The following is a 115343-nucleotide window of genomic DNA, read 5'->3' as shown; positions in this document are numbered from 1 at the left end:
CACCGCTACCGCTAGGGGCAAATCCTGTACTGCCACTGTGGGGGCAACTCGCTTAGGCTGATGGTCATGCAAGACACAAGGTACACCGTCTAGCCATGTACACACATCAGCACTAACCGCAGCAGATGGACGCAGTAATGACTGCCAGCAATAGCCCGTATCTACAGTCTGCAGTCGACTAAGAACCATTAAACTGGCGATGGTTTGTTCCGATGGACTGGGCAAGTTGGTTGGGATTTGGGCTGGGTTTTGAGCCAGATTTTGGGTTAAATCTTGGCTTAATATTTGAGTGAGTTTATCGCTTTGCCACAGCGGGTAATCGCCTTCATCTTTGATGGCAAATAGGGCTTGGCTGTACAGGCTGTCAAGCGTTTTTTGGCTTAGGGCGTGTTTTGATTTGTCTGGCTTTAAGCTGATAAAACGCCGTGTGGCAGGCAACACAAACGCCATGCGATGAGCAGGCACAACACCATAAAATCGGCAAAACATCTGATAAGCGGTGGGGCTTTGTAATAATACCAATGCCATCTTCGGCTCAGGGGCAAGTTCCAAAAACGCCGCTGCAAACGCCCCGCCACAGATTGCCAAGACGATATCAGGGCGTTTGCCAGTCTCACACAACGCCTGATAGACACCCAAGTAATAGCCAAAACGCAAACCGCCACCTGCAAAAACCACCGCCCGCCGATAGGGCTTGGCAGGTGTTTGATTGTGTTTTGTCATATTTTTTTGGCAAGCGACACGCTAAAAATACCAAACTTATCAATCTTCATAGCAATCTTTTTAAAGCCTGCCTGCTCGGCAAGTTGGTCCATCTCCGCTTGACTGCGACAGCGCATAATCCAGTCTTTGCCCCGATGATTGGTGAGCGTTTTACCGATAAACTCTTGCTCTGGGTGCCACGGCTGATTGGTATAAATCAAGTAGCCACCATCGCTTAGCGAGCGGTGAATGCCTGTCAGTGCTGTTTTTATCAAAGCATTGTCAGAAAACAGCTCAAACACCCCTGAAGCAATTGCGACATCTGCCACTTGCTCATCATAAGTAGCCAGCTCAAATGCGTCCATTTGCTCGGCTTGAACACGCTTGCCTAGCCCCAAGGTTTGAATTTTTTGGCTCATCACTTTTACATTGTGCGTGTCATAATCACGCAGGCACAGTTGTAAATTAGGGTACGTCTGTGCCAGCTCAAAGGCATAAAAGCCGTTACCACTGGCGATATCTAGCAGTCGTGGAGTGTCGCTTTGTATGGACGATAGGACAATGCTTGCCAACTCAAGCAAATGGGCTTTACGAATGCGAATGCCCTGCCAGCCGATGTTATTGAGATAAAACCTATCCACCCATTTGCCAAGCATATTTTTGCCATTGGGCTGATTTTGATAGACTTTGTCCAGTGAACTGCCCGAATCAAAACCATGCCGAACCCCCATTGCCACGCTATCGCTTATCCAGCCCAATTTTTCAATCGCCAGACGTGTCAGGACAAATTGTGGATTAAACTCCTTTGCCATGAAAGCTTCGATTCGCTCTTGGCTATGGCGTTTGGCGTGCTCACTGCTTTTATCAGCGTCCGTTAAATCCACAGGTGTAAAGGGTGTGGCAAACACTTCATCAGCAAAAGCGATACAGTCTTGATAGACATCAGCCTTGTTAGTTTCATGAAAAATAGCATGAAAACTGTCCGTATAATATTGCCACCGCTTCACAGGCGAACGCAGACGCTCATAAAAGGTGCGTATCGCGCCTTTATTCACGACAAAATCCTTGCCAGCACACAACACCATCGTGGGTACAGTAATCGCCCCAGCGTCATCGAGCAGTCGCTGACCTGTCAAGATTGAGTCAATCAATAAATCGCGTGAAATGCTCGTGGAGATGAGTGCATCATCGTTATAGGCTTGCTGAGCGTGCTGGTCGTGGGTGAGAACTTTGGCTTTGACATAGCTAGATACGCGGCTCATTACGCCTACCTTTTGGGCAAATTGCAAGGCGGGCAGGGCAAAGGGCACATATAGGCGAATGGCAAGGGCAGGTGTACCCAGTATCATGCTACGCACTTTGGGGGCGTAGTCATGCACCCAAGCGATTGCCATCAATGCCCCAAGACTGCTGGCACAGAGCATAATTTGGCTGTCATCGACAGTCATCAGTTGGCGAATCTCTGCCACAAACTCATCCAAATCCGCCACCAAGCAAGAAAAGCTCTCAGCATGGTCTCGCTCACCTTCGGACAAACCATTACCCCGTGCGTCCCATGCAAATACCTGATAACCCGCCTGCACAAAGGCAAGTGCCATCTCGGTAAGCCGTGCCGAATGCTCATGCCCACGGTGTAAGAACACCATCACTTTTTTATCACTGGAGGTAAGTGTATCAAGGGGCCGACCCAACCAATAACGATAAAAAATAAAGGTGCCATCACTGGCATGAAAGCCACTTTCTGTAGAGATGATTTTATCGGGCATCATGTCTAACTCCTGTATTGGCATACCCCAAGGCAAGGGTGCGATTATAGATGGTTTTAAGCAGTAACAATTGAGCGATGATAAGTAACTGACGGGCTTTGGGCTGACTAAGTGTAAACCTAAAGCCCAGATACACGCCCAGCACCCCAAGCACCAAGGCACGGTCGCTTTTGCCTAAAGGACCATGATTGGCTCGCTTGCTTGTACTGATACTTGCCCAAATTGCCACGAGTTCACTGATGGTACTAAGTGCCATCACACGATATAGACCGTGGCGATTGCTGTGGTTTAGGCGGGATGATAGACTAAAGAGTAGTAAGGCATCAGAGACTAAATCGCCTACTTCATTTAGCACCGCCCCCAAAGCACTCGCCTGTCCGTGTTCTTTTGCCATCATGCCATCAATGGCATTCATCGCCATGCGGATAAATAGTCCCGCTGGCAGTGCATACCACCACGCTGGGTTTTGTTGGCTGCGTTTGGCGACCACATGGGCAACACCGCCACTGAGTACAACCGCTGAAATAGTCACATGATTGGCATGTACGCCATGAGCGACGAGCTTTTGGCTGATGGGGCGTAGCAGGTTTTGAAATTGGCGTTTAAACTGATAAATGGACATGATTATAATTCATCACTTAAAGTTTTATGAAAAAACTATTTTACCATCCATGAAGACAAAAAACCAAGGTGGCATGCCGCACTGCTAGACATGGTGCATCGCCTTGGTTAAGTATTGTTTAGGGCGTGCTGAATATTGGTTTTTTGCAATTAAAAGTGAGATAAATCGCTAAACTATCTTCAGAAAAGCTTGCAGGTAATATAAGTATATTGGCAAAAACTTTGACGAAGGCCCGACTATTTAAACCTTTAAGCATAAACTTGATTTTATCAACATTTAAGTAGTTGGGTAATGTAAAAATAACACGCCAAACAATTAACATAAAAGCGTATGGTTAAGCTGTGTAACGAATGTTCAGCAAGCCCTAACACAAGTAACATCATAACATAAAATAAGGGCGTTGGTATAAAAAAATCGCACCCTTGGGGCGTACTTGTCATGCTGGTATTAAAAGATAAGGTGCTAAGATTTAGTGAGATTCGCCGTAGTATTGATAGAATTAGCGAACGTATGCTCACTCAAACCCTACAAAACCTTGAAAAAGACGGCATGCTGATTCGCACATCCTACAACAGCGTACCACCGCACGTGGATTATCGCTTGACCGAATACGGTCAGCAAGCCAGTAGCAAAATCGCCGATTTGGTGGGTTGGCTTGAAGAAAATTTAGTGGGGATTTTAAACAGTTCTGTTGATAAATGACATAAAATTTATCCAACCTTAAAATTATAATCAGGAGAAATTATATCAAGCAACTGCCATTTTTCTTTATCATAAGCATGACAATTATGTCGCCACAGAAACTCAACAAATCATTCAAAATCATATTTTTGATAAAGATTATTCAGGCTCACCACCATTCCCAAAACAAAAATTATTATTAAATCAAGCAACCGAACGATTTAAATTTATGGCGATATTGATGAAGACATGGCGTATCTTAAAGAAATGTTATTTATTTTAAATCAAATTGAACAAAGTTTTAATGTGGTTATTTTAAATACTGCATAGCCAAAATGCTTAAAAACCCCACTTAGACATTCTAAGTAGGGTTTGATGTGTGATATTGGACTTAGAAGTCCATACGCACGCCTGCTTTTGCCCCATATTGGGTAACTTTTTGCCCTTCAAATTTGCCCAAATAGTTATATTCTACCGCACCATCTAGGGCAAGGTTTGGGGCAACTTGGTATTGTACGCCAGCCACCGCTCCCATGCCTGTACGAGTAACGTGTTTAGAATGATGTCCATCACCTTTACCGCTTAGACGGGTGGCGGATGCTTTGACACCCAAATAAGGCGTTAAAGGCGTGTCATTTTTAAAATCATAAATGGCTGATGCCCCAACAGAATGGGCTTTCATCTTAAAATTTGTGCCTTTTTGGTTGAAATCACCATTAGCAATATGGGTATAATCTACCGCAAATCTTGCCCCACTGTCCATCGCTTTACCAACAGCCACGCCATAAGAAATTGTGTCATCACCACCTGAAACACCATCCACCTTAACACGAGCATAGCCCACATCAGCCTGAACATAATAACCATTTTGGGCGGTGGCAAGGGCAGGAATGGCAAGCAAAGTCGCTAAAATAAACTTTTTCATAAAAATCCTTACACAGAATAACAAAAAACTACATTATCATTGTACCCTGAGTTAAGATTTTTGCAATCACCATCAGACAAAAGATGAATTTTGGGTTTTTAGTGGTTAAAATTAAGCACTTTGATGGGCTGCATTCGCCCGTTTGTCCACACTTGTCCTAGCCCAACAAACTTCTTCCCTTGATATAGACGGATTTGTTGTGTGTCATCATCAAAAACAACATCACTCAACCTATCTTTGATGTTCAGCCGTTGCCCCATACCAATCCGCCTAGTCTCATCACCAGTCAAGGACACCTTTGGCAAATGTGTCAGCAAGGCATCTATTGACAGTAGCCGACCAAATCGCTCATCAAACGCCATCTTATCAAGCTCATCAAGCCTGATACTGTCTGCCACGTCAAACCCACCCGTAGCCGTACGGTGCAAAGCGGTCAAATGCCCCACCATGCCAAGTTGCTCGGCAATGTTTTGGGCAAGCACACGCACATAAGTGCCTTTTGAGCAAACCACACAAAGCTGTATTTCATCATCGCTCAGTTTGGTTAAAGTCAGCTTGTAAATCGTGATGGTGCGTGCTTGACGCTCAACATCTATGCCATCTCGGGCATATTCATAGAGTTTTTTGCCATCTTTTTTTAGTGCAGAGTACATGGGCGGGATTTGTTCTTGCTTGCCGACCAAGGTCTGGGCAAGCTCATCAAGCTGCTGCTGACTAAATGGCAAAACCGCACTGGTGGCGATGATTTTTCCTTCTTTGTCGCCTGTGTCGGTTTCATCACCAAGTTTAATGGTGGCGGTATAGCTTTTATCAGCATCCAAACCAAATTGGCTAAATTTAGTGGCTTCCCCAAAACAAATGGGAAGCAAGCCGGTTGCCATCGGGTCAAGCGTGCCTGTATGCCCTGCTTTTTTGCTGTCAAATTCTGCGGACATAAACAAACATTTGGCACCAGCTAGTGCCGAATGTGAGCTGATACCGCTAGGTTTGTTTAACAGTAGGATGCCAACAACTTGCTTTTTGGCGTGATTGTTTGCCATCACACATCATCCACAGTATCATCAGAAGTGGTGGCGGTTTTTTGCATGGCTTGATTGACCAGATTCATCATGTGATTGCCATGAGCGACCACTTCATCATAATGAAATCTAAGACGTGGTGTGGTGCGAGTTTTCATGGTTTGCGACAGTTGTGTGCGTAAAAATCCTGACGCATTTTTTAACACATTAAGACTTTCTTGATGGGCTTCTTTGTTCATACCGCCATCTTGGGACGGCTCCAAAATCGTTACATACACATCAGCATAACCCAAATCAGGGCTGATTTTGACAGCAGAAATGGTAACAAAGCCTGTCAGACGCGGGTCGTTAATCTCATCACGGATAAGTACTGACAAAGCACGCTGAATTTGGTCAGCTAAGCGTTGTAGGCGTTGGTTCATGATTATTTCCTATTTGATATATTGATGGCTAAAACCCCACACTTGGTGGGGCTTTGTTTTTTATTTGGGTTACAGTTCACGCTTGACTTCATGAATCTCATACACTTCAATCAAATCACCTGCCATGACTTCATAACCTTTCACCGCCAAACCACACTCCATGCCAGCTTTGACTTCGGTAACGTCGTCTTTATAACGGCGTAGTGATTGTAATTGACCTGTAAAGATGACCTTATCATCACGCAAGACTCGGATTGGTTTGTTGCGATAAATGACACCTTCTTGCACCATACAGCCTGCTGCCGCCCCAAATTTGCTAGAACGGAAGACTTCACGCACCTGTGCAATGCCCAAAATTTGCTCACGGTGTTCAGGGGCAAGCATACCACTCATCGCCAATTTAACATCGTCTATCAAGCCATAAATCACGCTATAATAACGAATGTCAATGCCCGCTTCGTCTGCTTTACGCTTGCCTGCGGTGTCAGCACGCACGTTAAACCCTAGTAGTACCGCTTCACTAGATTCTGCCAAAATCACATCCGATTCACTAATCGCGCCCACACCAGAGCTGATGATACGCACTTTGACTTCATCAGTAGAAAGCTCATTTAATGCCCCTGTCAGGGCATCTAACGTACCACGCACGTCTGTTTTTAGGATAATGTTCAAAGTGGCAGCTTCTTTGCCCATGTTTTCAAACATATTTTCAAGACGCATTTTGTTTTGGCGTTCCAATAGGCGTTCGCGCTCACGAGCGATACGAAAATCTGCCACTTCACGAGCTTTTTTCTCATCAGAAACCACCAAAAACTCAGAGCCTGCCATAGGAGCATCAGGCAAACCCAAAATCTCCACAGGAATGGAAGGTCCTGCCGATTTGATACGCTGACCATTTTCATCCGTCATCGCACGCACTTTGCCATAAAACTCCCCTGCTAAAACCAAATCGCCTTGTTTTAAGGTGCCTTTTTTAACCAACAGACTTGCCACTGCACCACGACCCTTATCAAGGCGTGATTCAATCACAAAACCCTGCGCTGAACCGTCCACAGGGGCAGTTAGCTCCATGATTTCAGCTTGAATGCTGATGGTTTCTAACAGCTCATCAATGCCCGTGCCTTTTTTGGCAGAAACCTTCACCAGTGATGTGTCTCCGCCCCATGCGTCTGTGATGATTTCTTTAACAGACAGCTCGTTAAGCACACGTTCAGGGTCAATGCCTTCTTTGTCCATCTTGTTCATGGCGACAATAATCGGCGTGCCCGCTGCTCGTGCGTGGTCAATCGCTTCAATGGTTTGTGGCATCACGCCATCATCAGCCGCCACGACCAACACCACAATGTCAGTTACCTTTGCCCCACGAGAACGCATGGCAGTAAAGGCGGCGTGTCCGGGCGTGTCAAGAAAGGTAATCACACCACGCTCAGTTTTGACATGATAGGCACCGATATGCTGAGTAATGCCACCTGCTTCACCAATGGCAACTTTGGTTTCACGGATTTTATCAAGCAATGATGTCTTACCGTGGTCAACGTGCCCCATGATGGTAACGACAGGGGGGCGAGTCTGAACGTTGCCTTGTTTTTCGTCCACTGACTCTTGTAGGTCATCTTCTAGCTTGGTATCAGACACCAATACCAAATTATGCCCAAACTCTTCCACCACAAGCCCTGCGGTATCTTGGTCAATGGTATCAGATTCACGCACCATCTCGCCCATTTTCATCAATGTCTTGATGACTTCACGCACTTTGACCGCCATTTTTTGGGCAAGGTCAGAAACCACAATGCTCTCGCCAATCTCCACATTATAGACGATTTTTTCTACGGGCATCTCAAACTTATGTTTGCCTGCTTGTGATGATTTTAGACCACGAGTTTTGGTTTTGATTTCAAGCTCTTCTTTGCCTTTTTTCTTGCCAGTTTTGCTTCTGTTGCCACCACCGCCACGCTTAATCTCACGGCGTTCTTTCTCAAAAGACTCTTCTAGTGCTGCCCCAACAAGCCCCTTGGCAAGTGGCTCATCTTTATGGCGCACCACCGCACTTGATGTGTCTTCTTTGTCATCATACTGACTTGCCATTTGTTTCATCTGCTCCAACGTGCGATTTTGGGCATCAATGGCGGCTTTACGGCGGTTTTGGGCTTCTATCTCACGCAGTCTTTGCTCTTCGGCCTCACGAAGTTTACGAGCTTCTTTTTCAGCCGCTGTTTCTTGTTTGGTAGGTTTTTTGGTGGCGGGTTTTTTGTCGGCTTTGTCAGCTTTATTGGCTTTTTTCACCGTGCTGGCACTGACCACGCTGTTTGATTTGTCATCATCTTTTTTGATTTTTTTGACAACCACAGATGCAGTTGGCTGACTGGCTTTTTCAGCCGAACCACTATTGGCACGCATGGACGCAAGCACAGCTTCTTGGCGTTCTTGGGCTTGTTTTTTGCTACGTTCTTCGGCTTGTTTGGCTTCTAGCTCTTTAATGCGAGCTTCTGCTTGGGCTTGTTTGGCTTTGGTGGCATCTTCGCTGATTTTTGCAACATCAGGTTTTTCAAACACCAAATTTTTTGATTTTACCACATTGACTTTTTTGGCTTTACCGCTTGTGTCGGTAATTTTAGCGGTGGTGGTGGTTTTAGATTTTAAGCTAATGCGAGATTTGGGTTTGTCGCCGTGGCTTGTTTTTAAGAATGCCACCAGTTGCTCTTGCTCGCTATCACTCACCACGTCATTTTCGCCACGCATGGATAGACCAGCTTCTTTTAGCTGAGCCAAAAGAGCCTCAGGGGTTTTTTTGGAGAGTTTTGCCAACTCTTTGACGGTTTTTTCTGCCATTGTGTTACCTAAAATTTTTTAAATTTGACAAATGTCGCAACAAATACTGTTGCCCTAATATGTGCCAAATCCTGTTTAGGTGGATTTGGCAGTTAATCGCTGAGCATATTCATGACTGATGTCCATCAATATGCACACATACTGACGTTCTCATGGTCAGTCAAACCACGATTGGCGAGCATTCATGATAAGTTTGCCAGCCAACTCACTTCCTAGCCCTTCAATATCTTCAATATCAAAAATCGCCTGTTCAGCTAGGTCATCTAGTGTCAAAATATCACGCTCAGCCAGTTTATAAGCAATTGCAGGCGTCATATCTTCTAAGGCAAGTAGCTCACCACTTGGCTCTTTGATGTTTTGTTGGCGAAGTAACTCATCAGCAATCACCACTTCTTTGGCACGCTCTTGAATCATGCCAATCACTTCATCATCAAGACCTTCAATGTCATAAAAGGTCTCGGCAGGCACATAAGCGACTTCTTCAATATTTTTAAAGCCAACTTCCACCAATGCTTCTGCCAAATCCTTATCCACTTCCAAACGCTCATAAAACATCTCAATGATGGCTTGGCTTTCGGTGGCTTGACGTTCAGCATATTCAGATTCTAGCATCATGTTTAATTTGTAGCCTGTCAAATCAGACGCCAAACGAACGTTTTGCCCTTGTGAACCAATGGCACGAGCAAGCTGGTCATTGGTTGCAAAAATGATGTCAGCCGTTTGATTGTCTTCATCAAGCACGATACTAGATACGTCCGCAGGCTCTAACGCACTGATGATATATTGGGCAGCATCATCACTCCACACCACCACATCGATACGCTCTCCATCAAGCTCACCTTGTACCGCTTGGATACGAGTACCACGCATACCAATACACGCACCCACAGGGTCAATGCGGTTGTCATGAGTTTTTACTGACACCTTGGCACGCAATCCCGGCAGACGAGCCACATCACGAATCTCAATAATTCCTTCGCCAATCTCTGGCACTTCTTTGGTCATCAAAGCTTTGAGCATCTCTTTGCTGGCACGTGATAACAAAATTTGAGAGCCACGATTGTCTCGGTTTACCTGTGCAAGCAAACAAGTAACACGCGATTTTGTACGCAACACTTCACGGGGCAAGGCTTGGTCTTTTGGCAAATAGCCTTCCGCTCCATCACCTAAATCAATCACATAACCATCACGGCTTTGTTTTTTAACTTCTCCTGTAACCAACTCACCCACACGAGCTTCAAAAGCATCGGCAATCAACGCCCGCTCTGCTTCACGGATTTTTTGGATAATCACTTGCTTGGCTTGGGTTGCTGCAATCCGCCCAAACTCAATAGACTCAATCTGCTCTTCAATCACATCGCCAATTTGATATTCATTTTCGTCCAAATCACTAATGGCTTTTTGACAAGCAGGCATTTCATGGTCTTCATCTGCCACCACCGTCCAAAAACGATAAGTGTCATACTCACCTGTTTTGCGGTTGATGGCAACACGAATGGCAACTTCTGGCTGTTCGGTATAGACTTTTTTCTTGGTGGAAAAAACAAGTGCCTGCTCAATCGCTTGAAAAACATCTTCTGGGTCTAAGCCTTTTTCATTACTAACTGTCTCAACAACGGTTAAAATCTCACGACTCATGGGTTCACCTTTGTGTTTATTCTGTGTATTTTAATTTAAAATCAATCTTGATAAATCAGATGAGCCTTATCCACATTATCAAAAGCGATGTCAAATGCCAGTTTATCTTCGGTAACAACTTTCATATGAGTGTCGTTTGTTTCCATCAAGCGACCTGTTACTTTACGGCGTTTGCTGTCGCCTTGACCGATGGCATGAATCAAACGCAAGCTCACCATCTCACCAACAAACATCGCCACCTGCTCAGGGGTAAATAATGGACGGTCAAAACCCGGACTTGACACTTCTAATACATACTCACCTGCAATGGGGTCATGCACGTCCAACACGCCTGACACCTGATGATTGACCGCCGAGCAGTCTTCTATGGTAATGTGTTCACCAAGATTGCGTTGCTCAGCATTGACTTCAATATAAATTCTTAGCAAAGATTTACGCCCTTGTGGCATAAATTCAATCCCCCAAAGCTCCACACCACACGCACGCACGGCAGGGGCGATGATTTGGGAAAGTTCTAAAATTTTAGAAGAAGGTTTCATCTAATGGCTTATCCTTAAAAATCAAAGAGTATGCTGAACTTTTATACACATTTATCATGGCAAATCAACAACCACAAACGTGTTTTTATCTAAAAAACAGACAAATATCAACACGCCGACATGCTCATTCTAACATAAATTTGCCAAAAACCTAAATGACAAGTGCAAAAAAGCCCACAATCTAGGCGGGCTTTAAGTGTCAAAATCAGCCGAGTTTTTATCAAAAGATAAAAACCTTATCATCAGATAAGGATTTTAAATATGGTAGCGGGGGCTGGATTTGAACCAACGACCTTCGGGTTATGAGCCCGACGAGCTACCAGACTGCTCCACCCCGCATCAATTTAGAACGCCATTATAACACAATCTTTAAGACTGTCAAGCATTTTTAAAAATATTTTAAAAAAAACCGCCCTTAGGACGGTTTTGGCTGTCATCAGTCATAGTCAAACATGGCACTGATGGACTCTTCGTTATTGATACGGCGAAGGCTCTCAGCAAGCATGGGTGCGATAGACACTTGGCGGATTTTTGGACACGCCTTGGCTTTGTCATTTAAAGGAATGGTGTCTGTAACCACAATCTCATCCAAGGCAGAATTTGTAATGGTCTCTACCGCCTTGCCTGACAGTACAGGGTGCGTGATATAACCCACCACACGTCTTGCCCCTTTGTCTTTTAGGGCTTGGGCAGCTTTACACAAAGTGCCTGCGGTATCAACAATGTCATCTACAATCACACAATCACGGTCTTTAACATCGCCAATGATGTGCATGACTTCTGATTCATTGGCACGAGCTCGGCGTTTATCAATAATGGCAAGGTCAGTATCGCCCAAAGATTTTGCCATGGCTCTTGCTCGCACCACCCCACCAACGTCAGGGGATACCACCATCAAATTTTCATAATTTTGCTGTTTTAAATCATTTAACAAAATGGGCGTGCCATACAGATTATCCACAGGAATGTCAAAGAACCCTTGAATTTGGTCGGCGTGCAAATCCACCACCATCACACGGTCAATGCCACCAATAGACAACATATCTGCCACCACACGAGCAGAGATTGGCACACGAGCAGAACGGCTACGGCGGTCTTGACGAGCATATCCAAAATAAGGAATGACAGCGGTAATTCGCCCAGCACTAGAACGGCGTAACGCATCAGCCAACAGCACCACTTCCATCAAATGGTCATTGGTTGGGGCACAGGTGGGCTGTAAAATAAACACATCTTTGCCACGCACATTTTCTTTGATTTCAACAGCAATCTCACCATCAGAAAAACGGTTAATATTTGCTTTACTAAGTGGAATGTGTAGGTGATTGGCAACAGTTTGGGCAAGCTCAGGATTGGCACTACCTGAAAAGACAGCCATATATGACATAAAAAATCCTAGGTTGGACAATGAAAAAATAGGTTTAGCACCCATTATTTTATCATTTTTACCCAAAAATCACAAAAAGAAATGCCAAGAATGATTTATCATAAAAACAAAAAAACCAATCATTAAAGATTGGTTTTAAATATGGCAGGGGTAGCTGGACTCGAACCAACGAATGTCAGGATCAAAACCTGATGCCTTACCAACTTGGCGATACCCCTGTATAGGGGGCATATTATACCTAAGCTTTTTAAAATAGCAAGTAATTTTTGGATATTTTTTAAAAAATTTTATAACTTACTGATTTTATACACCAAATAATGAGCTTGCTTTTACCGCTCGGCATGGGGCATGTTTGATGATATATTGAATTTGATGGTCATTTAGGGTATATCGCAGTGGCAAAAACACCGTGCTACCTGTGCCTGTTAAACGAGCGGTGGCATTGGTTTGAGCTTGGAGCGTGCGCAAATAATCAAGGGCTTGTTTGATGGGAGCAGCTGCCATGACAATGTGCTCAAACGCATTATGAAATGGCGCGTGCAAATTATCCAAAAACCGCTCTATTTGACCATTGATGTCATCAATGATGGGCGTATTTTTTACCAAATGGGGGTGCGTAAACAGTTTGGCAGTGCTGACAGCCACTTTTGGCATCAGCAGCAGATAGTCCTGATGTGGCAAATCAATCGGACTGAGTTTATCGCCAATACCCACCGCCACAGCATCTGTTTTGTGCAGATGTGCAAACACAAAAAACGGCACGTCCGCCCCAAGCGTACTGGCAATTTTAATCAGCTCATTCACCCCCAAATGCAGACCCCACAGCTCATTGATGGCAATCAGTGTCATCGCACAGTTACTAGAACCACCACCCAATCCTGCCCCCATGGGAATGACTTTATCTAGCACAATCTCCACAGGCGATGCGTAGGCAGGAAATTGTTTGGCAAGCACATTAACTGCTTTGGTGATGAGATTGTCTGCCATATTACCTACATTATCTGCCCCCAAAAGATTTACCAATTGCGTGCCACTTTTTTGACGAAAGGTGAGTGTATCACCAAAATCCAAAGCACGAAATACCGTTTGTAATTCATGATAACCATCTTCACGCTGAGCATTGATGTGTAAAAACAGATTGATTTTAGCTGGCGAAAAAAGCTCTATGGTTTTCATAAAAACTCGCTGAGTGTGTTAAGATGATTTTGGTGTTTTATGGCTGTGTTTGTATTTATGTAGCTGTCATGTTATGGGGGCTGAATTGTTTAAATATTAAAAATTTAGGCACATCAACCCAACGACAAAAACCATCATTGCAAATGCGTGATGGTCATCACCACCTTATGCCCGTCCACATGATGAATGCTAAGTCGGCTAGGATAAATGGCGTGTTTTGGATATTCAAAATTTGCTTGCCAGTCGCCATGAGTACTGTGGGTCAATCTGCCATCTTGGTAAGTTGGCGTATCGTCATCAGGAGAAGTGCGACCTAGCACCCAAAAAGGCAGCTGACTGATGGGAGCTTGCCAACCTGTCGCCCGAAACAACAAAGATTCAGGACTATCAGCAGTAATCACCCCCGTGCGTTCGCTTGTGAGTGTGGCAGTTTGACCATCAAACGTGATGGTGGTCGCTCCCATGCCCAATGCCCCTGTCAGCTCCACCCCAAACCGCTTATCATCTTGCCCCCAAGTATAAAAAGCACTGCCTGCTTGCACGCCTTCATGTGTCTTGGTGGTGATGCCGATTTTGCCAGTGATGTCAAATCTCATCGCACCATCGGTCGTGTTGTGTGTGTTTGGTGCGGTCGCAACAGGAAGTGTTTGGCACGCCCCAAGCAGGATACCCATCATTAAGATGGTGCTGTATTTTAGATATTTGGGTCGTAATGAATGGATAAAATGGTGTGGCTGTTGCATGATGATTTTGATTGTCTTATTGTGGATTTTGGCTAAAATTGGTCTTAATGAATATGCGTTTGTTTTACGCTTAATGCAAACTCATGGGTCATTTAATACTCCTGAGCTTCAACGCCTGTACGATTTTGACCAAAAGCAAAACGCTGTTGTAACTCGCCCAATAGCTCTGCCACCTTTGTGCCATTGCCCATGCCTTGATATGCTCTAAGCAGAATAATACCCACAGGCAAACTTGGCTCAACATCATAAGGGGTTTGCAGATAATCAATAACTGCTTGATAGTCGCCTTTGGTGTGGGCAAGCTGAGCAAGCACCATCAAGGCATCAAGTTGAAGCTGACTGTCATAAGCAGGATCGCTGACTTCCAATTGACTGATGTTGGTGGCGATGGTTTGTGCTTCTTGGTCGTCTGGGTTTTGTAACAAGCGAACTTTGGCATCAGCAAGCTGATACTCCAAATGATAAGGATCAATGGCAAGCAGTTTATCCAACGTACCCCGTTTGTCTTCAAAACTTAGCTCATTTTCTAACAGTTTATAACTGGCAAACAACAAACGGTCATCGTCAGGGTTTTCACGATTGGCACTACTTAACAGCTCGCTGGCTAAGTCTTTTTTGCCCTGACTTATCAAAATCTCTGCCTGCAAAATATAACTGTCTGCGGTAAATACTTCATATTCTTCACGCAGTCGCACCAAAGTCGCCATTGCTTTATCCACATCATTATGAAGCAAATAAAACCCCACCACTTTGGTGCGTGCGTCCAAAACGTGTTCACGGTCTTTGACTTTTTCATAATAACTAAGTGCTGCATCAACATCGCCACTTCGTTCGTGGCTGATGCCCAAATAATAATTAGCTCGACTGGCATACTCAGGATTTTTGGCAAGCCCTTTTAATATGTCGCTTGCTTGTGCCAAATGATGACTGTCAATACCAACCAATGCCGTCAAAAGTGAAACTTCTGGGTTATTGGTTTGCTTGTGAGCAATCAGCAAAAGTTGCCACGCTTGTTCTAGCTGACCGTTTTCTATGTGATGACGAATCTCATACAAATGCAATTCTTTTTCGGCAGGTAGCTGTTTTCGCTTGGTACGGATAAATGACCACATTTCATCAAGGCGTCCTGCTTGCCTTAAAATATCTACTTTTAGATTGATATAAGCCAGATTATTAGGCTCACTCATCAATGCCTTATCAACATGAAGCAGTGCAGGTGGATACTCACCCATATTAAACAGCAAACCTGCTCTTAATACTGAGATGGCGGCATTATCATCATCCAGCTCTTGTAAAGCAAAAAATAGATTGCGTTGGTCGGCATGGTCGGTGGGCACAATCCCTGTCAAAATCTGCGTTAAATCCGCCCTATCATCATATTGCAAAATCATGGCAATCATTTGGGTGGCTTGGTTGTAGTCTTTGGCTTTTAATGCCAAATGTGCCACATAAAACCATGCAGGGATATGGTCGGTATTTATCATCTGCCAAGCGGTTGCAAAATGCAGCGATTCAATGGGGTCTTCATATTCTATTGATAACGCCAAAGCCCGCTCAAAAACAGCCGTAGCATTTCTTTTAAAGCTCTCCGCCTTATAAATACTCAAAGCCTGTGCAATGTCGCCACGGTCAGCATAAAACTCCGCCAAAAGCAATGCGTACAAATCAGGCTCGTCCAGCACAGGTGTGGTGTCATCTGCACTTAACACATCGTCTAATAAAATGCTAGGTATTTTTAAATCGTCTGATGAAGAAGGGGTGTTTTGTACACCATCATCGTTTGACTGAGATGGCTCATCTGTGGTAACTAACTCCTGCTCTTCATGGGCAGGTGGGGATTGTGTGTGTTCTTGGGTGCTGTGTTTGCCTTTATAAAATGGCAGTAGAATTTTTAGTAATGAGTCAAACACGCCTGCCTGTGCTGGCAAGGTTGTCATCATGGACGATACCAAAATCGCCACACTGACTTTTTTACCAAACTGTCTTAACAAACAGGTATATAAAAAAATGGCATTGAACAACATGGATTTTTTAACAAAAAGACACAATCGCCCTAGCTGTCTTAGGGCGTGTCGTTTGCTTGTTGTTAGTTGCCATATGCTCATCTAGCCCACCTACGCCAATACCCGATAGTCAAGCCATCGGATTATTATAACTGATGAAGGCAGATGATTTCAAGTGTAACAAAATGTTATTAGCCCAAACGCTCTGGCAGATTGACATTCATCTCCAAAATGTCCATGTCTTCTTCTTTGCGTTGTTGGATATTCACATCACTCATGCGAACACCTGATACATAACGATTAATCACTTCCAAAATTTCCTGTTTCATCTCATCAACGCGTTCAGGTGGCAAACGGTCGTTAAGATGATGAGTGGCAACAATGACTTTAAGCCTATCCTTGGCAATAGATGCACTGGTCTGTTTGCTAGAATCCCCAAAAAATGAACCAAAAAAACCTTTTGACATACTAACCCCCAAAGAATCTTGCAAGCAAGCCTTTTTTCTTGACTTGTATGTGGCGACGTGGGCGTTCTTCACCCAAAAAACGTGCCACAATATCATCATAGCATTGACCTGCGGCAGAGTCTTTATAAAAAATCACGGGCTGACCACAGTTGGATGCTTCCAATACAGCATTACTTTCAGGCACAACGCCAATCAGTGGCACTCTTAAAATGTCATCAGCAATGTCATCAATCCCCATCATCTCACCACGGTCAGCACGCTCAGGATTGTAGCGGGCGATGATAAGATGCTCACGCACTCGCCCACCTTCACGAGCTTTTTTGGTATCAGACTGCAAAATCCCAATAATGCGGTCAGAATCTCGTACGCTAGATATTTCAGGGTTGGTTACGATGAGTGCTTCATCAGCAAAGTGCATGGCAAGTTTTGCCCCACGCTCAATCCCAGCAGGACTGTCGCAGATGATGTACTCAAAGTTTAGCTCATCAGCCAACTCTTTCATCACCGCTTCTACGCCTTCTTCGGTCAGAGCGTCTTTATCACGAGTTTGAGATGCAGGCAGGATAAATAAATTATCTAGCTGTTTGTCCTTGACAAGTGCCTGAGACAGCTTAGCAGTACCATTAATAACATCAATAAAATCATAAACAATGCGGTTTTCACACCCCATCATCAAATCAAGATTGCGTAGCCCCACATCAAAATCAATGACCACGGTCTTATGACCACGCATGGCAAGACCCGCCCCAAAGGACGCACTGGTGGTGGTTTTGCCCACCCCACCTTTGCCTGATGTTACCACGATAATTTTTGCCATAAAAAGTTCCTGTTTAACAAAATGTTTTGAATGTTTATGCCATCAATTTTTATATGAATTGATGGGTCAATTATTCATTAAAGTAAATACCAGCCCTTTATCTTCATCATAGCTGACTTGTACCGCTTTATCAATCATCTCTTTGGGTATGTCATCATGCAAACAATACGTTCCTGCCACAGACACCAACGATGGGTCAAATCTTTGACAAAAAATGCGTGCATCTTTATCGCCTGTCGCCCCCGCCACCAGTCTGCCCAAGCCACGCCCATAAACGTGCAAATTACTGTCAGTGATGGCATCAGCACCACGATTGACACCACCTAGCACCACCAAATCACCGCCCAAATGTTGCAAACTTTGACCTGAACGCAAAATGCTGTCGCACACACTGCTGGTCAAACCAAGCTCCAATTCATTTCCAAAGTTTTGGATAGAACCCCTAGGCACTTTTTCGTTGACATTTGGTGGCTCAGAAGTAGTCGCTGGGCTTTCATCAATGTTTTTTTCTACTTGCAAAGACTCAATTCTTTGACCATCAGCTGGAAAAATCGCCAATCTTAATGCTGTTGCCTGCTCGGTCAGCTCACCTGCCATCACCCCAATGGGCTGAATATTTAGCGACCACAGCATTTCTACCAATGCTTGCAAATCTAGCATGACCGCACTGTCAATCACCACAGGCACGGGACTGACATTGCCCTTTAACATCTGCTCAATCTCAGCACGAATATCATCTATGTTATCAATGTTGATACGCAAACGGCTAAATGCTAACATTTTGCCAAATAACGCAATTGCTCTCATGTTCTTCACCCTATCTGATAAATCCAAACCCCACCCTTGATTATAAGTGGACCGATAGATTGGTGGTTACAAGTTTTGTGCCAACTTACCAAACTTAACCATACTTTTTTATTTTGGTAAGAAAATGGCTTAAAATTAACATTTTATCCAAATTTTTTGTAATACCACCAAAAAGCCCTTATAAATGACACGACATGACCCACTAAAAATTACTAAATTGTATCATTTTTGAACATTTTTTAACAGTTTTTTGATGCATTTATAAATGAAGTTGGGCTTTATGTTTCCATTGTTGGATTTTGATTTGTTTTTCAAATGCCGTTAAAGCATCATCTACCACCGTACCTACCAGCTTTTGCAATTCAGGGCGTGTGGTGTCAATACTTGCCACACCTTTGGCGATGTTTATCATCAACGTATCTAATGTTTTTGGATCAAACAAATGCCCATTGACCGCCGTTGTAACGTTCTCGCCAATATGTTTGCCCACATTGGTGATTTGGCTTTCAATCAGACCGCCTGCAATGGGTATGAGTTTTAAATAACGTTTTAATTCAGGAGTGTCCACCAACGCTTGCTCCACCGCCCGCCCAATATCAACAGAGAGTTTTTGCCCCACTTCTTGCAAAAATGCCTGCTCCAATTTGGGCGATAACTCACGACGAAGTAGCTCCAACACCACCTGTTCAAGCTCGGCACGATTTTTGTTAATGGCGGATTGCACCAGTTCACCATGCGTTCTAGATTGTGCCATCTGTGTTCTAAAATTATCCACCGCCGTTAATATCACACGGTCAGACAACTCTTCTAAAATCACATGATAATAAAATTGTGCAGATTTTAGCCATTTTTCAGGAATGACTTTGATGTTGATGTGATGTAATCGCTTGATGATGACCCCTGCCCGCAACAATCGCAAAGCACGCAACGCAGGAAAACACCCCAGCACTTCATACCAATGCACAAATGGAAAAAAGAACCAACGAAAATAAGTTTTTTTGATAATAGCAATCAGCCAACGCACCAAAAGCTCTGCCACCCAAAAAATGGTAAACACACCCCCAATGGCAGAAATGGAAAGATGATACTGCTCATGATATGTCGCCAAATTTGCCCCAAAGCCAAACCACTGAGCAAGTTTTGTGGCAAGCCCACTCATTAAAATTTTATCGCCAATAATCAAAAGCAAATCCACCACCAACAAGCCCAGCATGATGATGTCATAGACGATTTTGGTGGTGCTGGGTATGTCATCCTTTTTTTCTTGCCCGAACAAAGGTATCACATCGTCTGGGATTTCTGCCGATTGGGGAATTTTTAGCTCATCAAGTTCTGGGGTTTGTCTTTTCATGGTTGTCATCTGATTATTTAAAAGTCGCCATCATCTCATCTATTCGCTCATCTTTGGCTTGCCATACCGTATCTAGCCATGTAAATAAAGCATTTTTAACGCACTCATCTTGGTCATATTTACCATCTTTAAGTGCATTTAATAACTCATCATTCATGGTCAAATGACGAATGTCCACCCCTAGGCGAGTGATTTTACCTTGCCACAAGTCGGTATATTCTGGCACACCATCAGGATATACCACCGTCATGTCCAAAATGCCATCTATCTTACTGCCAAGACTGGATAACGCCAAAGCAAATCCGCCCGCTTTGGGTTTTAATAAATGGCGATAAGGCGACTGCTGTTTTTTGTGCTTATCTTGGCTAAATCGTGTGCCTTCCAAATAATTAAGTAGCACAAATGGTTTATCCAACAATAACTGGCACGCCCTTTTTGCTTCGTCCAAATCTCGGTTAGCAAGGGCAGGATTGTTGGCGATTTGTTCTTTTGAATGGCGTTTCATCATCGGAAAATCCAACAAATAAAACGCTTGCCCCACCACAGGTATATAAAGCAGTTCATGCTTGGCAAAAAACCGTGTCAAAGGCAACCTGTCTGCACTGACATACTGAATGATGCTTGTATCCACCCATGACTGATGGTTACAAATAAGCAGATAATTGCCATTTGGGTTTAAATCGTCAGGCAAACTGATACGCCAGTCTTTATGTGGCAACACCTTATCTATCAGCAGGTTATTTACTTTTATCCAATGATGAGCAATGTCAATCACCGCCTTATCAGCTCGTTTTGACTTTGCAAAAATCTTGCCAAATCCCGCCCCAAATAACGGCAAACCAATCACCATGCTGTTTAAAGCGATGGTACTGGTACAGGTGGTCAGTGAAAGTTTTTGAGCAAAAGCAGGAGATTTATCATGTAATTTTTGAAAAAAAGATAAGGGCAAACGCTGCTTCATGGTGATTTTTCCACTAGATTAAAATGGCGTATTTTAACAACTTTCGCATTTTTTGTAAAAAGCCTGCCTGTGATTGATAAAAACAAACCCATCATTTGATTACTTCTATCATCATCCGCCCTTTATCAAATCAATATAATAAACAATGATATAGCAAATTTATTCGCACAAATCACGCACCAGATACACATATTGCATACATACTCATAACAAAATGGTAAGTTTACTACTGCATACTATATATTATAATTTGTTGCTTTGGTTTTTTAGCCATTTTAAAAGGAAACATCACGATGAAAAACGCAAAAAGCATATTGGCAGTTGGTGCCATCGCATCTAGCCTTGTTATCACAGGCTGTGCTTCTACCCAAAACGCAGGTAGCAACAGCAGTACTGCCACCAAAGTCGGCTTAGGCACATTGGCAGGTGCGGTGCTTGGTGCAGGCATTTCTAAGGCAACAGGCGGAGAAAAAACAGGGCGTGATGCTGCCATCGGTGCTGCCATCGGAGCGGGTGTGGGTGCTTATATGAGCCGTCAAGAAGCCCAACTAAAACAACAAACCGCAGGTACAGGCATTGAAGTTACCCGAGACCCTGTTACCAACAACATCAACCTAGCCATTCCAGAAGCCATCACCTTTGATGTGGGCAGATACAACATCAAACCCCACTCGTTTGGTGCGTTAAATCAAGTTGCCAGCACACTAAGCCAATACCACCAAACTCAAGTTGTGGTCAATGGCTATGCTTCTATTGAAGGCAATGCCCACGCCAACCAAATCCTATCACAAAACCGTGCAAATGCCGTGGCACAGTATTTAGTTGCCCAAGGCGTTAGCCAAAGCCGTATCAGTGCTTATGGACACGGTGCAACCACTCAATTTGGTGGCAGTTATGAGCCTAACCGCCGTGTGGAGTTGACCATTTTAGCCCCACAAAGCGTAAACTAATGTAAGTTTTACAACAAAAAAACAGGCAATTTGATTTGCCTGTTTTTTTATTCTTGATGTACTGCCACAATCATCTCAACGATTCTTTTTGTATCTATTAAAGGCGTATTCAACCCTTTTGGCAACTGATATCGCATAAGCATTAGCAATCAATACATCATCACCATAATTGACGCATATTCTTTTTTCACGTTCATCAACCTCAAAAGTGCGTAAATCATCATAATAGTATATTTCAACCTCTTGAAATAAACCTTTTACATACACACCTTCTCGGCAAATATAAACACCATCACTAAAACTGCCAAATACTGTGGCATCAAACGCAATTAAGATACTACACATATCGCCACAAAAAGCACCATAATCAGAATGTCCATTCATAGCTTTATATAGTTTATCATAAGCTTTATTATCGCAATTTTCTTTGAAAATAACTTTTTTGTCCGAACGAGCATCTTCAAAAAACTCGCCAAACTCTCTGTATAATTCCAGCAAAAAAGGATGTTCCATAAATCACTCCAAATTAACATTAATCCACAACCAACCATTAATAACTGGCTTGTTGCAGTTTTTGACATATCTGAACATTTCTCTCAACAAAATCTTGCCAAGATAAGTGTTCCTTTAAATAAACTTGATAGTATTTTTCAACCTGACAAACCAAAGGGCGGTGTTCATAAATCATACACAAATTACTTTGCTCATCTAAATGACGACACACACCATCACCACGACTAAGATAAGCAGTCTGTGTGCTTTTATCTACATATCGACAACACTGCCCACAAGCATTGCAAGGAAAAGAATTGTTGATATTAAAACTCAATATGCTTTACTCCATCATCATTCAAACAAAGCATCAAAGACTCCACTTGTTGCAATGGCGATGTTTTGACAATGCCGACAATACCACCAATTGCCATATTTATCATCTCCAAATTATTACTCTCAAATCCCTTATCCAACACTTCAAAAAAACCATCAATGGCTGTTTTTCTCTCAGCAAATGTGTATTTAAGATAATCTCTCAAAATTTCTTGCTGTGCTTGAATTTGAGCCAAACGTGTTTCTTTCCACGTTTTTATCATTTCTCTTTTTGTAAGCTCCCGTTCTGCAATCATTTTGTATTCTTTATGACTATTTACCAACATCTCAAATGCACTCAATGCTGAGTTTGAAGTCATCATGGGTAATTTAGTCACATTTGTCGCCTTTATCAGTGTTGCTTGTGTCATAATTTTCTCCTAAATTGTTGGTGGCGCTACTCTCGGTACAGGTAACACCACCAAAGCTTGATTAAATTTCTAAGTAGCCTGAGCAATAGTGCCGAACACCTTGTACTGCTGAGCCATCTTCCTCCATGATTTGATAGTCCAAAATTGCTTTAATGGCTTTTCCAACTGTTAACATTTTTGCAATATTGCCGTCGTTAATGCTATCAACCTTAACTTGTTCAAACCTATCTACCAGCATTTCTAAGGTTGTTGAAATCTCGTTGGCGTTTTCTTGCAGAGCAAGTAACGTATCAGCCATTAGGTCAAACTGCATTACTGCCTCATCAACCCTAGCCTCATATGCTCGTGCCTCAGTAAGAGCCTCCTCAGCTTTGCCAGCCAGAAAAAACCCACCAACTGCCAAAGCAGGACCTGCAACAATGCCACCCAATGCCATCATACCACCTGCCATACCAAAACCACCTGCTGCAAGTGAACCTCCGCCCAACCAAGCCAAAGTAGCATTAGTAGCAGCGGCACCCGATAAAGCAGGGATTGCTGTACCAGTTGATGCAGCAGCAAATAATGGCACTGAACCATAAGCTCCAAGACCTGCTAGCACACCAACCGCTGCACCTTGCAATAATCCAGACTCTAATTCTAAGGATTTTTGCACCATCGTTTCCATCTGTCTTAATTCTTCAATCGTAAACATACTATTAAAGTTTTTGATAGAACTACTGGTGCTTTTTTGTTGTTTTAATACCTGAACCACATGATTGATTTGATTATTAAAAATTTCTATCTTTAAACGACCTAATGATTCAAATTTATCATTTGTATCATCACGCACATCATTCAACAAACGCTTATTGCGTCTATACTTACTTTCTGCTTGTTCGCCAATTTCTTTGGCTCGAGACTGCAAACCAATCGCCTCAACACCTTTGACAACACCTGTTGCTCCAAGTGCAGCTGCTGCACCCCATAATAATACTGGAATAGCCATATTCTTACTCCTAAACAAATGATGATTGATGTACAACTATAATAAGATATTTTCAGTCATGACAAAGCAATGATAAGCTTACAAAAGTTATGACTTGTTATGAATCACTATAACCTCTTTGATTTAACAAACTGCGAATCGCCATTTTTTTGGCTACATCTACAAACTCACATTTTTTTAGCTCCTCACGCAACTCTTCATCATCATAATCAGCATACAAATCTTTGTAAAAGTCACTATCTTCTTTTAAATCTTTGACAAATCCAAAGACTTCACGAAATAAACCCATTTTTTCACCTCTTTTAGCCAGTTAAAATGTACCAATTTTGGATAATTACTTTCTTGATTTTTTCAATTTCTTATCAAGCCCACTTAATATCTCAGCCATCTGCACATGACCCTGACTGGTTAAAATCTCTTGCAAGTCTTTGATGTCTTGTTGTTTAACCACATTTTGCCAATGTTCACCATTATCTTTGGCAAATGGATTGAGCTTGGCAAAACCTGCTAAATACTGCTTTAACTGATAAATTGATGATGGTTTGACATCTATAAAACCAAACGGTGTGTCATGTGGTTTTTTCACTTTGGGCAACTCTAACTCATTACGCAAAGATGCTACTTGCTCACAATCAAGGTCAATCAAGGTCAATTTTGCCTTAATAAACAAAGGCATCAACCGCTTAAACAAACCCTCTGGGATACAATCCTTTAACTCATTATTAACCAAGGTCAAAACAGCCGCTTGCCTATAATTTAGCTGGCTTTTTTTGGTATTTGGCAGACGCTCCCATCGCCAGCTATAAGGTTTGTCATCTTTACGACACTCAATCGGAAAAATCTCTGACAACAACACCAAATCCCTTTGTATGGTTCTATCTGTTACAGAAATACCCAAATCTTGAATATATGCCAAGACATTATCACTAGATACATAACCATCTGCCACCAACAAATATTGAATAATATGCCATTGACGTATGATTTGATTATTCTTGGTTTGGCTCATAATGGCTCTCATAACATTGATTTATTTTGTATGTAAAGGATAATACATTTATTTCAAAAAGCAATATAAGAGCAAGATTTGTGCGACACATTATGTCGCAACATTTAACAAAACAAAAATTTAGACATCTCTCAATCAAAAACCACTAAAACCGCACACAACGACATAAAAAAATCAGCCTGTAAATACCTATACAAAATAGATAGTTACAGACTGACATGACAACTGTTACAAATGATAACGAGTATTATCAGCTCACCTGACAATTAAGAGCATTATGAAAAACTTCACTTAATATTTTAACATCATTAACGCGAGCATAATTAAGACGTGTAATAAACGCCAATCGTCTGTGAGGTCCTGGCTCATTGAGTGATACGGCATTGACTTGCCCACAACTGATTTGGTCAAGTGCCATCTTTGGTACCAAAGTTGTTCCCATACCAGCAATCGCCATCTGAATGATGGTGTTTAAACTGGCATCTGAAAATCCCGTCTTTATGTCCGTTTTATTCATCGCACATACTGACAGCACTTGGTCAGTCAAACAATGACCTTCACCAAGCAATAACATATGCGTCTTTGACAGCTCTTTACTGCTGATATGTTCAAGTTTGCCACATTCATCATTTTTGGGAAAAATCGCAAAAAAATCTTCCGCCCAAAACTCAAACGTATGCAATCCATCTATTTGATATGGCAATGCAACAATCGCCGTATCAATATGCCCATATCGCACCTGTTCAATCAGTCGCTCAGTACGTTGCTCCACCACCGAAAGCTCAAAATCAGGATAAGCCTGCGTCAATGCAGGCAACACCTTAGGAAGCAAATAAGGAGCAACGGTTGGTATGATACCAATGGTCATGGGGTACGCTAGGGGCGTTTGATGGTTATGAGCTCGGGTGGTTAAGTCATTAATCTCACTAAACACACGCAATGCCCGCTCCAACAACTCTTCGCCAATGGGCGTAATCAGCACTTGTTTGTTGTTGCGTTCAAAAATCTGTGTGTCCAGCTGTTTTTCAAGCTCTGCAATGCCCAAACTGAGAGCAGATTGAGAAATGTTACACTCTTCGGCAGCACGTTTAAAATGTTTGTGTTTGGCAACCGCTAAGGCAAATTCTAATTGACGTAATGTAATCATGACTATCTCTGGTTAAGTTTATATCTCTATTTTACACCCAAGTTTGATAAAACAAAACAGAGCATTTAAAAGTTTTAACTGGATAAATGCGATATTTTTGTTATGATGTATCCACAAATAACAAAATTCACGATTGTTTTGTTGTTTTGGTTTCTCCCACCTGTCATAAAAAGGTATCACTATGACCGCCATCATCAACCAACACATCCCAGAATTTACTACCGAAGCCTTTGTTAATGGCGAATTTAAAACCATCTCTACCAGCGATGTTAAAGGCAAATGGGCAGTTTTCATGTTTTATCCACATGATTTTACTTTTGTTTGCCCTACTGAACTTGAAGACATGGCAGACCACTACGAAGAGCTGCAAAGCCTAGGTGTGGAAGTCTATGCCGTTTCTACTGACACACATTTTGTGCACAAAGCATGGCATGATGCTTCACCTGCCATCGGTAAGGTAAAGTACCCCATGCTTGGTGATGGCACAGGCGCGATTACTCGTGGCTTTAACGTCATGATTGAAGGTCAGCACGCAGCACTGCGTGGCACTTTCTTGGTTGACCCAGATGGTTTGATTAAAGTTGCTGAGATTCACGATTTGGGCATTGGTCGCTCAGCCAAAGACATGATTCGTAAAGTCAAAGCCGCCCAATATGTGCGTGATAATGATGGCGAAGTTTGCCCTGCTGCTTGGGAAGCAGGTCAAGACACCCTAAAACCCAGCCTTGACCTGGTTGGTAAAATCTAAACCATCAATACCCAATCTAAAAGCTGTTCTTGATGGACAGCTTTTTATTTATCTTACCACCAACAAATCTGTGCAATCAATCACAAGCAAGGTATGTCTTTGTTAATTTATCACCCCAACCCTTGCATAAGGTTTTATCGCCCCAAAAAACTTGTTATAATACACCGTTTTAATCAATCACTTATTGCCATGCCACATTTTTATTTGTCATCACAATCCCCTTTACCATCAGGGCTAAACTTGTGAAACTTGTCGTCATCGGCGTCAATCATAAGACCGCTCCTGTTGCCATGCGAGAGCGACTATCTTTTGGTGATGACATCACGCACGCCATTGACAAACTAAATGCCCTGCCTGACAGCATGGGGTCAGTCATTGTTTCCACCTGCAATCGCAGTGAGATTTATGTTGGCTTTGAGCATACCGATGATGATGAAGAAAACCCACTTAGCCCCCAAGCAACCACAGTAAGTCAATGGCTGTCTGAATTTAAAGGCATTGATTTTACAGAGCTGTCGCCTTATTTGTACATCTATGAAAATGCCAGAGCCTTAAATCACTGGATACGAGTTGCATCAGGCTTAGACTCTATGATTTTGGGCGAACCACAAATTTTTGGACAAATCCGCAATGCGGTCAATATCTCCAAACAAATCGGAGGTGTTAGTGGTCAATTTGATTGGCTAACCCAACAAATTTTTGCATCAGCTCGCTCTGTTCGCCGTGATACCAAAGTTGGACAGCAAGCGGTAACACTTGGTTTTGCCACTGCCAAACTGGTAACACAAATCTTTGATGGCCCCAAAGAGCTGACTTTACTTATTGTGGCAGCAGGTGAGATGAACCGTTTGGTTGCCCACAATGTCGCCACGCTTGGCATGAAACGCATCATCATCGCCAACCGCTCGCCTGAGCGTGCCAATACATTAAAAGATGAGCTGACCCAAATGGCACTCACATCTGGTCGCTTGGTGCAAATAGACTGTGTTGGCTTGGATAAACTGTCAGATGTCATTGGTTGTGCGGACGTGGTCAGCAGTTGTAGTGGCAGCATGCAAACACTCATCACCCTACCAATGGTAAAAGCCGCTCAAAAAACACGCCGTTATCGTCCCATGTTATTGGTGGATTTGGCAGTGCCTAGGGACATAGAACCTGCCACAACTCATCTTGATGAAGTGTATCTATATTCGGTGGACGACTTACAGCACGTCATCGCAGGCAATTTAGAAGAACGCAAGCAAGCTGCCGTAGAAGCCGAATTGCTTGCCAGTCAGCTTACCAGCAACATAGAAACCCAAATCCAGCTCTTATCCGCCCAAAAAATGATAGCAGACTATCGCCAGATTTCCACTCAACACAAAGAACGTCTGCTTGCTCATGCCAAAGCACGCTTATCCCAAGGAGAGTCTGCCGACGTGGTATTAAACACATTTGCCCACGCACTCACGCAAACACTTACCCACCCACCATCACGACTGATTCGCCATGTCGCCACCACCAGCGACCCTGCAATATTAGACATGGTGGTAGATGGTTTGGATGCTTATCGCCCATCCAAGCATTAATCCGCAAGACCAAAACCACATACAAATTGAGCATTATTTAAAATACACCATGTATTCTTCTCATTTTCATGCCAATTCTGGATAAATCATGACTGTTGATTTTAATGAACTTTCTCCCCATTATGCCACACCTGCCATCAAAAAACTTTGGCATGATTTTTATCATCATGAACAAATTCACCAAGACATCATAAGCCAACTGCCTGATGATTTTGATGTGCTTTGTCAGCACTATCAGCATTTGTATCGTCATGACATTCGCGATGACAAGCCCCTAACTGATTGGCTGATTGGTTTATTTGATAAATTATACGGCACACATACGCAGCTTGTCCACAGCACAGGTGAACCTGAGTATTTTGCCCCAAAAAATAATCAGCCTGCTTATATTGCCTTTGCTCATGGGTTTTTTAATAGTGCTCTACATGAGATTAGTCATTGGTGCGTGGCGGGCAAACACAGACGCACCTTAGATGATTTTGGGTATTGGTACTGCCCTGATGGGCGTGATGAAGCGACTCAAAAAGCTTTTGAACAAGTAGAAATCAAACCCCAAGCAATAGAATGTTTACTCAATATGGCTTTGGGACGGTATTTTTATGTCTCCCAAGACAACCTAAATGCCAATTTTGACACTACCAACAGCACATTTGCCCAAGATGTCTATGATAAGGCTTTGTTATTTTTACACCAACCTAGCAGCTTACCCCCTGATGCAAGACGACTGATTTGGGTGTTTTTATCAGCAGCAGGTTTTGATGGTTTGACATCATGATTGGTGATATGGTATGGTTTTATTGATTCATCATTGATACATTTAAAATCAACACTCACCCAAGGACTTACCATGCAAACATTATATATCCACCCTGATAATCCTCAAGAACGCCTTATCAATCAAGCTGTACGCCTATTGCGTGATGATGCCCTAATTATACTACCGACCGATTTGGGTTATATATTTGGTGCCATGACATCATCTCGCCAAGCCCTAGATAAGCTCAAAAAAATTCGCCAGCTAGATGACAAACATCATTTCACCCTACTGTGTCGCGATTTATCACAAGTAGCAGGCTTTGCCACAGTTAATAACGAGCAGTTTCGCCATCTTAAAGCTCACACCCCAGCCCCCATTACTTTTATTTTATCAGCCAGCAAAGATACGCCCAAAAAACTTGCTCACCCCAAGAAAAAGACCATTGGTGTGCGTATTAGCAATACCCCCATCATTCATGCCTTGCTAGACACTTTGGCAGAACCCTTACTCATCAGCTCGCTTATTTTGCCTGATGTGGGTGTATTGCATGAGCCTTATCGTATCCAAGAAACGCTAGATAATGTGGTAGATGGCTTTATTGATGTGGGCACACTCATTGATGGCATGACCAGCGTTATTGATTTAACAGGTGACAATCCCATTTGTCTACGAGCAGGAGTGATGGATACGAGTGATTGGGCAGAGCCAACATAAAATCCAGATAAACCCTAAAATACCATTTTTTAGAATAAATCTTTAATATAAAAACTCCATTTTTAAAAAATTAAAAACCCCAACTAAAATTGGGGTTTTTAAGTGTAACTTTAAAGTTGCACTTATGGGCGGTCAACCAACTCTACATAGGCCATTGGTGCATTATCACCATCGCGATAACCGCACTTAATGATACGCAAATAGCCACCTGGGCGAGTTTTATAACGTGGACCAAGCTCATTAAATAGCTTGCCTACGATTACCTTGTTGCGAGTACGATTAAAAGCCAAACGGCGATTTGCCACACTATCTTCTTTTGCAAGTGTGATAAGTGGTTCAGCCACACGGCGTAGTTCTTTGGCTTTTACCAAAGTGGTTTTAATCAACTCATGTTCAAACAATGAATTTGTCATGTTCTGGAACATTGCCTTACGATGACTGCTGGTGCGACCCAGCTTGACTCCGCTATTACGATGTCGCATGGTCAGTATCCTTTAAGTTAACGGCTACGGTAAGAGAAACGGTCATCAACTCGCAAATCACTTGGTGGCCAGTTATCTAGGCGCATACCAAGCTCTAAATTCTTAGACGCAAGCACGTCTTTGATTTCAGTTAATGATTTCTTACCAAGATTTGGGGTCTTTAAAAGCTCAGTTTCAGAGCGTTGTACCAAATCACCGATATAGTAAATATTTTCAGCTTTCAAGCAGTTGGCTGAACGAACCGTCAGTTCAAGATCATCCACTGGACGTAACAGCACAGGGTCAATCTCTTCTTTTTCTTTGATTGGCTCAGGGGCTTCTTCTGCCTCTAAATCCACAAAAATTGCAATTTGTTGTTGCAAAATCGTGGCAGCTTTACGAATTGCCTCTTCTGGGTCAATCGTGCCATTTGTCTCAAGCTCAATGATGAGTTTATCAAGGTCAGTACGTTGTTCAACACGAGCATTTTCAACATCATATGCCACTCGTAAAATAGGACTAAAACTTGCATCAAGTTTTAAATGTCCAATCATCTTAGAGTTCGCATCTTCACGACGCTGACTGGCGGGCTCGTAACCACGACCTGTTACCACACGCAGACGCATTTTTAAATGTCCACGCTCGCTCAATGTGCCAAGCACCAACTCAGGATTGGCGATCTCAACATTATGTGGCAACTCTAAATCAGCAGCCGTAACAATACCTGCACCTTTTTTGTCTAAGGTTAAATACGCCTCATGTTGGTCATGCAAAATAATTGCCAAACCTTTTAAGTTTAACAACAAATCAAGCACGTCCTCTTGCAGTCCTTCAAGGGTTGAATACTCATGATCAACCCCTTCAATCTCCGCTTCAACAACAGCAGCACCAGACAATGAAGACAATAGAATACGGCGAAGGGCATTACCTAATGTATGTCCAAAACCACGTTCTAACGGCTCGAGTGTGACCTTAGCAGTTGTTTCATTAACCGTATCCACCTGAATGGTGCTTGGTGTTAGAAACTCATTTGCAGTTGTCATGGTTCACCTCGAATAGTTCAGTTAATTATTTAGAATATAGCTCAACAATCAAACTTTCGTTGATTTCAGCAGGTAGCTCACTGCGTTCTGGTGCAGTCTTGAAAGTACCCTGTAATTTGCTGTGGTCAACTTCTAGCCATTCTGGAATGCCACGTTGAGTTGCAAGTTCAATCGCATTTTTAATGCGAAGTTGCTCTTTTGATTTTTCATGAACAGCAATCACATCGCCATCTTGAACTTGAATTGATGGGATATTTACACGTACAAACTCATCACGCCCTGCTTTTTTTAGCAAAATGGCACGATGGCTAACTAGCTGACGAGCTTCTGCACGAGTTGCTCCAAAGCCCATACGATAAACCACATTATCTAAACGACGCTCTAACATACCAAGCAAATTTTCACCTGTGGCACCACGCATACGGGCAGCTTCTTTGTAGTAATTTGAGAATTGACGCTCTAATACACCATACATACGCTTAACTTTTTGTTTTTCACGAAGTTGTGATGCGTATTCAGATGTTTTGTTTTGGCTATTGCCATGCTGACCAGGGGCACGACTTGATTTTTTTGTCTTAACATCGTAAGCCTTAACTCCAGATTTAAGCTGTAAGTCAGTACCTTCACGGCGAGACAATTTTAGTTTTGGACCAATATAACGGGCCATGAGTTATCTCCTTAAACGCGACGTTTCTTAGGTGGGCGACAGCCGTTGTGTGGAATTGGGGTAACATCACTGATGCTATTAATCTTATAACCCAACACACCTAATGCACGAACCGCAGACTCACGACCTGGTCCTGGACCTTTTACCAAGACATCAATATTTTTAACACCATAAGTTTCTTGGGCAGTTTTACCAGCCACTTCTGCGGCAACCTGTGCAGCAAATGGTGTAGATTTACGTGAACCACGGAAGCCTTGTCCACCTGAGGTGGCCCAAGCCAATGCATTACCTTGACGATCGGTAATCGTTACAATGGTGTTATTAAAAGACGCGTGAATGTGAGCAATACCTTCCGATACTGAACGACGAGCCACTTTTTTGCGACTACGAGTGTCTTTTGCCATCTTTTAGCTTCCTAAATTAGTTTATTTTTTAATTGCTTTGCGTGGACCTTTGCGGGTACGCGCGTTGGTTTTGGTACGTTGACCATTAACAGGCAAGCCGCGACGGTGGCGAAGACCACGGTAGCAACCCAAATCAACCAAACGTTTGATGTTCATTGAAATTTCACGACGAAGATCACCTTCGGTTGTGTAATTTGCAACTTCTGCACGGACAGCATCTAATTGTGCATCATCTAACTGACCAATTTTGGTGGTTTCTGAAATATTAACAGCAGACAAGATTTGTTTTGCTGTTGTGCGACCAATACCAAAAATATAAGTTAGAGAAATCACAGCATGTTTGTTGTCCGGAATGTTTACACCGGCAATACGAGCCATTAATTTGTCTCCATTAAGCAAATACAAATGTATTTGATAGTTAAGTATAACTACCCAAACACAAAGGTAGCAAGTAGCAGATAATACAATATCTGCCATAAAATATCAAGCGTTATTTTGCAATTAACCTTGACGTTGTTTATGACGTGGTTCTGAGCTGCAAATCACAAGAACTTGACCTTTGCGACGTACAATTTTACAGCTACCACAAATTTTTCTAACAGATGCTTGAACTTTCATAGCTAACTCCATTCATCAACGAGATGATTTAATTAAAGTTTGGTCATGATATTGATGCGTCATAATATGCGCTTGCACTTGTGCAATAAAATCCATCAATACCACCACCATAATCAACAAAGATGCACCACCCAAAGGCAATGGCATACCAAAAGCAGACTGAATCACCATTGGCATAAGGCAAATGACCGTCATATACATCGCCCCAATAAAAGTTAGGCGATTTAATACAAAATCCAAATAACGCTTAGTTTGCTGACCTGGTCGAATACCTGGAATATAAGCCCCACTACGCTTTAAATTTTCTGCCACTTCTTTGGGATTAAACATCAATGCAGTATAAAAATAACAAAAGAAGATGATTAAAACACCAAAAACTAGCAGATATAACGGACTACCAAATTGCAATACCAAAGAGATATTTTGCAAAATTACTTGTATGGTACTTGGATTTTCAGATGCTCCTGAGAACTGACCCAAACTGGCAGGCAACATCAGCAGAGAACTGGCAAAAATTGCAGGAATTACCCCTGCCATGTTTAATTTTAAAGGCAAATGTGCTTGTTGTTGAGCATAAATCTTACGACCTTCTTGTAGCTTTTGGGCATAATTGACAGGAACTCGTCTTTGGGCACGTTCCATATAAACAATACCAGCAGTAACCGCTACGCCAAGCACAGCAAAAATCAACAAAACCAATAAATCTCTGCCACTACCACTGCCGCTTGCCAAAGCCCCTGAAATCATGTTTGGAGCACTTGCAATGATTCCTGCAAAAATCAGCATGGAGATACCATTACCAATGCCACGCTCAGTAATCTGCTCACCAAGCCACATCAAGAACATGGAGCCTGCAACCAAGGAAGTTACCGCAGGGATATAAAAACTCAATCCTGATGATAAAGTCAAACCACCAGCAATCAAGCCAGCTGACATGCCAACCGCCTGTACAAAGGCCAATGCCAATGTGCCTTGACGAGTATATTTACTCAAAGTGCGCCGACCTGTTTCACCTTCTTTTTTTAATGCTTCTAACGATGGGACAACTGCCGACATCATCTGCACCACAATAGATGCTGAAATATACGGCATAATCCCAAGTGCCATAATGGACATACGTTCCAAGGCACCGCCAGAAAACATATTAAACATACCTAAAAAGGTATCTTTGCCTGCATCAAAAAAATCTGCCAAAGCAACAGGATTAATACCCGGCACAGGTACATGGGAACCTAAACGATAAACAATCAATGCCCCTATCAAAAATAACATACGTCTCCACAACTCATCATATTTGCGGACAAATGTGATGGGATTTAGTGGAATACCTGATTTGGACACTGATTGCTTGGACATAGGTTATTCCTCAACACTACCGCCAACAGCAACGATCGCTTCTTTTGCACCTTTGGTTACTTTTACACCCTTAAAAGTCAATGCACGCTCAATCTTACCAGATAAAATAATACGAGCACGCTTCATATCGCCACGAATGATATTAGCAGCTTTTAAGGTTTCCAAAGTTACCTCATTGCCTTCAATTTTGTTAAGCTCAGACAAACGAACCTCAGCAGTTGCCAAAGCAAGTTGGCTAGTAAAACCAAATTTTGGCAAACGACGATAGATGGGCATTTGACCACCTTCAAATCCCACTGGAATGCTTGAGCCTGAACGTGAAGTCTGACCTTTAATACCACGACCGCCTGTCTTACCTAAGCCTGAGCCAATACCACGACCACGGCGTTGGGCAACTTTTTTTGCACCAATGGCAGGTGCAAGTTCATTTAAACGAAGAACCATTATGCTTCCTCCACTTTAACCATGTAATGCACACGATTCACCATGCCACGAGTAGAAGGCGTGTCTTCCACCTCAACGGTATGACCAATACGGCGTAGACCCAAACCTTTTAGGCAAGCTTTATGGCTTGCTAAGCGATGGCTACTTGATTTGATTTGAGTAACTTTCATTGTTTTCATAACAATTCACCTATCTCTTAGCCCAAAATTTCTTCAACAGACTTACCACGCTTAGCAGCGATTTGTTCTGGTGAAACCATATCACGCAAACCCTTAAAAGTTGCTTGCACAACGTTAGCAGCATTGGTTGAGCCATAACATTTAGCAAGTACGTCTTGTACACCAGCAACTTCAAGTACAGCACGCATTGCACCACCAGCAATAACACCAGTACCCTCTGATGCAGGTTGCATATAAACTTTTGATGCACCATGACGAGCATTAATAGGATGCTGCAAAGTGGTGCCAGCAAGCTCAACAGTAATCATATTACGCTTAGCAGCTTCAAGCGCTTTTTGAATAGCAGCAGGCACTTCACGAGCCTTGCCACGACCAAAACCCACACGACCATTACCATCTCCCACAACGGTTAACGCTGTGAAAGAAAAAATACGACCACCTTTTACAACTTTTGCCACACGGTCAACGGCAACTAATTTTTCTACCAAACCGTCAGTTTGTTCAACTTTTGCCATGATTAGAACTCCAATCCGTTTTCACGAGCAGCGTCAGCTAATGCTTTAACACGGCCATGATATTTAAAACCACTACGGTCAAATGCAACCTTAGTGATGCCCGCAGCTTTTGCACGTTCTGCAATCAATGCACCTACTGCTTTTGCTGCCTCAACGTTACCAGTAACACCAGAACGAAGGCTTGCATCCAAGGTTGATGCTTGTGCAATCACAACGCCACCTGTTGGTGCGATGATTTGTGCATAAATATGGCGTGGGGTGCGAGTAACAGTCAAACGGTTAGCACCTAATTGACGGATATGGGCACGAGTTTTCTTTGCTCGACGAAGACGAGCGGATTTTTTATCAAACATGTTTGCTCACCTTATCTTATTTTTTCTTAGCTTCTTTACGAAGAACAACTTCGTCGCTATAACGAACACCTTTACCTTTATAAGGCTCTGGCGGACGGAAACTACGGATTTTTGCGGCTGCTTGACCCAATTTTTGCTTGTCGTTTGATTTTAAAACGATTTCAGTTTGGCTTGGGCTTTCAGCAGTAACACCTTCTGGTAAGCTATAAGCAATTGGGTGTGAAAAACCTAAGTTCAAATTAACCACATTACCTGCAACCTGAGCACGATAACCAACACCAATAAGCTGTAAACGACGCTCAAAACCATTAGTAACACCTTGAACCATATTGTTTAACAATGCACGTACAGTACCTGTGTGCATCCACGCTTCTTTGGTGTTTTTTACAGGAACAAGAGTAACAGCATTATCCTCTTGTTTAAGCTCGACCAAATCGTGCAGGTGTAAAGACAAAGAACCATTTTTGCCTTTCACTTCAACCTGCCGACCGTTCAAAGTAACGCTAGTACCAGCTGGCAGCGTTACTGGGGCTTTTGCCACACGAGACATATTAATATCCTTTCAAATGAAAACAACATCTGTAATTACTGATGTCATGAAAAACTTCTTGATAATCAAGAAAGCAAACTATTATAACACAAATAATCCTTAGTGCAAACCAAGGATTATTTGATTTAATACAGAAATTGACTAAGAAACCAATGCAATCACTTCGCCACCAATACCTGCTTGGCGTGCTGTACGATCACTCATCAAGCCTTTGCTGGTAGAAATAATGGCCACACCCAAGCCTTTTTTGACACTTGGTAGCTCATCTTTACTGCGATACTGACGAAGACCAGGACGACTATAACGTTTTAATTCTGCAATAACGCCTTGACCTTGATGGTATTTTAGCTCAATATTAAGAACACTTTTTCCGTTCTCACCTTCCACAACCTCAGCAGAAGTTAAATATCCCTCAGCAACCAATAAATCAGCAATAGACTTACGTAGTTTTGATGCAGGCATAGAAACGGCTGGCTTATTTCTTGATTGTGCGTTACGGATACGGGTTAGCATATCAGCAACTGGGTCTTGCATACTCATGGCTTGCTCCTTACCAACTAGCTTTACGAACACCAGGCACATCGCCTTGCATTACACGCTCACGCAACTTGTTACGTGATAAACCAAACTTACGGAAATAACCATGTGGACGACCAGTCAAGCCACAACGATTACGTAAACGTACTGGAGATGAGTTACGTGGCAATGCCTGTAAAGCAAGCATGGCATCTAAACGCTCTTCATCACTTGCATTCACATCACTGATGACTGCTTTTAAGGCGGCACGCTTTTCGGCGTACTTAGCCACACATTTTTCGCGTTTTAATTCGCGATTAATCATGCTCATTTTAGCCATAACGTTACCTTACTTAAATGGAAAACCGAATGCTTTTAGCAATGCACGACCTTGGTCGTCATTGGTAGCAGTCGTTGTGATGGTGATGTCAAGACCACGGATACGGTCAATCTTATCAAAATCAACTTCTGGGAAAACAATTTGCTCTTTGATACCTAATGAATAGTTACCACGACCATCAAAAGCTTTGGCTGAAAAACCACGAAAATCACGAATACGAGGAATCGCAATTGCAATCAAACGGTCTAAAAATTCATACATTTGCTCACCACGAAGAGTAACTTTACAACCAATTGGCCACTCTTCACGAATTTTAAATCCAGCAACTGACTTACGAGCTTTAGTAACCACAGGTTTTTGACCTGCGATGACAGTCATATCCGCCAAAGCACCTTCTAGTAGTTTTTTATCTTGTGCTGCACCACCAACACCCATATTTAAAGTGATTTTGGTGATTTTTGGTACTTGCATGACATTTTCTAAACCAAGCTCATCTTTGATTTGCTGTTTTAGCTTGCCATTATATAATGATTTTAATCTTGCCATTACTAATTACCCTTAGTATCTTATGCAGTCGCCACTACTTCACCAGTGGAACGATAAATACGGACTTTTTTACCCTCTTCGTTCACTTGGTAAGCAATACGGTCTGCTTTTTGGGTGTTTGCGTTATAAATCGCAACATTTGAAATGTGTAAAAATGCTTCTTGCTTAACAATACCACCTTCTTTGCCCAACATTTGATTGGGTTTTTGGTGTTTGGTTACAATGTTAATGCCTTCCACTTTGACACGGTCTGCTTTTACCGCCAAAATTGTGCCTTGCTTGCCTTTATCTTTACCAACAATCACAATCACGGTATCGCCTTTGCGTAACTTTGCCATAGATAGCCTCTAAGTTTACAGTACTTCTGGTGCTAGTGAAACAATCTTCATAAATTGTTCACCACGTAGTTCACGGGTAACAGGTCCAAAAATACGAGTTGCAATGGGGGCTTTATTGTTATTTAGAATAACTGCCGCATTGTCATCAAAACGTAGAACAGAACCATCAGGACGGCGTACGCCTTTTTTGGTACGTACCACAACTGCATTCATCACGTCGCCTTTTTTAACACGACCACGTGGAATCGCTTCCTTAACCGTTACTTTGATAATATCGCCAACTGATGCATAACGACGATGCGAGCCTCCTAGTACTTTAATGCACTGTACACGTCTCGCACCACTATTATCTGCAACTTCCAGCATTGTTTCAGTCTGAATCATCGCATGACTCCATAAAATAATAATACAATAAAGTCATTTGCTCCAAATTTATGCTATTTTGCATAAATTTGGTAGATAAACACTTTAAAGGCGTTTATTATACTCGCAAATGACTTTTAATGCAAATAGCTTAAATTTTTACCGCAGTTTCCACCACGTCCACCAAAGTCCAAGTTTTGGTCTTTGAAATTGGACGAGTTTCTTTGATGCGTACGATGTCACCTTCTTGACAAACATTGTTTTCGTCATGAGCTTTTAGCTTTGTAGAACGACGAATTTGCTTGCCATATTTTTCGTGGCGAATTTGACGTTCAACTAGGACGGTGATAGATTTGTCCATCTTGTTGCTGACAACTTTACCAGTCACCACGCCAACTTCTTGGTTTTGGGTATTTGTACTCATGCGTTGCCCCTTTGTTTCTCGTTAAGCAAAGTCAAAATTTTTGCAATAACACGGCGGTTTGCTTTGACTTCATGAGTATTTGCTAGCTGACCTGTTGCTTTTGCCATGCGTAGGCGAAATGCATCCAGTTGCTTTTCGTCAAGCAATGTAGCCAGCTCTTCTACTGATTTTTCACGTAATTCGCTTGTTTTCATTACATCACCGTCCGTTTAACAATGGTGGTTTTGAAAGGTAGCTTAGCTGATGCTAAGGTCAATGCTTCACGAGCAAGCTCTTCGCTCACACCTTGGATTTCATATAGCATTTTGCCCGGCTTAATTTCGGCCACCCAGTACTCAACTGGACCTTTACCTTTACCCATACGTACTTCCAAAGGTTTCTCAGTGATTGGTTTATCTGGAAACACACGAATCCAGATTTTACCACCACGCTTAATACGACGAGTAATGGTACGACGAGCTGCTTCAATTTGGCGAGCAGTCATGCGACCGCGACCGATAGATTTTAGACCAATTTCGCCAAATGCAACAGTATTACCACGTTGGGCAAGGCCTGTGTTACGACCTTTGTGCATTTTGCGGAATTTGGTGCGTTTTGGTTGTAACATGGCTTACCCCTTGTCTGAATTGCGACGGTTGCTAGTACGACCACGGCGTTTTGGTGCACGAGTCTTATCTTCTGCAACTGGATTGTAAACACTATTCATGCCGTCTAGAATTTCACCGCGGAAAATCCAAACTTTCACACCGATGGTGCCATAAGTGGTTTCTGCACGAACTTCTGCATAATCAATATCAGCACGCAAAGTATGCAATGGCACACGACCTTCACGATACCACTCTGTACGAGCAATCTCAGCACCACCAAGACGACCTGACAGCTCAACTTTAATACCGCCAGCACCTGCACGCATGGTGCCTTGAACCGCACGTTTCATAGCACGACGGAACATCACACGACGTTCTAGCTGATTGGCAATACCCACTGCTACCAAACGAGCATCTAAGTCAGGCTGGCTAATCTCCTGAATGTTTACCTGAGCAGGGACACCCATAATCTTAGTCAACTCTTTTTGCAGAGCTTCAATATCAGCACCTTGCTTACCAATAATCACACCTGGACGAGCTGATGAAATGGTAATTTTAGCAGCACCTGTAGGACGCTCAATACTGATATTGCTCACCATGGCTTCTTTTAATTTGTTACGCAAAAAATCACGTACTTTAAAGTCATTTAGCAAATATTCAGAGTATTGTTTTGGATTGGCGTACCAGTTTGCATTGTGCTTTTTGATGACGCCCAAACGAATACCGATTGGATGAACTTTTTGACCCATGATTATGCTCCTACTTTAACAGTGATGTGGCAAGTACGTTTGCTGATGCGGTCAGCACGACCCTTGGCACGGGGCATAATACGCTTCAAAGTGATGCCTTCATCTACATAAATCGTTGAAACACGCAATGTATCAATATCCAAACCATTGTTGTGCTCAGCATTTGCAATGGCTGATTGTAGGCATTTTTTAACCAATTTAGCACCTTTTTTATTGCTAAATGTCAAAATATCTAAAGCACGCTCGATTGACTTACCACGAACTTCGTCCGCAACCAATCTTACTTTTTGTGCCGAAATGGCGGCACCACGTAATTTTGCAGTTACTTCCATGGTATCACCTTATCTCTTAGATTTCTTATCAACGCCATGACCACGATAAGAACGGGTCGGAGCGAATTCACCTAATTTATGACCAACCATTTGCTCGCTAACAATCACAGGCACATGAGTGCGACCGTTATGAACAGAAATGGTCAAACCGACCATTTGTGGTAAAATCATAGAACGACGAGACCAAGTTTTGATAGGCTTACGGCTGTTTGTTTCAAGGGCATTTTCAACCTTGGCAAACAGATGTGCATCAATAAACGGGCCTTTTTTTAACGAACGAGGCATAAACTCTTCCTTTATTTCTTGGCACGACGGCGACGGATAATCATGCTGTCAGTACGCTTATTAGAACGGGTTTTAAGACCCTTAGCTTTCTGACCCCAAGGACTGGTTGGGTGTTTACCAAAGTTACGTCCTTCACCACCACCGTGTGGGTGATCAATCGGGTTCATCGCCGTACCACGAACAGTAGGACGAACACCACGCCAACGTGCTGCACCTGCTTTACCAAGTGATTTTAGGTTGTTTTCGGTATTAGATACTTCACCAACCACTGCACGACAATTTGCGTGAATGCGACGAGTTTCGCCTGAACGCAAACGAACAATCACATAAGCACCATCACGACCAAGCAATTGAACTGCCGCACCAGCAGAACGTGCAATTTGTGCACCTTTGCCAATTTTTAGCTCAATATTATGGATGGTGGTACCCACTGGGATATTTTTAAGTGGCAAACAGTTACCTGGGCGGATTGGAGAACCTTCACCAGATTGAACCTGATCGCCTACTGCCAATTTTTTAGGAGCAATAATGTAACGACGCTCACCATCTGCATACTTCAATAGTGCGATGTGTGCAGTGCGGTTTGGGTCATATTCAATACGCTCAACAGTTGCAACAATGCCATCTTTATTACGCTTAAAGTCAATCAGACGATAGTGTTGCTTATGACCACCACCGATATGACGGGTAGTGATACGACCGTTGTTGTTACGTCCACCGGACTTAGACTTTGACTCTAAAAGTGGTGCATAAGGACGACCTTTATAAAGGTGTGGATGCACAACTTTTTCAACAAAGCGGCGGCCTGGTGATGTGGGTTTCGCTTTTACGATAGGCATGATAATTCCTTATTCGTTAGTCGCTGTTTCGCCAGTGGATTCTTCACCAGCACCGATTTGTACGTCTGAACCTGCTTTTAGGGTTACATACGCCTTTTTAAAGTCAGAACGCTTACCAACCACACGACCAAAACGCTTAGTTTTACCTTTAACATTTAGGGTGTTTACTTTAACAACTTCAACACCATCAAACATCATTTCAACCGCCTGTTTGATTTCACGCTTAGTGGCTTTGCTATCAACTTTAAAAACTTGTACGCCAAGGCTATCGCCCAAACGTTGAGATTTTTCTGAGAAGACAGGTGCTTTTAGCACTTGATATAATCTTGCGTTACTCATGCCAACGTCTCCTCAAATTGCTTAGCAGCTTCAACAGTCATGATGACTTTATCAAAAGACACCAAGCTCACAGGGTCAACCTCACGAGTACCCAACACATTCACATGTGGGATATTGCGTGCTGCCAAATATAAGTTTTCATCAACTTCATGGCTCACAATTAACGCACGTGGTGCATTCAATTCAGCCAATTTTGCAATCAATTCTTTGGTTTTTGGTGCAGAAACGGCAATGTTTTCTACCAAAACCAGACGCTCTTGACGTACTAACTCTGCCAAAATGCATCTCATTGCACCACGATACATCTTACGATTTACTTTTTGCGACCAGTCTTGTGGCTTAGCAGCAAACGCACGACCACCGCCAACCCAAATAGGTCCACGAATAGAACCCGCACGAGCACGACCTGTACCTTTTTGACGCCATGGCTTTTTGCCACCACCAGATACTTCGCCACGAGTTTTTTGGGCACGAGTACCTTGACGAGCACCAGCTAGGTAAGCAGTTACGACTTGGTGTACTAAGGCTTCATTGAATTCACGACCAAAAATAGTCTCTGATAATTCAACCGCCGCACCTGTAACAGTTTTTAAATTCACGTTAATCCCCTTACTAGGCCTTGACTGATGGACGCACGATGACATCACCACCATTGGCACCTGGTAGTGCACCTTTGATGACTAGCAACCCTTTTTCAGCATCAATAGACACAATTTCCAAGCCCTGAACGGTAACACGTTTGTTACCCATTTGACCTGGCATTTTTTTGCCTTTAAATACTTTACCTGGTGTCTGGTTTTGACCAGTAGAACCAAGCACACGATGCGACACAGAGTTACCATGAGAAGCATCTTGGGTACGGAAGTTGTGGCGTTTTACACCACCTTGAAAGCCTTTACCCTTAGATTGACCAGTTACATCAACAATTTGACCAACTTCAAATAAATCAACTAAGATGCTTGCACCAACTTCACGACCTTCAAGTTCGCTTGCGTCAGCACGAAATTCCCAAACACCACGACCAGCAGCAACACCAGCTTTGGCAAAGTGTCCTTTTTGAGCAGCAGTTACACGGCTTTCACGACGCTCACCTGTGGTGATTTGAATTGCGTTATAGCCATCTGTGTCTACTGTCTTGATTTGCGAGATGCGGTTTGCGTTAACCTCAACCACCGTTACAGGAATAGAAGCACCTGCATCAGTGAAGATTCGGGTCATACCACGCTTTATACCGACTAAACCAATCGCCATTTTAGACCTCTTACTTCTTTAATCGTTTATATTAAACCAGTCGTTCAATTAGCCTAAGGCGATTTGAACATCCACACCAGCCGCCAAATCTAATTTCATCAATGCATCTACTGTTTTGTCAGTAGGTTGCACAATGTCAATCATGCGTTTGTGAGTGCGAATTTCATACTGGTCACGAGCATCTTTATTGACGTGTGGTGATGTCAATACGTTGAACCGCTCAATACGAGTCGGCAAGGGAACAGGTCCACAAACTTGAGCTCCTGTACGCTTTGCCGTATCAACAATCTCTTGTGCCGACTGGTCAATCAGACGATGGTCAAATGATTTGAGTCGGATACGGATTCTCTGGTTAGCCATGCCAACTAGCTCCTACTAAATTTAAGTTCTTTTTAACTTCCATCTAAAAAGATGTCAGTCATCTGTTATAAGTTGCCAGCATTTTTTAGACAAAATAACATACCCTGTTAAAATTATCCCAAAAGATAACAACAGAGTTAAAATCATCATGCCAAAAACGATGCTTCGGCTGTGGCGTTGCAAATACCAAAATGCTGGAAAATTGTGTGATATACACAAAAAGGCAACGCTAAACATAAATGTGTGCCTATTATACACAAAAAACACATAAATGCAAGAAGTTTATGGACTTATTTGATTGTATGAAACAAAATATCATATTTATCATCACAATAAGTATTGATGATTTTTAGGGATAATTGCTCATGTAATGCCGTTTGTATTTTTACAAAATCCATACTATTTAGTAGTATTTTAGCAATATTATTGGACACCCTGAGCACAATCTCATCTTTGGAAGATAAATGTTGATGGGTAAAAGTGGTCAATTGTGCAATGATTGCCAGTACACTTGCCTTTTGGGTTGTGATGCCATCACCTTGACAGGCAGAACAAGGCTCAGCATACATATCAGACAATCTTAATGAAGTGCGTTCACGGCTTAGCTGAACCAATCCAAACTCATTCAAGGGTAATAAACGAATTTTAGCGGGGTCATCTGCCAAATGCTTTTTTAGGTTATCATAGACGGCTTGTTGGTGCTGCGTATTTTTCATGTCTATAAAATCAATCACCACCAACCCAGCGATTTGTCTTAATTTTAACTCAAAAGCAATCGCTTGACTGGCTTCTAAATTTGCCTGATATATCAGATTTTTTGATGAATTGACCAAAGAACCTGTATTTACATCAACAACCGTCATCGCTTCACATTCATCAATGACCAAAGTCGCCCCAGACGGCAAAGGCACATAGGGTGATAAAGCTTGGCGTAGCTGTGCATAAATATCATGACCATCAAACAAGCTGGGCGTGCGGTATTTAATTTTATCCGTCAGATGTGGCAAAAACTGCCCCACAAAATCACACCACTCGTCATACAATGTCTTATCGTCAATTAAAATCTCATCAATCTTTTTGCTGTCTGCATCATGAACAAATACAGACAATGGCAATGGCACACGATACAAGCGACAAGGCTTTTTATGGGCATGGTTTTTAATGTGTTGCCCTGTTTGATATAGTTTACCGATATGCTCTAAAATTGTGGCAATATCAACGGTTTGAGCAGATGTGCGAATGATGATACCGCCTTGTAAATGCTCATCTTTCATCGTGGCGGTGATGGCGTGTTTGATGTGCTGGGCAATATTTTTGGGGATTTTATGAGAGATACGCACCCCCACATCATCAGGTTTATAAACCACATAAGGCGATGATAAACTGATGGCGGTCGTAGCAGTTGCCCCTTTTTGAGCATAAGCAGGACGACCAATCATAACCATGATGTATTGACCTTGACGAATCTGGCTGTCTTTGGTGAGTGTCAAGACAGCGTTTTTTGGCTCGCCAATGTCCAAAAACGCCATCATTAAAGATGGTAAAAGACGCACCACTTTTGCTAGATAAATATCGCCTGTTTGTGCTGATGGCTTGTCTGATAACAATCGGCAAAGTCTGCCATCATCAAGTATGGCAACTTGGGGGTAACAAATATGACTGACAATGAGCTGTTTTGGCATACAACACCTAAAACAACATCAAGCATTCGTCTAATAATTCAGCCATCTCAGCAAGTGGCAATCCTATGACGTTGGTATAACTGCCATTAATCGCACGCACCCACGCCATCGCTCCGCCTTGAATGGCATACGCCCCTGCTTTATCGGTCGGCTCACCTGTTTGCCAATATTGCTGTTTTTGATGGTCAGTCAGCTGAATAAAAGTTACGTCTGTACTAACTTTGATGGTTTTTTGGTGATGAATTTTGCCATCTTTGACCATCACAACACATACCGCTGTCCAAATATGATGTGTGCGATGAGATAACTTGTCCCACATCGCAAAGGCATGAGCTTTGTCGGTGGGTTTGGTCAAAATATCATCATCAAGCACCCCAATGGTGTCTGCCCCAATAACCACGCCATCTGTGATGTGAAAAGCTTGGGCAATCTTCTGTGCTTTATCGGTTGCCATACGCATGACATAATTATGAGCAGACTCATCTTGCTGAACACTTTCGTCAATATCAGCAGGGCAAACAGTAAAATCATCAACAATCCGTGCCAGCAGTTCTTGACGACGTGGTGATGTGGATGCAAGAATCACTTTCATCAGTAGGCTCGCTCTTTGACTTGGCTATTTATCCAATATAAAGGCAACCACAACAATGGAAATAACGCCATACTACTGATGAGCGACCCCATGCCCGTCCACAAAAAATTATGATGTGCCAATGCTTGCAAAAACCACAATGTGCCTTGGTACACAAGCAATCCCACCACCGCAATTATCCATGCTTGTACCAAGGTCAGCTCTTTGGCATAAATCAGCATGGCTCTTAGAATAAATGCCATGAGTGTGGCACAAAACGCCTGATGTCCCAAATGCGTCCCAAACAACAAATCCGAGACTAAGCCCACCAAAAACACCGCCCATACTGACAATAAAGTAGAGCGATATATCACCCAAAAAATCAGCACCATCACCAAAAACATGGGGCGAATACTGGCAAACATGGGTGTTAAAGGATAAACATTTAAGGCAGATGCTATCACAAAACTGGCTATCATGCCTGTGATTAAAAAGACTTTGGATTTCATGATGGCTGATGTTTGGCTTGGGCGACTGATGACTCTTTTGGTTGCAATATCAACACATAATTACTACGCAAAAAATCTGCTGATGGCTTGACTTTAATGTCAGCAAAATTATCCGTATGCGTGGTATCTATGTCAGATACTGTGCCCACTTTGTAGCCAGCAGGAATACGCTCACCAAGCCCTGATGAAATCAGCTCATCGCCCACTTTAACATCGGCTGTTTTAAAGATATAGTCCAAACTTAAACTGTCAGGCATGCCAACACCTGACACCATCGCTCGCTGACCTGTACGAGCCACCACCACCGCCACTGACTGCTGTTCATCTGTGATGAGCAAAAGACGGCTGGTGTCTTGGTAAGTGTTGATGATTTGACCCAAAATGCCATTTTCATCAATCACCGTCTGACCTATCTGCACGCCATGATTTTTGCCTTTATTAAGTATCACCACTTGTTTTAATGGGTTACTGTCAGTGCCAATCACCTGAGCTAATTGCAGATGGTGGGTATTAGATAAAGTGGTGGTTAAAATGCCATGCAAACGGGCGTTTTGGGCAATCAGATGGTCTTGAACTTGAAGTTTGGCACGAGCCTGTAACAGCTCAGTTTGCAAGCGAATGTTTTCACGGCGTAGGGCTTCTTTTGTATAAAGCTGACCTTCGGCATAAGTCATCGCATAAGATGGCCCTACCGCTATTTGGTAGATAGGCTGCATGGAAGCATGGCTGGCACTACGCAAAGGGGAAAACCACTGGGGATTTTTGCTATCAAGCAACATCAAAATCAGTGCCACCACCAAAAATCCGATGGTCATGCGAGCAAAAAGTGGCTTTTGAGAAAAAATACTGGGCAACATAAGCCAAGAATACCTAAATGTGATGTACTATGCTAGCACACTCAATAAAAAGACACAAAAAGCGGTGCGTTGAACACCGCTATTTTTGGGTTAAGTGGTAATCATCAAACAAAAATCAGATTTAAAGATTTGTCGTGGATAAAATCTAAGGCTTTACCACCACCACGACTGACACAAGTCAAAGGTTCATCCGCCACAAATACAGGCAATCCTGTCTCCTTTGAAATCAATTTATCCAAATTACGCAACAATGCCCCACCACCTGTCAGTACAATACCACGCTCAGCGATATCGCTTGATAGTTCAGGTGGCGTTTGTTCTAAGGCTTCTTTTGTGCCTGTAACAATGGCAGATAATGGCTCTGATAGGGCTTCTTGGATTTCTTTGGAAGTTACTGTAAAGGTCTTTGGCACACCTTCTGCCATAGAACGCCCACGCACTTCTACTTCTAGGTTTTCTTTTTCATCAAACACTGCCGTTCCCACTTCTACTTTGATACGCTCGGCGGTCGTCTCACCAATGATACAGCCATGAGCTTTACGCACATAATTAATGATGGCTTCATCAAACAAATCCCCACCCACACGGATAGAATCTGAATACACACAGCCTGACAATGCAATCACCGCAATCTCTGTCGTGCCACCACCAATGTCTACCACCATAGAACCACTGGCATCATGCACAGGTAGCCCCGCCCCAATCGCGGCTGCCATTGGCTCTTCTAGCAAATGCACGCTGTTTGCCCCTGCTGACTGTACCGCTTCTTGGATGGCACGACGCTCTACCAAAGTGGATTTACAAGGCACACACACCACCACATTTGGGTCAGCCAAAAAACGCTTGGCTTTGACTTTGTGGATAAAGTGTTTGAGCATTTTTTGGGTAACTTCAAAATCAGCAATCACGCCGTCTTTTAAGGGGCGAATGGCGGTGATGTTATCAGGGGTACGACCGAGCATTTGTTTGGCATCCACGCCCACCGCAGCGACTGTTGGGTTTTGGGTGCGGTTAGAGCGAAGTGCCACAACTGTTGGCTCATCAAGAACAACCCCCTTACCCGGCGTATAAATCAAAGTGTTGGCAGTACCCAAATCAATGGCAATATTGGTTGATAAAAATCCTAGTAGGTTCATGGGGCGTATTCCAAAAATTCATACAAAAAGAAATAAAATGTGTCATCACTTTGTCTGCATTTTGTCAATAATTAGGATAAAATGAAAACATCATGACCAAAAACGTTAAAAACGGTGGTAAATTATACCTGATTTGTGTCCAAAAAATCATTAAGTTTTGTCAAAAAAATCATGATTTTGCAAGAAAATTTTTCAAAGGCTAAAATTGTAACAAATCAATCCATAACTGCTTACCAAAAATTACAAATTCTTATCAATACCGTAAATATACGCTTGTTCACTTGCCTAATTTTAAAAGCCATCAGAAATGTGGTAGAATGAGCCATAAAATTTTAGGAGCTTTTTATGACCATCACCACCAACGATGTACAAACGTGTGCCAACCTATCACGTCTAGCGATTGATGAGACGACCGCCCAAGCCTATGCTCAAAGTCTGGACAAAATCCTAGCGATGATGGACGTGTTGGATGGCGTTGACACCGATGACATTAAGCCCTTAGCAAACATCCATGAAGCCTGTCAGCCTTTGCGTGCCGATGTACCCAATCCTGCCATTGACCGAGACGCATTTCAAGCGGTTGCCCCACACGCCCAAGATGGGCTGTATCTGGTACCACAGGTGATTGAATAATGACCAGCTTAAAAAACGTTATTTGTAGAGCTTTGCTTGCTCTTAGCCTGACAAGTGGCTTGGCTGTGCCTGCCATTGCAAAGCCTAGCAGTAGCCAAAGCGAGCAAATACCAAACTTTGTTCAAACAGCTCACATCATCAAAGACGCCCTTCAAAGCCAGCAATACGCCAAAATCACACCACACATTCACCCCAAAAAAGGTGTGCGTTTTAGTATGTATGCCTATGTTAATGTCAAAAAAGACAAGGTATTTAGCCGAAAAAATTTTGATAAATATTTAAAACAATCCAAAATCAAATTTACGTGGGGCGACAAAGATGGCATTGGCGAGCCACTCATCACACCCCTGCCAAGCTATTTAAGCGACTGGGTGGTCAGAGACAATCTGTCCAACCCCAGCAAAGTGGGTGTGAACGAATTTTATGGGACTGGCAACAGCCTAAATAACCTTAGGGAAGTTTACCCCACCCAAGACTTTGTTGAGTTTTATTATGCAGGCAGCAAGCAATATGACTGCATGGACTGGCGGTGTTTGCGTTTGGTGTTTGAAACCTACCAAGGTCGTCCTTATTTGGTCGCCATCATCACTGACGAATGGACGATTTAACATTAAAATTTGTGATTTTTTGATTATTAAAGGCATTTTATGACACAATTACATCATTTATCTGTATCTGAACTGGTCAAAGGTTTGGCAAATAAAGCATTTTCTAGCACTGACTTGGTAAAGCATTTTGCAGGTCGCATTGACAGCTTAGACGGTCAAATCAACAGCTTTATCACCAAAGATTTTGACAATGCCCTAAAACACGCCGAAACTGCCGACAAACTGCGTGCCGATGGCGACACTCGCCCCCTACTTGGCGTGCCAATGGCTCATAAAGACAACCTTTGCACCAAAGGGGTTTTGACCACGGCTGGCTCAAAAATGCTCTATAACTTTGTCTCGCCTTATGATGCCACGGTGGTAGAAAATATCGCCAACTCTGGCTTTGTCAGCATTGGCAAACTTAACATGGATGAGTTTGCCATGGGCTCGGACAATGAAAGCTCACACTTTGGGGCAGTGCATAACCCTTGGGACTTAGAACGTGTGCCGGGTGGGTCGTCAGGTGGCTCGGCAGCGGCTGTGGCAAGTGGTTTTGTGCCTGTGGCGACAGGCTCGGACACTGGCGGCTCAATCCGTCAGCCAGCGAGCTTTTGTGGCATCACTGGCATTAAACCCACCTATGGGCGTGTGTCTCGCTACGGCATGATTGCTTATGCGTCAAGCCTAGACCAAGCAGGCACTTTTGGTAAATCCGCCTTGGACTGTGCTTATTTGCTTGACCCAATGGCAGGCTATGATAACAAAGATGCCACCAGTATCAACCGCCCTACTGACACGCTGGTTGCTGACATTTTGGCAACTGACACCACAAGTAGCAAACCCTTGGCTGGCAAAAAAATTGGGGTGGCAAAGGCGTATTTTGGGGCAGGACTTGATGGCGAAGTAGAAAAATCCATTCGCCAAGCCCTTGCCAAATACGAAGAGCTGGGGGCAAGCATTGTAGAGGTGGACATCACCGACCCTGCCATCACCCTTGCCACTTATTATCTACTTGCTCCTGCCGAAGCCAGCTCTAACCTGTCTCGCTATGATGGTGTGCGCTTTGGCTATCGCTGTGAAAATCCTAGCGACCTTATGGACTTATACACTCGTAGTCGCTCTGAAGGCTTTGGCGCAGAAGTACAGCGTCGTATCATCATGGGGACATATGCTCTGTCAGCCGGATATTTTGACGCTTATTATACCAAAGCCCAAAAGGTGCGCCGTTTGATTGTGGAAGACTTTAAAAAGGCCTTTGAAAAATGCGACATCATCGCCAGCCCCACCGCCCCCACGCCCGCTTATAAACTTGGCGAAAGCCTAGACCCAGCCAGCATTTATCTGCTTGATTTATATACCATTGGTGTCAATTTGGCGGGGCTGCCTGCACTGTCGCACCCTGTGGGTCAAGCGCATGGGCTGTCTGTGGGATTGCAGCTGATTGGTAAACATTGGGCAGAAAGTGAGCTGTTACAAACGGCGCATATTTATCAGGCAAATACGGCATTTCATCAAGCATTATCGCCGATTGCCAAACAAGAATAAGGGAGCATCGTCATGCAGTAATTTGTACTTGAAATTAATGATACACTTTATCACAACCTAATGCAAAAGTATGGCAAAGATGACATTCAAGAATTTGGCATTCGTTTTTTTGAAATGCTCGCCTATTCACCAAAACACGCCAAACAAGAAACAAATGCCGATAGAGTCGCAACGGACAGACCTTATCGCTTAGGTGCTTTGCCAAACATCAAAGTTCCTGATGATTTTGATGACATTGAAATTACGGACTTTGATGTATGAACTATTTGCTTGATACACACATTTTATTATAGACACCACAAAATAATCACAAACTAAATGATAAAGCCATTATTAATAATCCTAATAATAGGCTGTGGCTTTGTAAGTATTTGAAAACCACCATTAAATAAATTAAAGTATGAAAAATTACTCAATATCCAACTTGCTAAATATTAACGGTGTAAATTTATATAGTTTTATCATCAGATGCGATACTTGACGATAAACTGAGTAAAAGCCTAAGATTTAATTTTCTATATTAAGGAGTATTTATGCAGCGCCGTCATTTTTTAAAAGGTACGCTATTTACCTTACCGGTGATTTTTTCTGGCGGTTTATTGTCTGGGTGTCGTGCGGACATGACCCAACAGACTTCATCAGCCCACATCAGCCCCTTACAAAATAAACTCAATGAAATACTACCACGGTGGGAAAAACGATTAAATGCTAAAATTGGCATGGCCATTATTAATGATGACGGTCAAATAAACAGTTATCGCAAAGAGGATTATTTTCCTGTCAATAGCACCATTAAAGCCTTTATTGTCGCTCATGTATTATTTTTGGTGGATAAAGGCAAATTGGACTTAACACAATCCATTTTAATTAAAAAAAGCGATTTAATAGAATATTCTCCCGTCTGTCAAACGTTTTTTAATGAGAAAAAACCCATCACAATCAGTGAGTTGTGTGAAGCAACAACCACATTAAGTGACAATGCCGCCGCCAATATTTTATTAAATCATCTTGGTGGTTTGATGGCATTTAATCAGTTTTTAAAAGACATTGGAGCAGATGTGGTATTATCACATAATGAGCCACTTTTAAATCATGCTCATTATGGCGAAACTTACAATACTGCCAAACCAAATTCTTATGCCCAAAGCCTAAAAGATATCATCACAAAAGATATTTTATCCAATCAAAGCAAAAATCAACTACTAACTTGGCTGATTAATGATAAAGTTGCCGATGATTTATTAAGAAAACATCTGCCAAAAAACTGGCGTATTGGTGATAAAACAGGCACAGGCAGCGAATCAAAAAACATCGTTGCGGTGATTTGGAATGCGCAAAATAAGCCCTATTTTATCAGTTTATTCATCACCCAACCTAATGATGGCAATTCTTATGATTTTAAAACACAAAAAAGCATTGCCATAGCAAATATTGGACAAGAGATTTATCCTTTTTTATGATTTTTATTACCAATGCTTTACTGATATTATATCAATTTGGCAAAAATATCGTTTTATGATTAAATTCGCCATCAGTACACCATCGGTGATATGTTTTTACATCTCATATTTAGCGATTTATTTGCTGACGCATTTAGGTTATTATTCAACAACTCATTATAGGTAATTATAGGAAAAAGTTATGACCACCCCCCAAGCCCCCCTTATTGATGGTTACGAAGTTGTCATCGGCATTGAGATTCATTGCCAATTAAACACCGACAGCAAAATTTTTTCAAACGCCCCCACCGCCTTTGGTGCAGCGCCAAACACCCAAGCCACCATCGTGGATTTGGGCTTTCCGGGGGCGTTGCCTGTGTTAAATGAAGGCGTGATAGAGCGTGCCTTAAAATTTGGTATGGGGGTCAATGCCAAACTGGGCATGTACAACACCTTTGACCGCAAAAACTATTTTTATCCAGATTTGCCCAAAGGCTATCAAATCACCCAAATGGCCAACCCTATCGTGGGCGAAGGTTATGTGGACATTTTGGTCAATGCTGGCGAAAAAAACGAATACACCAAACGTGTCGGCATCACCCGAGCGCACCTAGAAGAAGACGCTGGCAAATCGGTGCATGATGCTATCCCGCAGATGACAGGCGTGGATTTAAACCGCGCAGGCACGCCACTCATTGAAATCGTCTCCGAGCCTGACATGCGTTCGGTCGCTGAGGCGGTGGCGTATGTCAAAACCATTCATGAGCTGGTAACGTGGCTTGGCATTAGTGATGCCATCATGGCAGAAGGCTCGTTTCGTGCCGACATTAACGTGTCGGTACACAAACCAAACACCCCCTTTGGTACTCGCTGCGAGCTTAAAAACTTAAACTCATTTCGCTTTATTGAACGAGCCATCAAGGCAGAAATTGAACGACAAATTGACCTGATAGAAGATGGCGGAAAAGTCGTGCAAGCCACACGTCTGTATGACCCTGAAAAAGATGAAACTCGTGCCATGCGTACCAAAGAAGAAGCCAACGATTATCGCTACTTCCCTGACCCTGACTTGCTCCCTGTGGTCATCTCTGACGAAGTTTTGGCAAAAGTCAAAGCTGATATGCCAGAGCTACCAAGTGTTCGTAAAGAGCGTTTTATCAGCGAATTGGGTTTATCCACTTATGACGCCAATGTGTTAAATGGCAGTCGTGAACTGTCGGATTATTTTTTACAAGTCATTGATATTGTAGGAAAAAATCATGCCAAAGTGGCTGCCAACTGGGTGATGGGTGAGCTGTCTGGGGCATTAAACAAAGCCGAGCTATCCATCAGCCAATCGCCCATCAGTGCCGAGCGTCTGGCGGGGTTGATTAGCCGTATCAATGACAACACCATCAGTGGTAAAATCGCCAAACAAGTCTTTGCCCTGCTGTGGGATAATGGCGATAAATCCGCCGATGAGATTATCAGCGAGCATGGACTCAAACAAGAAACCGACACAGGGGCGATTGAAGCCATCATCAAGGAAGTCCTAGCCAATAATCAAGCCATGGTAGATGAATACAAAGGCGGAAAAGAAAAAGCCTTTAATGGCTTGGTTGGACAAGTGATGAAGGCAAGTCGTGGCAAGGCGAACCCTGCTCAGGTGAATGAACTGCTCAAAAAGATGATTGGTTAAATAAACCCCCCAAATATCGCAAGCACATTTGGGGGGGTTTATCACTGGGATAACACATGATTGATATCAAAAAGATTACCAAGCATTTTGTGGAACCAAATTTTTATCCATCAAATAGCTTTCTCAGATTATTTTGCGACACCAGTGCCAATTATGATGAGACTTCTATTGTTTATTGTCAAATAAATTGCCATTACTTTGACTTAGAAACCAATATAAGTATTATTTTAAAATCACATGAAAATCTTTTATTATCATCGCCTGTTTTCCTAGATTATTACAGATTCAAAGAAGCATGGCGAACTAAACTAGCTCTTTATCTGAATACAGCCATTGAAGGAATTGATTCATCAGAATATCAAACCTATAATCATGGCTTATTAAAACAAATTTTATATTTTCAACTGGAGAATGTAGAAAAAGTAGAGAAAATTTACACACTGGAATTAAATCGTGAAAAATTTTTAAGCTCAATTTTGGATAGCATACAAAAGCCATTCAATGATTTGGCAAAAATCATTCTTTGGATTGATAGAGATGAAAATATTAATTTTTTATGGATGAATGAAAATAGATGATTTAATAACCAACAATCTAACTATCTTTGATAGTGCATTTGCTGATTTTTGTTAATTTTAGCATATCTTTGCATTTAAATCATTTAACTTCTAAAAAATCACTTTTTATTTATCATAAAACCCACCACAAGGCATATTATGACAATCATCACACATACGCCTATTTGGGTTTGGGTTGTACTTGCCCTACTGATTTATTTAGACATATTACAACGTAAAAACCGCCCCATTCAAAGGTGGTGTTTACTTATTATGCCTGCCATATTCTTGCCTTTAAGTCTTATCACACTTAGCACAAGCCCTAATATCAACCTAAGCACCATCACATTTGTATTGCAATGATGGTCAGTTTTGGCGTGGCAAAATACCATTTTTACAAACACCCCATCATTTATCAAAACAAGCAAGGGCAATGGATACAAAGGGGCAGTTTTGTGCCTTTAACTGCGTATCTGATGATTTTTATGTGTCGTTACATCCTATCTGTCAGCCAAGCCATGCGACTGTCTTATATTGATGGCAATGGCTTTGCTGTATTTATGGGCGTATCACTTAGGCTTGGTTTAGGGATGCTACTTGCCATCAATATCAATTTTAAGACAAATAAACTAAGATAACTCTATGCTCCACACACCAAGACTACATCTTAGAAACTGACAAGCCTTTATTTTATTTGCTAACCACATATATTTACTTTAACCCTTGCAATCCACAAAATCTATGCTATAATAACCACCTATTCGGGGTGTAGCGCAGCTTGGTAGCGCACTTGCATGGGGTGCAAGGGGTCGCGAGTTCGAATCCCGCCACTCCGACCAAACAACAATCTAAAGCGGTTCATAGAGTCTATGAGCCGTTTTGTTTTACCAGTTTTATATAACACTCAAATCTAACAACGGACGTATTTTAAAATTTCCCAAATAAATAATATGGTTTATCATTCACCATCCAACAATCACCTTTTTTAAGATTTGACAGGACAACCAATGACCCCCCCCAAACAGCTTGTTCTTGCCAGCAATAACCAAGGCAAATTAAGCGAATTTCAAGCCTTATTTGATAATACCCACCTTAACATACAGCTTATCCCCCAAGGCAAACTTGGCATTGCAGATGCTGACGAAACAGGGCTATCTTTTGTAGAAAACGCCATCATCAAAGCCCGCCACGCAAGCAAACTAAGCGGACTGCCTGCCATCGCTGACGACAGCGGATTGTGCGTGCCTGTACTTGGTAACGCCCCTGGCATTTATTCAGCGAGATTTGCAGGCAGTCATGGCGATGACAGGGCAAATAATGATAAATTATTACAAGAATTAAAAAATTTTCGTGGCACAACACCCATTATTGGTCAATTTATCTGCGTGCTTGCCCTAGTTCGCCACAAAGATGACCCCCTACCCATCATCGCCCAAGGACACTGGACAGGCGAAATTTTAGACACTCCCCAAGGCGATCATGGTTTTGGTTATGACCCTTTATTTTATCTTCCCAGTCTTGCCAAAACTTCTGCTGAGCTTGATAAAGCCACCAAAAACCGCCTAAGCCATCGTGGACAAGCCTTGCAAACTTTGCTGAATGTTTTGATCAACACTGACATTTAAGCGGTTGTTTTTTTTTAAGAATAAGGCTATACTAGTCATCTTTTCGTGTTTTTTGTGGGTAATTTTGCCTAAAAAATATCCAACCAGATTCTGCAAACTGCTTAATCATGATTAAGCAGTTCACTTTTAACAATTTTTTATATAGGTATTATCATGAGTGATTTAGACGTTACCGCAAATGTCATCTCAGACAAAGAAACTCAATTGACCGTCAAAGTTCCTGTTGGCACCATTCAAAGCAAAGTAGAAAGTCGCATCAGAAGCCTTGCCAAAACCGCTCGTATTGATGGCTTTCGTAAAGGTAAAGTGCCTGTATCACACATCAGAGCCCAATACGGTGCTGGCATTCAGCAAGAAGTGATTAACGATGTCATTCGTGATACGGTATTTGAAGCGATTGACAAACAAAAAGTGCGTGCTGTTGGCGTGCCTAATATTGATGATGTCAAACTAGAAAATGACTTTTTGGTTTATCAAGCCACCGTTGAAACCTTCCCAGAAGTAGAAGTTAAAGGCGTCAGCGAAATTGATGTAGAGCGTCAGGTTGCTACCGTTTCTGATGAAGATGTGGATACAATGATTGAAAACCTGCAAAAACAGCGTCAAACCTTTGAAACCAAAGACGGTGAGCTTGTTGATGGTGATGAAGCGACTTTTGATTTTGAAGGTTCTATTGATGGCGAAAAATTTGATGGTGGTAGTGCCGAAGATTTTCGCTTGGTCATCGGTTCAGGTCGCATGATTCCCGGCTTTGAAGATGGCATGAAAGGCATGAAAGCTGGCGAAGAAAAAACCATCAAAGTTACTTTCCCAGCAGACTACCAAGCCGAAAACCTACAAGGTAAAGAAGCTGATTTTAAAATCACCGTTAAAGAAGTTAAAACACCAAAACTGCCTGAATTAAACGAAGAATTTTTTGAGCTGTTTGGTGTTAAAGAAGGCGGTCTTGATAAACTAAAAGCGGATGTACGCAAAAACATGGAGCGTGAAATCAAAAACGCGGCTCGCAACCAAATCAAACAAGCGGTATTTGATGCTTTGGTAGAAAAAAATGAATTTGACGTGCCAAAAGCCATGCTCACCCAAGAGATTGAACGCCAACGCCAGCAAATGATTCAACGTTTTGCTGCCCAATTTGGTGGCGACCCAAAAACCTTTGGGGCAGATATGTTGCCCGATGAGCTGTTTGAAGACCAAGCTTTGCGTGCGGTACGTTTGGGTGTCTTGGTTACTCAAATCATTGAAAAACAAGGTCTTAAAGTAGACCAAGAGCGTGTTACTTCATTCATCGCTGAATTGGCAGAAAACTATGAGGACCCTGCTGAGGTGATTGAATATTACACCAACAACCAAAATGAACGCACCAGCATTGAGTCTTTGGTACTAGAAGACCAAGTGGTAGAATATCTTGTATCACAAGGCAAAGTTACCGACAAAGAAGTCAAATACCAAGACTTACTTGCCAGTGCTCAACAAGCCATGATGTAAGGTTTATCTTAAAAGACACCCTGACATCAAGTTGGGGTGTTTTTTGTTTTCATGGCGTTTTATGATAGAATAATCAATTTGTATTACCAATCAGGATAATCTCATGTCATATATTAAGCAAAATCCCTTTTACGACCAATTAGCCGACAGTTTTCATACCGCCCCCCAATCCGCCCTTGTGCCGATGGTGATTGAGCAGTCTGGGCGTGGCGAGCGGTCATTTGACATTTTTTCTCGCCTATTGCGTGAGCGTGTGATTTTTTTGACAGGCGAAGTAGAAGACAACATGGCAAATTTGATTGTTGCCCAAATGCTGTTTTTAGAAGCGGACAACCCTGAAAAAGACATACATTTATACATCAATTCTCCCGGTGGCGTGGTAACGGCTGGCATGGCAATTTATGACACCATGAATTTTATCAAACCTGATGTCTCTACCATTTGTTTGGGGCAAGCCTGCTCTATGGGGTCATTTTTGTTATCAGCAGGTGAAAAAGGCAAACGCTATGCCCTTGCCAACTCTCGCATTATGATTCATCAGCCATTAGGCGGCTTTCGTGGACAAGCCAGCGACATTGAAATTCACGCTCGTGAAATCATCGCCCTAAAAGCCAAACTTAATGAACTGTTAGCCAAACACACAGGGCAGCCCATTGAAGTGATTGAAAAAGACACCGACCGTGATAACTTTATGAGTGCCGACAAAGCGTGTGAATACGGTTTGGTGGATAAAGTACTGGATAAACGTCCATAACACTTATCATTGATGTTAAAATATTTAAGGGGATTTTATGAGTGATGGGCTACATTGTGCGTTTTGTGGTAAGCACAAAAATGATGTGAAAAAACTCATCTCAGGTATTGATGAAAAAACCAGCATCTGCAATGAATGTGTAGAGCTGTGCGGTGATATGCTTGGTGGCGAAAGCCCTAAAACCAAAGAAGTTGCTGATAAAAAACAAGACAACTGGGCAAAAACCAAACTGCCCACCCCCAAAGAAATCCGTCAGCACTTAGATGAGTATGTCATCGGTCAAGACACCGCCAAAAAAGCCCTATCGGTGGCGGTCTATAACCATTACAAACGCCTAAAAGTCAAAGATGGTGAGCAGACTGCCCCAGTGGAGCTTGCCAAAAGTAACATTTTGCTCATCGGTCCCACAGGCTCAGGCAAAACCTTACTGGCTCAAACCTTAGCCAGAATGCTTGATGTACCATTTGCTATGGCGGACGCCACCACATTGACCGAAGCAGGCTATGTGGGCGAAGATGTGGAAAACATCGTCCAAAAACTTTTACAATCTGCTGAATATGATGTGGAACGCACCCAGCGTGGCATCATTTATATTGATGAGATTGACAAAATCAGCAAAAAAGGCGAAAACGTCTCCATCACGCGTGATGTGTCAGGTGAAGGTGTTCAGCAAGCACTGCTTAAAATCATTGAAGGCACAGTTGCCAATATCCCCCCCCAAGGTGGACGCAAGCACCCCAATCAAGAGATGATACAAGTGGACACCAGTAATATTTTGATGATTGTTGGTGGGGCATTTGCAGGGCTTGATAAAATCATTGAGCAACGCACCGAAGAGACAGGCATTGGTTTTAGTGCATCTGTCAAAGCCAAAAAAGAAAGCAAAATCAGCGAGTTGTTTAAGGAAGTCGAACCAGAAGATTTGGTAAAATTTGGGATTATTCCTGAATTTATCGGTCGTTTGCCCGTCATTGCCACCTTAGATGAGCTAGATGAAGATGCTCTAATCCAAATTCTCACCGAGCCTAAAAACGCCCTAACCAAACAATATCAATACCTATTTGACATGGAAGGGGCAAATTTAACTTTTGAAAAAGACGCCTTGACCGCCATCGCCAAAAAAGCCATGAAACGCAAAACAGGGGCAAGGGGTTTACGCTCCATCATTGAAAACGCCCTACTTGACACCATGTATGAGCTACCTAGCATGAATGATGTCAAAGAAGTCATTGTGGACGCTGATGTGATTAATGACGGTAAAGCCCCAAAAACTCGGTAAGTATGTGTTTTTACAAGACAGACATGGTGTGTGCCATGTCTGTTTTTTATGTGATATACTTAGATAGACTGAGCAAAAATTGTCATCATAAACACTTTTTGGGAAAACAACAATGAAAAAACCCTTCTTGATAACAAGTTTTATGGCACTTTTTTTGATGTTTCAAAGCCCAGTCTTTGGCAAATGTGTTGGTTGGGGTGAGTTTGTGCCACCTAAAACACAAAACTTTAAACAACTACAAGGAATTTGGGTATTTGAGCAAGAAGAAACGGGCATATTTGAAATCCGCCTTGATGGCAAATCTTGGGTTTTAGTGCAGTACCATTTTGATGAAGGCGATTACAGCAAAATCCCCATAAAAACCTTGAAAAATGGCACTTTTTTGAAGCGAACAGATGGCTTATATCAAGGTTACGATGCTCAAATAAAAGAAATTGTACTTGTTGATGACAAAGGCTGTCGTGTAACAGGGTCAGCTCGCCTAAGTGCTGATGATGTACACATCATCTACTCACCCGAAGGGCATACCAATGTTCGCCGTGGTGCTTCAAATAAGCACGCCATTATCCGCCAAATCCCCAACGGCACCAAAATCGTCTTAGCCGAATACTCCAAGCATAACCACACAAACAGCAACTGGAAAGAAGTGCTATATTTTAATTATGATAAAAATTTGATAGGCACAGGCTTTGTACATCAAAGCCAGTTTAGATAATTTAGCTTAATCTTGCCCAAAAATTATGTTATAGTAAACAAGCACAATGACCGCTTTCACTACCCACATAGGAGAGATTATGATTTACCAAGGACAAAATTTAAGCGTTACCATGATGGATGATGGTGTTGCCAACTTGCATTTTAATGCCCAAGATGGCAGTGTCAATAAATTTGACCAAGCCACCAACAGCGAATTTGCCCAAGCCGTAACCGTCCTAGAAAACAGCAAAGACATCAAAGGATTAATCGTTACATCAGGCAAAAAAGTCTTTATTGCAGGGGCGGACATTACTGAATTTGTCAGTTATTTTAAACGCCCCCAAGACGAGCTTGAAGCATGGCTACTTGACATCAATGGCGTTTTTAACCGCTTTGAAGATTTGCCATTTCCCAAAGTGTGTGCCATCAATGGAGCAGCTCTTGGCGGTGGCTGTGAGATGACATTGGTATGCGAATATCGCATCATGGGACAATCAGCACAAATTGGTTTGCCTGAGACTAAACTTGGCATTTTCCCCGGTTTTGGTGGCTCGGTGCGTACACCACGCATCATCGGTGTGGACAACGCCCTAGAACTGATTGCCACAGGCAACCCCCTAAAACCTGCTGATGCGTTAAAAGTAGGCTTGGTGGATGCCGTGGTGGCAGATGAACTGCTAGAACAATCGGCAGTTGGTTTGGTAAACAAATGTATCAAAGGCGAGCTAGACTGGCAAGCCAAACGAGATGAAAAATTAAAAGCCATCAAACTCAACCAAACCGAGCAAGCCATGGCATTCAACTCCGCCAAAGGGGTGATTTTTGCCAAAGCCAATCCCAAACATTATCCTGCGGTGGTGCTGGCACTAGAAGCGATTGAAAAGCATGCTAATTTAGGTCGTGATGATGCGATTAAGATTGAAGCTCATAATTTTGCCAAATCCGCCAAAACACCACAAGCTGCCGCCTTGGTGGGCGTGTTTTTAAACGACCAACTGGTCAAAAAACGCGCCAAAGACCAATCCAAAAACGCTCATGACATCAATCAAATGGCGGTGCTTGGGGCAGGCATCATGGGTGGTGGCATTGCGTATCAATCGGCAGTCAAAGGCTTGCCCATCATCATGAAAGACATCAAGGACGAGCAATTAGAACTTGGCATGAATGAAGCGAGCAAACTGCTTGCCAAAGAAGTGGAGCGTGGCAAAATCACCCCCGCCAAAATGGGACAAACACTCTCTAAAATCCGCCCAAGCCTAAACTATGGCGATTTTGGCACACCTGACATCGTCATTGAAGCGGTGGTAGAAAACGAAGCCATCAAAAAGGCGGTGCTGTCCGAGACCGAAAGTTTGATAAAAGATGATGCCATTTTGGCGTCCAATACGTCCACCATCAGCATTAGCGAGCTTGCCAAATCCCTAAAAAGACCGCAAAATTTTGTGGGTATGCACTTTTTTAATCCTGTACATCGTATGCCCCTTGTGGAGATTATTCGTGGCGAACAAAGCAGTGATGAAGCGATAGCCACCACAGTCGCCCTTGCTCAAAAAATGGGTAAAACTCCGATTGTTGTCAATGACTGTGCAGGCTTTTTGGTCAATCGTGTGCTGTTCCCTTATTTTGGGGCGTTTGATTTATTGGTCAAAGAAGGCGTGGATTTTGTCAAAATTGATAAAGTCATGGAAAAATTTGGCTGGCCAATGGGTCCTGCGTATTTGCTTGATGTGGTGGGGATTGATACAGGTGTACACGCAAGTGCTGTCATGGCAAACGCCTTCCCTGAACGCATGAAGCCTGATTATAAAACCGCCACCACCGTGATGTTTGAAAACAATCGCTTAGGACAAAAAAACGGCACAGGCTTTTATAAATATGAAACCGACAAAAAAGGCAAGCCCAAAAAAAGCGTGGACATGAGTGCTTATGAGCTGTTATCACCCGTGCAAGATGGTCAAAAAGAGCTTGATGACCAAGAGATTATTGACCGCTTGATGGTGGCATTTTGTAATGAAACGGTACGCTGCCTAGAAGACAACATCGTGGCAAGTACCGGTGAAGCTGACATGGCAATGCTGATGGGGCTAGGTTTTCCGCCGTTTCGTGGCGGTCCGTGCCGATATATTGACCAAATAGGCGTAGGTGGATTTGTGGCGTTATGCGACAAATATGCTCATCTTGGCAAAGCGTACGAAGCACCACAGCTTTTGCGTGATATGGCAAAAGATGGTAAGACTTTTTATCAATAATTAAAATTTTAAGGAAAAAATGATGACAACTTTATCCCCAACCGATGTCGTGATTGTGGACGGTATCCGCACCGCCATGGGCAAATCCAAAAATGGTATGTTTCGCCATGTGCGTGCCGAAATCCTATCGGCAGAGCTGATGAAAGCCCTGATTAAAAGAAACGACTTTGACCCCAATGAGCTAGAAGATATTATTTGGGGCTGTGTCAATCAAACACTAGAACAAGGCTGGAACATCGCTCGCCACGCCAGTTTACTGGCGGGTATCCCCAAACACGTGGCAGGGCAAACCGTCAATCGCTTGTGTGGCTCATCCATGCAAGCCCTACATACTGCCGCCGCCCAAATCATGACCCATCAAGGCGACCTGTTTATCATCGGTGGCGTAGAGCATATGGGACACGTGGCGATGATGCATGGCGTTGATATTAATCCTGGCAGCTCAAAACACATTGCCAAGGCTTCTAACATGATGGGGCTGACCGCCGAAATGCTTGGGCGTATGAATGGCATCACACGAGATGAGCAAGATGAATTTGCCCTAAATTCACACCTAAAAGCCGCCAAAGCCACTGCCGAAGGACAGTTTGACAACGAAATCGTGGGCATAGAAGGACATGACGAACAAGGCAATTTACAACTTTGCACCACAGATGAAGTGATTCGCTTTGATGCCAATTTAGAAAGTCTGCAAAAACTCAAACCTGTTTTTGACCCAGCAGGTGGCACAGTAACCGCAGGCAGCTCGTCCGCCCTATCAGATGGTGCGTCCGCCATGTTGGTCATGTCCGCCCAAAAAGCCAAAGATTTGGGGCTGACCCCACGAGCCAAAATCCGCTCTATGGCGGTTGCTGGCTGTGATGCGGCGATTATGGGCTATGGACCTGTGCCCGCCACAAACAAAGCATTAAAGCGAGCGGGGCTGACCATAGACGACATACAAACGGTGGAGCTTAACGAAGCTTTTGCCGCCCAAGGCTTATCAGTCTTAAAAGGCTTAGGGCTTTATGATAAGCAAGACATTGTCAATCACAATGGCGGAGCCATCGCCCTAGGACACCCTTTGGGCTGTTCAGGAGCCAGAATCACCACCACGCTACTTAACGTCATGGAGCAACAAGACACCCAAATCGGACTTGCCACCATGTGCATTGGGCTTGGTCAAGGCATTGCCACGATTATTGAGCGTGTGTGATTTGATGAATGAATAAAATAAGGGCATGACAATACGCCCTTATTTTTGTGGTTTTGGCAAATATTCAATCAAAGTTTAAATTTAAAACCACGCCAATGGTTATCTTATTGTATCATCCTTAAAACAACCACACATCATCCGCATTCTCCAAAAAACTTAACACCCCCACCAAAATCCCCATCATCACCATCTCACTGAGCTCTATCGCACCGCCGATGACATCGCCCGTCATACCACCGATACGCCGTTGCCAATAGCGACAATAACCCACCGCAAACAACAAAAATCCCACTGCCAACCCCACCGCCAAATAAGCATGAAACAGCCCCACAAACATCATCACACCCACCGCCCACAATGCCAAAACTAGCGATGTGGCGGTTTTTGGCAAACCATCACTCATGCTTTTGCCAATGCCATCTTCTCGCACATACGGCACACCCAAAAACAGCACCAATGCCATCATACGCCCCAGTATGGGCACCACCAACAGCCACGCCCACGCTTTTATTTGTATGAGCGAATAAATAAATCCAAATTTAAGCAACATCACCGCCACCAGCACAATCACGCCCATTGCTCCTGTACTAGACTCTTTCATGATGTCAAGCATACGTTGGCGGTCGCCAAATCCCCCCACCACACCATCAGACATATCCGCCAAACCATCTAAATGCAAACCCCCTGTCAGATACGCCCACAACGCCAACAAAATGGCTGATGATGCCACAATTGGCAAAAACGACAACGCATACGTCATCAACACCAACACCCCACCCATCAAAAGTCCAATCATGGGATAGTAAAGCACAGATAACGCATTTTGTTTTGGGGTGGGCATGGCAGACAAATAAATTGGCACGATTGTCATAAACTGCATGGCGATAAAAAATGGTGTGATGATGTTGTCTTTGATGGGGCGTGATTTGGTGGTCATGGTTTTATGTTTCAATTAAAAATTTTCAAAATCAATCAGTAACTTTAAAAATGGCACATTTTGTCGTTATGTCAAAGCACTCCATAAAACTAATCATCCAACTTTAATGCCCCATCATAATAAAAATGATGAATCTCACCCAGCGCCACAGGCACATTTAACAGCTCACTCATGGGCAAAGCTTTAGCAAGCACATAAAGCATTTTTATCACGCCCCCATGACAAATCACACACGCTCGTTGTATGTGATGACGTTCACAAATGGCATTGATGTCGCTGATGGCACAGTTTATCCGTTTGCAAAAATCCACCACACGCTCAGCATTTGGGGGCGTGTACAAATGTGGTGTTTGCCAATATTGACTTAGCTCGTTGGGAAATTGAGCACACAGCTCATCAGTGCGAACATTTTCCCAATCACCAAAATCTATCTCCTGCAAATCATCCATCACAAACAAAGGTAAACGATACTGTGCCGCTTTATCCTGTGCAAAAAGCAAACAACGAGACAAAGGCGAGCTAAATATCGCCTGCCAATTTAGGGCATTTGTCCCAAAGGTGTCCGCCATCTGTTGATAGCCCTGTGGTGTCAAAGGGTCATCCGTGCGTCCACGCAGTACATTGCCCTGCTTTAATAACAGCGTTTGCCCATGTCTGATAAAAGATAATGCCAGCATTGATGTGCCTTAGGCGGTATCTGATTTGTTTGCCACGCCTGCACTGTCAAAGGTTGCCATGTTGGCATGAACATCGCACGCCAGTTTAATCAGCGTCAGACTTGCCAGTGCCCCACTGCCTTCGCCCAATCGCAAACCCAAATCCAATATCGGCTTAGCCTGCAAAGCAGACAACACCGCACCATGAGCCTGCTCCTGCGAGCGATGACCAAAAATCAGCCAATCTGCCACACCAGCATTGATGCGTATTGCTACCAGTGCCGATACAGTACTGATAAAGCCGTCCACCACCACCGGCAAACCAAGCTGTCCTGCCCTGATATACGCCCCCACCATTGCTGCCATTTCAAATCCACCCACACTCGCCAGTTGCTCCAAAGGCTTGGTTAAGTGTCCATATAACGCCACGGCTTTTTCCACAACGGCTGTTTTTTTGCTAAGCGTCTCATCATTCACCCCTGTGCCACGCCCTGTCATGCTCTTAGCAGATTGACCCAGTAGCAAACACGCCAATGCAGAAGCTGAGCAAGTATTTCCAATCCCCATCTCGCCTGCCACATAAATGTCCGCCCCATCTGCCACGGCTCGCTCCACACTTGTGCGACCAATCTGCAATGCCCTTAGGCACTCATCCATACTCATGGCAGGCTGTGTGATAAAGTTGTGCGTGCCATCAGCAATCATCTCATGCCTAACACCCATCATCTGTCCTGCATTTACCACCCCACAATTCACCACATCAATACTCGCCCCAACATGACGAGCCATCACATTCACGCACGCCCCGCCTGTGGCAAAATTAGCAAGCATTTGTTTGGTTACTGCTTGTGGATAAGCGGAGATTTGCTCTGCCATCACACCGTGGTCGCCTGCAAAAATCGCCACATAAGGGCGAGATATGGACGGATACACCACTCCTTGCATGCCTGCCAAACTTATGACAATTTGTTCCATTTGCCCAAGCGAACCTGTGGGCTTGGTTAGATTATTTTGATGAGCTTGGGCTTGGGTTTGGGCGGTTTGATTGATGATAAAAACAGGATTGTCATACCACGTCATGTGCTACTCCTTAATAAGATGATGCGATAATGGGCTTGGTGGCAAATTTGTAAATCGCCATGACGAAATGTTAAACTCAACCCTTTAATGTCATGGGCAATCCTGCCACACAAAACACCACCTGATGAGCAATTTGAGCAAGCTGTTGATGCAAAAAACCACTTTCGTCTACAAATCGCCGAGACAGTTGCCCCATTGGTACCACGCCTAAGCCTGTTTCATTGCTAATCATGATAACGTCATGGGGATAATTCTCCAACGCCAACAGCAAGGCTCGTTTTTGGGCAGTCAGCTCATCAGACGATAGCACGTTAGATAGCCATATTGTCAAGCAGTCAATGATGATGACGATGTTTTGTTGATGGATAAGCTCGTTTAGGACGTTTGCAAGATATTTGGGGATTTCTAAGGTTTGCCAATGCTCTGGGCGATGGCATTTGTGATGACAGATTCGCTCGTTCATCTCATCATCGTTGTGCTTAGGGTCGGCGGTGGCGATATAAATGACACTTTTTCCAGCTTGCTCCATCTGTTTGGCAAGCCGTTCACCGTGGGCTGATTTGCCTGACCTTGCTCCACCTAGTACCAAATATATCATCACACCCCCGATAACAAAAGCTGATACTCACAAGACAGCTTGCCTTGGGGCTGTGTTGGCACATAAGTACCAAAAATCAGTTTATCCACCAAAAATGTTTTGGGTGCTACCTGATTTGTCTGTATGATGTCCAAAATGTCTGCCATGGGATAATTATCCTGATAAAAGCCAAGCGTAATATGTGGCACATAAACAGCAGGAGAGATTTCTTGATGGGTGGCACTTAGAGTTTGGCGAATGTCATCAAACACAAAGTGGGGATTGATTTTAATGTGCAAACTGTTATCAAAGGTCCCAAGTGATGAAAAAGACAGCTCAAAAGGCGGTAAATTTAACCGTGCCAATGCTTTGATTTGCTCTGCCAAATCTACTTGACCAAAATCATCTGCCCCACAAAAACCCACCACAAACACCGTGATATGAAACACACGTTCATAATTGGGGGCAAGTATGTTGCAAAACTGCTCACGCAACTTTTGGCAGTAGTAAGCTGGCTCATCAGGCACAGGCACATACCAAAGACCAAACGCCATGCGTCCTTTGTGCCATTCATATAAAGCCGTCAGATCATCACACGTTGGCACTTTGAGCGTGTACACCAAGTGTCTCCATGTCCCATCTGGGCACACACGCCACCGACAAATCGTCCGCCTGACCCAATGCCAAACGACAAAAACCTGCATAAGCTATCATCGCACCATTGTCAGTACATAGATGCAACGGGGCGTAATGCACGCTTGCACCTATCTTGGCAAGCGATTTTTCAAGCTCATCTCGCAGTGTCAGATTGGCAGACACGCCTCCTGCGATGACCAGTTTTTTTAGCCCTGCTTGTTTGAGTGCTTTGGTGCATTTTTTGACCAGCGTGTCTATGACTGCGTATTGAAAACTTGCTGCAATGTCCGCCCTAACCACAGGGTCGCTGTCTGAGTGCGGTGTATCTTTAATCAGATTGTGTACGGCTGTTTTCATGCCACTAAAACTAAAATCTAGCCCCCTGCCCATCATCGGACGTGGCAACTCATAAGCATGGCGATTGCCCCCTTTGGCAAGTCGCTCCACATTCGGTCCACCGGGATAAGCAAGCCCAAGCATTTTGGCTGTTTTATCAAAACACTCGCCCACCGCATCATCAATGGACTGCCCCAAAATCTCATATTGACCCACGCCATCGGCTCGCACCAGCATGGTATGACCCCCTGAGACGAGCAAGCACACAAAAGGAAAATCCAGCTGTTGCTCGTGCGTTTGTATCATCGGTGCTAACAAATGCCCTTCCATGTGATGTACACCAATGGCAGGCACACCCAACCCAAAGGCAAGCGTTCGCCCAAACAACGCCCCCGTCATCAACGCCCCAATCAGCCCCGGGCCTTTGGTATAAGCCACAGCGTCTATGTCAGATTTGGTGATGTTTGCCTGAGCAAGCAATTCATGGAATAATGGCACAAGTTTACGAATGTGGTCGCGACTGGCAAGCTCTGGCACTACCCCGCCATAAGTGGCGTGCAAATCTATTTGACTGTATAGCACCTGAGCTAACACACCGCCTTTGCCGTCATTTAAAGTGCTGTCATAAATGGCAAGTCCTGTCTCATCACAGGATGTCTCTAAGCCTAATACTTTCATCATCATCTCAATATACGTTTGACACATTATAACACAGCTTGCCAAGACTTAGGTTTTGTGGTAATTTTAAAATTTGACACCAAAGTGCTTTGACTTGGGCTTTTTGTCATTGCTATTTTATCATCACCAAACCCAACACACTCATTAACCAGTAAGCCACCATGCCAAAACAACTGACCATCGGACTGACAGGCGGTATCGGTAGCGGAAAAACCGCCGTCAGCGACCATTTTGCCACGCTTGGTATAGACATTGTTGATGCTGATGTTATCAGCCACGCCATCACCGCTCACAACTCACCGATTTTAGGGCAACTGCAAGACGCTTTTGGTGTAGACATTGTCAAAAACGGCACACTTGACCGCTCACGCCTACGCAGTCTGGTATTTGATGACCCTGCCAAACTTGCTACACTCAACGCCATCACTCACCCCGCCATTCGTGAGCGTATTTTAACCAAGCTCAATCAAGCAACCAGTCCCTATGTCATTTTATCTGCCCCACTGCTGCTAGAAAGCATCAAAGGTGATGACAAAGGACTAACTGCCTTATGCGACCGAATTTTAGTGGTGGATGTGCCTGTGGACTTGCAAATACAGCGAGCAAGCAGGCGAGATGGGCAAAGCATACAGCAAATACAAGCCATCATTGCCAAACAGATTGACCGCCCCACTCGCCTTCATTTGGCAGATGACGTGGTGGATAATTCAGGTGATTTGGCGACACTATACCAACAGCTAGCTAAACTACATCAATATTATTTGACATTAAGCAGTCAAACATGATTTATCTGATTTTAGATGTGTATTATCAGCCTTGTGCTGATGGTACTGATGCCCATGTTGCTGGCATTCGCTTTTGTGGGGTGCAGGCACACACCATCTTAAATGAATATCGGCTGACCATCTCCAATGTCGCTCCCTATCAATCAGGGCAGTTTTATCAGCGAGAAATGCCTTGCTTGCTGGCACTACTGGCTCAAATTCACGACCCTTTTGATGTCATCATCATTGATGGCTATGTTTATCTTGATGGTTGGCAAAAAGCAGGGCTGGGCAAGCACCTATATGACCATCTACCCACCCCAACGCCCATCATTGGTATCGCCAAAAATCGCTTTTATGAGATTGATGAAAGTTTTGCGGTACATCGTGGCACAAGCAAACACCCTTTGTATGTTACCAGCATTGGCATAGATAACGCCCAAAACTTTGTCAAAACACTCTGTGGCTCTCATCGCTTGCCCAACATTGTCTCGCAAGTGGATAGATTAAGTCGCAATGTGGTCAATCAGCCATCATAACACCCAAATTTTAAGTTTGTCAGCAAATGCTTACATGCATTGACGATTTTGGCGACTTTTCATCGTGCTGGGATTTTGAGATAATACACCCATCAGCACAGGAACAGGCAAAAAAAACCTAGTAGTTTTAGGTAGGAATGCCGCAAGGACGAATCGCTGATGTTATGGAATGCCAGTAAGGACATACGCAAGTAGCAACACTCCCCATAAAGCCACAAGCTCCCCCAGGTTTGTGGCTTTGTTTTTTTAGTCGTCATATCAACAGCACAAATAAAAAGACAAACCCTAAGATTTGTCTTTTGTTGTTAATGCTGATTAAGCAGGGATACGCAACACTTGACCGACATAGATTTTATCAGGGTGCGATAATAATGGTCGGTTCGCTTCAAAGATTTTGTTGTACTCATTGGCATTGCCGTACATTTCTTTGGCGATTTTAGAAAGTGTATCACCTGATTTGACAGTATAAAAACGAGACTCAGGCTCAGGAGCTTCTACGGTGATGTTGTCTTCTACCTGAGCAACATACTGCACATTGCCTGCCGCCAAAATGGCTTTTTCGCGCTCAGCTTGTGATGGGGCAACGCCAGATAATACCACAGTATCAGTATCGCCGTTGTAGTTTACTGACAACTTGTCAATTTGAGCATTGGCTTGCACACGAGCAAGCAACAGATTGGCAATCTCTTGGGCGGTTGGCTCGGCAGGGGCAGATGGTGTGGCAACTGGTGCTGGGGCAGGCGTGTCTTCTTTTTTATTGCGGTTAAAAATCTTATCGCCAATATCTCTGGCAAAACTAAAAATACCCATGATGTCTCCTAAGGGTTGGTGAGTGAATTCATACTATCTTATTATAAATCCACCCATCTTGCAGTAATATTTGGCATAAAATTGTTATGCTTATGTAGTCATATCTTGCAAAAACCCTACCAACAAAAAAGCCACTGTCGCAAGTGGCTTCCGTCGGACTTAACCGGGCTGATTATAGCTTAGCAGTTACATAGTCAATCGCTTTTTGAACCGTGGTCAGTTCAGCAGAATCTTCGTCAGGAATGGTAATGCCAAACTCATTTTCAAATGCCATCACAAGCTCAACTAGGTCAAGTGAGTCAGCTCCTAGGTCGTCCATAAAAGACGCAGAATTGTTAATATCATCAGCGTTAAGTTGTAGCTGTTCGGCAACGGCGGCTTTTACTTTGGCTTCAATGTCGCTCATGGGAGTATCCTTTTTTGGGGTTAATGAAATGCCATCACATCAAAGATGATTTATGACAAGGTTGGCGTATGATAAAACATTTTTGCAATTTGTGCAAGTGCTTAGGTACGTTTGTTCACATTTAAATTGGCTGATGATTTGGTGTGTTGATTTTATCATCTTCATTGACACAGTACCAAGCCACGCCCACCTTTAAGATTGGTTCGTTTACCATCACCAATCAAACATCACATATACATACCGCCATTGACTGCCAAGACTTCGCCTGTGATATAACTGGCGTCATCACTTGCCAAAAACGCTACCGCCGCAGCAATCTCATGGGGCTGACCCATGCGACCCACAGGCACGGCGTCTAACATGGAGCTGATAAGGCGTTCATCTAGCTCTTCGGTCATGTCCGTCTCAACAAAACCTGGGGCGACACAGTTTACTGTTACACCACGAGAACCAATCTCACGAGCAAGCGAACGGGTGAAACCTTCGGCACCTGCCTTGGATGCTGCATAGTTGGCTTGCCCTGCATTGCCCATTTGACCAACCACAGACGTGATGTTGATGATACGTCCAAAACGAGCTTTCATCATGCCACGCACCGCACGTTTACTCATGCGATAAATGCTGGTTAAATTGGTGTCAATCACACTTGCCCAATCATCATCTTTCATACGCATGAGCAATCCATCTTTGGTAATGCCTGCGTTATTTACCAAGACATTGATGCCACCATAAACACTGTCTATCTCTTCAAACAGTTTATTAATGGCAACTTCATCGCACACATCAAGCACACGCCCAATGCCACCTGACTCACCCAAATACTCAGCGATGGCTTCTGCCCCTTTTTCACTGGTGGCAGTACCAATGACAAAATGACCATCTTCGGCAAACCGTTCAGCGATGGCACGCCCAATGCCACGACTTGCCCCTGTTACTAAAATGATTTTACGACTCATGTAATTTCTCCAATTTTTCTAAACGAGCAAGTTTGTCTGTTGGTAAAGCGGTGATGGGTGTTTGTTGGCGTTTGGCAAGATTGGATAATACGTTGCCTGGCCCACATTCTATGATAAGGTCTATGTGTTGTTCTGCCATTTTTTGCATGGTTTTTGACCATTGAACCGGCATGGACAACTGTTCGGTTAAAGCGGTTTTGATGTCGCTGACCGCTCTGTGAACTTCTGCATGGCGGTTTTGAATGACAGGGATTTGGGCTTGATGAAAGGAAGTATCCGCCAAAAGTTCAGCCAATTTTTGACTGGCAGGATTCATCAGTTCGCAATGCGATGGTACAGAGACTTTAAGCGGCACAGCCTTTTTGCCAAGATTTTCAACTGCTGATAACACATGAGATACACCCACCTGCGTGCCTGCAATGACCACTTGTCCTGGGCTGTTAAAATTGGCAGCATTCACACTGCCTGCTTGGTCTTTGGCATCATCACACAAACTGACCACCTGCTCATCATCTAAGCCAAGCACAGCCGCCATCTGTGTATCCATGCCTGCCACCGCATTTGTCATCAGTTTGCCACGCTCATGCACCAGCTTGACCGCATCACTAAGACTGACCACACCGCTTGCCACCAGTGCCGAATACTCACCCAAAGAATGTCCCGCCAAATACAAAGGGCTAATCCCTTGCTTATCTAGCTTATCTTTGACAATTCGCCAAATCGCCACACTTGCTGCCAATAATGCAGGTTGAGTAAATTTGGTTTGGTGCAAACGTGTCTCATCATGGGTAATCTCCCACAAATCAAAGCCCAACGCCAAACTTGCTTCATCAAAAGTTGCTTTGATGACTTCAAAATGCTCAGCAAGCTCATTCATCATGCCTACCGTCTGCGACCCTTGACCGGGGAACACCACAGCGATACGTTTATTATGCTCAGTCATAGATTACCCATCTGTATTATTTGCTTAGGTGGCTCATTGTACCACAGTTTAAAGAACATTTGTAATGTATGTTTTTTAATCAAATAAAAAAGCCAAGTCCATGAATTCACACAACTTGGCTTTGATACACCATAGACTAATATAGAATTAGGCTTCTTCTACGGCTTTTACTTTAAATAGCTGGCGACCACGATAAAAGCCATCTTTGGTGGCGTGGTGGCGAATGTGTTTTTCGCCTGTGGTGCTGTCAATGCTCAAAGTAGCAACGCTGATACGGTCATGTGAACGACGCATGTCTCGGCGTGAACGGCTTTTACGGTTTTGTTGAACTGCCATGATAAACTCCTAAAACTGGTGTAAGGCTTCGCCTAAAATCGGTTTTGTGTCTTTATAGTCATCAGCATCATTTTGACCCTAATATCACAAGACGCATTAAACGGCATATTATACCCAAAAAATCTAGGATTTTCAAAGAAAAACATAAAAATTTATCATTTTTTATGAAGGTTTACTTTTTAAGCTTGCCAACACCGCAAAAGGGTTGTCATCATCCGCCTGCTCAATCTCGCCCACACTATCGGTCAAAAGCTCACAATCCTCATGACGAAAAGAAAAAGGATTGAGTAATAACAGCTCATCTTCTATTAAATCTTTGATGGGCAAATGCGTAGGATTGCCAAGCTCAGACAAAAACACATAGTCTTGGTCTTGGATTTGGGCTACTTGGTCTTCATGCTCTATAATCGCCATTTGATAATGTCCCGACACGTCCATTTGTGCCGACGTAAGACAGCGTTGGCACGACACGGGCAATGTCCCTTTGACATCATAAGTCAGCCACAAAATACCATCTTGACGAATAAAATCCACCGTCAATGATAAGGGGGTATCTTGTAAAATTTCACCAATCAGGCGAGAAAATTCACTTGCCAGTACTGTGCCTTGCCAATGAAAGCCTAATTTTGCATATTTATCCAAGCCAATGTTGGCAGGTAGGGTTTTTTGGGTCATCGTTGCTATCCAAATAGTTTATTTGATTGTAACAAAAAAGATGATGAATGGCTAGGCGATATTTGTCAAGCTTTATGTGAAGCGATGAAAACATCAGATTATCATTGCTTTTTATAAAAAATTTGGGTAAATTAGCGGTTTGATTGTTTTTTAAAAGGAAATTTTATGCCTGCTTTACGCCAAGATATTGACCCTGATGGCTTGTTGGAGTATTCAGTTGTCTATACTGACCGTGCCTTAAACCATATGTCAAAAGCCTTTCAAACTGTAATGACTGACCTGTCCGCCATTTTAAAAACACTCTACCAAGCAGACGGCGTTGCCATCGTACCAGGCTCTGGAACATTTGGCATGGAATCAGTCGCTCGTGCCTTTGCCACCGACAAGGACGTACTTATCATCAGAAATGGTTGGTTTAGCTATCGCTGGACACAAATCCTAGATACAGGACGTATTGCCAAAAGTAGCACCGTGTTTAAGGCACGCATGACAGATGACAGACCCACCTTTGCCCCTGCCAACATAGATGATGTCATCGCTCATATTCACGCCCACCGCCCAAATGTGGTATTTGCTCCACACGTTGAGACAGCATCTGGCATGATGTTATCTGATGAATATATCAAAACCTTAGCCCAAGCGGTGCATGATGTCGGTGGGATTTTGGTGATTGACTGCATTGCGTCAGGCTGCTTGTGGCTAGACATGAAAGAGCTTGGCATAGATGTGCTGATTTCTGCCCCCCAAAAAGGACTGTCTAGCACGCCTTGCTGTGGACTGGTCATGCTCTCTGAACGTGCTAAAACCTTATTGGCTGACAGCCCCAGTACAAGTTTTGCCCTAGATTTAAAGGCATGGGCAAACATCATGACCGCTTATGAAAATGGTGGGCACGCCTACTATGCCACCATGCCAACTGATGGCTTAAAACAGCTTAGAGACACCCTACTTGAATGTCAAAACATCGGTTTTGACACGCTCAAATCCGCTCAAATCCGCCTAGGTCAAGAAATACTCACCGTTTTAACAGATAAAGGCGTACACAGCGTGGCAGATTCCACCCATCAAGCTGTTGGCGTGATTGTCTGTCATGCTCCTAGTGATGAAATTCACAAGGGCGTTGCCTTTGGTCAGCACGGCGTACAAATCGCAGGTGGCGTGCCTTTGCAAGTTGGCGAACCTGCTGATTATAAAAGTTTTAGAATTGGGCTGTTTGGACTGGACAAACTGACCGACATAGATGGCACGGTTGCTCGCTTTAAACAAGTTTGTGATGTGGTATTTGCTTGATGGCTCTTCACAACAAAAAAGAACAGGAAAAAAACCTGTTCTTTTTATTTATGTGTTGTTTGCTTATTTATAGTAGCTGACAGACACTTCAACACGGCGGTTTGGCTCTAAGCAGTTGATGAGCGATTGATGAGACTGCTTGTTGCTACACTCTTTGACAGGCATGGACTTACCGCCACCTGTGGCGATGATTTGAGCAGGATTAACCCCCTTTGAAATCAAATATTCACGCACGGTTTGAGCTCTTAGCATGGACAGATTCATGTTGTACATCTCATCACCCAAACGGTCGGTATAGCCTGTGATGACGATTTGACCAATCTTATCGCCATGAGCCAAAATTTGCGTGGCAATTTCGTTTAATTTACCACGTCCTTCGGCTTTCATGTGCGACAGTTGCCATTTATCAAAATCAAACAAAGCATCCGCACCTAGCCCAAAATTATCATGATGAAGCTGCACACCCACCACAGAATTAGCAACAACAGGTGTCATGGCTGTGTGAGCTGATGAAGGTTTGGCATAATTAGCACAATCTGCTGGCAACCAATAAAATTCTTGACCTTTGTAATCTTTGTCAAAGATGACTTTATATTGGCAAATTTTTACAGAATTGTCCGCTTGGTAAAACTTTAAGATATAATCCCATTCACGGGCTTTTTGGGCTTCGCTAAAATGGGGGCGACCAATCAGCTGATACAGCTCATCTTTTGAAACACCTGCACGGATTTTAGATAAGTTTTCACTATTGGGAAATTGACCATCTTTTTGCCATGCTTTATCCAACTGTGGAAACACAATGTCATCTTGTGAGCTGATACGACCGTCATCGCTGATGTTTTGGCTAAGATGTTTTGTGCCCATACAGCCTGTCAAGCCAATACCTGCCACAAGTGCCAAGGTGGTAAGTTTTATCATATTCATATTTTATCCTTTTTTTAAAATACCACCCAAAAGTGGTATTTTATCATCATTAAACCAATCAAAACCAATATTAGAAGTGGAAGCCTGCACCGATTGAGCCGCCTGCATTGCCTTGGGTATCAGCAGAACCACTGATTTTTAGCACCCAGCGACCATTATCAGACAGTTTAGACAGACCTACTGCCACCGCACCTTCACCATTGTAGCTGGCAACACCACCTGTAATCATGGATTTACCTGGCAGATAAGCCTGTGGCAAAGATGCCATTGCCATCGCTGATGACACACCTGCATTTGCATCGTCTGCCACATCGTTGATGCGGTTGTTTAGCTGATTGCCCATATTGATGGTGTTATTAGCAACATTGGTAATCGCTTCATTGGTATAATAAAGCTGTGAACCGTTAATGGCATCGGTACTATTGGCTGAGACAACACCTGCCGCCACGTTTTGAATTTGGCGAGTTTGACCGCCTTCGGTACCAACACTGACCACACCAACAGGAGCAGTTCTACCAGACACGCCCACCACATTGTCATCATTAGCACCTGCATAGGTATAATGTTCACCTTTGGCTTTTGTGTGTATACCTGCTGACGATGACTTATCACCCAAGAATACAGAATTAGCAACTGTTTGCTTCACTTCATTACCCAACACAAAGGTCTTATCAGTCGTAACAGTGTTATTATTACCTACACTATAACTGTTAGCACCATTGATGATACTTGGGTCGCCGATGGCACCAGAATTCTCACCTCTGACAATATTGCCCGTACCGATAGCAATGGCATTTTTTGCCAAAGCCTGCGAACCCTTACCAAAGGCAAGCGCATTTTCGCCTGTGGATTGGGCTTCATAACCAACAGCTGCGGCAAACTTGCCTGATGCAGTAGAGTCTTCTTTATGAGTATCTGTACCTGCAATATTTTGTTCACCCGTACCATCATTAACGTGGAAGAACTTAATGCCGCCTTCATTCATGTTTTTAATGGCGGTGATGATGGTGTTGTCAGTTTTAGCTTTGTTGTCTTGGACATTGTAAGTTTTTAGAGCGTCTGCCACATCAATTCTGTTGCCTTGATTGTCTGTTACAACATTGCCTTGACTGTCAAGTACTTTGCCATCTGCACTGCTGCCACCAATGACCGTGTTATAGTTATGAGTGATGTTGGTTACATTGTTTTGTACAGTTGCCAAATCACCAATGGTCGCTGCATTGCTACGCTCAGGTGCACTAGCGTCAGCTTTGATGTCGTCAAGCGTCTTGCCATTTAGACCGCTTTTTAGGTTGGTGATTTGCTGGTTACCTGCGTTGATACCGCCAGCGGTTATCTGTACATCGCCCACTTTAACGCCTGCATTATTAACCACAGTATTGCCCGCAGTTACACTATTAACGGTAAGGTCATCAGCCGTTGCCACCGTAATATTTGTACCATCGTTGGTGATTTTGATGTTACTGCCATCAATAAAGTTCACCGTATCGCTTGGCTTAACGTTGGTTTTATTACCAGCGTTGGTTTGCACATTCCAACCTGCGTTGGCGGTAGTGTTAATAGAAGCAATGGCGTCATGGATATTACCCTTGCCTGTGCCACCGATGTCTGCGTTGGTATAAGCACCTGTGGCTGGGTCATAAGTGGTATTACCACCAATGATATTTTTCACCCCTTCACCATGAGCATACAACTGACTGCCGTTAATAGCGTCTTTGGAATTGGCGGAGACATCGCCCTTGGCAACATTGGTAACTTTCTTGTTGTTGGCATTTAAACCAGTGCCAGAAATATAGGTTTTACCACCAACTTTAACACCTGTGTCATCTAGGATAACTTGGTTAGTGCCTGTACCCACTGTTACGCTATCAAAAAGAACATCTGGCTTAGTAGCAACGTTATAAATGGTTTGACCATCAGCACCTGTACTATAGGTTACCGCCATGTTATTACCAGCCTGTACTTCAGTTTTAGCAGCTTTGGCAGTTTTTTGCACTTCTTTTAACTGGGCGAAATTTACTGCGTCTGTATCAACAGTGCCTTCGGCAACATTGGTGATTTTGTTACCACCATTATTTAAACCATTGGCTGTTAGTTTCACATCAGTAACAGTATTATTACCAGCAGGGGCTTTGATGATAATACCTTCATTATTGACTGTAGTATTGCCTGTAGTAACACTATCAATCGTAATATCTTTAGCAAGTTTAATATCTAATGCGCCGTCTTTGGCAACCACACCAATATTACTATTTGATAGTTTATTTTCATCAGTTATACCACCTTTAATGGTAGTTGTTTGACCTAATTTACGATTAAATAAACCTGTATCACCTGCAAATGCTAATGGATTATTAACCGCTGTATTTAAAGCATTTAGTGCATCACCTACATTCTGTGCTTTAATAACAGCACCATCAGCTGGATTGGTAATATTATAAGTTGGTGCGTTGATTGTGCCATCAGCATTTATGCTTGCACCGCCACCCAATGTATCTGCTACACCTTTCAATTGGCTTACATTAACAGCGTCAGTATCTTTTGTACCTGCTTTAATATTCGCCAATGTTGTAGGTGTGATTGTACCATCAGCATTTTGCATAGAAGCAATGATGTCTGTAGCTGGAACTTCTGTACCTGTACCTGCTTTGTTATCAAAGAATTTATCACCTACTTTATAAACCTTGGTGCCATCTGCTTTGGTATAAACCACAGGCAATTGCGCAGATTCAGCCAAACCTTGGGCGTTGACATTGACCTTAAAAGTTGTCTTATCACCATCAGTTTCGCTAGTAATGGTTGTACCCACCCCATCAGCAAAATTTACTGTATCATAAGTTCTAACAAAATCGGTAGCATCTCCATTGGTCTGTACATTCCAACCAGCATTTAGCACATCACCAACAGTTGCGGCGTTGTTTTTGATAGTATCTGCATTGGTGGGGGCTTCTTGAGCCTTGGTGGCGTTGCTTGGGCTACCTTGGATGGCAGTATTGTTTTGTGTGGTTGGTAGGTTGCTTGCTACATCAGCAATCACTTTATTGCCTGCATTGATACCATTAGATTTGGTTATACTAGGACCGTCAATGATTGTTAGGCCTTCATTGTTGACTTGAACACCACCTGTAGTAACGCTACCATCATTGCCAAGATCAATATCTTTAGCAAGTTTAATATCTAATATGCCGTCTTTGGCAACCACACCAATATTGTTGTCAGTAAGCTTGGTAGACTCAGTTACACCCCCTGTTAGCTTGATGGCTGAACCCAATTTACGGTCAAATGCATCCCCAGCATCACCACTAAAACTCAATGATTGATTGACAGCCGTGTTCAAACCAGCCAAAGCATCACCAACATTGTGATATGTTGTTGTATCACCCAGTGAAGGGTTACCATCAGTTAAGGTATAAGTTGGTGCTTTAAAACTGCCATCCAAATTCACTTGGGCACCACCACCTAAGGCAGTAACTGCACCTTTAAGCTGACTGACATTAACAGCATCCGTATCATTAGCACCTGCTGCAACATTAGTTAATGATGTTGGTTTAACAACAGAACCATCGGCAGCCTGCATGGTAGCTACAATATCACCCGGGGCAATTTGATCGCCTTGACCGTTTGGCTCATCATAAAACTTACCATCAGTATGTTTATAGACCTTGTTACCAAAGCCATCAGTATAAACCACAGGCAATTGCGCAGATTCAGCCAAACCTTGGGCGTTGACATTGACCTTAAAAGTTGTCTTATCACCATCAGTTTCGCTAGTAATGGTTGTACCCACCCCATCAGCAAAATTTACTGTATCATAAGTTCTAACAAAATCGGTAGCATCTCCATTGGTCTGTACATTCCAACCAACATTTAGCACATCACCAACAGTTGCGGCGTTGCTTGTTATGAGACTCACATTATCAGGTAGGGTTTGCTTAGTGGTGACATTGCTAGGATTACCAGGTCCAGCCGTGTTCTCGCTTTGAGTTTTTGGCAGATTTCTACTCAAGCCCCTGATGTTTCCAATATTTCCGCGACCATCAATGATAATCCGACTGCTACCACCCGATGTACCAATTGCCACAACCTCATTCAAATCAAAGTTCACATCATTGCTATCATCTGCTTTACTGATCACGATGTTACCATCGGTATTCTTCAAATCCACAGTTGCACCTGACTTCACTAGCGATCCGTTACGACCAGAAGCTGTCAGCGTAAAGCCGCTGTTGTTGATGGCGTTGGCAATGTCTCCGGCAGTCGCCAGCTTGCCTTCATCTCCGCTAGCCACACTCACGCTACCGGCATTGGGCTCTCCCGCAGCCACAACTGTAATCGGTGCCGTATTGACCTTCAATGCACCAGTCTGATTTTTTACGATGGTGGTGTTATCAGCAGGTGCAATTTGATTAGCAACTGCTTTTAACTGAGCTACGTTGACGGCATCGCTATCTTCAGAACCAGCAGCCACATTGATGATTTGGCGAGTAGCAGCGGCTATTTGGGTGTTACCCAAAGTTCTAGCTTCTGTACCTACAGAAACTGCTCCCAAATTACCCTTAACAGTCGCACCTACCGCTTGTTTATCTGTATTACTAGCATGACTTAATGCATAAACTTGATTGGCATTAACGGTAGCAGTATCAGAAGTAGCTACATTATTAGGCGTTAAAGCAGCACGGTTGGCCTGAGAGAGTGTACCTAACGCCACTGAATGGTTGGCAGAAGATTCGGATTGAGAGCCCAAAGCAACTGCTAGCAAACCCTGCGATTTTGCAACAGAACCGATAGCCACGCCACCAGCAGCAGTATTAGCAACATTTGCCTGTGCACCGATAGCGACACCTTGTCCAGCTAGGGATTTAGAAGCATCCCCAAGTGCCACAGTACCACGACCAATACCCTGAGCATTACGGCCAATAGAGATGGCAGCCTTACCTGATGCTTTGGTCGTCTCCGAACCGATAGCAATCATACCTTCACGGTCGCCAACACCATCGCCTGCTAACAATTCTGTTTTAACACCACGACCGATTGCAATAGAGTCTTCAACAGGTGCTTGTGCCAAACGTCCAATCGCTACCGCGTCATTGCCAGAAGCATTTGCCCATTCACCCATAGAGATGGTGTTACGTGCATTAGAAAACACATCACCATCAATCACTCTGGTAGCTTCGTTATTGGGTGTATTTAATTTACTGGCTCGCCCAGCATGGCGACCAATCGCAATATTTGAGCTACCCGAGCTATAACCACCTGCATCTTTACCGATAGCAACGTTATCATGTCCTAACGCATTAACCCCTGCACGTGAAGAAATCGCCGTATTGGTGTTACCTGTAATAATGGCATTATCAGTCGCTCCCTGCCCAGCAGAAAATGTCTCCATAGCAGTTTTAACGGTAGTATTTGTTTTATCTACACCACCTGTTTTATTACCAATGGCGACACCTTCACCATAAGTGCTGTTATAGCCACCGCTACCTGCCTGATAACCAATATTAACACCGTAGTTATTATTGATGGTGTCTTTACCTGCTTCATTGCCAATACTGGTTACATTAACCAAACCGCTGGCATTGGTTTTGCCTGCTTTGGTGCGGTCTGCAACTTGGTCAGAGGTGCCTTTATTAGCTAAGTCCACACCTGCTGAGCCAGATTGTCGACCGATGGAAATGACACCCAAATCCGCAGAGTGGGCGTTTTTACCAATGGCTATTGTATCAGCACCGGCTGCCACACTCATATCACCACCTGCAAATGACGATGCACCAGAAGCAGTATTACCCACACCAAAAGCAGAAGCACGCTCACCACTTGCGGTTGCGAGGCGACCCACCGCAGCAGCATTGAGTGCACTTGCCACAGAGCTTTGACCAAAGGCTTGGGCTCCTTCTGCTTCCGCTTTACTATTGTTGCCAATCGCCGTTGCTCCTAGACCAGTGGCTTTAGATAAATTACCCACTGCCAAAGACTGCTTTCCAGAAGCAACAGTATCGTTACCAAGTGCAGTAGCATCAAGCTCAGAAGCTAGTGAGCCTTCACCAACTGCGGTAGCACCTGTTGCAGAAGCAACAGAAGTATCGCCAACCGCAACCGTACTGTTGGCAGAGGCGGCACTATAGGCACCCACTGACACACTACGATATGCTTGAGCATCTGCAGCAACACCAAGAGCAGTAGCGCCGACACCAGCGGCTTTGGTATAGGTACCGACTGCGGTTGAACTATTACCGGAAGCATAGTCACCACCAGTTTTCACGCCATTAGCAAAAGTTGCCGTTCCCTTACCAGCACCGTCACCCAGCGACACAGCGGAAGTGCCTACCGCATGGCTGTCATTGCCACCAGCAAAAGAGTTTTGGCCTGAAGCTTGAGAGGCTTGACCCACTGCAGCAGCGTTAATACCTACCGCCTTACTGAAAGAGCCTACAGCCACAGAACCCTGGCCAGTAGTAGAAGTGGTGGCCTCTGTACCAATAGTTACAGCATGGGTAGCACCAGCATGAGTCCGTGCACCAATAGCAACAGAGCTTGCACCGGTTGCTCTGTATTTTGCCTCAGCCGTGTTAGCGGTGGAATCATAGTTGGCATGCAAACCGATAGCGATTGCACTTCCTGAACCTGCATTAGCTGTATTGCCCATGGCAACAGAGTTGTCGCCCAGCGCACGGGTACCGTTACCAACAGCAGTGGAGGTATTGCCGAATGCTTTAGCCTGCTGACCAATTGCCACGCCCGCAGCTTTGGTGGTTAAGGCACGATGACCAATAGCAACACTGTTAGAAGTTTCAACATAATTTACTTCTTTAGTAGCATTAACAGAATCAATAATGCTAACGCTTCTAGTTTTGGAATTAATCTGCAACTTAGTAGAACCATTATTTTCTGCAGACTCAATTGCTTCGGCTGCATTGGCATACGTACCGATGATAACATTGTGAGAGCCTTTCAAGTTCTCACCAGCACTGGTACCCATCACATTATTATTATTTACGTCCAAGCCATTTTTTAAGGCAGCATCACCAATGGCAACATTACGACCTTCTGGCTTATCACCCGCAGGTGCAGTAGCATTCCAACCCGCTTGACGACCGATAGAAACATCCCACCGAGCATTCGCCTGTGCATTTTGTCCCACCGCAATAGTTTGGTCAGAACCTGCCTTAGCCCGATCACCTACTGCAACGGAAGAAGTGCCTGCGCTGCTTGCTGATATGCCGACGGCCACGTTGCTTTCGCCGGTATTGGTGGCACCCTTACCAAGCACAACAGATTTGGCAGTCTTAGTGCCAGGCGTATCTTCTGTTTTCGTACTAACATCACCGCAGATGACACTTTCACTAGTAGTATCGTAGTAGCATGCTTGGTCGGTACCATTTTGAAATTCAGTACCATTAGCAGCCATTGCCTGCCCACTCACCAATATCAACGCTGACACCAATGCCGTATAAGTAAAACGCACCGCCGTAAACACGCCATTACTTAGTGTACCAACCACACCTGATGACGATGATGATTTGCCCTTAGATTTGGCGTATTCGCAAACCGCCGTCCAAGTGTTGGTTTCTTTGTTCCAAACAACACGATAAATTTTGTTCATAAAATCATTTCCAAAAAGACAGATGACACCCAACCAGAACAAAGTTCTTTTGTTGGAATTTTCTTGCTGTTTTGGCGGAAGCAATTTTTATGCCAATACCACAAATCGCCCGTTGTGCTTGCTTGCCCTGCTTTTTGGATGATGGTTTATTTGCATTTTTTCTCAGACGAACGGTAACAATTTGTTTATAAAATAATCAAACGGCAGTAATAAACTGATGAGTGGTGTGATATTATTTTTGATAAAAAATACTTATCATTATGATAGATAACCAATAAAAAACTTATTATGGCCATAATATGACACTTTTTATGTTTAAATAATGACCAAAATAGTCATTAAGCAAAATATTGACAAAAAAGTGATGGTAAACTGACAATTATCCCACCCAATAAAAAAGGACGAATATTCGTCCTTTTGATTAATGATGGTGCAGTTGCCATTTTTGTTTAGGTAAAATCTGCAAAATTTGCTGATGATACTTTAATAAGGTAGAGCGATGACCCACGCTGATGATGGTTGTGGTTGGCAGTTTGGTGATGAGCAAACGATACAAAGCATCTTCTAAGCCTTCATCCATGCTCGCTGTCGCTTCATCTAAAAACACCACCGCAGGGCGATGTAGCAGTATTCGTGCCATGGCAAGGCGTTGTTGCTCCCCCAGTGATAAAACGTGCGTCCAGTCGTGTTCTTGATGGAGTTTGTCGGTCAGGTGTCCTAGTTGTACCGCACACAACAAATCTGTCATCTGCTCATCATTTGGCACGTTTGGCACAGGGTGGGGATAATATAGGGCATCTGGTAGCCGTCCTTGGGGCAGGTAAGGTTTTTGGGATAAAAACAATGCATTGGTTGGGCGAGCAATCGCACCATCAGCATAAAACCACAGCCCCGCCACCGTTCGTAGCAAAGTGGTTTTGCCCGACCCTGATTTGCCTTGGATGAGCAGGCGTGAGCCTTGGGGTAAGGTGAGTGATAAACGCTCAATCAGCGTTGTGCCAATCGGTGTTTTCACAGTCAGCTCATCAAACACCACATCTGTATCATGATGACTGATGGTCGCCTTATGTGGCGTACTGGCGGCACTGACTGCCTTTTCAAAACTTGTCAAACGGTCAAGGGTGGCTTTATAGCTGGCAAAATCATCATACACATTACGAAAATAGGATAAGTTGCCATGCAGTCGCCCAAACACTTGCATGGTCTGCATCAAATCACCAAGTTTAATCTGCTCAGAAAAATACCGCCCCACTTGTATCAACAGCGGAAACACCACAGAGATTTGGGTAACCACCAAGTTAAAGCCTGAAAACTTTAAGGTGCGATAAACAATCGCCCACATATTACTAATGACTTTGTTAAATTCTTGGTATAGGCGGTTTTTTTCTACTTTTTCACCAGCATAAAAAGCAATGGACTCGGCGTATTCTTTGACACGGATTAAAGAATAACGGTAGTTGGCGTTAAATTTTTCGTTATCAAAATTTAATCTGATGAGCGGTTTGCCCAGCCACACCGCAATCACCGTGGCGATGATGACATAGATAAACACCAAAAACACCATCATTTTGGGAATCTCAACACCCATCACATTCATCGCCCCTGCCAGCCCCCACAGCAGTATGGTAAAAGAGATGATGGACGTAACTGCAGAGATGACCCCTGTGGCAAAGGACAAAGAGCGTTTGACGTACTCTTGGACATCGTATTGAATGCGTTGGTCGGGGTTGTCTAGCTCGCCAAAGGTTTGCTGGGTTTTATAATACGCTTGATTGGCAAGCCATTTTTCTAACAGGTGCTTGTTGAGCCACTCTATCCAGTTAATCACAAAACGCTGTTCGGCATAATAGGTCAAAAGTGCGTTTGCTACGGCGGCGGCTGCAATGAAACAAAACACCACCATCTGCGTCCAAAATACCTGCTGATTCATGTCTTGTAGTGATGAATACATGGTGTTATACCATTCACTATGAATCAAACTAATTCGTACTTCTAGCAGGGTGAGACTGACAATAAAGGTGAAAAACAATATGGGCTTGATACTGCGTTTTGGGGTCAGATAACCATGAGCCATAGACCAAAACTGCCTACCCCAATGCGTAAAACGTATCAACAAAAACACCGCCATGCTAAATACCACCGCCGTGATACCCAGACTTTTTGCTATCCAAATTGCTGATTCTATGAGCTGTTTTGACCAGTCCACGCCGCCACCTTTTATTCTAAAAATGCATTATTATATCATGCCAACACAGTCAAAAGATGGGGGATTTATCAGATATGATTTGTCAGTGAAAATTCATATGCCGTTTTATGATGATTTTAATTATATCAAGGCAGATACACCACAACCATGACACCACTCATACACCCCAGCAAGTGTCTTGATGTGGTGTGTCGCCCACGCCACAAGCTCATCATCACCAAAATCATCCAGCTCATCTTTGATCATCATCAGCCCAAGCCGATAATAATCATCTTTATCCAGATGGGGCATATCATCATCTAGCCTGCTAATGGGCATGATGTTATCTGGCTGGAGCGTGTTAATTTTGGTGTCTTTATGCCAATAATAGTAGCCATCAAACGCTTTTGTGTCAATCATGGTGAGCCATTCATTAAAATCAGATAAACTGCTTGATGAATATTTGGCTTTATAACTGTGCCAATCCAAACTTATCACAAGGCGATATTTATTTAAAATCACGCTGATTATCGGCGCATGAGCCAAATATTGCTCATATTTATAATAAGCAAATAAATGACGGCGAATCTCCCAACCATTGCACCAACTTTCAATATGGGGTTTGGCAAATGTTGGGGGCAAATTGGCATAAATGGCAAAAATAAAGACTTTGAACCTTTGCCAGCTTTGTTGATGATTTGCCTTGATGTCATCTAACTTATCAGGGCAATATAATTTTAGGTCTTTGATTTGAGAATAAGGTTTGTTCAAAACATCAGCATGAGTGGATTTTAGCATGATTGGTTGTCTTTTTTGATATAAAACACATGGGCATGTCCGTACCATTTTTCATCAGGATTGTAGGTCAAATAAACCACATCACCCACCGCCAATTTATGACCACCTAGCCCAAATTTGGTGGGATTGCCCGATAAATAAAACGCATCAGCTTGCCAGTTGTTGTATTGGATTTGACTGACGACACCACATGTTTGGGTTTGATTGTTTGATAACCGCCATAACACAAGATGGCTAGGCATCATCACAAACAGCACCACAGCCGCCGCCATCACCACCACGACCGCTTTATTGGAAAATTTGGTTTGATGGTGGCATTTGATTTTAAACACACAATAAAACACCACCGCCAATAACAACAGCCCAATCAATGACATCCACCCTTGATAAGTATCATGTTTTAGCCAAATCAATATCGGCAACAATACCGCCCATATCAACAAGCTTTGTTTGATGTCTTTATTGAGTGTCATTGGTTGCCTTTAACCAGTTGATAAAACTAAACGCCCCTTGCTCTTTTTGGTTGTCGCCAAATTCATAAAAGCGTTTGCCCACCAGATTGTCAGGCAAATACTGCTGTGGATAATAATGATTGGGATAATCATGCGGATAAACATAATCCACGCCATAGCCTGCCGACTTCATCAACGAAGTTACCCCATTTCTTAGGTGTAATGGCACAGGCGAATGGTCATGTTTGACAAAGGCAAGTGCGTCATTGATGGCGGTATAAGCGGTGTTGGATTTGGGGGAAGTTGCCAAATAAATCACCACTTGGGCTAAGATAATGCGAGCTTCTGGCATACCCACAGACTGCACCGAACGCAACGCCGTATCCGCCAAAAGCAGAGCATTTGGATTGGCAAGCCCAATGTCTTCACTTGCCAAAATCACCAATCGCCGTCCGATAAACGCAGGGTCTTCACCGCCATCTAACATACGAGCCAACCAATAAATAGCCGCATCAGCGTCCGAACCACGCACCGATTTGATAAAAGCAGAGATAATATCATAGTGCATATCACCCGCCTTGTCATAGCGTGGCAATACGGTTTGGGCAATGGTTTGTATCAAATCATCATTGATGATGAGCGTGTTGTGATGAGTGTTTTGACAGGCGATTTGCAAAAGATTTAATGCCTTGCGAGCATCTCCACCTGCAAGTGTGGCAATCTTGGTAAGGTCGCCTTGTACCTTGATGTTTTTTAAAAATGGGTCGGTCGCCAACGCCCTTGATAATACCCCCGTAAGCTCGTCCACCGTCAAAGGCTCCAATTTATAAACCTGACAGCGAGACAACAAAGCGGTATTGATACTAAATGAAGGGTTTTCGGTGGTCGCTCCGATGAGCGTGATGTCGCCTGCTTCTACCGCCCCAAGCAAAGCGTCCTGCTGAGCTTTATTAAAGCGGTGAATCTCATCAATAAACACCACAGGCGAACCAAAATTTAAGCCATCTTTGGAACTGATAAGCTCTCTTAGCTCCTTGACGGTCAAATCAAGTGCTGACAATAGATGAAACTGCCTATCCAAAGTACTTGCCAACAGACGAGCAAGCGTGGTTTTGCCAATGCCTGCTTCACCATGCAAAATCAAACTGGGCAGATACCCTGTGGCAAGCATACGAGTGATGGGGGCGTTTTTGCCAAGCAAATGACGTTGTCCGACAATCTCATCAATGGATTTTGGTCGCATTCGTTCGGCAAGCGGAGTGTTTGGTGTCATCTGTTTATCACAAAATATCCATCAAGTCAGCAAATTTACACACCCAATAAATCAGGTAACACTGCATTGATTTGATTTAAGTTTAAAAGCTCATTATATTGATAAATATGTGAAAATCAAACCTTTATCAACCTAATAAATAACTCTCGCCCTGCTCGTGGTTTCACCGAATTATAACAACCTGCCATGATGTCTGTGTCAAAATACGGCTCAAATAACGCACGATATTCCGCCAAACTGCCCCCAAACGGCGGAGAATTAACAAATTCACAATCAAACAGCACGCCCACCAACTGACCCTTATCTTTTAATAAGCGGTGCATTTGTCTGGCGTATTCATCTCGCCTTGTTGGGTCAATGGCACAAAAAAAAGCCTGCTCCACCACAAGGTCAAACTGTCCAACATCAAATTTGTGCATCTCAAAAAAGTCATGACAAAGCAAATGTTGGGGATTAAATGTGGGATTGGCTTTGGCAAAATTATCCAACACCGATGACACAAAATCCACCACATACACCTGACTAAAACCAAGCTCGTGCAAAAAAATCGCTTCATGAGCATTGCCTGCTCCTGCAATCAGTATGCGAATGTCTTTATTGACATGCGATAAAATATGATGAAAATACGCACGCATTGGTGGTGATACCACACCCAAATCCCAACCTGTTTGGGCGTTATCATAACGGTCTTGCCAAAATTGAACTTGGTTGATGTCAGCCATCAGCTCTCCTAATTTATTTGCCCAAATGTCGCACGGTCAAAATTTGCTCAGCACGCCCAAACACACCCTGCTCATCATGGAGCACACTGGTGGTCAGTCCCACGCCCTGCTCACCAATCTCCTGCACAGTATCTAGCCCAAGCCAACGCCCCACAGGCGTGCGGTGCAAATGGATTTGTAAGTCAATACTTGGGAAAATCCACATCCCATCTGTGGCTCTCATCGCCGTACCATTTGATGTGTCCACCATACCAATCAAATGCACAAAATCTGACGTATGCTCGCCTGCCACCATCTCGATATCTGTATTTAACCAAACAAAACTTTTGCCTGCTCGGTGGTGAGCAATCTTAGCAAACAGGCTTTTGATATAGCCACCTGACCACACTGCCATGCCGTCCCAATCAGGCAAATCCGCCACCGTCTTGTCAAATGGTGAGCATTCCAGCCCTGCGATGGCGTGAGTGTCGCTTTTAATCAGTCGCCACGCTCGCATGATGACGCTGATTTTTTCTGTGCCATGTCTATCAAAGGTGGATAAAGTACTTTCTATCAGCTCAATCGTCCGTCCTGTACGAATAAAACGTGTTCGCACCAGCGTTTCGCCCAAATAAATCACCCCCAAAATATCCATGCTGAGCCGTGCTATCATCAAATCATCTCTGGGGAAAAACCGCTCCAATTCGTGTGCCATCAGCCCTGTGGCGACTGCCATGTGTTGCTCAAAGTCATTCCAGACCCCTTGGGCGTGGTTGGTGGGCTGATAACGAGCGGTGGTGGTGTCATCTGTGGTGTGGCGGCTGATGGGAATGTAATAAGCACTCATACAAACTCCTTTTGAGCATCTAAAATCATCAAAGGTTTAAAATTTAAAGTAATTTTACCAAAAAGTCAATAAAACAAAAAACGCCACCATTGGGCGTTTTATGGTGTTGAAGATGTCTTAATCATCAGCCTTGGTGGCGTTGCGTACTTCGGTGATGCTGCGACCGCCCAGCCCATAATTATCCATATCAATCTCATCAATCACCACCACTGTTGTGGCAGGATTTTTGTTTAAAACACGCCCCAGCAGTTCGGTAACACCAGCAATCAGCTCTTTTTTTTGCTCGGTGGTGGGAGCTTCTGTACCACCAGTAACTTTGATATTGACATAAGGCATGATATGCTCCTATTGTTGGTTAAAATGACGGACTAAGATATGATTACGCTTTTTGATAAGCAATGATTGCCCCCATCAATAAAGCAAATGTGGCAATGCCAAGAGCAGGGATAAAACTTTGACTTAGCTGATACAGCCCACCTGCGATGAGCGGGGCAATGATTTGTCCTATGCTGTATGCCAGCGTTGCCAAAGCAATTAGGTTTTTGCCATGATTGACGCCAGATTTGATGGCTTGGGCAACAGGCATCACAATGGTAACCGTCCCCATAAAAGCACCGCCAACCAATAACGCACTCATCAAGTACCCCACCATATTTGGCATGATGATGGATAACATCACGCCGACAACCTGAGTCAATAGGTTGGCAGTCAATGCCCAGCGTGTGCCAAAACGAACGTGAATGTCATGCCAAACAAAGCAAGATGGCACTGCTGACAACCCAAACACCGCCCAAATATGCCCAACATTGACATCAGGCAATGCAAGATTTACTAATAATGGCAAATAAGTTGCGGTGATGATATAGCCAAATCCTGCCAAGCCATACAAAATAATGAGTGCATTGGCGGTTAATTTTGGTTTTATGGCAGGCGAGCTGACTGTTTGGGGTTTGTCATGATGATGCTCAAAAAACAGCCCACGCACCACCATCAGCGACAACACCAATGCCAATATCGCCAGCACGCCCCACAAAAAAGACGAACCAAAACCCGCTCCGACACCCCAAACCACCAACTCAGATGATAAGGCAATGCCAAACCCCACCCCTGCATACATGAGTGGTGTGGCTGTGGTGTGTTTTTGTTTGGCAAGCAGCCACATGGACGCAGAAACAATGCCAATGGCACTAAATGCCCCCGCCAAAAACCGCACCGCCATCAGCCAAAAAACACCCATTTCACCTGACAATACTGACATCAGTCCAAGACAGGCACACGTCCCTAGCAAGGCGACCACTGCAAATAGGGGTGATTTGTCCGCCTTGATGGATACTGCAAACAATGCGCCCACCAAATAGCCCAAATAATTTGCCGAAGCCACAATGCTACCTTGTGCCACCGTCAGCACGCCATCTGCCACCATATATGGATATAATGCCGTATAAGCAAACCGCCCAAATCCCATCACAAGTGCCAAAATAAGTGCAACTTGTAGCCCATGCCAGATAGCTTTGTGTTTGATGGCTGTGGCGTTTGTGATGGGTGATGTCATGTTTATAATAAATGGTGGTATCAATTTTTAAATATTCTATCACCCATTTATGGTAAAGTAAATCACAGACAAAAACTCTTAACAGGCAATATTTTTGAGTGATACAACAAAAAGCAAGTTTTCAAACTTGCTTTTTATCTTTTACAAATCATATTTTCATGCACACCAAGATAAATATGCTCAGCAATTCGCCCTTGTTGCTCAATATTATAATCCCAAAAACTTTTATGTTTATCAAAATGATAGTGATAAGGGTTGTATCTTTTAAAACTTAAATAATACAAACTTTGCAATATCGCCCCTTGCAACAGCACATTAATGCCTTGCTGATATTGCATGACGTGGGTCATCTCATGAACAAAAACTTGCTCATAAGATTTGCCGTATTTTGTATAATCATCTTTATAATGCTTATCGCTCACAAAAATAAAACCATTAGGGGCGATAAATACTTCATCTGACTGCCAAGGAACGTATGGATAATTTACAATGCGTACACACCCATAATCAATCAGCCCCCCAAACACCCTTTTGGCAAGGGCAATCTCATCAGCCGTCAAAGAACGAGCATGAACCTTGCCTTGCTTGCGTTTGGCGATGGCATAAGGGGTACGTAATTTTATCATTTCAAATCAACCCCACACCTGACAGCTCTCTTGCCAGTCGCCCTGCTGAGTTGTCGGTCAATCCTCCCACAAAATCCAACACTTTCATGTAGCCATCATAAAGCGTATCATCATCTGTGATTGGACTGTCTTTTAAAAGCTCTAAGGCTAAACGGTGTTTGGTTGTTAGGTTTTGCTGTGTCAATTTGGCATAGACCGCAGGCACGATTAAGTCTAATATTTGCCCCAAACAGCCAAAGCTGGCAATTTCAGTAATCAGTTTGCTATGGTGGTTAAATATTTGATATTTAGCAAGATTTTTGGCATTTTGCAAAGTTTCTTTGACCGAATTATCGCAAGAGTCCAACAAATCTTTGTAAATAAATGCTCCGTGCAACAGCCCATCATGATGCTCAAAAAACCGTTTTGCCACTTCATCAATCGCCCTACCAATGGCTCGCCCACGCATCGCCCCAATGCGTTGCTTTTTGTCGCTGATTTTTTGGTATTCATCAAAATCCGCTCCTAATAGCGGTTTGACCACTTTGGCAAAATCATCAAAACCAATCAAATCAAGCTCTACCGCATCTTCTAGGTCAAGCAAGGCATAACAAATATCATCCGCCGATTCCATCAAATATGACAAGGGATGTCTTGCCCATCTGTCCACGCCTAATTTGACAAGCCCAAGTCTGTCGGCTACTTTTTGTATGATGTCCATTTCACTTTGATAAATGTTAAATTTGGTCTGCCCCACACTCCCCCACGGATATTTCATCAGCACACCAAGACTGGCACAGGTCAGACGCATGCCGCCTGTGTGGGCGTACATCTCGGTGGTGGTAACGATACGCAAGCTGTGGGCATTGCCTTCATAAGTGGTGATGTCCGCTTGTTCTTTTTTGCTAAGCGTCTGTAAATAGTGGTGATTTTGGCAAAACCATTCACGCAACGCATCTTCGCCCGTATGTCCAAAAGGTGGATTGCCCAAATCATGAGCCAAACACGCCACCTGTACCAACGTACCAATATCGTACGAGCTGATATGTTTGGGTAATAAGCCTTTTTGTGCCAGCCCCTGCCCCACACTATTGCCAAGACTGCGTCCCACGCTTGCCACTTCTACGCTATGAGTTAGGCGGTTATGCGTGTGGTCGGATTTGGCAAAAGGATGAACTTGGGTTTTTCGCCCAAGTTTGCGAAAACTGGTAGAAAACACCACTCGGTCATAATCGGTATGAAAATCGCTACGCACCCCATCATTGGGCGCATGGCTTGATTTGGTGATGATTTTGCCATCTTTAATCATCAGACGGTCAGTAGATAGTAAGTCTTGCCAGTTCATGATGAATTTTGTATCAAAAACCATGAATGGTCACTGGCAAAAACATAGTGTATCTTTCCGGCACGCCATCAACATTATAAATCATATAATTTTTCCTCCTAATTTTTCGCAATAAACAGCTTTTTGCTGGCGAATTGTCCATATCCCTAAAGTGGTTAGCAATATCCCTGCCCTGTTCATTGACAGATATGATCAATATAAATGTACCTGCAATGGGGATATTGCTAGAACAACCACTATCCCCTATGGTATCTCTGATAAGGCGATGGTTTTTATCGGTAAGGTCATTGAATGTCACAAAACGAATGTGTATTTGTGTATTCTTACCCACATTCTTTAATGTCTCATCTGATTTGGTGTCAGACTGCGCTTTTATATGTTCTTTTGCGATTTGTATCGCTCTTTGATTGAGCACGTCTAAGGTGGGGTGTGGATTGAGTAATTTAACTTCTTGTAAATCCAAAAAAGAATGACTCAGCGTCCACACATAACCTTCTGTTGCTAAGTTGGTGGCTTCTGTCAATGTGATTAGCGATGGCTGTGATTGATGAGTGTCTTGATGCTTAGATGAGCCGGTTTGATTGGCGTTTACCGCAGCCGATTGACACCCCATCAATAAGACCATAAAAAATAAGGTTAAAAGTTTCATCTCACGTCCTTTGTCAATAAACAGGTACACCTATTCTTTTACCGCCAGCGTCACGGTATAGGTTTTGCCTTGTTTGATTTTATCGCTATTACCAAACACTTCGGTAAACGAGCGTTTCATAAAATCCCGAAGCCCATTGATGGTAACCACATAAAATCGCCCGCCCACCGTCATACGCTCATAGGCATCTAGCAGATACAAATAATGCTGCTCTTTACTGGCTTTGGCAGGCAGATTACTCATCACTAGGCTAAATTGTTGGGTTTTGTCCACCTGATTAAAGCCGTTGGATAGCTGAACATGGGTATTGGTCAATCCGTTTTTTTGGCAATTTAAACGAGCGTACTCCACCGCCACAAAATCCTTATCAATCAGCCAATGCTTGCCTTGTGGGCATTCACGAGCCGCTGTCATGCCAAGCACGCCATAGCCACAGCCCAAATCTATGCTGTCATCGTCTGCCCTAAAATCCACATAATCTAAGAGCATCAAACTGCCATCGTCCAATTTTTCAGGGCTAAAAATTCCCCAAGTGGTACAAAATTCAAAGGGTTTACCAAGCACATCTTGGGTAAATTTAATGTCATCTCGCCACAGTTTGGCACGAGATTGTAGTTCGGTTCGGGTGATTGGTGCGGTCATGATATTTCCTTTTAAAATCAGTTATTTATTCCAAATACGCTTATATTTTGCCATCAGTTTATCAAAACTTTCTGGATTGTCATCATCTTTGATAATACAGTCTATGGGGCATACTTTGTCACAGGTTGGCTCATCATAAAAGCCAATACATTCGGTGCATAAATCAGGGTTGATGACGTAGGTTTTTTGGTATTTGTTGTCATAGCTGATGGCTTCGTTGGGACATTCTGGCTCGCAGATGTCGCAGTTGATACAGTCGCTGGTGATTTTTAGTGCCATAACATCAAAATAAAAGTCGCTTTGGTGTATTTTACGTCATTTGTTGGTAGCTTGTAAAATTTGACAGTCTGACATGTCAAACCTCCAAACACACAATATGCATACAAACATTTGAGCATATACTTATGCCAAATCAACATTGAAGCTGCACTAAAATTTGGGTAAGATAACACAAAACCATCAGGACACATCCATGCAAACCATCACTTTATACAAACAAATCCATCCTTGCCAATGTCAAGCACTCTTTAACCTTGGCTTTAAAAGCCTTATCAACTTGCGTTTTGATAATGAAATAGACGGTCAGCCCAAAGCAGATGACATTTGCCAAAGTGCCACATTGGTTGGGTTAAGCTATCACCATTTGCCGATTGATAACGACTGTTTGCACCTTGATACTGTTCAAAAATTTGCCAATATCATCGCCAACGCCCCAAAGCCAGTCATGGTGTTTTGTGGTACAGGCAGTCGTGCCAAACGTTTGTATCAAAGTGCGGTGGTCAGTGAGCTGTTATGATTGGGGCAACTTAAAGCCATTTGCCAAGCTAATCGCTTTTTGTTCTTGGTTTGCCATCAACAGCCCCAAAGCGTCCATACCACAGTCCAACGCCCTATCTATGCTTGTGCGGTCATCTGCACTTGGCTTAGATAGCACCCAAGCACTCACTTGCGATGCCCGCCCAGGATGTCCAATACCAATACGCAAGCGATAAAATTCCGCTCCAATGTGTGGCACAATATCTCTTAATCCATTATGCCCACCGTGTCCACCCCCTTTTTTTAGGCGAATAGACCCCGCCTTGATATCTAGCTCATCATGAGCTATCAAAATCTCATCTGGCGTGATGTTATAAAACTTTGCCATTGGAGCAACTGCTTGACCTGAGCGGTTCATCAGCGTATCAGGCATCAACAAACGCACATCGCAGCCGCACACCATGCCACGCCCTACCATGCCATGAAATTTTTTGTCATGACTTAGGCTAATACCAAACTTATCTGCCAACTGCTCCACAAACCAAAACCCAGCATTGTGGCGAGTGTCTACATAAGATGCTCCCACATTACCCAAGCCAACAATCAATTTTATCATAGCACTCACTCATCATAAACATCTTTCAATCGCTAAAACCAAACAGCCCAAAACAAAAAAGCCAACAGGCAACCCATTGGCTTTTTGGTGAAGCTCATCAATTAAACACGCACAAAATCCACGTGTAATGGCACACCTTTTGAAGGGTGGCGTTGTAGTGCTTTGATGACAACAGTTTCGTTACCGCCTTCTAGGGCTAGGGTGATGTTGCTAGTAAAGAAAGTATCTTCTTCCAAGGCACGCACCAACTCGTTATTTTTAACAGCGATAGCCACAGGCTCACCCTTGCCATAAACAATGGCAGGAATAAGGTTTTCTTTACGCAGGCGGCGGCTCGCACCTTTGCCCTGCAAATCGGTAGAACGCACTACCGCATTAAGAGTAAAGCTCATAACATTTCCTTAAATTAAGGTCAATAAACCCAACTTGCGACCAGTTGGGGCTAAACTTGCTATTCTATTTTAAAAATATAAAAAAATCAAGATTGTTTTTGTTGGGCATTTCATGCTTTTTTACGTTTTTGTTGCAAGATAAAGTCTGACACGGCTATAATAACGCTTTTTTACACATCAAATCAAACAAGGAGACCGCATGGGACAGGTGGATTTTGGCGTATGGATATCACTGGCTTTATATTTTATGGGCATGATTGCCATTGGGGTATATGCCTATTTTAAACAAAAAAATGACGTAGAAGGCTATATGCTTGGTGGTCGCACCCTATCGCCTGCGGTGGCAGCCCTGTCAGCAGGGGCGTCTGATATGTCAGGGTGGTTACTGCTTGGTCTGCCCGGATATATGTACGCCTCTGGCATAGTCAGTTTTTGGATTGCTGGGGGTTTGACGGTTGGGGCGTTTATCAATTATCTTTTGGTTGCACCTCGCCTGCGTGTTTATACAGAACTTGCTGACAATGCTGTAACCTTGCCTGATTATTTTTCAAATCGCTTTAATGACACTTCACACCTGCTACGCATCATGTCGGCGGTGGTGATTATTGTGTTTTTTACGGTTTATACAGCAGCAAGTTTGGTTGGTGGTGGTAAGCTGTTTGAAAGCTCGCTGGGTTTGTCTTATGACATGGGACTTTGGGTAACCGCAGGTGTGGTTGTCGCCTATACGCTGTTTGGTGGATTTTTGGCAGTCAGCCTAACCGACTTTGTCCAAGGGGTCATCATGCTTGTTGCCATGATACTGGTGCCAATTGTGGCATTTGGTGATGTTGGCGGTCTGTCAGCAGGCATTGAGACGGCTCGCTCGGTCAATCCTGAACTGTTTAACATCATGAGTGGCGTGAGCATCATGGGAGCAATCTCACTGGCGGCATGGGGTCTTGGCTATTTTGGTCAGCCACACATCATTGTGCGTTTTATGGCACTGCGTTCACACAAAGATGTGCCTGTGGCGTGCGGTATTGGTATGAGCTGGATGATTTTAAGCTTGGTGGGTGCATTGATGGTTGGTTTGTCAGGCATTGCTTATATCCATAATCATAATATGGAATTATCTGACCCAGAAACGATTTTTTTGGTATTTTCACAGCTACTATTTCACCCACTCATTTCAGGGTTTTTGTTAGCGGCGATTTTAGCAGCCATCATGAGCACCATTTCAAGTCAGCTTTTGGTGGCATCTAGCTCTTTAACGCGTGATATTTATAAGCTGTTTTTGGACAAAGAAGCCAGCGAATCTCGTCAAGTGATGGTGGGACGTGTGTCGGTCATCGCTGTGGCATTGGTGGCGATTTTGTTTGCCAGCGATAAAAATAGTTCAGTGTTGGCATTGGTCTCACACGCTTGGGCGGGCTTTGGGGCAGCGTTTGGTCCTTTGGTGCTACTTAGCTTGATGTGGAAACGCATGAACCGAAATGGGGCATTGGCTGGCATGATTGTTGGTGCATTGACGGTGATTGTGTGGGTATATGGCGGCTTTGAGATTGGTGGCAAGCCTGCTAATGATGCCATTTATTCTATCATGCCCGGCTTTTTGGCAAGTGCCATCACCACTGTGGTTGTTAGCTTGATGACCACTTCGCCTAGCCAAGCGATTTGTGATAAGTTTGAACAAATGAGCCAAAAAGTTCGTTAATTCAAACCATGGTAAATATTACATTTACACACAATTTGGCAATAAAACTTTAATAATCACGCCCTACAATGGTAGTATAGTCAAAGGAGTGTTTTTATGAAATACCTACTTTTTATCTGTGCCATCACACTGACCGTATCAGCTTATGGTGAAACTCAAAGCAAACCCACCATAGAGCAAGCCTTTAAAGAGTGTCAAGCAGTGGTTGATGAAAAAAAAGACCGTGTTGCCTTTGATGCGTGCATGAAAGCCAAAGGTTTTGAACGCCCCAAGGATAAGCCAAAATCCTAATCTGCAAAAGCCACAAGATAAACAAAAAGGGCATGATGATTGCCCTTTTTTATTTAAAGTCTAAATTTACCAAGAAACACTATCTTTTTATCAGTGCTTTGGCAACCACTTCACCGCCTTTGAGCATTTCAAGCGACATCTCGCCATCATCATCTTTTATCACACGCCATTCACCCACGCCCACAGGGCTACCGTTGGCGGTAACGTTGATACATTTATTTTTTAGGCGAATCATGGGGGGTTTGTGCGTATATACTCCATCAAGCCCCAGTATCTGATGAGCGATGGCGGTCGCTTGTGGGCGGTGCGGTGCGACATAACGACATGGCATACCATCAATACTAATACAATCCCCCAAAGCATGAATGTCAGGCACATTGGTTTGTAATGTTTTTTCATCAACCACAATGCCTGTGTTTTTGTGAAACACCAATCCTGCCTGTGTGAGCAGTTGCTCATCCACACTAAGTCCTGTGGCAACAACAATCTCATCAACATCATGTGTTGTCATGGTGTTTTTTTGGTCAAGTACAGTCATCTGATAGCCAATATCCGTCTTGGATACGCTCTTGACAATACAATGCCCAAGCCAGTTTACACCCTTATCTTTGATGGCAGATAAAATCCGCTCGCCTGCCACCAATGGCAATAACGCTGACAAAGGATAAGGGTTCATATCAATCAAACTTACCGTATGCCCTGCATTTATCAAATCTTCGGCAAGCTCCACACCCACCATGCCCGCTCCAACAATAGCAACGTGTTTGGGTGTCGCCAAACGGTGTTGTAAATCGCCAAACTTGTCCAAATGATTGACGTGCCATGCCATCTCTTTGGGGATACTTGGTGGATAAATGGGGTTTGCTCCAATCGCCAGCACCAATTTATCATAACTCAGCTGACCGCAGGTGGTTAAAAGCACTTTGGCATTTGGGTCAATACTCCTAACATGGGTATGAGCCAATAGCGTGATGGCATTGTCGCTGGCAGATTGCTCGCCTGTTGCACGCACAAGGTCTTTGCGTGTTTTGTTTTGAGACATGGCAACTGACAACATGGGTTTGTGATAACGGTCGCCAGTATCGGCGGTGATGAGCGTGATGGGGATTTGTTTATCCAAGGCACGCAAGGCATCTACCACCGCCCAGCCAGCCAGCCCCGCCCCAATAATGACCACACCATGCTCACGCTCAGACACCGCAGTAGGGGCAGCTTGGGCATCATCATACGGCTCAAAATCGCTCTTTTTTACGCCACATAAGGGGCATTGCCAATCTGGTGAAATGTGCTCAAAACGTGTGCCAGCAGGCAAATTACCATCAGGGTCGCCAAGCGTTTCATCATAGACATGACCGCAGGCACGGCAGATAAATTTTTGAAAGGGCGTAAGTGTGTTTGTCATGATATTCTCATTGGTGTTTGATGGATTTATCATCTGTTTTTAAAACTGACCGCTCTATTGTAAAGTTTGGGTGTACGCTTGTCAATTTAAGAGCAGATTTTGGCACACGATTAAACCTAAAAAGGCTTAACCACCACCAATATCACCACCGCTATCAAAATCAACACAGGAATTTCATTAAACCATCGCCAATAAACATGTGTTTTCAGTTTGGGATTATCCACAAGACGCACACGAAACCGCCCACACATCATATGATAAAGCGTCAGCAAAACCACTAAGGTGATTTTGGCGTGTAGCCAGCCTTGGGTTTTATAAACTTCCCAGTTGATGACCACCATAGACAGCCCAAGCAGCCATGTTGCTATCATAGAGGGATTCATAATGCCACGATACAGCTTGCGCTCCATGATGGCAAAGCGGTCTTGACTGGTCTTGTCATCACTCATGGCATGATAAACAAAAAGACGAGGCAAATAAAAAATCCCTGCAAACCAACACACCATCGCCATGATATGAAAGGCTTTGAGATATAAAAACATCATCATCTCCACAATAAAGATGGCATATTATACCATCTTTGTTTTTTGTGGGCGTATTCGGTCGGGCTTGTTTGGGTTAAAAACTTGTTTGCATTCCCACAAAACCACCCACATCATGCGTGCTGTTATGATGAGTGGCATTAAGACCTGCACTGACACTGGCACGACCAAAATTAAATTTCGTACCGACATAAGCATGGGTGCTGTGTCGCTTGATAGATGCAACAGGCGTGCTAAATCCTTGACGATACTCTAACATTGATGGCAAAGACGTACTGATGGGGTCAGTCTTATCCTTAAATTCGTAGCGATGTCCAACATCAGCGATGAGCTGTATGGTAGGATTGATGTCGTATTGCCAATTTATCCCAATCTCGCCTTGTACTGATTTTTGTGCTTGTTGGTGAAAATGCAAAGCAGTGGATAACTGGGGCTGATTTTCTATCAGTTCAGCCACCTTGACACTTTGTATGCCAACACCCAAATAAGGGCGATAGGTGGCTTTGCCTGTATTTATGCTGTGGCTGCCTTGTAAATTGGCGTGCAGTCGTCTGCCTGAGCCTTTGGCTTGGTGTACTCTGGCAGGACCGTCCCAGTCAAGCTGTCGTTTGGTATCAATATGCAGGCGGTCTATGCCAGCACTGACTTTTAAGCGAAATTGATTTTTGTCATAATGACGATATAAACCCAAACCAACTTGGCTGATGTCAGCATGGATATTTTTGCCAAGTTGGTGTTCTTGGTTGCGATATTTCAGATAAGCCCCAACATGACCATGCGTCTGTGGTATATCAAAGCCCAGCATAAAACTTGGTTTGTTATCTGCATTGGTGATAAATTTATCACCACCAACATCAGCATCAAACCAAACAGAATGTTGGTGTCTGTCCAAATTTTCTAAACGGCGGTGCAACTGTTTGGCGGTGGCTGTGCCATCATAGATTAAACGTTGGGGAATTTGACCGATATAAGCAGGCGTTTCTATGATGGAGCGATAATACTGCGCCAAAATGCGATGAGTGCGACCTGACGGATGAATGCCATCAGCAAAGGCGTAGGTTTCATTAGCATTGGCGGACGTGGCTTGCCAGTCGCTTTGTTTACACGCCAAAGATGTCAGGTCGGTATCTAAATTTTGGCAAGCAGGCTCGTTCACATTGGTAAAACCAAAACCTGCTTTATTACCAACGGCTTCTTGCAATAACGCAAAAGTGTTGGCAGGAATGACATTAACCCCTTGATTGCCAAGTGATTTGTACAAGGTTTGGTTATATAGCTTGGCGGCAGTGGTGGCAGTGGCGGATTTGGCAGGGTCATTGACATAGCTTGGTGTTACCCCAACATCAGGAATGTTTGGCACCAAGATGTAGTTTGCCCCTGCTTGACCAAGCTGTTTGACCAAAGTGGCTTGATGGCTGGCAGCAGTTGTGATGATGCCAAGTGCTTGCTCTGGACTTTTTGCGTTGGCGGCTTCAAACAAATCATTTGCCCCTGTCCAAACTGTATAAAGTGCCTTGGGGTCAGCTTGATTGTTGGTGAGTTTTAGGTAGCTGTCCACCTGTGTTTGGGTGGATGGTATGGTAAATAAGGTAAACCCCAATATAGGAGCAACCCTTGCCACATCTTCTTTGGTTCTGGCACCACCAACAGCGTAGTTTGTGCCTGTCAGCGTTTTGCCATCATTAGCTGTGGCTGTATGCCCATAAGCATTTGCCAGCACACCTGCCCAAGTGGTGTCAGGATTGGTGGTAAAAGACTGCTGAGCATTGGAAAAAATCGGTGCTGCCAAACTATTTTTGCCAATCTGTGCCAAACGTCCTGTGTCGGTCAAACTGTCACCAAAAAATATGGTTTGGCTAAATTCTTGTGCAGTAGCGACACTACTCATGCTAAGCAAAGCAACCGCCAGCGATAAAGGGCGATATTTGGCAATCACATTTTTGGCAGTAAAAGGCTTGGTAACAACAGAACGTTTTGTCATCATAACTTCCTTATTGAGATTGGGTAAGCTGGATAAGAGACTAAAAAAGTGAGCTGATTGTAACAATTTATTACATGAAATACAAGCTCACTTCACTACCAACGCCCCATTTATGTGGCATCAATGGCACAATGCCATGCCAGCTTTATACAAAATACAAAGTTTTGCAAATTAAGCAGAAAGCGGACAGCCCTCTGGCAATTCGTGGGGCAGCTCATCAAACTCAGCTTTGCCTGTCATGGCGTTGATGATTTTGGGTTTGGGGGCGGCTTTTTCGGCGGTTAATCCCAGTTCTGCCATCAGGCGGTCATCGTTGGCTTGGGATTGGTTGCCTGTGGTGAGTAGCTTGTCGCCATAAAAAAACGAATTTGCTCCCGCCATAAATGCCAATGCCTGCTCGCCATCGGTCAGACTCTCACGACCTGCCGACAGTCGCACATAACTGGTCGGACAACAAATGCGTGTAACAGCGATGGTGCGAATCCATTCAATCACCGACAGTCTGCCTTCGGCAAGCACTTTATCGCCTAGGGGCGTGCCTTTGATGGGAACTAATAAATTGACAGGAATGGACTGGGGTGGCACAGGCATTTGGGTCAGCTCATAAATCCAGTCAATGCGGTCGTCTCTGCTTTCGCCCATACCCACAATAGAGCCTGAACAGACATTGATGCCAGCATTACGCACATGTGCCAAAGTCTCCAAACGGTCATCATAAGAGCGAGTACTGGTAACTTGGCTATAATAGTTGCGTGATGTGTCAAGATTGTGATTATAATAATCCAGTCCAGCGTCTGCCAGCGTTTGGGCTTGCTCAGGTTTTAGCATGCCAAGTGTCATACAGGTTTCAAGCCCCAAGGCTTTGACCTCGCCAATCAGCTCCACCAAATAGGGCATGTCCTTGGCAGATGGGTGTTTCCACGCTGCTCCCATACAAAACCGTGATGAGCCTGACGCTTTGGCACGGCGTGCGGCGGTGAGTACTTTTTGGATTTCTAGGCGTTTTTCGGCTTCTAGACCTGTTTTATCACGATGATGACCTGACTGTGAGCAGTAGCCACAATCTTCGGGGCAGTTGCCGGTTTTGATGGATAATAGCGTGCTGATTTGCACTTCGTTAGCATTAAAATGCTGGCGGTGAACGCTTTGGGCTTGCATGAGCAAATCCATCAAGGGTAGCTCAAACAGTTTGGTGATGTATTCCTTGGTGTGGGTGTTGCCGTTTGGCATGAAATCACGCATTATTATGTCCTTAAATTTTACTTAAATATCAATCATCATGCCAAGCCGATGAAAGTATGCCCACTCCACGCTCAAAACCTAATAAGCCACGAAAAAATTGGGCAAAACAGATGTTCTATTTTACCCAAATCATCCACAAATAGCAAACTTGCTTATTTGACCACTTTATCTTTGTTTAGCTTGCTTTTGATGAGATTAACAGCTTGCTCGGCATAAGGTTTGGCTTTATTGATATAAGGCTTGGCTTGCTCCACATAGCCTTTATAAGCATCAGGTACCGTGGTGGCTTGTTTTACCACACCAGCAAACCACAAGACCAATTTATAATCGCCTGTGATTTTGACATCGCCATCTTGAATGGCGGTCATGAGTGCTGAAATGTCGCCTTTGCTAAGTAGTTTAACACCAGTTAATGAATCACAAAACTCAATGGTCAAATCGCTGTGTTTGGCAATACCGCCAGCTTGCCCAAAATGACCATCAACAAAACGATAATAGCGAGCGACATCACCTGACACAAACTGAATGGCTATCTGCTTATCTGCCAACAGTTTATTAAACTCGGCATTATCGCCCCCTGCCAATGACGACAGACGCAGACCCAAACCATATAACACCGCATCAAGCGGGTCAGTTTTTACATTTAAAACAGGAACGGTAAACATCATCTAAACCCTTTTTAAGGTAAATTTACTTTTAACTTAAACTTCAAACAAATCAAAGTTTAAACCTTATCAAACCTTTGACCAAGTGCAAACAACACACCTTCAAGTCCCGTAACATTTAAAGCAACATCAGCACGAGCCTGTACAATCGGTTTGGCTTTGTAGGCAATGCCCATGCCACTGATTTCCATCATTGGTAAATCATTTGCCCCATCACCCACGCACACCACTTCTGCCATGTTTAGCCCTAAACGCTCTGCACTGCGAGCAACGATTTGGGCTTTTCTTTTGCCATCAATGACAACAGGGTCAATATAGCCAGTGATTTTGCCTTCGGCGGTCAATAACGGATTGGCGTAATATTCATCCATACCCAATGTTTGAGCGACATATTTGGCAAATGGCTCAAATCCCCCTGACACCAAAATCGTCCAACAGCCTTCTGCTTTTAAGGCTCGCATGAGTGCATGAGCCCCTGATGAAAAACTGATGTGATGCTTGATGATGTCATCTACCACCGTTTCTGGCGTGTCTTCTAATAATGCCACTCTTTCGGCAAAACTGGTGGCAAAATCAATCTCACCACGCATGGCACGCTCGGTAATTTCGCCAACTTTATCAGAAATGCCACACATACGAGCCAGCTCCACGATGACTTCTTGCTCAATGAGCGTAGAATCCATGTCAAAGCAAACAAGTTTGGGTTTGGTTAAAATTTGTGCAACATTCAAAATATGCACGTCCACACGGTCAAAACCATCAGCGGACAGCTCTTGCCTTAGATAAGCAGTAAGCTGGTCATCCATCATGCGTCTTGCCACATCTGGTTTGATGTGCGTGTCATTTAATTGAGCAGGCATGACCAAATAGCGAGACATCACCACATCGGCCAACTGTTTGCCTGCCACGATTTTATGAGCGTGTGTCTTGGCGGTCTCATCATCATACACCATCTGCATACGCCACTTTGGCAGTGTCTGCATGAAAGACACCATCAGCTCATCTAAGCGAGCAATAGACGGCACAACCGCCCTATCTACCACCATCACCACCGCAAAAACAGGCAGATTTGACAAACCGCTCACATCAAGTAGCGACACAGGCAGTAAATGTGCTACTTTATCTAGGGCGTTATGCCATGCTTGACTGTCTTTGGGGAGTGCGTATGTTAAGGTTTGCATGATTATCCTGAAAAATACCTATCATCAGTCATATAATACCACAACTTCACGCCATTGCCTATTTTTGACAGCAACAAACAAAGCATCATTTTCACCCCAAAAATCATGCTTGATGGTTGAAACGCCAAGCATGAGCAAGGTATAATAAAATGTTAAACAACTTTTACCCAATCAATGTCGCCCAATGGGCGTGCGTTACAAAACCCAATAAAGACGATTATGACTTATTTTGCACCACGCCAAGGGCTATTTGCTGTCATCATTTTGGTCAGCATGAGTTTGCATTTGCTATTTTTTGTGGTCAGCCAAGACTACACACAAAGCAAACAACAACAAGCCATCGCCCAACATAAAGCCACGCTCATCGCCGAAGAGATTGCCACACCCCTAAATGCCCAAGACCGTGTGAGTGTGAGCGTCATCGCCAACCGCCACATCAAGGACAATCAAGTGGATTTTGTTGGTGTGTATGACAGCAAAGATAACTTGATTGTACCTGTGGGCAAAGAATCGCCACAAAGCTTTGTTGCCACAGAAACCATCACCCTACACAATCAAGTCTTAGGCTCAGTAGCAGTACACACTCACGCCATCAACCGAGCAGAGATTATCTCACAAAATTGGGCGTTTTTATTGGCGATGTTTGTTTTGCACATCATCATTGTGCTTATTTATGGTTATATCGCTCGCCCCAGCAAAAATATGCTTAAAAAGATAGCTGACGATGTGCGTTTACGTCTATTAAGCCCTGACATTTACCCCACCATCTCATCCACATTGACCCCGCAAACTGATGATGTCATCACACCAATCTCATCAACACAACAAACAAACAATACCCGTCAGCCAGCAAAAACCACGTTTGACATCTCATCTTTGGAACAAGATAAAACCCACGATGACCAAACCAGCCCAAGCGACCAACAACGCAACAAACACAACAAAGATAACTACATGGTGGTGCAAATCTCTTTTGATGATGTCAATAACCTAATGGCAACCGTCAGCCATCACACCAAAGTCGCCTATTTTTCTTTATGCACTCAGCTACTGACCAAAGCTGTACATGAGTTATTAAAACTGCCTGTTGTCTCTGGGGTCAGTCTTTTTGGCATAGATGATTATAGCGAACAAGGGGCAACCGTTACCCTAAAAGCAGAAAACCGCCACGCCAAAGTCGCTGTTGCTGCCATGATGCTTGCCAAACTGATGACCATGCTCAACCAAATCGTCTATGACAAACACCGAGAGCTTAAACGCTTTGGATTGCCTGTGCGAGCCACCGTCAGCAGCATCAAACACAAAGACAATGTCATGCAAGTTGCCCAAAAATACAAAGAACGGGTACTGATTTTGGTAGAAGATTCGGATTTGCGTGAGCTTAGCACATACAGCGAGCTTGACAAACTTATCAACCCCCATACCGTCAGCGAACGCCAAAGTCGCTGGTTAAAAGCCGTCAGCGAATCCACCGCCAATCGCATAGCAACAGTTAGGGACATTGTTTTATTGTCCGATTAAAAAAGTACTTGACAAAACACAAAAAGCATTCTATAAGGGTTAAAATTTTCACCATTTGATGATTCAGGAGTGGTCATGAGTAGCCTTGATGATGATTTTGATGACGACAACTTTGATGAAGATGCTGATGCACAGCTTGCCGAAGACACCAAAACAAAACCCTTAGAAAAGCGACTTAAAATAGACGCTCTTTTAGAAGAACAGCGTCTTAATAAACTAAAACTTGCCTTAGAATCTGATGATGATTTTGCTGAATTTGATGATGACTTTGATGATTTTGATGACGAGTATCCTGACGACTAACCCAGAGAACCAACCAGCATGACTGACACCCTATCCAAAGACGAGTTATTTGACTATCTAGATTCACCCGCCAATCAAACAGGGCTTGACCCCATCGCCGCTCATGGGTTTTTGACCGCCACTGTGGTTGGCAAACCATCACCCAATTGGCTGTCAGCTTTTTTTGAAGGTCAAGATGCAACTGTCCCTAGCAACGTCAAAGCCGCCCTAAAAGCATGGCAACAAGAGCTGACCGACACCCTAAAAAACGAAGAGCCGATAGAGTTGCCTTTTGATGATGGTGAGCTTGATTTTAGTGATGATGGCGACCTTGTGGCATGGGCGATTGGTTTTGTGGATGCCATGTATGCTGATGAAACGGCAGATTGGTTTGATGACCCTGATACCGAAGAAGACGTTGCCATGCTCACCTTGCCCATGATAGTACTGTCAGGTATTGATGAAGACATGGACGAAATGAGAAATGATGACACCATGGTACAGATGGCAAATGCCCTAGAAGACAACATCACTGAACTGTTTTTGTTGTTCCATACAGATGAGTGATGGCGGTTTTTTGGTCATTTTATCTGCCATTTGATACCATCTCGCCCAAAATGGTTGAACGCCACTACCAAGCTGTGTATAATAAAGTCATGAAAGTTCACTTTCATCACCCATTGGGTGCAACATAACTAAACAAGGTGATACCATGTTAAAACAACTCGTCCTAGCGACCAGCCTTATTGCCATCGCTGGCGTTGCATCAGCAAACCTTACCTTTAAAGCAGGTTTGGGCTATCTTGACCCAACTGCCGACAAAAACATCAATTCGGACCTTTTAAAAGCAGAAGTGAGTGGGGAAGCTGCTTTGTTACCTTCTTTTGATTATCGTTTTGGTAACACGCCTTTTTCCGCAGAATTGCTTTTGGCCACGCCATTTGAACACACAGTTTCTGCAACCACTGATGGAGCCAAAAAAAACATCGCTCGCTTTAAGCATTTGCCACCAACTTTGACCTTTAAATACAACACACCAACTTATCATGGCTTTGGGGCAAATGTTGGTATTGGTGCAACTGTGCTTGTTCCTTATGAAGAAAAACTACTAGTTGAAAAAATTAATGGCACATCTATTAAGGGCAAAAAACTAGAAGCAGATACCGTGGTTGCTCCTGCCGCTCAAATCGGCGTTACTTACTCACCCACCAACTCTCCTTGGGGCGTGTTTGCTGATGTGCGTTATGCCGACCTAAAAACCGACCTTGAACTAGATGGCAGAAAAATCGGCGAACTAGAAGTAAACCCTGTGGTTTATAGCGTTGGTGTTAGCCATAAGTTCTAAACAAACAAGGCGACCTTCAAAAATCCCTGATAAAATCAGGGGTTTTTTATTGAAAAAAAACATACAATTTTTTATCACAACAAGCATTGTTTATGCTGGTTGTCATCATTTTGTATCCATTTAGTATATTTGCATTCCACATAAAGCAAAGTTTGTGTAATAATAGCGGATAATACGCCCTTTTTTACTGAGAACAAGGTGATTTTATGAAATTAAAGACACTTGCAGTTGCTTGTCTTGTTTTGGTTACAGGATTGTCTGCCCACGCTAACACTCGCAATGTGGGTAATGTCATGTGGCATAAATCCACCACAGGCACCATAGATGAATTTCGTAGCTTAACATACAGCGACCGAGCAGGGGGCATGGTCTTTATCCGTCCTGCAAGCAACAATCAAAAAGCCAAAGAATCTAGCACCAATATTGGTATAGATGGTCGTTTTTTAGTCAGTGTTCAAGATGGGCATTATACGTCCAGTGCTGTCTGTGCAGGCACAGTTCAACTTAGCTCTGTTCCCACAGGTGTACACATCAACGACCTTGCAGCAAACCCACTATTAGTCAGCGTTCGCCCCCGTGAAGTGCAGTATTTTGTTGTTCATATCGGCGACAACTTTCAACCGCATTTAGAACAAGTAAACTCCACTACCGCAGGTGAGTTATTACAAAACACTTATCGTCAAGGACACCAAATCAGCCGTGTTGATGTCAATAACTGTCCTGAACCCATCTCTTTACAGCCCACCATCCCACAGCCACCTGTTTTTACTCCCCCACCCCCACCTGTGGCACAAGTGCCTACTTTACGTCTTAACATTCAGTTTGACCATGATAAGAGCAACATCAAACCTGAGTTTAAAGGTGAAGTGGATAAAGCTGCTGAGTTTCTCGCTCAATACTCTGGCATGGATGCCATCATTGAAGGTCATACTGACTCCAATGGCACTGATGCGTACAATGTTGGGCTATCACAACGCCGTGCCAATACCGTTCGTCAGGCACTTATCTCTCAATATGGCATCAACCCAAGTCGCCTAACAGCAATCGGCTATGGTGAATCTCGTCCCATCGCCACCAATGCCACCGAAGAAGGTCGCTACACCAACCGCCGTGTGATGGTGGTCATTCCCCAAGCCAATCGTTAATTAAAAATGGCTTTTTAAAAAGCCATTTATCAAACCAATAAAAAGGGCGTATTTTTACGCCCAATTTTGATGTTATTTATTTTCTTCTTTGACTTTTTTTACCAAAAAATCAACCACTTGGGTAACTTTGGCACCATCGCCTGACACCACATATTTGCCATGCACCACCACCGCAGGCACGCCTGACAAACCATAACGCATCGCACCTGCTTTGGCACGCTCAATCTTGGTAGTTACTGCAAAGGAGTTGTACAAACTGTTAAACTTTCCTTTGTCCAAGCCTTGTGTGGCATACCAATCCGCTAAGGTTTGCTGATTTTTATCCACTCGTTTTTTGTCTTTATGAATGGCGTCAAATAACGCCTGATGCGTTTTTTCTTCATAGCCCATCAGCTGAGCTGCATAAAAGCCACGGGCAGGCACTTCCCATACCGCATTCATCACCGCAGGTGTGCGAAAAAAGGCCACATCTTTGCCACGAGTTTTTGCCCATTTTTGCATGTGTGGCTCTAAGGTGTAACAATGCGGACAGCCATACCAGAAAAACTCACGCACAACAACCACATCACCTGCGATTTTTTCAGGGTTCGGCACAACTTTATAATCCACCCCTTCCACAAAGTCATTTGCATAACTGACACCTGCCAAACCGACAGTAACCGCCATGGTGGCTAATTTTAGAGCATATTTCATGATAAAATCCTAGTTAAATTTATGGTGATAAATGCACCCATGAAAAAATGACGAACCCCAATGGTCATCATCGTATGATTTTTATGATTAAAAAACATACCATTATAATAAAAGTATGCATTTTTTAAGCCAATATTTGAGTATTGTATAGTTTACCGTATTTTTTATGTTTTATGGTAATAGAATTCTTAATAAAGCGTTGTATTATGTAAATTTTTTAAAAACAAAAATCGGATACCATTTTAACCAGATTGTCAAACTTTGCTGATTTAAAGTAGTCAAAGACAAGCGAACATGATAAGATAGCCACCAAATCACATTTTTGGACAAAAGATGACAATTTCAACCAAAGCCAATGCCGATTTTGACGAAATTGGTAAATTCACTCGCCTTGCTGATGAATGGTGGAACAAAAATGGGGCATTTAAATCCCTACACGACATCAATCCTTTACGCTTAAACTGGATTGATGATACGCTCAAATCTCATTTTGGCTCATCATTAGCCCACAAAAAAGTCGCTGATATTGGTTGTGGCGGTGGCATACTCTCTTGTGCGATGGCGGTGCGTGGGGCTGACGTGTTAGGAGTTGATTTGGGCGAAGAAAATCTAAAAGCAGGGGAGATTCATGCCCAAAGAGTAGGTATTGATAATGTCTCATTTGCTTGTGTGGCGGTAGAAGAGCTTGCCAAAGAACAAGCAGGCAGTTTTGATGTGGTTACTTGCATGGAAATGTTAGAACACGTCCCAGACCCACAAGCCATCGTACGAGCATGTTTTGAACTATTAAAACCAAATGGCATCTGTGTGCTGTCCACCATTAACCGCAACCCAAAATCGTATTTATTTGCCATTGTTGGGGCAGAGTATGTACTTGGTCTTGTGGATAAAGGCACACATGATTTTCATAAATTTATCACCCCTGCCGAGCTTGACCGCATGGCGATAGAATCAGGATTTGAGCGTTTTGACATGACAGGCTTGCACTACAACCCCATCACAAAGCACTATTGGTTATCTAATGCCAATGTAGATGTCAATTATATGATGGCTTTTAAAAAGGCAGATAACACATGAATACTCGCAACACAGTTTTATTTGACTTAGATGGCACCTTAATAGATACTGCTCCTGATTTTATTCGCATCATCAAACAAATGTGTGCCAAATACAATCACCCTGCCCCAACAGATACCGCCATTCGTGAACAAGTATCCGCAGGAGCAAGGGCAATGGTCAAACTGATGTTTGGCGATGAACTTGGCGATGTGGCAGACAGCAACCCCAAACTGCTGGCTTATAGACAAGAATTTTTGGATTTATATGAACAAGACATTTGCATAGACAGCAAACTGTTTGATGGACTTGATGACTTTTTAAAGACTTTGGAAAAACGGGGAGTGCATTGGGGCATTGTTACCAACAAACCCCGCTATTTAGCAGAACAATTACTTGCCAAACTACACCTAGACACACGTTGCTCGGTATTGGTTTGCCCTGATGATGTGGCAAATACCAAACCTGACCCTGAACCCATGTTGTTGGCTTGTCAAAAACTTAACATTGACCCTACCCAAGCCATCTATATTGGCGACCACATCAGAGACATTCAAGCAGGCAAAACAGCAGGCATGATGACGATGGTCGCCAAATTCGGCTACATCACCCCAAACGAAAACCCCAACGATTGGGGGGCAGATGTCATCGCAGACAGCGTATCAGAGCTTATTTTTCACACCCTAAATTGGCTAGATGACCCCAAACCCAAAGACCGCCACAAAGACATTTTGACATTTATCCCACAAAAGGACAGTCTGACTGATAAAATCATCCTAGTTACAGGAGCAGGCGACGGCATTGGCAAAGAGCTTGCTTTAACTTATGCCAGATGTGGGGCGACCGTGCTACTGCTTGGCAAAACCCCAAGCAAACTAGAAGCGGTCTATGACCAAATAGAAAATGAACACCTTCCCACACCTGCCATTTTACCGATGGATTTGGGTCAGGCAACGTTTGCTCAAATGAATGAACTGGCTCACCTTATCCAAAAAGAATTTGGCAGATTGGATGGTTTGGTGCATAATGCCGCCATTTTAGGTGCTTTAACCCCACTTGAAATGTACGACCCCATCACCTTTGAAAAAGTTCTAAAAATCAATCTGACCGCTCCTTTTATGCTAACCCAAGCTTTATTTGAACTATTAAGAGCGTCGGTAGCAGGCTCAGTCATCTTTACCAGCAGTGGCGTTGGTGCAAGGCCAAGGGCATTTTGGGGGGCGTATGCCTTATCCAAGCAATCCCTAGAAAGTGTTAGCGACTTGTTTACCCAAGAAACAAATCGCCATACCACTTTACGTTTTAATGTCATCAATCCCGGAGCGACACGCACCAACATGAGAGCCCACGCTTTTCCCGGCGAAAATCCCTTGACCTTAAAAACCCCTGCTGACATCATGCCTGCTTATGTCTATCTCATGACAGACCATGCCATTGGCATCAAAGGACAAGTCATCAATTGTCAACCCAAATAAACGCACTAACTATTATAGACCAATTGGTATCAAACTTGCTATAAAGACGGAAAGCCACCTTCCGTCTTTTGTTTTTACTGGCTCATCAAGATGTCTTGAAATTTTAGGATAACTTGGTAAACTTATCATTATTACCATCATTGGGAAACCACATGGACTTACTACAAAATCTATTTTTAATTTTAATTTTAATTTTAATTTCTAGCTTTTTTTCTATTTCAGAGATTGCATTGGCAGGGGCTAGGAAAATCAAGCTACAATTACTCTCCGAAGCAGGTGATGAACGTGCTGATAAAATCCTACACTTGCAAAATCACTCTGCTGATTTCTTTGCCACATCACAAATTGGTTTAAACGCTGTGGCAATTTTGGGTGGTTCGGTCGGTGAAGGGGCATTACGTCCTTATTTTGCGACATTTATTGGACAGTTTTATCAAGGTCAATGGATAGACAACATTGCATTTTTTGCCAGTTTTGTGGTAGTAACACTTTTGTTTATTTTGTACGCTGACCTAATTCCCAAGCGTATTGCCATGATAAATCCGGAAAGAGCCGCCTTATTTGTCATCAACCCCATATTGGTAATCATCAAGGCGGTCAAGCCATTGGCATGGGCGATTAATGCCATTGCTAATTTAACTTTCCGTATTTTTAAAATCAATACCGTTCGTGAAGATAATATCACTTTTGATGACATTTCCGCCATCATGGATGCAGGAGCAGAAGCGGGTGTATTACAGCAACAAGAACATCATTTTATTGAAAATGTTTTTGAATTAGAAGAACGTACTGTGCCATCATCAATGACCGCCCGTGATGATGTGGTATTTTTTACACTTGATGAATCCGAAGAGTCTATTCGCCAAAAAATTGCTGACTATCCTTATTCTAAATTTTTGGTGTGTAATGAGCATATTGACCAAGTCATTGGTTATGTGGACACAAAAGACATTTTGGTGAGACTGCTCAATAACCAATCACTTGTACAGCTCAATGAAAGTGTCATTCGTAACCTACTCATCATTCCTGACACACTCACCTTATCAGAACTTTTGGATAAATTTCGTGCCAGTAACGACAAAATCGCCGTGGTGATCAATGAATATGCTCTGGTCGTGGGTCTTATCACACTGTCTGACATCATGACTACCGTGATGGGGGATTGGGTTGTTCCAGAAGCTGAGGACCAGCAAATCATCAAACGAGATGAAAATTCGTGGTTTATTGACGGTCTAACACCGATTGATGATGTCAAACACGCCTTAGAAATCAATGAATTTTCTGACTGGGAACATTATGAGACATTAGCAGGGTTTATCATGTACCGCCTACGCAAAATCCCCAGATTGGCAGATTTTGTAGAGCATGAAGGCTATAAATTTGAAGTGGTGGATATTGATAATTATAAGATTGACCAAGTGCTAGTTACAAAGCTAAATAATGATTTGACAGATAGGGAATGGATATAACCCCAACCAAAACCCCCACCAATCTCTTGGCGGGGGTAAATAAGGATGCTGACGATGACCTACTCTCACATGGGCAAACCACACT

At 43.4% G+C, this 115343-nt stretch carries 130 protein-coding genes and 3 tRNA genes (1 of these 133 running past the window's edge); 37 read left to right on the top strand and 96 right to left on the bottom strand.

Features of this window, described 5'->3' with window-relative positions; genetic code table 11:
* The 3 genes in view from CEW93_RS04860 to CEW93_RS04850 are tightly spaced (each overlapping or abutting the next) and all read right to left on the bottom strand, a layout consistent with a single transcriptional unit that may run on beyond the window.
* Positions 1-723, bottom strand: the 5' portion of a protein-coding gene (locus CEW93_RS04860) for a patatin-like phospholipase family protein (RefSeq protein ID WP_089540737.1). 435 nt of this gene lie to the left of the window's left edge; the window shows 723 of its 1158 coding nt (coding positions 1-723); it begins with the start codon at positions 721-723; its stop codon lies off the left edge, out of view.
* On the bottom strand, positions 720-2471 hold the full coding sequence (locus CEW93_RS04855; protein ID WP_186727897.1) for a bifunctional alpha/beta hydrolase/class I SAM-dependent methyltransferase: 1752 nt from the start codon (positions 2469-2471) through the stop codon (positions 720-722). The genes CEW93_RS04860 and CEW93_RS04855 overlap by 4 nt, the downstream gene beginning before the upstream one ends.
* Entirely contained in the window at positions 2458-3090 is a 633-nt protein-coding gene (locus CEW93_RS04850; RefSeq protein WP_089540739.1) for a CDP-alcohol phosphatidyltransferase family protein, read from the bottom strand. Before CEW93_RS04850 ends, CEW93_RS04855 begins: the two co-directional genes overlap by 14 nt.
* A gap of 405 nt (positions 3091-3495) precedes the next feature.
* Here CEW93_RS04850 and CEW93_RS04845 point away from each other — a divergent pair, with 405 nt between their 5' ends.
* Positions 3496-3792: a helix-turn-helix domain-containing protein gene (locus CEW93_RS04845; protein WP_255503960.1), complete on the top strand. Its 297-nt coding sequence runs from the start codon at positions 3496-3498 to the stop codon at positions 3790-3792.
* 370 nt (positions 3793-4162) lie between these two features.
* On the opposite strand, the gene CEW93_RS04840 is transcribed toward CEW93_RS04845, so the two are convergent.
* From CEW93_RS04840 to CEW93_RS04760, 17 genes are all read right to left on the bottom strand, one after another.
* Positions 4163-4696, bottom strand: a complete 534-nt coding sequence (locus tag CEW93_RS04840; protein ID WP_089540741.1) for an opacity family porin — start codon at positions 4694-4696, stop codon at positions 4163-4165.
* 98 nt (positions 4697-4794) lie between these two features.
* Positions 4795-5736, bottom strand: a complete 942-nt coding sequence (gene truB, locus CEW93_RS04835) for a tRNA pseudouridine(55) synthase TruB (protein WP_089540742.1) — start codon at positions 5734-5736, stop codon at positions 4795-4797.
* A complete protein-coding gene (locus CEW93_RS04830) occupies positions 5736-6137 on the bottom strand; it encodes a ribosome-binding factor A (RefSeq protein ID WP_089540743.1) in 402 nt (133 codons plus the stop codon). The genes truB and CEW93_RS04830 overlap by 1 nt, the downstream gene beginning before the upstream one ends.
* A 69-nt stretch (positions 6138-6206) precedes the next feature.
* Positions 6207-8966 carry a translation initiation factor IF-2 gene (gene infB / locus CEW93_RS04825; protein WP_089540744.1) on the bottom strand — a complete coding sequence of 920 codons (2760 nt, stop codon included), beginning with the start codon at positions 8964-8966 and terminating at the stop codon, positions 6207-6209.
* Between the two features lie 156 nt (positions 8967-9122).
* A complete protein-coding gene (gene nusA, locus CEW93_RS04820; RefSeq protein ID WP_089540745.1) occupies positions 9123-10604 on the bottom strand; it encodes a transcription termination factor NusA in 1482 nt (493 codons plus the stop codon).
* A 41-nt stretch (positions 10605-10645) separates the two neighbouring features.
* Positions 10646-11143, bottom strand: a complete 498-nt coding sequence (gene rimP, locus CEW93_RS04815) for a ribosome maturation factor RimP (protein WP_089540746.1) — start codon at positions 11141-11143, stop codon at positions 10646-10648.
* A gap of 262 nt (positions 11144-11405) precedes the next feature.
* Positions 11406-11482: transfer RNA gene (locus tag CEW93_RS04810), tRNA-Met, on the bottom strand.
* 97 nt (positions 11483-11579) lie between these two features.
* Positions 11580-12530, bottom strand: coding sequence for a ribose-phosphate pyrophosphokinase (locus CEW93_RS04805; RefSeq protein WP_089540747.1), 951 nt, complete (start codon positions 12528-12530; stop codon positions 11580-11582).
* Between the two features lie 142 nt (positions 12531-12672).
* Positions 12673-12748 (bottom strand) — tRNA-Gln (locus CEW93_RS04800).
* Between the two features lie 85 nt (positions 12749-12833).
* Positions 12834-13706 (bottom strand): 4-(cytidine 5'-diphospho)-2-C-methyl-D-erythritol kinase, encoded by an 873-nt coding sequence (gene ispE / locus CEW93_RS04795; RefSeq protein ID WP_089540748.1) that lies wholly within the window; start codon positions 13704-13706, stop codon positions 12834-12836.
* Between the two features lie 134 nt (positions 13707-13840).
* Positions 13841-14449, bottom strand: a complete 609-nt coding sequence (locus tag CEW93_RS04790; protein WP_255503949.1) for an outer membrane lipoprotein LolB — start codon at positions 14447-14449, stop codon at positions 13841-13843.
* A gap of 92 nt (positions 14450-14541) precedes the next feature.
* Entirely contained in the window at positions 14542-16554 is a 2013-nt protein-coding gene (locus CEW93_RS04785) for a hypothetical protein (RefSeq protein WP_089540749.1), read from the bottom strand.
* 89 nt (positions 16555-16643) lie between these two features.
* Positions 16644-16919 (bottom strand): cell division topological specificity factor MinE, encoded by a 276-nt coding sequence (gene minE, locus CEW93_RS04780; RefSeq protein ID WP_089540750.1) that lies wholly within the window; start codon positions 16917-16919, stop codon positions 16644-16646.
* 1 nt (position 16920) lies between these two features.
* Complete coding sequence (minD, locus tag CEW93_RS04775; protein ID WP_089540751.1) at positions 16921-17736, bottom strand: septum site-determining protein MinD; 816 nt, start codon at positions 17734-17736, stop codon at positions 16921-16923.
* Between the two features lie 66 nt (positions 17737-17802).
* Positions 17803-18543: a septum site-determining protein MinC gene (gene minC, locus CEW93_RS04770; RefSeq protein ID WP_089540752.1), complete on the bottom strand. Its 741-nt coding sequence runs from the start codon at positions 18541-18543 to the stop codon at positions 17803-17805.
* 259 nt (positions 18544-18802) lie between these two features.
* Positions 18803-19894: a hypothetical protein gene (locus CEW93_RS04765; RefSeq protein ID WP_222432720.1), complete on the bottom strand. Its 1092-nt coding sequence runs from the start codon at positions 19892-19894 to the stop codon at positions 18803-18805.
* 13 nt (positions 19895-19907) lie between these two features.
* A complete protein-coding gene (locus tag CEW93_RS04760; RefSeq protein WP_089540753.1) occupies positions 19908-20855 on the bottom strand; it encodes an acyltransferase in 948 nt (315 codons plus the stop codon).
* Positions 20856-21148: 293 nt separating this feature from the next.
* Between CEW93_RS04760 and CEW93_RS04755 the strand changes: the two genes are divergently transcribed.
* The gene (locus CEW93_RS04755) at positions 21149-21805 is read left to right on the top strand and encodes an OmpA family protein (protein WP_089540754.1); all 657 of its coding nucleotides are present in this window, start codon (positions 21149-21151) and stop codon (positions 21803-21805) included.
* A 75-nt stretch (positions 21806-21880) separates the two neighbouring features.
* Here CEW93_RS04755 and CEW93_RS04750 read toward each other — a convergent pair whose 3' ends face one another.
* The 7 genes from CEW93_RS04750 to CEW93_RS04720 form a co-directional block, all read right to left on the bottom strand.
* The gene (locus tag CEW93_RS04750; protein WP_089540755.1) at positions 21881-22318 is read right to left on the bottom strand and encodes a hypothetical protein; all 438 of its coding nucleotides are present in this window, start codon (positions 22316-22318) and stop codon (positions 21881-21883) included.
* A 37-nt stretch (positions 22319-22355) separates the two neighbouring features.
* A complete protein-coding gene (locus tag CEW93_RS04745; RefSeq protein ID WP_255503948.1) occupies positions 22356-22634 on the bottom strand; it encodes a YkgJ family cysteine cluster protein in 279 nt (92 codons plus the stop codon).
* Positions 22624-23043 carry a hypothetical protein gene (locus CEW93_RS04740; RefSeq protein ID WP_089540756.1) on the bottom strand — a complete coding sequence of 140 codons (420 nt, stop codon included), beginning with the start codon at positions 23041-23043 and terminating at the stop codon, positions 22624-22626. The genes CEW93_RS04745 and CEW93_RS04740 overlap by 11 nt, the downstream gene beginning before the upstream one ends.
* A gap of 61 nt (positions 23044-23104) precedes the next feature.
* The gene (locus CEW93_RS04735) at positions 23105-24031 is read right to left on the bottom strand and encodes a hypothetical protein (RefSeq protein WP_089540757.1); all 927 of its coding nucleotides are present in this window, start codon (positions 24029-24031) and stop codon (positions 23105-23107) included.
* Positions 24032-24128: 97 nt separating this feature from the next.
* Positions 24129-24320, bottom strand: a complete 192-nt coding sequence (locus CEW93_RS04730) for a hypothetical protein (protein ID WP_089540758.1) — start codon at positions 24318-24320, stop codon at positions 24129-24131.
* Positions 24321-24365: 45 nt separating this feature from the next.
* On the bottom strand, positions 24366-25040 hold the full coding sequence (locus CEW93_RS04725) for a hypothetical protein (RefSeq protein ID WP_089540759.1): 675 nt from the start codon (positions 25038-25040) through the stop codon (positions 24366-24368).
* 250 nt (positions 25041-25290) lie between these two features.
* On the bottom strand, positions 25291-26187 hold the full coding sequence (locus CEW93_RS04720; RefSeq protein WP_089540760.1) for a hydrogen peroxide-inducible genes activator: 897 nt from the start codon (positions 26185-26187) through the stop codon (positions 25291-25293).
* Between the two features lie 181 nt (positions 26188-26368).
* Here CEW93_RS04720 and ahpC point away from each other — a divergent pair, with 181 nt between their 5' ends.
* From ahpC to CEW93_RS04700, 4 genes are all read left to right on the top strand, one after another.
* Positions 26369-26935: an alkyl hydroperoxide reductase subunit C gene (gene ahpC, locus CEW93_RS04715; protein WP_089540761.1), complete on the top strand. Its 567-nt coding sequence runs from the start codon at positions 26369-26371 to the stop codon at positions 26933-26935.
* Positions 26936-27177: 242 nt separating this feature from the next.
* Positions 27178-28503, top strand: a complete 1326-nt coding sequence (gene hemA / locus CEW93_RS04710) for a glutamyl-tRNA reductase (protein WP_089540762.1) — start codon at positions 27178-27180, stop codon at positions 28501-28503.
* Positions 28504-28591: 88 nt separating this feature from the next.
* Complete coding sequence (locus CEW93_RS04705) at positions 28592-29278, top strand: elongation factor P hydroxylase (RefSeq protein WP_089540763.1); 687 nt, start codon at positions 28592-28594, stop codon at positions 29276-29278.
* A 72-nt stretch (positions 29279-29350) separates the two neighbouring features.
* Positions 29351-29974 carry an L-threonylcarbamoyladenylate synthase gene (locus CEW93_RS04700; RefSeq protein ID WP_089540764.1) on the top strand — a complete coding sequence of 208 codons (624 nt, stop codon included), beginning with the start codon at positions 29351-29353 and terminating at the stop codon, positions 29972-29974.
* Positions 29975-30096: 122 nt separating this feature from the next.
* Here the strand turns inward: CEW93_RS04700 and rplQ are convergent, their stop codons facing one another.
* The 33 genes from rplQ to CEW93_RS04535 all read right to left on the bottom strand — a co-directional run bounded on the left by rplQ (position 30097) and on the right by CEW93_RS04535 (position 48588).
* The gene (gene rplQ / locus CEW93_RS04695; RefSeq protein ID WP_089540765.1) at positions 30097-30456 is read right to left on the bottom strand and encodes a 50S ribosomal protein L17; all 360 of its coding nucleotides are present in this window, start codon (positions 30454-30456) and stop codon (positions 30097-30099) included.
* Between the two features lie 17 nt (positions 30457-30473).
* Positions 30474-31478, bottom strand: a complete 1005-nt coding sequence (gene rpoA / locus CEW93_RS04690) for a DNA-directed RNA polymerase subunit alpha (RefSeq protein ID WP_089540766.1) — start codon at positions 31476-31478, stop codon at positions 30474-30476.
* Between the two features lie 25 nt (positions 31479-31503).
* Positions 31504-32145: a 30S ribosomal protein S4 gene (gene rpsD / locus CEW93_RS04685; protein ID WP_146416643.1), complete on the bottom strand. Its 642-nt coding sequence runs from the start codon at positions 32143-32145 to the stop codon at positions 31504-31506.
* Between the two features lie 11 nt (positions 32146-32156).
* Positions 32157-32549, bottom strand: coding sequence for a 30S ribosomal protein S11 (rpsK, locus tag CEW93_RS04680; RefSeq protein WP_089540044.1), 393 nt, complete (start codon positions 32547-32549; stop codon positions 32157-32159).
* Positions 32550-32570: 21 nt separating this feature from the next.
* Positions 32571-32927: a 30S ribosomal protein S13 gene (gene rpsM / locus CEW93_RS04675; RefSeq protein ID WP_089540042.1), complete on the bottom strand. Its 357-nt coding sequence runs from the start codon at positions 32925-32927 to the stop codon at positions 32571-32573.
* Positions 32928-33050: 123 nt separating this feature from the next.
* Positions 33051-33167, bottom strand: a complete 117-nt coding sequence (rpmJ, locus tag CEW93_RS04670; RefSeq protein ID WP_089540040.1) for a 50S ribosomal protein L36 — start codon at positions 33165-33167, stop codon at positions 33051-33053.
* A gap of 15 nt (positions 33168-33182) precedes the next feature.
* Entirely contained in the window at positions 33183-34523 is a 1341-nt protein-coding gene (secY, locus tag CEW93_RS04665) for a preprotein translocase subunit SecY (RefSeq protein WP_089540039.1), read from the bottom strand.
* A 3-nt stretch (positions 34524-34526) separates the two neighbouring features.
* Positions 34527-34967, bottom strand: coding sequence for a 50S ribosomal protein L15 (rplO, locus tag CEW93_RS04660; RefSeq protein ID WP_089540037.1), 441 nt, complete (start codon positions 34965-34967; stop codon positions 34527-34529).
* Positions 34967-35146: a 50S ribosomal protein L30 gene (gene rpmD, locus CEW93_RS04655; RefSeq protein WP_089540035.1), complete on the bottom strand. Its 180-nt coding sequence runs from the start codon at positions 35144-35146 to the stop codon at positions 34967-34969. Before rpmD ends, rplO begins: the two co-directional genes overlap by 1 nt.
* Positions 35147-35163: 17 nt before the next feature.
* Entirely contained in the window at positions 35164-35661 is a 498-nt protein-coding gene (gene rpsE / locus CEW93_RS04650) for a 30S ribosomal protein S5 (RefSeq protein WP_089540033.1), read from the bottom strand.
* Between the two features lie 2 nt (positions 35662-35663).
* A complete protein-coding gene (rplR, locus tag CEW93_RS04645; protein WP_089540031.1) occupies positions 35664-36014 on the bottom strand; it encodes a 50S ribosomal protein L18 in 351 nt (116 codons plus the stop codon).
* A gap of 16 nt (positions 36015-36030) precedes the next feature.
* Entirely contained in the window at positions 36031-36564 is a 534-nt protein-coding gene (gene rplF, locus CEW93_RS04640) for a 50S ribosomal protein L6 (protein ID WP_089540029.1), read from the bottom strand.
* Between the two features lie 141 nt (positions 36565-36705).
* Entirely contained in the window at positions 36706-37104 is a 399-nt protein-coding gene (gene rpsH / locus CEW93_RS04635; protein WP_089540027.1) for a 30S ribosomal protein S8, read from the bottom strand.
* Between the two features lie 10 nt (positions 37105-37114).
* On the bottom strand, positions 37115-37420 hold the full coding sequence (rpsN, locus tag CEW93_RS04630) for a 30S ribosomal protein S14 (RefSeq protein ID WP_089540025.1): 306 nt from the start codon (positions 37418-37420) through the stop codon (positions 37115-37117).
* 9 nt (positions 37421-37429) lie between these two features.
* Positions 37430-37966: a 50S ribosomal protein L5 gene (gene rplE, locus CEW93_RS04625; RefSeq protein WP_089540023.1), complete on the bottom strand. Its 537-nt coding sequence runs from the start codon at positions 37964-37966 to the stop codon at positions 37430-37432.
* A gap of 20 nt (positions 37967-37986) precedes the next feature.
* Positions 37987-38304 carry a 50S ribosomal protein L24 gene (gene rplX / locus CEW93_RS04620; RefSeq protein ID WP_089540021.1) on the bottom strand — a complete coding sequence of 106 codons (318 nt, stop codon included), beginning with the start codon at positions 38302-38304 and terminating at the stop codon, positions 37987-37989.
* 15 nt (positions 38305-38319) lie between these two features.
* A complete protein-coding gene (gene rplN / locus CEW93_RS04615) occupies positions 38320-38688 on the bottom strand; it encodes a 50S ribosomal protein L14 (RefSeq protein ID WP_029102638.1) in 369 nt (122 codons plus the stop codon).
* Positions 38689-38818: 130 nt separating this feature from the next.
* Entirely contained in the window at positions 38819-39091 is a 273-nt protein-coding gene (gene rpsQ / locus CEW93_RS04610) for a 30S ribosomal protein S17 (protein WP_089540019.1), read from the bottom strand.
* The gene (rpmC, locus tag CEW93_RS04605) at positions 39088-39285 is read right to left on the bottom strand and encodes a 50S ribosomal protein L29 (protein ID WP_089540018.1); all 198 of its coding nucleotides are present in this window, start codon (positions 39283-39285) and stop codon (positions 39088-39090) included. The genes rpsQ and rpmC overlap by 4 nt, the downstream gene beginning before the upstream one ends.
* Positions 39285-39698, bottom strand: a complete 414-nt coding sequence (gene rplP / locus CEW93_RS04600; protein WP_029102635.1) for a 50S ribosomal protein L16 — start codon at positions 39696-39698, stop codon at positions 39285-39287. The genes rpmC and rplP overlap by 1 nt, the downstream gene beginning before the upstream one ends.
* A 3-nt stretch (positions 39699-39701) precedes the next feature.
* Positions 39702-40427, bottom strand: a complete 726-nt coding sequence (gene rpsC, locus CEW93_RS04595; protein ID WP_089540016.1) for a 30S ribosomal protein S3 — start codon at positions 40425-40427, stop codon at positions 39702-39704.
* 2 nt (positions 40428-40429) lie between these two features.
* The gene (gene rplV, locus CEW93_RS04590; protein ID WP_029102633.1) at positions 40430-40759 is read right to left on the bottom strand and encodes a 50S ribosomal protein L22; all 330 of its coding nucleotides are present in this window, start codon (positions 40757-40759) and stop codon (positions 40430-40432) included.
* Positions 40760-40768: 9 nt separating this feature from the next.
* Positions 40769-41044 carry a 30S ribosomal protein S19 gene (gene rpsS, locus CEW93_RS04585; RefSeq protein WP_062498708.1) on the bottom strand — a complete coding sequence of 92 codons (276 nt, stop codon included), beginning with the start codon at positions 41042-41044 and terminating at the stop codon, positions 40769-40771.
* Positions 41045-41055: 11 nt separating this feature from the next.
* Positions 41056-41883, bottom strand: a complete 828-nt coding sequence (gene rplB, locus CEW93_RS04580; protein WP_089540014.1) for a 50S ribosomal protein L2 — start codon at positions 41881-41883, stop codon at positions 41056-41058.
* 9 nt (positions 41884-41892) lie between these two features.
* Complete coding sequence (gene rplW / locus CEW93_RS04575; RefSeq protein WP_089540011.1) at positions 41893-42222, bottom strand: 50S ribosomal protein L23; 330 nt, start codon at positions 42220-42222, stop codon at positions 41893-41895.
* Complete coding sequence (gene rplD / locus CEW93_RS04570; RefSeq protein ID WP_089540009.1) at positions 42219-42821, bottom strand: 50S ribosomal protein L4; 603 nt, start codon at positions 42819-42821, stop codon at positions 42219-42221. The genes rplW and rplD overlap by 4 nt, the downstream gene beginning before the upstream one ends.
* 13 nt (positions 42822-42834) lie before the next feature.
* Positions 42835-43473 carry a 50S ribosomal protein L3 gene (gene rplC / locus CEW93_RS04565; RefSeq protein WP_089540008.1) on the bottom strand — a complete coding sequence of 213 codons (639 nt, stop codon included), beginning with the start codon at positions 43471-43473 and terminating at the stop codon, positions 42835-42837.
* 48 nt (positions 43474-43521) lie between these two features.
* Positions 43522-43833, bottom strand: coding sequence for a 30S ribosomal protein S10 (rpsJ, locus tag CEW93_RS04560; protein WP_003656991.1), 312 nt, complete (start codon positions 43831-43833; stop codon positions 43522-43524).
* 290 nt (positions 43834-44123) lie between these two features.
* Positions 44124-45515, bottom strand: coding sequence for a ribonuclease E/G (locus tag CEW93_RS04555; protein ID WP_089540004.1), 1392 nt, complete (start codon positions 45513-45515; stop codon positions 44124-44126).
* A gap of 7 nt (positions 45516-45522) precedes the next feature.
* Complete coding sequence (locus CEW93_RS04550; RefSeq protein ID WP_089540002.1) at positions 45523-46107, bottom strand: nucleoside triphosphate pyrophosphatase; 585 nt, start codon at positions 46105-46107, stop codon at positions 45523-45525.
* Complete coding sequence (gene mreD / locus CEW93_RS04545; RefSeq protein WP_089540000.1) at positions 46107-46595, bottom strand: rod shape-determining protein MreD; 489 nt, start codon at positions 46593-46595, stop codon at positions 46107-46109. Before mreD ends, CEW93_RS04550 begins: the two co-directional genes overlap by 1 nt.
* Complete coding sequence (gene mreC, locus CEW93_RS04540; RefSeq protein WP_089539999.1) at positions 46592-47452, bottom strand: rod shape-determining protein MreC; 861 nt, start codon at positions 47450-47452, stop codon at positions 46592-46594. The genes mreD and mreC overlap by 4 nt, the downstream gene beginning before the upstream one ends.
* A 104-nt stretch (positions 47453-47556) precedes the next feature.
* Entirely contained in the window at positions 47557-48588 is a 1032-nt protein-coding gene (locus CEW93_RS04535) for a rod shape-determining protein (RefSeq protein WP_089539997.1), read from the bottom strand.
* Positions 48589-48933: 345 nt separating this feature from the next.
* Between CEW93_RS04535 and gatC the strand changes: the two genes are divergently transcribed.
* From gatC to fadA, 17 genes are all read left to right on the top strand, one after another.
* Entirely contained in the window at positions 48934-49221 is a 288-nt protein-coding gene (gatC, locus tag CEW93_RS04530) for an Asp-tRNA(Asn)/Glu-tRNA(Gln) amidotransferase subunit GatC (protein WP_089539995.1), read from the top strand.
* Positions 49221-49829, top strand: a complete 609-nt coding sequence (locus CEW93_RS04525) for a hypothetical protein (RefSeq protein ID WP_089539993.1) — start codon at positions 49221-49223, stop codon at positions 49827-49829. The genes gatC and CEW93_RS04525 overlap by 1 nt, the downstream gene beginning before the upstream one ends.
* A 39-nt stretch (positions 49830-49868) precedes the next feature.
* Complete coding sequence (gatA, locus tag CEW93_RS04520) at positions 49869-51356, top strand: Asp-tRNA(Asn)/Glu-tRNA(Gln) amidotransferase subunit GatA (RefSeq protein WP_089539991.1); 1488 nt, start codon at positions 49869-49871, stop codon at positions 51354-51356.
* Between the two features lie 60 nt (positions 51357-51416).
* Positions 51417-51617 (top strand): hypothetical protein, encoded by a 201-nt coding sequence (locus tag CEW93_RS04515; RefSeq protein ID WP_089539988.1) that lies wholly within the window; start codon positions 51417-51419, stop codon positions 51615-51617.
* A 272-nt stretch (positions 51618-51889) separates the two neighbouring features.
* Entirely contained in the window at positions 51890-52816 is a 927-nt protein-coding gene (gene bla / locus CEW93_RS04510; RefSeq protein WP_089539986.1) for a class A beta-lactamase, read from the top strand.
* A gap of 181 nt (positions 52817-52997) precedes the next feature.
* Entirely contained in the window at positions 52998-54473 is a 1476-nt protein-coding gene (gene gatB, locus CEW93_RS04505) for an Asp-tRNA(Asn)/Glu-tRNA(Gln) amidotransferase subunit GatB (protein WP_089539983.1), read from the top strand.
* A 56-nt stretch (positions 54474-54529) separates the two neighbouring features.
* Complete coding sequence (locus CEW93_RS04500) at positions 54530-55051, top strand: hypothetical protein (protein ID WP_089539982.1); 522 nt, start codon at positions 54530-54532, stop codon at positions 55049-55051.
* Positions 55052-55162: 111 nt separating this feature from the next.
* The gene (locus CEW93_RS04495; RefSeq protein ID WP_370511937.1) at positions 55163-55393 is read left to right on the top strand and encodes a DUF6622 family protein; all 231 of its coding nucleotides are present in this window, start codon (positions 55163-55165) and stop codon (positions 55391-55393) included.
* Complete coding sequence (locus CEW93_RS04490) at positions 55390-55668, top strand: hypothetical protein (protein ID WP_089539978.1); 279 nt, start codon at positions 55390-55392, stop codon at positions 55666-55668. The genes CEW93_RS04495 and CEW93_RS04490 overlap by 4 nt, the downstream gene beginning before the upstream one ends.
* A 124-nt stretch (positions 55669-55792) precedes the next feature.
* Positions 55793-55869: transfer RNA gene (locus CEW93_RS04485), tRNA-Pro, on the top strand.
* A 168-nt stretch (positions 55870-56037) separates the two neighbouring features.
* Positions 56038-56655 (top strand): RdgB/HAM1 family non-canonical purine NTP pyrophosphatase, encoded by a 618-nt coding sequence (gene rdgB, locus CEW93_RS04480; protein WP_089539976.1) that lies wholly within the window; start codon positions 56038-56040, stop codon positions 56653-56655.
* A 150-nt stretch (positions 56656-56805) separates the two neighbouring features.
* Complete coding sequence (gene tig, locus CEW93_RS04475) at positions 56806-58143, top strand: trigger factor (RefSeq protein ID WP_186727901.1); 1338 nt, start codon at positions 56806-56808, stop codon at positions 58141-58143.
* A 103-nt stretch (positions 58144-58246) separates the two neighbouring features.
* Positions 58247-58897, top strand: coding sequence for an ATP-dependent Clp endopeptidase proteolytic subunit ClpP (gene clpP / locus CEW93_RS04470; RefSeq protein WP_089539972.1), 651 nt, complete (start codon positions 58247-58249; stop codon positions 58895-58897).
* A 37-nt stretch (positions 58898-58934) separates the two neighbouring features.
* Positions 58935-60176: an ATP-dependent protease ATP-binding subunit ClpX gene (gene clpX, locus CEW93_RS04465; RefSeq protein WP_089539970.1), complete on the top strand. Its 1242-nt coding sequence runs from the start codon at positions 58935-58937 to the stop codon at positions 60174-60176.
* A gap of 112 nt (positions 60177-60288) precedes the next feature.
* Positions 60289-60891 (top strand): SH3 domain-containing protein, encoded by a 603-nt coding sequence (locus CEW93_RS04460; protein WP_089539967.1) that lies wholly within the window; start codon positions 60289-60291, stop codon positions 60889-60891.
* A 79-nt stretch (positions 60892-60970) separates the two neighbouring features.
* The gene (fadB, locus tag CEW93_RS04455; protein ID WP_089539965.1) at positions 60971-63121 is read left to right on the top strand and encodes a fatty acid oxidation complex subunit alpha FadB; all 2151 of its coding nucleotides are present in this window, start codon (positions 60971-60973) and stop codon (positions 63119-63121) included.
* A gap of 22 nt (positions 63122-63143) precedes the next feature.
* Entirely contained in the window at positions 63144-64316 is a 1173-nt protein-coding gene (fadA, locus tag CEW93_RS04450; protein ID WP_089539962.1) for an acetyl-CoA C-acyltransferase FadA, read from the top strand.
* Between the two features lie 118 nt (positions 64317-64434).
* On the opposite strand, the gene cobS is transcribed toward fadA, so the two are convergent.
* The 6 genes from cobS to tsaD form a co-directional block, all read right to left on the bottom strand.
* Positions 64435-65253 (bottom strand): adenosylcobinamide-GDP ribazoletransferase, encoded by an 819-nt coding sequence (cobS, locus tag CEW93_RS04445; protein WP_255503942.1) that lies wholly within the window; start codon positions 65251-65253, stop codon positions 64435-64437.
* Between the two features lie 89 nt (positions 65254-65342).
* Positions 65343-65930: a histidine phosphatase family protein gene (locus tag CEW93_RS04440; RefSeq protein ID WP_089539960.1), complete on the bottom strand. Its 588-nt coding sequence runs from the start codon at positions 65928-65930 to the stop codon at positions 65343-65345.
* Positions 65931-65939: 9 nt separating this feature from the next.
* Positions 65940-66989, bottom strand: a complete 1050-nt coding sequence (gene cobT / locus CEW93_RS04435) for a nicotinate-nucleotide--dimethylbenzimidazole phosphoribosyltransferase (protein WP_089539958.1) — start codon at positions 66987-66989, stop codon at positions 65940-65942.
* Positions 66990-67065: 76 nt separating this feature from the next.
* Positions 67066-67587 carry a bifunctional adenosylcobinamide kinase/adenosylcobinamide-phosphate guanylyltransferase gene (cobU, locus tag CEW93_RS04430; RefSeq protein WP_089539957.1) on the bottom strand — a complete coding sequence of 174 codons (522 nt, stop codon included), beginning with the start codon at positions 67585-67587 and terminating at the stop codon, positions 67066-67068.
* The gene (locus CEW93_RS04425) at positions 67587-68186 is read right to left on the bottom strand and encodes a 2'-5' RNA ligase family protein (protein WP_186727896.1); all 600 of its coding nucleotides are present in this window, start codon (positions 68184-68186) and stop codon (positions 67587-67589) included. The genes cobU and CEW93_RS04425 overlap by 1 nt, the downstream gene beginning before the upstream one ends.
* Positions 68158-69216, bottom strand: a complete 1059-nt coding sequence (tsaD, locus tag CEW93_RS04420) for a tRNA (adenosine(37)-N6)-threonylcarbamoyltransferase complex transferase subunit TsaD (RefSeq protein ID WP_089540048.1) — start codon at positions 69214-69216, stop codon at positions 68158-68160. The genes CEW93_RS04425 and tsaD overlap by 29 nt, the downstream gene beginning before the upstream one ends.
* 161 nt (positions 69217-69377) lie before the next feature.
* Here tsaD and coaE point away from each other — a divergent pair, with 161 nt between their 5' ends.
* The gene (coaE, locus tag CEW93_RS04415) at positions 69378-70001 is read left to right on the top strand and encodes a dephospho-CoA kinase (protein ID WP_089539954.1); all 624 of its coding nucleotides are present in this window, start codon (positions 69378-69380) and stop codon (positions 69999-70001) included.
* Positions 69998-70519, top strand: coding sequence for an endonuclease V (locus CEW93_RS04410; protein WP_089539951.1), 522 nt, complete (start codon positions 69998-70000; stop codon positions 70517-70519). Before coaE ends, CEW93_RS04410 begins: the two co-directional genes overlap by 4 nt.
* 315 nt (positions 70520-70834) lie before the next feature.
* Here CEW93_RS04410 and lysM read toward each other — a convergent pair whose 3' ends face one another.
* From lysM to CEW93_RS04380, 6 genes are all read right to left on the bottom strand, one after another.
* Positions 70835-71329: a peptidoglycan-binding protein LysM gene (gene lysM / locus CEW93_RS04405; RefSeq protein WP_089539949.1), complete on the bottom strand. Its 495-nt coding sequence runs from the start codon at positions 71327-71329 to the stop codon at positions 70835-70837.
* A gap of 172 nt (positions 71330-71501) precedes the next feature.
* Positions 71502-71735, bottom strand: coding sequence for an acyl carrier protein (acpP, locus tag CEW93_RS04400; protein ID WP_089539947.1), 234 nt, complete (start codon positions 71733-71735; stop codon positions 71502-71504).
* Positions 71736-71962: 227 nt separating this feature from the next.
* Entirely contained in the window at positions 71963-72691 is a 729-nt protein-coding gene (gene fabG / locus CEW93_RS04395) for a 3-oxoacyl-ACP reductase FabG (protein WP_089539945.1), read from the bottom strand.
* On the bottom strand, positions 72681-73634 hold the full coding sequence (fabD, locus tag CEW93_RS04390; RefSeq protein ID WP_089539943.1) for an ACP S-malonyltransferase: 954 nt from the start codon (positions 73632-73634) through the stop codon (positions 72681-72683). The genes fabG and fabD overlap by 11 nt, the downstream gene beginning before the upstream one ends.
* A 147-nt stretch (positions 73635-73781) precedes the next feature.
* Entirely contained in the window at positions 73782-73970 is a 189-nt protein-coding gene (gene rpmF, locus CEW93_RS04385; RefSeq protein ID WP_089539940.1) for a 50S ribosomal protein L32, read from the bottom strand.
* Positions 73971-74132: 162 nt separating this feature from the next.
* Complete coding sequence (locus CEW93_RS04380; protein WP_089539939.1) at positions 74133-74645, bottom strand: DUF177 domain-containing protein; 513 nt, start codon at positions 74643-74645, stop codon at positions 74133-74135.
* A 165-nt stretch (positions 74646-74810) separates the two neighbouring features.
* On the opposite strand from CEW93_RS04380, the gene CEW93_RS04375 reads away from it, so the two are divergent.
* A complete protein-coding gene (locus CEW93_RS04375) occupies positions 74811-75935 on the top strand; it encodes an aminotransferase class V-fold PLP-dependent enzyme (protein WP_089539936.1) in 1125 nt (374 codons plus the stop codon).
* Between the two features lie 63 nt (positions 75936-75998).
* On the opposite strand, the gene CEW93_RS04370 is transcribed toward CEW93_RS04375, so the two are convergent.
* The 15 genes from CEW93_RS04370 to CEW93_RS04300 form a co-directional block, all read right to left on the bottom strand.
* Entirely contained in the window at positions 75999-76859 is an 861-nt protein-coding gene (locus CEW93_RS04370) for an OmpA family protein (protein ID WP_089539934.1), read from the bottom strand.
* A 70-nt stretch (positions 76860-76929) separates the two neighbouring features.
* Positions 76930-84459: a YadA-like family protein gene (locus CEW93_RS04365; protein WP_146416642.1), complete on the bottom strand. Its 7530-nt coding sequence runs from the start codon at positions 84457-84459 to the stop codon at positions 76930-76932.
* 421 nt (positions 84460-84880) lie between these two features.
* On the bottom strand, positions 84881-86665 hold the full coding sequence (locus CEW93_RS04360) for an ABC transporter ATP-binding protein/permease (RefSeq protein ID WP_089539295.1): 1785 nt from the start codon (positions 86663-86665) through the stop codon (positions 84881-84883).
* A gap of 120 nt (positions 86666-86785) precedes the next feature.
* The gene (locus CEW93_RS04355) at positions 86786-87442 is read right to left on the bottom strand and encodes an HI_0552 family protein (protein ID WP_186727895.1); all 657 of its coding nucleotides are present in this window, start codon (positions 87440-87442) and stop codon (positions 86786-86788) included.
* Positions 87436-87915 carry a hypothetical protein gene (locus tag CEW93_RS04350; protein WP_089539297.1) on the bottom strand — a complete coding sequence of 160 codons (480 nt, stop codon included), beginning with the start codon at positions 87913-87915 and terminating at the stop codon, positions 87436-87438. The genes CEW93_RS04355 and CEW93_RS04350 overlap by 7 nt, the downstream gene beginning before the upstream one ends.
* Entirely contained in the window at positions 87902-89167 is a 1266-nt protein-coding gene (locus CEW93_RS04345; RefSeq protein ID WP_089539298.1) for a replication-associated recombination protein A, read from the bottom strand. The genes CEW93_RS04350 and CEW93_RS04345 overlap by 14 nt, the downstream gene beginning before the upstream one ends.
* A gap of 116 nt (positions 89168-89283) precedes the next feature.
* A complete protein-coding gene (locus tag CEW93_RS04340; protein ID WP_089539299.1) occupies positions 89284-89889 on the bottom strand; it encodes a methyltransferase domain-containing protein in 606 nt (201 codons plus the stop codon).
* A 13-nt stretch (positions 89890-89902) separates the two neighbouring features.
* Entirely contained in the window at positions 89903-90715 is an 813-nt protein-coding gene (locus tag CEW93_RS04335; protein WP_089539300.1) for a thioesterase family protein, read from the bottom strand.
* A 117-nt stretch (positions 90716-90832) separates the two neighbouring features.
* Entirely contained in the window at positions 90833-91051 is a 219-nt protein-coding gene (locus CEW93_RS04330) for a 4-oxalocrotonate tautomerase family protein (protein WP_089539301.1), read from the bottom strand.
* A 43-nt stretch (positions 91052-91094) separates the two neighbouring features.
* Positions 91095-92267, bottom strand: a complete 1173-nt coding sequence (locus CEW93_RS04325; protein WP_089539302.1) for a YbfB/YjiJ family MFS transporter — start codon at positions 92265-92267, stop codon at positions 91095-91097.
* A 134-nt stretch (positions 92268-92401) separates the two neighbouring features.
* Entirely contained in the window at positions 92402-92893 is a 492-nt protein-coding gene (locus CEW93_RS04320; protein WP_089539303.1) for a hypothetical protein, read from the bottom strand.
* Position 92894: 1 nt separating this feature from the next.
* Positions 92895-94241 (bottom strand): deoxyguanosinetriphosphate triphosphohydrolase, encoded by a 1347-nt coding sequence (locus CEW93_RS04315; RefSeq protein WP_222432719.1) that lies wholly within the window; start codon positions 94239-94241, stop codon positions 92895-92897.
* The gene (locus tag CEW93_RS04310) at positions 94231-94866 is read right to left on the bottom strand and encodes a hypothetical protein (protein WP_089539304.1); all 636 of its coding nucleotides are present in this window, start codon (positions 94864-94866) and stop codon (positions 94231-94233) included. The genes CEW93_RS04315 and CEW93_RS04310 overlap by 11 nt, the downstream gene beginning before the upstream one ends.
* A 30-nt stretch (positions 94867-94896) precedes the next feature.
* Positions 94897-95508 (bottom strand): class I SAM-dependent methyltransferase, encoded by a 612-nt coding sequence (locus tag CEW93_RS04305; protein ID WP_089539305.1) that lies wholly within the window; start codon positions 95506-95508, stop codon positions 94897-94899.
* Between the two features lie 21 nt (positions 95509-95529).
* Complete coding sequence (locus CEW93_RS04300) at positions 95530-95787, bottom strand: YfhL family 4Fe-4S dicluster ferredoxin (RefSeq protein WP_089539306.1); 258 nt, start codon at positions 95785-95787, stop codon at positions 95530-95532.
* 193 nt (positions 95788-95980) lie between these two features.
* Between CEW93_RS04300 and CEW93_RS04295 the strand changes: the two genes are divergently transcribed.
* Positions 95981-96304, top strand: a complete 324-nt coding sequence (locus tag CEW93_RS04295) for a beta-lactamase hydrolase domain-containing protein (protein WP_089539308.1) — start codon at positions 95981-95983, stop codon at positions 96302-96304.
* Here CEW93_RS04295 and pth read toward each other — a convergent pair.
* Both pth and rplY read right to left on the bottom strand, forming a co-directional pair.
* A complete protein-coding gene (pth, locus tag CEW93_RS04290; protein ID WP_089539309.1) occupies positions 96299-96880 on the bottom strand; it encodes an aminoacyl-tRNA hydrolase in 582 nt (193 codons plus the stop codon). The two genes, CEW93_RS04295 and pth, sit on opposite strands and share 6 nt — an antisense overlap.
* Before the next feature lie 101 nt (positions 96881-96981).
* Positions 96982-97272, bottom strand: coding sequence for a 50S ribosomal protein L25 (gene rplY, locus CEW93_RS04285; RefSeq protein WP_089539310.1), 291 nt, complete (start codon positions 97270-97272; stop codon positions 96982-96984).
* 199 nt (positions 97273-97471) lie between these two features.
* Between rplY and putP the strand changes: the two genes are divergently transcribed.
* Positions 97472-98968: a sodium/proline symporter PutP gene (putP, locus tag CEW93_RS04280; protein ID WP_089539311.1), complete on the top strand. Its 1497-nt coding sequence runs from the start codon at positions 97472-97474 to the stop codon at positions 98966-98968.
* A 96-nt stretch (positions 98969-99064) separates the two neighbouring features.
* Positions 99065-99259 carry a hypothetical protein gene (locus CEW93_RS04275; RefSeq protein WP_089539312.1) on the top strand — a complete coding sequence of 65 codons (195 nt, stop codon included), beginning with the start codon at positions 99065-99067 and terminating at the stop codon, positions 99257-99259.
* Positions 99260-99338: 79 nt separating this feature from the next.
* Here the strand turns inward: CEW93_RS04275 and CEW93_RS04270 are convergent, their stop codons facing one another.
* From CEW93_RS04270 to serB, 6 genes are all read right to left on the bottom strand, one after another.
* Positions 99339-100661: an FAD-dependent oxidoreductase gene (locus tag CEW93_RS04270; RefSeq protein ID WP_186727894.1), complete on the bottom strand. Its 1323-nt coding sequence runs from the start codon at positions 100659-100661 to the stop codon at positions 99339-99341.
* A 116-nt stretch (positions 100662-100777) separates the two neighbouring features.
* Positions 100778-101206, bottom strand: a complete 429-nt coding sequence (gene hemJ / locus CEW93_RS04265) for a protoporphyrinogen oxidase HemJ (protein ID WP_222432718.1) — start codon at positions 101204-101206, stop codon at positions 100778-100780.
* A gap of 73 nt (positions 101207-101279) precedes the next feature.
* Positions 101280-103184, bottom strand: coding sequence for an autotransporter domain-containing protein (locus tag CEW93_RS04260; RefSeq protein ID WP_186727893.1), 1905 nt, complete (start codon positions 103182-103184; stop codon positions 101280-101282).
* A gap of 171 nt (positions 103185-103355) precedes the next feature.
* On the bottom strand, positions 103356-104426 hold the full coding sequence (gene bioB / locus CEW93_RS04255; RefSeq protein ID WP_186727892.1) for a biotin synthase BioB: 1071 nt from the start codon (positions 104424-104426) through the stop codon (positions 103356-103358).
* A 152-nt stretch (positions 104427-104578) separates the two neighbouring features.
* Positions 104579-105094 (bottom strand): hypothetical protein, encoded by a 516-nt coding sequence (locus CEW93_RS04250; RefSeq protein ID WP_255503941.1) that lies wholly within the window; start codon positions 105092-105094, stop codon positions 104579-104581.
* Between the two features lie 56 nt (positions 105095-105150).
* Complete coding sequence (gene serB, locus CEW93_RS04245) at positions 105151-106272, bottom strand: phosphoserine phosphatase SerB (RefSeq protein WP_089539316.1); 1122 nt, start codon at positions 106270-106272, stop codon at positions 105151-105153.
* A 219-nt stretch (positions 106273-106491) separates the two neighbouring features.
* On the opposite strand from serB, the gene CEW93_RS04240 reads away from it, so the two are divergent.
* The 5 genes from CEW93_RS04240 (at position 106492) to CEW93_RS04220 (ending at position 110565) form a co-directional block, all read left to right on the top strand.
* On the top strand, positions 106492-107793 hold the full coding sequence (locus CEW93_RS04240; protein WP_143822756.1) for a hypothetical protein: 1302 nt from the start codon (positions 106492-106494) through the stop codon (positions 107791-107793).
* Positions 107794-107868: 75 nt separating this feature from the next.
* Positions 107869-108096: a PA3496 family putative envelope integrity protein gene (locus CEW93_RS04235; RefSeq protein WP_089539318.1), complete on the top strand. Its 228-nt coding sequence runs from the start codon at positions 107869-107871 to the stop codon at positions 108094-108096.
* Positions 108097-108114: 18 nt separating this feature from the next.
* Positions 108115-108642: a YecA family protein gene (locus CEW93_RS04230; protein WP_089539319.1), complete on the top strand. Its 528-nt coding sequence runs from the start codon at positions 108115-108117 to the stop codon at positions 108640-108642.
* A gap of 145 nt (positions 108643-108787) precedes the next feature.
* Positions 108788-109420, top strand: coding sequence for an OmpW family protein (locus CEW93_RS04225; RefSeq protein WP_146416641.1), 633 nt, complete (start codon positions 108788-108790; stop codon positions 109418-109420).
* A gap of 206 nt (positions 109421-109626) precedes the next feature.
* Entirely contained in the window at positions 109627-110565 is a 939-nt protein-coding gene (locus tag CEW93_RS04220) for an OmpA family protein (protein WP_089540924.1), read from the top strand.
* A gap of 72 nt (positions 110566-110637) precedes the next feature.
* Here the strand turns inward: CEW93_RS04220 and CEW93_RS04215 are convergent, their stop codons facing one another.
* On the bottom strand, positions 110638-111258 hold the full coding sequence (locus CEW93_RS04215; protein ID WP_089540922.1) for a thiol:disulfide interchange protein DsbA/DsbL: 621 nt from the start codon (positions 111256-111258) through the stop codon (positions 110638-110640).
* A 333-nt stretch (positions 111259-111591) separates the two neighbouring features.
* On the opposite strand from CEW93_RS04215, the gene ubiG reads away from it, so the two are divergent.
* From ubiG to CEW93_RS04200, 3 genes are all read left to right on the top strand, one after another.
* A complete protein-coding gene (gene ubiG / locus CEW93_RS04210) occupies positions 111592-112335 on the top strand; it encodes a bifunctional 2-polyprenyl-6-hydroxyphenol methylase/3-demethylubiquinol 3-O-methyltransferase UbiG (protein ID WP_089540920.1) in 744 nt (247 codons plus the stop codon).
* Positions 112332-113789 (top strand): YciK family oxidoreductase, encoded by a 1458-nt coding sequence (locus CEW93_RS11070; protein ID WP_370511934.1) that lies wholly within the window; start codon positions 112332-112334, stop codon positions 113787-113789. The genes ubiG and CEW93_RS11070 overlap by 4 nt, the downstream gene beginning before the upstream one ends.
* Before the next feature lie 152 nt (positions 113790-113941).
* Positions 113942-115258, top strand: a complete 1317-nt coding sequence (locus tag CEW93_RS04200) for a hemolysin family protein (RefSeq protein ID WP_089540918.1) — start codon at positions 113942-113944, stop codon at positions 115256-115258.
* The last annotated feature ends 85 nt before the right edge of the window (positions 115259-115343 follow it).

Source organism: Moraxella sp. VT-16-12, from assembly GCF_002224245.2.
In the GTDB taxonomy this organism is placed as follows: Bacteria; Pseudomonadota; Gammaproteobacteria; order Pseudomonadales; family Moraxellaceae; genus Moraxella.
The sequence above is the reverse complement of the archived record's forward strand: the minus strand, read 5'-3'. Positions and strand labels throughout refer to the sequence as shown.

Coding starts and splice junctions, on each gene's coding strand:
- CEW93_RS04855 (WP_186727897.1), bottom strand. CDS start 2,471: ATGATGCCCGATAAAATCATCTCTACAGAAAGTGGCTTTCATGCCAGT.
- CEW93_RS04850 (WP_089540739.1), bottom strand. CDS start 3,090: ATGTCCATTTATCAGTTTAAACGCCAATTTCAAAACCTGCTACGCCCC.
- CEW93_RS04840 (WP_089540741.1), bottom strand. CDS start 4,696: ATGAAAAAGTTTATTTTAGCGACTTTGCTTGCCATTCCTGCCCTTGCC.
- truB (WP_089540742.1), bottom strand. CDS start 5,736: ATGGCAAACAATCACGCCAAAAAGCAAGTTGTTGGCATCCTACTGTTA.
- CEW93_RS04830 (WP_089540743.1), bottom strand. CDS start 6,137: ATGAACCAACGCCTACAACGCTTAGCTGACCAAATTCAGCGTGCTTTG.
- infB (WP_089540744.1), bottom strand. CDS start 8,966: ATGGCAGAAAAAACCGTCAAAGAGTTGGCAAAACTCTCCAAAAAAACC.
- nusA (WP_089540745.1), bottom strand. CDS start 10,604: ATGAGTCGTGAGATTTTAACCGTTGTTGAGACAGTTAGTAATGAAAAA.
- rimP (WP_089540746.1), bottom strand. CDS start 11,143: ATGAAACCTTCTTCTAAAATTTTAGAACTTTCCCAAATCATCGCCCCT.
- CEW93_RS04805 (WP_089540747.1), bottom strand. CDS start 12,530: ATGTCATATATGGCTGTCTTTTCAGGTAGTGCCAATCCTGAGCTTGCC.
- ispE (WP_089540748.1), bottom strand. CDS start 13,706: ATGAAAACCATAGAGCTTTTTTCGCCAGCTAAAATCAATCTGTTTTTA.
- CEW93_RS04790 (WP_255503949.1), bottom strand. CDS start 14,449: ATGCAACAGCCACACCATTTTATCCATTCATTACGACCCAAATATCTA.
- CEW93_RS04785 (WP_089540749.1), bottom strand. CDS start 16,554: ATGAGCATATGGCAACTAACAACAAGCAAACGACACGCCCTAAGACAG.
- minE (WP_089540750.1), bottom strand. CDS start 16,919: ATGTCAAAAGGTTTTTTTGGTTCATTTTTTGGGGATTCTAGCAAACAG.
- minD (WP_089540751.1), bottom strand. CDS start 17,736: ATGGCAAAAATTATCGTGGTAACATCAGGCAAAGGTGGGGTGGGCAAA.
- minC (WP_089540752.1), bottom strand. CDS start 18,543: ATGAGAGCAATTGCGTTATTTGGCAAAATGTTAGCATTTAGCCGTTTG.
- CEW93_RS04765 (WP_222432720.1), bottom strand. CDS start 19,894: ATGAAAAGACAAACCCCAGAACTTGATGAGCTAAAAATTCCCCAATCG.
- CEW93_RS04760 (WP_089540753.1), bottom strand. CDS start 20,855: ATGAAGCAGCGTTTGCCCTTATCTTTTTTTCAAAAATTACATGATAAA.
- CEW93_RS04755 (WP_089540754.1), top strand. CDS start 21,149: ATGAAAAACGCAAAAAGCATATTGGCAGTTGGTGCCATCGCATCTAGC.
- CEW93_RS04750 (WP_089540755.1), bottom strand. CDS start 22,318: ATGGAACATCCTTTTTTGCTGGAATTATACAGAGAGTTTGGCGAGTTT.
- CEW93_RS04740 (WP_089540756.1), bottom strand. CDS start 23,043: ATGACACAAGCAACACTGATAAAGGCGACAAATGTGACTAAATTACCC.
- CEW93_RS04735 (WP_089540757.1), bottom strand. CDS start 24,031: ATGGCTATTCCAGTATTATTATGGGGTGCAGCAGCTGCACTTGGAGCA.
- CEW93_RS04730 (WP_089540758.1), bottom strand. CDS start 24,320: ATGGGTTTATTTCGTGAAGTCTTTGGATTTGTCAAAGATTTAAAAGAA.
- CEW93_RS04725 (WP_089540759.1), bottom strand. CDS start 25,040: ATGAGCCAAACCAAGAATAATCAAATCATACGTCAATGGCATATTATT.
- CEW93_RS04720 (WP_089540760.1), bottom strand. CDS start 26,187: ATGATTACATTACGTCAATTAGAATTTGCCTTAGCGGTTGCCAAACAC.
- ahpC (WP_089540761.1), top strand. CDS start 26,369: ATGACCGCCATCATCAACCAACACATCCCAGAATTTACTACCGAAGCC.
- CEW93_RS04705 (WP_089540763.1), top strand. CDS start 28,592: ATGACTGTTGATTTTAATGAACTTTCTCCCCATTATGCCACACCTGCC.
- CEW93_RS04700 (WP_089540764.1), top strand. CDS start 29,351: ATGCAAACATTATATATCCACCCTGATAATCCTCAAGAACGCCTTATC.
- rplQ (WP_089540765.1), bottom strand. CDS start 30,456: ATGCGACATCGTAATAGCGGAGTCAAGCTGGGTCGCACCAGCAGTCAT.
- rpoA (WP_089540766.1), bottom strand. CDS start 31,478: ATGACAACTGCAAATGAGTTTCTAACACCAAGCACCATTCAGGTGGAT.
- rpsD (WP_146416643.1), bottom strand. CDS start 32,145: ATGGCCCGTTATATTGGTCCAAAACTAAAATTGTCTCGCCGTGAAGGT.
- rpsK (WP_089540044.1), bottom strand. CDS start 32,549: ATGGCAAAAGACACTCGTAGTCGCAAAAAAGTGGCTCGTCGTTCAGTA.
- rpsM (WP_089540042.1), bottom strand. CDS start 32,927: ATGGCTCGTATTGCCGGTGTAAACATTCCGGACAACAAACATGCTGTG.
- rpmJ (WP_089540040.1), bottom strand. CDS start 33,167: ATGAAAGTTCAAGCATCTGTTAGAAAAATTTGTGGTAGCTGTAAAATT.
- secY (WP_089540039.1), bottom strand. CDS start 34,523: ATGTCCAAGCAATCAGTGTCCAAATCAGGTATTCCACTAAATCCCATC.
- rplO (WP_089540037.1), bottom strand. CDS start 34,967: ATGGTTCTTCGTTTAAATGAACTTGCACCTGCCATTGGTGCAAAAAAA.
- rpmD (WP_089540035.1), bottom strand. CDS start 35,146: ATGAAAACAATGAAAGTTACTCAAATCAAATCAAGTAGCCATCGCTTA.
- rpsE (WP_089540033.1), bottom strand. CDS start 35,661: ATGGCAAAAGTTGAACAAACTGACGGTTTGGTAGAAAAATTAGTTGCC.
- rplR (WP_089540031.1), bottom strand. CDS start 36,014: ATGTTTGATAAAAAATCCGCTCGTCTTCGTCGAGCAAAGAAAACTCGT.
- rplF (WP_089540029.1), bottom strand. CDS start 36,564: ATGTCTCGTGTGGCAAAAGCCCCAGTAACGCTGCCAGCTGGTACTAGC.
- rpsH (WP_089540027.1), bottom strand. CDS start 37,104: ATGAGTATGCAAGACCCAGTTGCTGATATGCTAACCCGTATCCGTAAC.
- rpsN (WP_089540025.1), bottom strand. CDS start 37,420: ATGGCTAAAATGAGCATGATTAATCGCGAATTAAAACGCGAAAAATGT.
- rplE (WP_089540023.1), bottom strand. CDS start 37,966: ATGGCAAGATTAAAATCATTATATAATGGCAAGCTAAAACAGCAAATC.
- rplX (WP_089540021.1), bottom strand. CDS start 38,304: ATGGCAAAGTTACGCAAAGGCGATACCGTGATTGTGATTGTTGGTAAA.
- rplN (WP_029102638.1), bottom strand. CDS start 38,688: ATGATTCAGACTGAAACAATGCTGGAAGTTGCAGATAATAGTGGTGCG.
- rpsQ (WP_089540019.1), bottom strand. CDS start 39,091: ATGAGTACAAATACCCAAAACCAAGAAGTTGGCGTGGTGACTGGTAAA.
- rpmC (WP_089540018.1), bottom strand. CDS start 39,285: ATGAAAACAAGCGAATTACGTGAAAAATCAGTAGAAGAGCTGGCTACA.
- rplP (WP_029102635.1), bottom strand. CDS start 39,698: ATGTTACAACCAAAACGCACCAAATTCCGCAAAATGCACAAAGGTCGT.
- rpsC (WP_089540016.1), bottom strand. CDS start 40,427: ATGGGTCAAAAAGTTCATCCAATCGGTATTCGTTTGGGCGTCATCAAA.
- rplV (WP_029102633.1), bottom strand. CDS start 40,759: ATGGAAGTAACTGCAAAATTACGTGGTGCCGCCATTTCGGCACAAAAA.
- rpsS (WP_062498708.1), bottom strand. CDS start 41,044: ATGCCTCGTTCGTTAAAAAAAGGCCCGTTTATTGATGCACATCTGTTT.
- rplB (WP_089540014.1), bottom strand. CDS start 41,883: ATGCCTATCGTAAAAGCGAAACCCACATCACCAGGCCGCCGCTTTGTT.
- rplW (WP_089540011.1), bottom strand. CDS start 42,222: ATGAGTAACGCAAGATTATATCAAGTGCTAAAAGCACCTGTCTTCTCA.
- rplC (WP_089540008.1), bottom strand. CDS start 43,473: ATGGCGATTGGTTTAGTCGGTATAAAGCGTGGTATGACCCGAATCTTC.
- rpsJ (WP_003656991.1), bottom strand. CDS start 43,833: ATGGCTAACCAGAGAATCCGTATCCGACTCAAATCATTTGACCATCGT.
- CEW93_RS04555 (WP_089540004.1), bottom strand. CDS start 45,515: ATGCCAAAACAGCTCATTGTCAGTCATATTTGTTACCCCCAAGTTGCC.
- CEW93_RS04550 (WP_089540002.1), bottom strand. CDS start 46,107: ATGAAAGTGATTCTTGCATCCACATCACCACGTCGTCAAGAACTGCTG.
- mreD (WP_089540000.1), bottom strand. CDS start 46,595: ATGAAATCCAAAGTCTTTTTAATCACAGGCATGATAGCCAGTTTTGTG.
- mreC (WP_089539999.1), bottom strand. CDS start 47,452: ATGTTGCCCAGTATTTTTTCTCAAAAGCCACTTTTTGCTCGCATGACC.
- CEW93_RS04535 (WP_089539997.1), bottom strand. CDS start 48,588: ATGAACCTACTAGGATTTTTATCAACCAATATTGCCATTGATTTGGGT.
- gatC (WP_089539995.1), top strand. CDS start 48,934: ATGACCATCACCACCAACGATGTACAAACGTGTGCCAACCTATCACGT.
- CEW93_RS04525 (WP_089539993.1), top strand. CDS start 49,221: ATGACCAGCTTAAAAAACGTTATTTGTAGAGCTTTGCTTGCTCTTAGC.
- gatA (WP_089539991.1), top strand. CDS start 49,869: ATGACACAATTACATCATTTATCTGTATCTGAACTGGTCAAAGGTTTG.
- CEW93_RS04515 (WP_089539988.1), top strand. CDS start 51,417: ATGCAAAAGTATGGCAAAGATGACATTCAAGAATTTGGCATTCGTTTT.
- bla (WP_089539986.1), top strand. CDS start 51,890: ATGCAGCGCCGTCATTTTTTAAAAGGTACGCTATTTACCTTACCGGTG.
- gatB (WP_089539983.1), top strand. CDS start 52,998: ATGACCACCCCCCAAGCCCCCCTTATTGATGGTTACGAAGTTGTCATC.
- CEW93_RS04500 (WP_089539982.1), top strand. CDS start 54,530: ATGATTGATATCAAAAAGATTACCAAGCATTTTGTGGAACCAAATTTT.
- CEW93_RS04490 (WP_089539978.1), top strand. CDS start 55,390: ATGATGGTCAGTTTTGGCGTGGCAAAATACCATTTTTACAAACACCCC.
- rdgB (WP_089539976.1), top strand. CDS start 56,038: ATGACCCCCCCCAAACAGCTTGTTCTTGCCAGCAATAACCAAGGCAAA.
- clpP (WP_089539972.1), top strand. CDS start 58,247: ATGTCATATATTAAGCAAAATCCCTTTTACGACCAATTAGCCGACAGT.
- clpX (WP_089539970.1), top strand. CDS start 58,935: ATGAGTGATGGGCTACATTGTGCGTTTTGTGGTAAGCACAAAAATGAT.
- CEW93_RS04460 (WP_089539967.1), top strand. CDS start 60,289: ATGAAAAAACCCTTCTTGATAACAAGTTTTATGGCACTTTTTTTGATG.
- fadB (WP_089539965.1), top strand. CDS start 60,971: ATGATTTACCAAGGACAAAATTTAAGCGTTACCATGATGGATGATGGT.
- fadA (WP_089539962.1), top strand. CDS start 63,144: ATGACAACTTTATCCCCAACCGATGTCGTGATTGTGGACGGTATCCGC.
- cobS (WP_255503942.1), bottom strand. CDS start 65,253: ATGACCACCAAATCACGCCCCATCAAAGACAACATCATCACACCATTT.
- CEW93_RS04440 (WP_089539960.1), bottom strand. CDS start 65,930: ATGCTGGCATTATCTTTTATCAGACATGGGCAAACGCTGTTATTAAAG.
- cobT (WP_089539958.1), bottom strand. CDS start 66,989: ATGACGTGGTATGACAATCCTGTTTTTATCATCAATCAAACCGCCCAA.
- cobU (WP_089539957.1), bottom strand. CDS start 67,587: ATGATATATTTGGTACTAGGTGGAGCAAGGTCAGGCAAATCAGCCCAC.
- tsaD (WP_089540048.1), bottom strand. CDS start 69,216: ATGAAAGTATTAGGCTTAGAGACATCCTGTGATGAGACAGGACTTGCC.
- coaE (WP_089539954.1), top strand. CDS start 69,378: ATGCCAAAACAACTGACCATCGGACTGACAGGCGGTATCGGTAGCGGA.
- CEW93_RS04410 (WP_089539951.1), top strand. CDS start 69,998: ATGATTTATCTGATTTTAGATGTGTATTATCAGCCTTGTGCTGATGGT.
- lysM (WP_089539949.1), bottom strand. CDS start 71,329: ATGGGTATTTTTAGTTTTGCCAGAGATATTGGCGATAAGATTTTTAAC.
- acpP (WP_089539947.1), bottom strand. CDS start 71,735: ATGAGCGACATTGAAGCCAAAGTAAAAGCCGCCGTTGCCGAACAGCTA.
- fabG (WP_089539945.1), bottom strand. CDS start 72,691: ATGAGTCGTAAAATCATTTTAGTAACAGGGGCAAGTCGTGGCATTGGG.
- fabD (WP_089539943.1), bottom strand. CDS start 73,634: ATGACTGAGCATAATAAACGTATCGCTGTGGTGTTCCCCGGTCAAGGG.
- rpmF (WP_089539940.1), bottom strand. CDS start 73,970: ATGGCAGTTCAACAAAACCGTAAAAGCCGTTCACGCCGAGACATGCGT.
- CEW93_RS04380 (WP_089539939.1), bottom strand. CDS start 74,645: ATGACCCAAAAAACCCTACCTGCCAACATTGGCTTGGATAAATATGCA.
- CEW93_RS04375 (WP_089539936.1), top strand. CDS start 74,811: ATGCCTGCTTTACGCCAAGATATTGACCCTGATGGCTTGTTGGAGTAT.
- CEW93_RS04370 (WP_089539934.1), bottom strand. CDS start 76,859: ATGAATATGATAAAACTTACCACCTTGGCACTTGTGGCAGGTATTGGC.
- CEW93_RS04365 (WP_146416642.1), bottom strand. CDS start 84,459: ATGAACAAAATTTATCGTGTTGTTTGGAACAAAGAAACCAACACTTGG.
- CEW93_RS04355 (WP_186727895.1), bottom strand. CDS start 87,442: ATGCTAAAATCCACTCATGCTGATGTTTTGAACAAACCTTATTCTCAA.
- CEW93_RS04350 (WP_089539297.1), bottom strand. CDS start 87,915: ATGACACTCAATAAAGACATCAAACAAAGCTTGTTGATATGGGCGGTA.
- CEW93_RS04345 (WP_089539298.1), bottom strand. CDS start 89,167: ATGACACCAAACACTCCGCTTGCCGAACGAATGCGACCAAAATCCATT.
- CEW93_RS04340 (WP_089539299.1), bottom strand. CDS start 89,889: ATGGCTGACATCAACCAAGTTCAATTTTGGCAAGACCGTTATGATAAC.
- CEW93_RS04335 (WP_089539300.1), bottom strand. CDS start 90,715: ATGAGTGCTTATTACATTCCCATCAGCCGCCACACCACAGATGACACC.
- CEW93_RS04330 (WP_089539301.1), bottom strand. CDS start 91,051: ATGCCTTATGTCAATATCAAAGTTACTGGTGGTACAGAAGCTCCCACC.
- CEW93_RS04325 (WP_089539302.1), bottom strand. CDS start 92,267: ATGACATCACCCATCACAAACGCCACAGCCATCAAACACAAAGCTATC.
- CEW93_RS04320 (WP_089539303.1), bottom strand. CDS start 92,893: ATGATAAAATTACGTACCCCTTATGCCATCGCCAAACGCAAGCAAGGC.
- CEW93_RS04315 (WP_222432719.1), bottom strand. CDS start 94,241: ATGGTTTTTGATACAAAATTCATCATGAACTGGCAAGACTTACTATCT.
- CEW93_RS04310 (WP_089539304.1), bottom strand. CDS start 94,866: ATGAAACTTTTAACCTTATTTTTTATGGTCTTATTGATGGGGTGTCAA.
- CEW93_RS04305 (WP_089539305.1), bottom strand. CDS start 95,508: ATGACCGCACCAATCACCCGAACCGAACTACAATCTCGTGCCAAACTG.
- CEW93_RS04300 (WP_089539306.1), bottom strand. CDS start 95,787: ATGGCACTAAAAATCACCAGCGACTGTATCAACTGCGACATCTGCGAG.
- CEW93_RS04295 (WP_089539308.1), top strand. CDS start 95,981: ATGCAAACCATCACTTTATACAAACAAATCCATCCTTGCCAATGTCAA.
- pth (WP_089539309.1), bottom strand. CDS start 96,880: ATGATAAAATTGATTGTTGGCTTGGGTAATGTGGGAGCATCTTATGTA.
- rplY (WP_089539310.1), bottom strand. CDS start 97,272: ATGAGCTTTACTCTTAATGCGGTAGTGCGTTCTACCGATTTGCAGGGC.
- putP (WP_089539311.1), top strand. CDS start 97,472: ATGGGACAGGTGGATTTTGGCGTATGGATATCACTGGCTTTATATTTT.
- CEW93_RS04275 (WP_089539312.1), top strand. CDS start 99,065: ATGAAATACCTACTTTTTATCTGTGCCATCACACTGACCGTATCAGCT.
- CEW93_RS04270 (WP_186727894.1), bottom strand. CDS start 100,661: ATGACAAACACACTTACGCCCTTTCAAAAATTTATCTGCCGTGCCTGC.
- hemJ (WP_222432718.1), bottom strand. CDS start 101,206: ATGATGTTTTTATATCTCAAAGCCTTTCATATCATGGCGATGGTGTGT.
- CEW93_RS04260 (WP_186727893.1), bottom strand. CDS start 103,184: ATGACAAAACGTTCTGTTGTTACCAAGCCTTTTACTGCCAAAAATGTG.
- bioB (WP_186727892.1), bottom strand. CDS start 104,426: ATGCGTGATTTCATGCCAAACGGCAACACCCACACCAAGGAATACATC.
- CEW93_RS04250 (WP_255503941.1), bottom strand. CDS start 105,094: ATGATGTTTACCGTTCCTGTTTTAAATGTAAAAACTGACCCGCTTGAT.
- serB (WP_089539316.1), bottom strand. CDS start 106,272: ATGCAAACCTTAACATACGCACTCCCCAAAGACAGTCAAGCATGGCAT.
- CEW93_RS04240 (WP_143822756.1), top strand. CDS start 106,492: ATGACTTATTTTGCACCACGCCAAGGGCTATTTGCTGTCATCATTTTG.
- CEW93_RS04235 (WP_089539318.1), top strand. CDS start 107,869: ATGAGTAGCCTTGATGATGATTTTGATGACGACAACTTTGATGAAGAT.
- CEW93_RS04230 (WP_089539319.1), top strand. CDS start 108,115: ATGACTGACACCCTATCCAAAGACGAGTTATTTGACTATCTAGATTCA.
- CEW93_RS04225 (WP_146416641.1), top strand. CDS start 108,788: ATGTTAAAACAACTCGTCCTAGCGACCAGCCTTATTGCCATCGCTGGC.
- CEW93_RS04220 (WP_089540924.1), top strand. CDS start 109,627: ATGAAATTAAAGACACTTGCAGTTGCTTGTCTTGTTTTGGTTACAGGA.
- CEW93_RS04215 (WP_089540922.1), bottom strand. CDS start 111,258: ATGAAATATGCTCTAAAATTAGCCACCATGGCGGTTACTGTCGGTTTG.
- ubiG (WP_089540920.1), top strand. CDS start 111,592: ATGACAATTTCAACCAAAGCCAATGCCGATTTTGACGAAATTGGTAAA.
- CEW93_RS11070 (WP_370511934.1), top strand. CDS start 112,332: ATGAATACTCGCAACACAGTTTTATTTGACTTAGATGGCACCTTAATA.
- CEW93_RS04200 (WP_089540918.1), top strand. CDS start 113,942: ATGGACTTACTACAAAATCTATTTTTAATTTTAATTTTAATTTTAATT.